At 37.6% G+C, this 115343-nt stretch carries 91 protein-coding genes, 2 tRNA genes, 1 other RNA gene, 34 pseudogenes and 2 other annotated features; of the genes and pseudogenes, 105 read left to right on the top strand and 23 right to left on the bottom strand.

The genetic code is table 11. The annotated features are described in order from the left end of the window. Positions 1-577: 577 nt before the first annotated feature. Positions 578-922, top strand: a complete 345-nt coding sequence (locus tag NBRC111893_RS08120; RefSeq protein WP_501184173.1) for a YjcN family protein — start codon at positions 578-580, stop codon at positions 920-922. A gap of 447 nt (positions 923-1369) precedes the next feature. Here the strand turns inward: NBRC111893_RS08120 and NBRC111893_RS08115 are convergent, their stop codons facing one another. Together NBRC111893_RS08115 and NBRC111893_RS08110 are read right to left on the bottom strand one after the other, a co-directional pair. Continuing rightward, positions 1370-1552 carry a hypothetical protein gene (locus NBRC111893_RS08115; protein WP_160114466.1) on the bottom strand — a complete coding sequence of 61 codons (183 nt, stop codon included), beginning with the start codon at positions 1550-1552 and terminating at the stop codon, positions 1370-1372. Further along, positions 1542-2096: a DUF975 family protein gene (locus NBRC111893_RS08110; RefSeq protein WP_125008656.1), complete on the bottom strand. Its 555-nt coding sequence runs from the start codon at positions 2094-2096 to the stop codon at positions 1542-1544. Before NBRC111893_RS08110 ends, NBRC111893_RS08115 begins: the two co-directional genes overlap by 11 nt. A 289-nt stretch (positions 2097-2385) precedes the next feature. On the opposite strand from NBRC111893_RS08110, the gene NBRC111893_RS08105 reads away from it, so the two are divergent. From NBRC111893_RS08105 to NBRC111893_RS08095, 3 genes and pseudogenes are all read left to right on the top strand, one after another. Next, positions 2386-4503 (top strand): cation:proton antiporter, encoded by a 2118-nt coding sequence (locus NBRC111893_RS08105; protein ID WP_125008655.1) that lies wholly within the window; start codon positions 2386-2388, stop codon positions 4501-4503. 39 nt (positions 4504-4542) lie between these two features. Next, a pseudogene (locus NBRC111893_RS08100) lies at positions 4543-6398 on the top strand (cation:proton antiporter domain-containing protein). Positions 6399-6421: 23 nt separating this feature from the next. Next, positions 6422-6802 (top strand): DUF1694 domain-containing protein, encoded by a 381-nt coding sequence (locus tag NBRC111893_RS08095; protein ID WP_125008654.1) that lies wholly within the window; start codon positions 6422-6424, stop codon positions 6800-6802. 60 nt (positions 6803-6862) lie between these two features. On the opposite strand, the gene NBRC111893_RS08090 is transcribed toward NBRC111893_RS08095, so the two are convergent. Next, complete coding sequence (locus tag NBRC111893_RS08090) at positions 6863-7783, bottom strand: NADP-dependent oxidoreductase (RefSeq protein WP_125008653.1); 921 nt, start codon at positions 7781-7783, stop codon at positions 6863-6865. Between the two features lie 180 nt (positions 7784-7963). Next, positions 7964-9702 (bottom strand): annotated as a pseudogene (locus NBRC111893_RS08085) (thiamine pyrophosphate-dependent enzyme). A gap of 233 nt (positions 9703-9935) precedes the next feature. On the opposite strand from NBRC111893_RS08085, the pseudogene NBRC111893_RS12190 reads away from it, so the two are divergent. Beyond that, a pseudogene (locus tag NBRC111893_RS12190) lies at positions 9936-10540 on the top strand (cysteine hydrolase family protein). On the opposite strand, the gene NBRC111893_RS11880 reads toward NBRC111893_RS12190, so the two are convergent. Then, entirely contained in the window at positions 10524-10646 is a 123-nt protein-coding gene (locus NBRC111893_RS11880) for a hypothetical protein (RefSeq protein ID WP_261341440.1), read from the bottom strand. The pseudogene NBRC111893_RS12190 and the gene NBRC111893_RS11880 sit on opposite strands and share 17 nt — an antisense overlap. Positions 10647-10992: 346 nt before the next feature. Continuing rightward, positions 10993-11277 carry a putative quinol monooxygenase gene (locus NBRC111893_RS08075; protein ID WP_125008652.1) on the bottom strand — a complete coding sequence of 95 codons (285 nt, stop codon included), beginning with the start codon at positions 11275-11277 and terminating at the stop codon, positions 10993-10995. A gap of 171 nt (positions 11278-11448) precedes the next feature. Between NBRC111893_RS08075 and NBRC111893_RS08070 the strand changes: the two genes are divergently transcribed. From NBRC111893_RS08070 to folP, 7 genes are all read left to right on the top strand, one after another. Further along, on the top strand, positions 11449-12192 hold the full coding sequence (locus NBRC111893_RS08070; protein ID WP_125008651.1) for a tyrosine-protein phosphatase: 744 nt from the start codon (positions 11449-11451) through the stop codon (positions 12190-12192). Positions 12193-12334: 142 nt separating this feature from the next. Further along, positions 12335-12703 (top strand): dihydroneopterin aldolase, encoded by a 369-nt coding sequence (folB, locus tag NBRC111893_RS08065; protein ID WP_125008650.1) that lies wholly within the window; start codon positions 12335-12337, stop codon positions 12701-12703. Continuing rightward, positions 12693-13184 carry a 2-amino-4-hydroxy-6-hydroxymethyldihydropteridine diphosphokinase gene (gene folK / locus NBRC111893_RS08060; RefSeq protein WP_125008649.1) on the top strand — a complete coding sequence of 164 codons (492 nt, stop codon included), beginning with the start codon at positions 12693-12695 and terminating at the stop codon, positions 13182-13184. The genes folB and folK overlap by 11 nt, the downstream gene beginning before the upstream one ends. Position 13185: 1 nt before the next feature. Then, positions 13186-13758 carry a GTP cyclohydrolase I FolE gene (gene folE, locus NBRC111893_RS08055; protein ID WP_125008648.1) on the top strand — a complete coding sequence of 191 codons (573 nt, stop codon included), beginning with the start codon at positions 13186-13188 and terminating at the stop codon, positions 13756-13758. Further along, entirely contained in the window at positions 13751-15049 is a 1299-nt protein-coding gene (locus tag NBRC111893_RS08050) for a bifunctional folylpolyglutamate synthase/dihydrofolate synthase (protein WP_125008647.1), read from the top strand. Before folE ends, NBRC111893_RS08050 begins: the two co-directional genes overlap by 8 nt. Next, positions 15033-15641, top strand: coding sequence for a non-canonical purine NTP pyrophosphatase (locus tag NBRC111893_RS08045; protein WP_125008646.1), 609 nt, complete (start codon positions 15033-15035; stop codon positions 15639-15641). Before NBRC111893_RS08050 ends, NBRC111893_RS08045 begins: the two co-directional genes overlap by 17 nt. Further along, a complete protein-coding gene (gene folP, locus NBRC111893_RS08040) occupies positions 15631-16761 on the top strand; it encodes a dihydropteroate synthase (protein ID WP_125008645.1) in 1131 nt (376 codons plus the stop codon). The genes NBRC111893_RS08045 and folP overlap by 11 nt, the downstream gene beginning before the upstream one ends. A 43-nt stretch (positions 16762-16804) precedes the next feature. On the opposite strand, the gene NBRC111893_RS08035 is transcribed toward folP, so the two are convergent. After that, entirely contained in the window at positions 16805-18307 is a 1503-nt protein-coding gene (locus NBRC111893_RS08035; protein ID WP_125008644.1) for a YfcC family protein, read from the bottom strand. 296 nt (positions 18308-18603) lie between these two features. Here NBRC111893_RS08035 and NBRC111893_RS08030 point away from each other — a divergent pair, with 296 nt between their 5' ends. Next, the gene (locus NBRC111893_RS08030) at positions 18604-19080 is read left to right on the top strand and encodes a L,D-transpeptidase (protein ID WP_125008672.1); all 477 of its coding nucleotides are present in this window, start codon (positions 18604-18606) and stop codon (positions 19078-19080) included. 29 nt (positions 19081-19109) lie between these two features. Here the strand turns inward: NBRC111893_RS08030 and NBRC111893_RS08025 are convergent, their stop codons facing one another. Beyond that, on the bottom strand, positions 19110-19610 hold the full coding sequence (locus NBRC111893_RS08025) for a GNAT family N-acetyltransferase (protein WP_125008643.1): 501 nt from the start codon (positions 19608-19610) through the stop codon (positions 19110-19112). Positions 19611-19804: 194 nt separating this feature from the next. Here NBRC111893_RS08025 and NBRC111893_RS08020 point away from each other — a divergent pair, with 194 nt between their 5' ends. After that, complete coding sequence (locus NBRC111893_RS08020) at positions 19805-20200, top strand: iron-sulfur cluster biosynthesis family protein (protein ID WP_160114465.1); 396 nt, start codon at positions 19805-19807, stop codon at positions 20198-20200. Between the two features lie 45 nt (positions 20201-20245). Here NBRC111893_RS08020 and NBRC111893_RS08015 read toward each other — a convergent pair. Further along, positions 20246-21420 (bottom strand): annotated as a pseudogene (locus NBRC111893_RS08015) (DNA/RNA non-specific endonuclease). Between the two features lie 277 nt (positions 21421-21697). Here NBRC111893_RS08015 and NBRC111893_RS08010 point away from each other — a divergent pair. Further along, a pseudogene (locus NBRC111893_RS08010) lies at positions 21698-23084 on the top strand (FAD-dependent oxidoreductase). A 203-nt stretch (positions 23085-23287) separates the two neighbouring features. Continuing rightward, on the top strand, positions 23288-24310 hold the full coding sequence (gene rsgA / locus NBRC111893_RS08005; RefSeq protein WP_125008641.1) for a ribosome small subunit-dependent GTPase A: 1023 nt from the start codon (positions 23288-23290) through the stop codon (positions 24308-24310). 54 nt (positions 24311-24364) lie between these two features. On the opposite strand, the gene NBRC111893_RS08000 is transcribed toward rsgA, so the two are convergent. Beyond that, positions 24365-25126: an ion transporter gene (locus NBRC111893_RS08000; RefSeq protein WP_225417693.1), complete on the bottom strand. Its 762-nt coding sequence runs from the start codon at positions 25124-25126 to the stop codon at positions 24365-24367. A gap of 151 nt (positions 25127-25277) precedes the next feature. Here NBRC111893_RS08000 and NBRC111893_RS07995 point away from each other — a divergent pair, with 151 nt between their 5' ends. From NBRC111893_RS07995 to NBRC111893_RS07975, 5 genes and pseudogenes are all read left to right on the top strand, one after another. After that, the gene (locus tag NBRC111893_RS07995; RefSeq protein ID WP_125008640.1) at positions 25278-25541 is read left to right on the top strand and encodes an AbrB/MazE/SpoVT family DNA-binding domain-containing protein; all 264 of its coding nucleotides are present in this window, start codon (positions 25278-25280) and stop codon (positions 25539-25541) included. Positions 25542-25580: 39 nt separating this feature from the next. Beyond that, positions 25581-25949 carry a type II toxin-antitoxin system PemK/MazF family toxin gene (locus NBRC111893_RS07990; RefSeq protein ID WP_125008639.1) on the top strand — a complete coding sequence of 123 codons (369 nt, stop codon included), beginning with the start codon at positions 25581-25583 and terminating at the stop codon, positions 25947-25949. A gap of 92 nt (positions 25950-26041) precedes the next feature. Continuing rightward, positions 26042-26409, top strand: a transfer-messenger RNA (tmRNA) gene (ssrA, locus tag NBRC111893_RS07985). A gap of 244 nt (positions 26410-26653) precedes the next feature. Next, positions 26654-26983, top strand: a complete 330-nt coding sequence (locus NBRC111893_RS07980; RefSeq protein WP_125008638.1) for a hypothetical protein — start codon at positions 26654-26656, stop codon at positions 26981-26983. Positions 26984-27073: 90 nt separating this feature from the next. After that, a pseudogene (locus tag NBRC111893_RS07975) lies at positions 27074-27943 on the top strand (SDR family oxidoreductase). Between the two features lie 58 nt (positions 27944-28001). Here the strand turns inward: NBRC111893_RS07975 and NBRC111893_RS07970 are convergent. Next, entirely contained in the window at positions 28002-29210 is a 1209-nt protein-coding gene (locus NBRC111893_RS07970) for a hypothetical protein (RefSeq protein ID WP_125008637.1), read from the bottom strand. Between the two features lie 244 nt (positions 29211-29454). Here NBRC111893_RS07970 and NBRC111893_RS07965 point away from each other — a divergent pair, with 244 nt between their 5' ends. Then, positions 29455-30045, top strand: coding sequence for a class I SAM-dependent methyltransferase (locus tag NBRC111893_RS07965; RefSeq protein ID WP_225417691.1), 591 nt, complete (start codon positions 29455-29457; stop codon positions 30043-30045). A 354-nt stretch (positions 30046-30399) separates the two neighbouring features. Further along, positions 30400-31437: a nicotinate-nucleotide--dimethylbenzimidazole phosphoribosyltransferase gene (gene cobT, locus NBRC111893_RS07960; protein WP_225417689.1), complete on the top strand. Its 1038-nt coding sequence runs from the start codon at positions 30400-30402 to the stop codon at positions 31435-31437. A gap of 129 nt (positions 31438-31566) precedes the next feature. On the opposite strand, the gene NBRC111893_RS07955 is transcribed toward cobT, so the two are convergent. Next, positions 31567-32340, bottom strand: a complete 774-nt coding sequence (locus tag NBRC111893_RS07955) for a Cof-type HAD-IIB family hydrolase (RefSeq protein ID WP_191984840.1) — start codon at positions 32338-32340, stop codon at positions 31567-31569. A gap of 114 nt (positions 32341-32454) precedes the next feature. Between NBRC111893_RS07955 and NBRC111893_RS07950 the strand changes: the two genes are divergently transcribed. The 4 genes and pseudogenes from NBRC111893_RS07950 (at position 32455) to NBRC111893_RS07935 (ending at position 36725) form a co-directional block, all read left to right on the top strand. Continuing rightward, complete coding sequence (locus NBRC111893_RS07950; protein ID WP_125008635.1) at positions 32455-33153, top strand: papain-like cysteine protease family protein; 699 nt, start codon at positions 32455-32457, stop codon at positions 33151-33153. A gap of 11 nt (positions 33154-33164) precedes the next feature. Further along, positions 33165-33899 carry a response regulator transcription factor gene (locus tag NBRC111893_RS07945; protein WP_125008634.1) on the top strand — a complete coding sequence of 245 codons (735 nt, stop codon included), beginning with the start codon at positions 33165-33167 and terminating at the stop codon, positions 33897-33899. Then, a pseudogene (locus NBRC111893_RS07940) lies at positions 33896-35388 on the top strand (ATP-binding protein). The gene NBRC111893_RS07945 and the pseudogene NBRC111893_RS07940 overlap by 4 nt, the downstream one beginning before the upstream one ends. 2 nt (positions 35389-35390) lie before the next feature. Next, positions 35391-36725, top strand: a pseudogene (locus tag NBRC111893_RS07935) (glucose-6-phosphate isomerase). A gap of 308 nt (positions 36726-37033) precedes the next feature. Here the strand turns inward: NBRC111893_RS07935 and NBRC111893_RS07930 are convergent. Further along, positions 37034-37107: transfer RNA gene (locus tag NBRC111893_RS07930), tRNA-Glu, on the bottom strand. 129 nt (positions 37108-37236) lie between these two features. Between NBRC111893_RS07930 and NBRC111893_RS07925 the strand changes: the two genes are divergently transcribed. Then, a tRNA-Gln gene (locus tag NBRC111893_RS07925) sits at positions 37237-37309 on the top strand. 254 nt (positions 37310-37563) lie between these two features. Beyond that, positions 37564-38361 carry an alpha/beta hydrolase family protein gene (locus NBRC111893_RS07920; RefSeq protein WP_125008633.1) on the top strand — a complete coding sequence of 266 codons (798 nt, stop codon included), beginning with the start codon at positions 37564-37566 and terminating at the stop codon, positions 38359-38361. A gap of 98 nt (positions 38362-38459) precedes the next feature. Here NBRC111893_RS07920 and NBRC111893_RS07915 read toward each other — a convergent pair whose 3' ends face one another. The 3 genes from NBRC111893_RS07915 to NBRC111893_RS07905 form a co-directional block, all read right to left on the bottom strand. Continuing rightward, positions 38460-39809 (bottom strand): matrixin family metalloprotease, encoded by a 1350-nt coding sequence (locus tag NBRC111893_RS07915; protein WP_125008632.1) that lies wholly within the window; start codon positions 39807-39809, stop codon positions 38460-38462. 139 nt (positions 39810-39948) lie between these two features. Next, a complete protein-coding gene (locus NBRC111893_RS07910; RefSeq protein ID WP_125008631.1) occupies positions 39949-40536 on the bottom strand; it encodes a hypothetical protein in 588 nt (195 codons plus the stop codon). A 20-nt stretch (positions 40537-40556) separates the two neighbouring features. After that, positions 40557-40886 carry a hypothetical protein gene (locus NBRC111893_RS07905; protein ID WP_125008630.1) on the bottom strand — a complete coding sequence of 110 codons (330 nt, stop codon included), beginning with the start codon at positions 40884-40886 and terminating at the stop codon, positions 40557-40559. A gap of 113 nt (positions 40887-40999) precedes the next feature. Between NBRC111893_RS07905 and NBRC111893_RS07900 the strand changes: the two genes are divergently transcribed. Further along, positions 41000-41911, top strand: coding sequence for a serine hydrolase domain-containing protein (locus NBRC111893_RS07900; RefSeq protein WP_225417687.1), 912 nt, complete (start codon positions 41000-41002; stop codon positions 41909-41911). A gap of 70 nt (positions 41912-41981) precedes the next feature. Here the strand turns inward: NBRC111893_RS07900 and NBRC111893_RS07895 are convergent, their stop codons facing one another. Further along, positions 41982-42770, bottom strand: coding sequence for a type 1 glutamine amidotransferase (locus NBRC111893_RS07895; RefSeq protein WP_125008629.1), 789 nt, complete (start codon positions 42768-42770; stop codon positions 41982-41984). Then, positions 42770-44116: a Mur ligase family protein gene (locus tag NBRC111893_RS07890; RefSeq protein WP_125008628.1), complete on the bottom strand. Its 1347-nt coding sequence runs from the start codon at positions 44114-44116 to the stop codon at positions 42770-42772. The genes NBRC111893_RS07895 and NBRC111893_RS07890 overlap by 1 nt, the downstream gene beginning before the upstream one ends. 166 nt (positions 44117-44282) lie before the next feature. On the opposite strand from NBRC111893_RS07890, the pseudogene NBRC111893_RS07885 reads away from it, so the two are divergent. The 27 genes and pseudogenes from NBRC111893_RS07885 (at position 44283) to NBRC111893_RS07755 (ending at position 68848) form a co-directional block, all read left to right on the top strand. Continuing rightward, positions 44283-44905 (top strand): annotated as a pseudogene (locus NBRC111893_RS07885) (thymidine kinase). Then, the gene (gene prfA / locus NBRC111893_RS07880; protein ID WP_125008627.1) at positions 44905-45990 is read left to right on the top strand and encodes a peptide chain release factor 1; all 1086 of its coding nucleotides are present in this window, start codon (positions 44905-44907) and stop codon (positions 45988-45990) included. Before NBRC111893_RS07885 ends, prfA begins: the two are co-directional and overlap by 1 nt. Then, positions 45983-46831 carry a peptide chain release factor N(5)-glutamine methyltransferase gene (prmC, locus tag NBRC111893_RS07875; protein WP_125008626.1) on the top strand — a complete coding sequence of 283 codons (849 nt, stop codon included), beginning with the start codon at positions 45983-45985 and terminating at the stop codon, positions 46829-46831. The genes prfA and prmC overlap by 8 nt, the downstream gene beginning before the upstream one ends. A 16-nt stretch (positions 46832-46847) precedes the next feature. Beyond that, the gene (locus tag NBRC111893_RS07870) at positions 46848-47876 is read left to right on the top strand and encodes an L-threonylcarbamoyladenylate synthase (RefSeq protein ID WP_125008625.1); all 1029 of its coding nucleotides are present in this window, start codon (positions 46848-46850) and stop codon (positions 47874-47876) included. Positions 47877-47936: 60 nt separating this feature from the next. Continuing rightward, entirely contained in the window at positions 47937-49175 is a 1239-nt protein-coding gene (glyA, locus tag NBRC111893_RS07865) for a serine hydroxymethyltransferase (RefSeq protein WP_125008624.1), read from the top strand. A gap of 139 nt (positions 49176-49314) precedes the next feature. Beyond that, positions 49315-49944, top strand: coding sequence for a uracil phosphoribosyltransferase (gene upp / locus NBRC111893_RS07860; protein WP_125008623.1), 630 nt, complete (start codon positions 49315-49317; stop codon positions 49942-49944). A gap of 284 nt (positions 49945-50228) precedes the next feature. Next, positions 50229-50942, top strand: coding sequence for a F0F1 ATP synthase subunit A (gene atpB, locus NBRC111893_RS07855; protein WP_125008622.1), 714 nt, complete (start codon positions 50229-50231; stop codon positions 50940-50942). Between the two features lie 22 nt (positions 50943-50964). Further along, positions 50965-51177 carry a F0F1 ATP synthase subunit C gene (gene atpE, locus NBRC111893_RS07850; protein ID WP_125008621.1) on the top strand — a complete coding sequence of 71 codons (213 nt, stop codon included), beginning with the start codon at positions 50965-50967 and terminating at the stop codon, positions 51175-51177. Positions 51178-51214: 37 nt separating this feature from the next. Further along, positions 51215-51729: pseudogene (atpF, locus tag NBRC111893_RS07845) on the top strand (F0F1 ATP synthase subunit B). Continuing rightward, positions 51719-52258, top strand: a complete 540-nt coding sequence (gene atpH / locus NBRC111893_RS07840; RefSeq protein WP_125008620.1) for an ATP synthase F1 subunit delta — start codon at positions 51719-51721, stop codon at positions 52256-52258. The pseudogene atpF and the gene atpH overlap by 11 nt, the downstream one beginning before the upstream one ends. Positions 52259-52286: 28 nt before the next feature. Then, a pseudogene (gene atpA / locus NBRC111893_RS07835) lies at positions 52287-53827 on the top strand (F0F1 ATP synthase subunit alpha). Between the two features lie 19 nt (positions 53828-53846). Next, a complete protein-coding gene (locus tag NBRC111893_RS07830; RefSeq protein WP_125008619.1) occupies positions 53847-54758 on the top strand; it encodes a F0F1 ATP synthase subunit gamma in 912 nt (303 codons plus the stop codon). A 27-nt stretch (positions 54759-54785) separates the two neighbouring features. After that, positions 54786-56197, top strand: a pseudogene (atpD, locus tag NBRC111893_RS07825) (F0F1 ATP synthase subunit beta). Between the two features lie 13 nt (positions 56198-56210). Next, positions 56211-56627, top strand: a complete 417-nt coding sequence (locus tag NBRC111893_RS07820) for a F0F1 ATP synthase subunit epsilon (RefSeq protein WP_125008618.1) — start codon at positions 56211-56213, stop codon at positions 56625-56627. A gap of 134 nt (positions 56628-56761) precedes the next feature. Next, positions 56762-58551, top strand: a pseudogene (locus NBRC111893_RS07815) (ABC transporter ATP-binding protein). 127 nt (positions 58552-58678) lie between these two features. Continuing rightward, on the top strand, positions 58679-58909 hold the full coding sequence (locus tag NBRC111893_RS07810) for a DUF1146 family protein (RefSeq protein ID WP_125008617.1): 231 nt from the start codon (positions 58679-58681) through the stop codon (positions 58907-58909). Between the two features lie 25 nt (positions 58910-58934). Next, positions 58935-60244: pseudogene (murA, locus tag NBRC111893_RS07805) on the top strand (UDP-N-acetylglucosamine 1-carboxyvinyltransferase). Between the two features lie 128 nt (positions 60245-60372). Next, entirely contained in the window at positions 60373-61380 is a 1008-nt protein-coding gene (locus tag NBRC111893_RS07800; protein ID WP_125008616.1) for a rod shape-determining protein, read from the top strand. Between the two features lie 10 nt (positions 61381-61390). Next, positions 61391-61666 (top strand): membrane protein insertion efficiency factor YidD, encoded by a 276-nt coding sequence (gene yidD, locus NBRC111893_RS07795; protein ID WP_225417685.1) that lies wholly within the window; start codon positions 61391-61393, stop codon positions 61664-61666. Positions 61667-61683: 17 nt separating this feature from the next. Then, on the top strand, positions 61684-61908 hold the full coding sequence (locus NBRC111893_RS07790; RefSeq protein ID WP_125008615.1) for a DUF2969 domain-containing protein: 225 nt from the start codon (positions 61684-61686) through the stop codon (positions 61906-61908). A 159-nt stretch (positions 61909-62067) separates the two neighbouring features. After that, positions 62068-63130, top strand: a pseudogene (locus tag NBRC111893_RS07785) (FtsW/RodA/SpoVE family cell cycle protein). 12 nt (positions 63131-63142) lie between these two features. Next, on the top strand, positions 63143-63436 hold the full coding sequence (locus tag NBRC111893_RS07780; RefSeq protein WP_125008614.1) for a glycine cleavage system H family protein: 294 nt from the start codon (positions 63143-63145) through the stop codon (positions 63434-63436). A gap of 155 nt (positions 63437-63591) precedes the next feature. Further along, positions 63592-64478: pseudogene (locus NBRC111893_RS07775) on the top strand (SPFH domain-containing protein). Between the two features lie 100 nt (positions 64479-64578). Then, entirely contained in the window at positions 64579-65703 is a 1125-nt protein-coding gene (locus NBRC111893_RS07770; RefSeq protein WP_125008613.1) for a D-alanine--D-alanine ligase family protein, read from the top strand. 139 nt (positions 65704-65842) lie between these two features. After that, on the top strand, positions 65843-67297 hold the full coding sequence (locus tag NBRC111893_RS07765; protein WP_125008612.1) for a glycerophosphodiester phosphodiesterase family protein: 1455 nt from the start codon (positions 65843-65845) through the stop codon (positions 67295-67297). Between the two features lie 29 nt (positions 67298-67326). After that, entirely contained in the window at positions 67327-67869 is a 543-nt protein-coding gene (locus NBRC111893_RS07760; protein WP_125008611.1) for a DNA-3-methyladenine glycosylase I, read from the top strand. Between the two features lie 94 nt (positions 67870-67963). Next, on the top strand, positions 67964-68848 hold the full coding sequence (locus NBRC111893_RS07755; protein ID WP_125008610.1) for a helix-turn-helix domain-containing protein: 885 nt from the start codon (positions 67964-67966) through the stop codon (positions 68846-68848). A 95-nt stretch (positions 68849-68943) separates the two neighbouring features. Here the strand turns inward: NBRC111893_RS07755 and NBRC111893_RS07750 are convergent, their stop codons facing one another. The 5 genes from NBRC111893_RS07750 to msrC form a co-directional block, all read right to left on the bottom strand. Further along, positions 68944-69420 carry a universal stress protein gene (locus tag NBRC111893_RS07750; protein WP_125008609.1) on the bottom strand — a complete coding sequence of 159 codons (477 nt, stop codon included), beginning with the start codon at positions 69418-69420 and terminating at the stop codon, positions 68944-68946. A gap of 76 nt (positions 69421-69496) precedes the next feature. Further along, positions 69497-69784: a hypothetical protein gene (locus NBRC111893_RS07745; protein ID WP_125008608.1), complete on the bottom strand. Its 288-nt coding sequence runs from the start codon at positions 69782-69784 to the stop codon at positions 69497-69499. Positions 69785-69798: 14 nt separating this feature from the next. Beyond that, positions 69799-71082, bottom strand: coding sequence for a replication-associated recombination protein A (locus tag NBRC111893_RS07740; RefSeq protein WP_125008607.1), 1284 nt, complete (start codon positions 71080-71082; stop codon positions 69799-69801). A gap of 103 nt (positions 71083-71185) precedes the next feature. After that, entirely contained in the window at positions 71186-71794 is a 609-nt protein-coding gene (rpsD, locus tag NBRC111893_RS07735) for a 30S ribosomal protein S4 (protein ID WP_125008606.1), read from the bottom strand. A 197-nt stretch (positions 71795-71991) separates the two neighbouring features. After that, positions 71992-72450, bottom strand: a complete 459-nt coding sequence (gene msrC / locus NBRC111893_RS07730; protein WP_125008605.1) for a free L-methionine (R)-S-oxide reductase MsrC — start codon at positions 72448-72450, stop codon at positions 71992-71994. 245 nt (positions 72451-72695) lie between these two features. Here msrC and NBRC111893_RS07725 point away from each other — a divergent pair. The 48 genes and pseudogenes from NBRC111893_RS07725 to NBRC111893_RS07525 all read left to right on the top strand — a co-directional run. Next, positions 72696-74315: pseudogene (locus NBRC111893_RS07725) on the top strand (septation ring formation regulator EzrA). Positions 74316-74428: 113 nt separating this feature from the next. Then, positions 74429-75572: pseudogene (locus tag NBRC111893_RS07720) on the top strand (cysteine desulfurase family protein). Positions 75573-75582: 10 nt separating this feature from the next. Beyond that, positions 75583-76799: pseudogene (gene thiI / locus NBRC111893_RS07715) on the top strand (tRNA uracil 4-sulfurtransferase ThiI). 72 nt (positions 76800-76871) lie between these two features. Continuing rightward, positions 76872-77382, top strand: a pseudogene (gene tpx, locus NBRC111893_RS07710) (thiol peroxidase). 26 nt (positions 77383-77408) lie between these two features. Then, positions 77409-77615 (top strand) — a binding site (T-box leader). A gap of 43 nt (positions 77616-77658) precedes the next feature. Next, positions 77659-80309: pseudogene (locus NBRC111893_RS07705) on the top strand (valine--tRNA ligase). Positions 80310-80398: 89 nt separating this feature from the next. Next, a complete protein-coding gene (locus NBRC111893_RS11415; protein ID WP_225417683.1) occupies positions 80399-80782 on the top strand; it encodes a folylpolyglutamate synthase/dihydrofolate synthase family protein in 384 nt (127 codons plus the stop codon). Further along, a complete protein-coding gene (locus tag NBRC111893_RS07700; protein ID WP_230402959.1) occupies positions 80725-81720 on the top strand; it encodes a bifunctional folylpolyglutamate synthase/dihydrofolate synthase in 996 nt (331 codons plus the stop codon). Before NBRC111893_RS11415 ends, NBRC111893_RS07700 begins: the two co-directional genes overlap by 58 nt. A 137-nt stretch (positions 81721-81857) precedes the next feature. Beyond that, entirely contained in the window at positions 81858-82862 is a 1005-nt protein-coding gene (locus NBRC111893_RS07695; RefSeq protein WP_125008604.1) for a rod shape-determining protein, read from the top strand. Positions 82863-82934: 72 nt separating this feature from the next. After that, positions 82935-83783: a rod shape-determining protein MreC gene (gene mreC / locus NBRC111893_RS07690; RefSeq protein WP_191984838.1), complete on the top strand. Its 849-nt coding sequence runs from the start codon at positions 82935-82937 to the stop codon at positions 83781-83783. 47 nt (positions 83784-83830) lie between these two features. Further along, on the top strand, positions 83831-84325 hold the full coding sequence (mreD, locus tag NBRC111893_RS07685) for a rod shape-determining protein MreD (RefSeq protein ID WP_225417682.1): 495 nt from the start codon (positions 83831-83833) through the stop codon (positions 84323-84325). A gap of 26 nt (positions 84326-84351) precedes the next feature. Further along, positions 84352-85041 carry a septum site-determining protein MinC gene (locus tag NBRC111893_RS07680; RefSeq protein WP_125008602.1) on the top strand — a complete coding sequence of 230 codons (690 nt, stop codon included), beginning with the start codon at positions 84352-84354 and terminating at the stop codon, positions 85039-85041. After that, positions 85034-85840, top strand: a complete 807-nt coding sequence (gene minD / locus NBRC111893_RS07675) for a septum site-determining protein MinD (protein ID WP_125008601.1) — start codon at positions 85034-85036, stop codon at positions 85838-85840. The genes NBRC111893_RS07680 and minD overlap by 8 nt, the downstream gene beginning before the upstream one ends. A gap of 59 nt (positions 85841-85899) precedes the next feature. Then, positions 85900-86131 (top strand) — a binding site (T-box leader). A gap of 153 nt (positions 86132-86284) precedes the next feature. Beyond that, positions 86285-86937: pseudogene (locus tag NBRC111893_RS07670) on the top strand (amino acid ABC transporter permease). An 11-nt stretch (positions 86938-86948) separates the two neighbouring features. After that, entirely contained in the window at positions 86949-87584 is a 636-nt protein-coding gene (locus NBRC111893_RS07665; protein WP_125008600.1) for an amino acid ABC transporter ATP-binding protein, read from the top strand. Positions 87585-87621: 37 nt separating this feature from the next. Next, positions 87622-88456 (top strand): annotated as a pseudogene (locus tag NBRC111893_RS07660) (amino acid ABC transporter substrate-binding protein). Between the two features lie 129 nt (positions 88457-88585). Further along, positions 88586-88927, top strand: a complete 342-nt coding sequence (locus NBRC111893_RS07655) for a hypothetical protein (protein ID WP_125008599.1) — start codon at positions 88586-88588, stop codon at positions 88925-88927. Between the two features lie 50 nt (positions 88928-88977). After that, positions 88978-89793, top strand: coding sequence for a M16 family metallopeptidase (locus NBRC111893_RS07650; RefSeq protein ID WP_125008598.1), 816 nt, complete (start codon positions 88978-88980; stop codon positions 89791-89793). A gap of 137 nt (positions 89794-89930) precedes the next feature. Then, positions 89931-90809: an EF-P 5-aminopentanol modification-associated protein YfmH gene (gene yfmH, locus NBRC111893_RS07645; RefSeq protein WP_225417681.1), complete on the top strand. Its 879-nt coding sequence runs from the start codon at positions 89931-89933 to the stop codon at positions 90807-90809. Further along, positions 90809-91129 (top strand): peptidase M16 family protein, encoded by a 321-nt coding sequence (locus tag NBRC111893_RS11410; protein WP_225417680.1) that lies wholly within the window; start codon positions 90809-90811, stop codon positions 91127-91129. Before yfmH ends, NBRC111893_RS11410 begins: the two co-directional genes overlap by 1 nt. Before the next feature lie 80 nt (positions 91130-91209). Continuing rightward, the gene (locus NBRC111893_RS12185; protein ID WP_369689723.1) at positions 91210-91587 is read left to right on the top strand and encodes a helix-turn-helix domain-containing protein; all 378 of its coding nucleotides are present in this window, start codon (positions 91210-91212) and stop codon (positions 91585-91587) included. Then, positions 91584-92216, top strand: coding sequence for a DUF4115 domain-containing protein (locus tag NBRC111893_RS12180; RefSeq protein ID WP_369689722.1), 633 nt, complete (start codon positions 91584-91586; stop codon positions 92214-92216). Before NBRC111893_RS12185 ends, NBRC111893_RS12180 begins: the two co-directional genes overlap by 4 nt. A 21-nt stretch (positions 92217-92237) precedes the next feature. Next, positions 92238-92819 carry a CDP-diacylglycerol--glycerol-3-phosphate 3-phosphatidyltransferase gene (pgsA, locus tag NBRC111893_RS07635; RefSeq protein ID WP_125008597.1) on the top strand — a complete coding sequence of 194 codons (582 nt, stop codon included), beginning with the start codon at positions 92238-92240 and terminating at the stop codon, positions 92817-92819. A gap of 69 nt (positions 92820-92888) precedes the next feature. Continuing rightward, positions 92889-93358: pseudogene (locus NBRC111893_RS12175) on the top strand (nicotinamide-nucleotide amidohydrolase family protein). A gap of 93 nt (positions 93359-93451) precedes the next feature. After that, positions 93452-94523: pseudogene (recA, locus tag NBRC111893_RS07625) on the top strand (recombinase RecA). Between the two features lie 215 nt (positions 94524-94738). Further along, positions 94739-96319 (top strand): annotated as a pseudogene (gene rny / locus NBRC111893_RS07620) (ribonuclease Y). 99 nt (positions 96320-96418) lie between these two features. Continuing rightward, complete coding sequence (locus NBRC111893_RS07615) at positions 96419-97216, top strand: TIGR00282 family metallophosphoesterase (RefSeq protein ID WP_125008596.1); 798 nt, start codon at positions 96419-96421, stop codon at positions 97214-97216. Between the two features lie 36 nt (positions 97217-97252). Then, positions 97253-97517: pseudogene (locus NBRC111893_RS12170) on the top strand (MutS N-terminal domain-containing protein); the annotation flags it as partial. Further along, on the top strand, positions 97500-97949 hold the full coding sequence (locus NBRC111893_RS12165; protein WP_369689728.1) for a hypothetical protein: 450 nt from the start codon (positions 97500-97502) through the stop codon (positions 97947-97949). The pseudogene NBRC111893_RS12170 and the gene NBRC111893_RS12165, both read left to right, overlap by 18 nt. 115 nt (positions 97950-98064) lie before the next feature. Next, complete coding sequence (locus tag NBRC111893_RS12160; protein WP_369689721.1) at positions 98065-98217, top strand: hypothetical protein; 153 nt, start codon at positions 98065-98067, stop codon at positions 98215-98217. Positions 98218-98243: 26 nt separating this feature from the next. Beyond that, positions 98244-99836 (top strand): DNA mismatch repair protein MutS, encoded by a 1593-nt coding sequence (gene mutS, locus NBRC111893_RS12155; protein WP_369689720.1) that lies wholly within the window; start codon positions 98244-98246, stop codon positions 99834-99836. A gap of 9 nt (positions 99837-99845) precedes the next feature. Continuing rightward, a complete protein-coding gene (mutL, locus tag NBRC111893_RS07605) occupies positions 99846-101813 on the top strand; it encodes a DNA mismatch repair endonuclease MutL (RefSeq protein WP_191984837.1) in 1968 nt (655 codons plus the stop codon). Between the two features lie 51 nt (positions 101814-101864). Further along, positions 101865-102470, top strand: coding sequence for a Holliday junction branch migration protein RuvA (gene ruvA, locus NBRC111893_RS07600; protein ID WP_125008594.1), 606 nt, complete (start codon positions 101865-101867; stop codon positions 102468-102470). Positions 102471-102506: 36 nt separating this feature from the next. Further along, positions 102507-103496 (top strand): Holliday junction branch migration DNA helicase RuvB, encoded by a 990-nt coding sequence (gene ruvB, locus NBRC111893_RS07595; RefSeq protein ID WP_439957180.1) that lies wholly within the window; start codon positions 102507-102509, stop codon positions 103494-103496. Positions 103497-103514: 18 nt separating this feature from the next. Then, complete coding sequence (gene queA / locus NBRC111893_RS07590) at positions 103515-104555, top strand: tRNA preQ1(34) S-adenosylmethionine ribosyltransferase-isomerase QueA (protein WP_225417679.1); 1041 nt, start codon at positions 103515-103517, stop codon at positions 104553-104555. Positions 104556-104572: 17 nt separating this feature from the next. After that, positions 104573-105714, top strand: a pseudogene (gene tgt, locus NBRC111893_RS07585) (tRNA guanosine(34) transglycosylase Tgt). A gap of 90 nt (positions 105715-105804) precedes the next feature. Next, a pseudogene (gene yajC / locus NBRC111893_RS07580) lies at positions 105805-106199 on the top strand (preprotein translocase subunit YajC). A gap of 85 nt (positions 106200-106284) precedes the next feature. After that, positions 106285-107372 (top strand): annotated as a pseudogene (dinB, locus tag NBRC111893_RS07575) (DNA polymerase IV). A gap of 87 nt (positions 107373-107459) precedes the next feature. Then, positions 107460-108388 (top strand): annotated as a pseudogene (locus NBRC111893_RS07570) (DHH family phosphoesterase). Positions 108389-108396: 8 nt separating this feature from the next. Continuing rightward, positions 108397-109755, top strand: a complete 1359-nt coding sequence (locus NBRC111893_RS07565; protein WP_125008591.1) for a DEAD/DEAH box helicase — start codon at positions 108397-108399, stop codon at positions 109753-109755. Between the two features lie 272 nt (positions 109756-110027). Beyond that, positions 110028-111638, top strand: a pseudogene (gene alaS / locus NBRC111893_RS12150) (alanine--tRNA ligase); the annotation flags it as partial. A gap of 21 nt (positions 111639-111659) precedes the next feature. Continuing rightward, positions 111660-112667: a DHHA1 domain-containing protein gene (locus NBRC111893_RS12145; protein WP_369689727.1), complete on the top strand. Its 1008-nt coding sequence runs from the start codon at positions 111660-111662 to the stop codon at positions 112665-112667. 94 nt (positions 112668-112761) lie between these two features. Further along, positions 112762-113039 (top strand): annotated as a pseudogene (locus NBRC111893_RS07555) (IreB family regulatory phosphoprotein). Continuing rightward, complete coding sequence (gene ruvX, locus NBRC111893_RS07550) at positions 113040-113474, top strand: Holliday junction resolvase RuvX (RefSeq protein ID WP_125008590.1); 435 nt, start codon at positions 113040-113042, stop codon at positions 113472-113474. 13 nt (positions 113475-113487) lie between these two features. Then, positions 113488-113796 (top strand): DUF1292 domain-containing protein, encoded by a 309-nt coding sequence (locus tag NBRC111893_RS07545; RefSeq protein ID WP_125008589.1) that lies wholly within the window; start codon positions 113488-113490, stop codon positions 113794-113796. Between the two features lie 73 nt (positions 113797-113869). Continuing rightward, positions 113870-114127 (top strand): cell division protein ZapA, encoded by a 258-nt coding sequence (locus NBRC111893_RS07540; protein WP_125008588.1) that lies wholly within the window; start codon positions 113870-113872, stop codon positions 114125-114127. A gap of 2 nt (positions 114128-114129) precedes the next feature. Continuing rightward, positions 114130-114393 (top strand): CvpA family protein, encoded by a 264-nt coding sequence (locus NBRC111893_RS11645; protein WP_125008587.1) that lies wholly within the window; start codon positions 114130-114132, stop codon positions 114391-114393. Then, entirely contained in the window at positions 114371-114607 is a 237-nt protein-coding gene (locus tag NBRC111893_RS11640; protein WP_125008586.1) for a CvpA family protein, read from the top strand. Before NBRC111893_RS11645 ends, NBRC111893_RS11640 begins: the two co-directional genes overlap by 23 nt. Positions 114608-114626: 19 nt before the next feature. Continuing rightward, a pseudogene (locus NBRC111893_RS07525) lies at positions 114627-115343 on the top strand (endonuclease MutS2); the annotation flags it as partial.

The raw sequence follows: 115343 nt of genomic DNA, 5'->3' as shown, positions 1-115343 counted from the left end.
TACGACAAGCTTCAAATATTCAATTTATCCAGATAGTGCCGGAGGAAACCCTATAGATAATTATAATATTCATAAATATTGGATCTTTAAGATAGCTGAGCCAGTCGCTGTTTAAAAATTGTAGGCTAGATTTTGACAGGACAAATTTATGGTCCGAATTTTTATGTTCTTGCGCTACGTTATACCAATCCCATCGAAATTTTAGTGGGTAGGTAGCACATTAAGGAAGATACAAATAATGAAATTTAGAAATATAATTAAACTCGCAATCAAGGTCGTAGTTGTCTTTAGCGGAGGTATGTTGCTGCTATCAATATCACCTAAGAAATCTGTGTGAACAACTATGGCTTTTCGGGACATCCAATTAAGGCAATAATGTCTGACCCTAAACGTGATAAGTCGCTTGATTATGGAAGCGAAAGGTATTATACGATTAGCGATAAATACTCATATAAAAGTTTGGATATCACCGTACCAATAACATATGTATTTATGATCCACAATTTTTTAATATTTTATCTTGCATTTCCAACTGAATATCCTGATTAAAGTTATTAAGTATACATATTGGTGAAGTATAGGGGGAGAGAAACGTTGGATAAGAAAAAGAGAAATCGTTTTGTTAGGTCTTATTGCGATAATGGCATCTTTATATGTTATTGCTTTAGTCGTCATCGATTTGACATCAGATTCACCAACCAGTGCTGTCAAAATGAGAATTCTAGAAGATTTGCATCCGGTAATCGCATTAAAGGCCAAACCATATTACGACAAAGATGAAAGTAAGTATCTTCATAAGAATGTTTATAGCATTTCCGAGAGCTATTTATCTCCAGATGCTAGTTACACCGTGACGATGTTTAATGTCAAAAGACAGCATCACAGATATATTGCACATGGCCAGCCGGATGTATTGATGTGAGCTCGAAAAAGTAATTGGCATACAATCTAAGTCGTTATTCCACAAGTTAAATAAATTTTTGAATTATGTTGATGAAGTCACTGATAGAATTAAAAAAGTTCCTACTACGCAATAAACTGTAGCAGGAGCTTTTTAAGTAGAAAATATTTTTAATTTTTAGTGGATGATTTCTGATGCATTTTAAAAAAATTAAAAGTAGCGGTATTTAGGAAAAATCCCGGACTAAAAAACGTCGCAATAATTCCAGAAATGCCAACCACTAGTAAAAATGCATTTCCAACGTCCTTTGTAATTAAGGCTGTTCCCATAGAATCAAGCACAGCTATAAATCTAACGACTTCGCTTATATTTTTCTGGGTTATATTAAATTTCATAATTTTACCTTTAATGCTGAAAAGCGCTGTTTGTAATTCTAAAAAAATAATATTAACTCAAATTACTTTCAATTTATTCCGCTGGAGTTTCACTCATTTCAACTGGGTCATTATTAACTGGTTCAGTTTTATCGATAAATTCTGAGTAGAATTTAGCTTTTGAAATCCAGTAGTAAGGGAATACCCAAAGTCCTAAAATGCCAGCAGTCAATGTAGCTAAGATAATCCATCCTAAAAAGCTTAAATCAAAAAACAAATAAGAACCATTTCTTACCAACCATACGTTTTCGGCTTTCAGTGATAGCTTCTAAATAGCCCATTGGCTTACCACGTTTGATAGCATCACGATAAATAAATACCGATTGTGAGTAAGCATAGCTTTTAATGATTCCTGGGAATATTAATAGTAAACTCCATAAGAACGTGAAGATACCAACGAGAATACTAATGACAATCCAACCAAGAAAGTATTGACCCTTATCAAAAATTGCAAAGGTCTTTTGCATTGGGGCGGTGTGTTTTTCCTCACCTCTTGTAATATCAATCATTGTAAACATGGCACTAGTTTGAAACATTGCGCCAATTACTGACACTGCAAATGAAAGTCCAAACCATCCATAGATGAAATTGAGCGAAGTGTTTTCGATATCTATTTGATGAACATCTGGCCAACTTGAAATACCTCGACTTAAAATAATTGCTAGTAATGCACAAATAATCAACACAACGTAAAACTTAAAGTTACTATTGAGTTCTTTTTTGGACCATTCCTTAATATTAACTCTACTTGTTTTAGACATTATGTCACCTCCTAAAAATATTTAAAATCAGTTTTATCGTACCAATAGTGTTTATGATTTACAAGCTAACCGACTACTATCATGATAATTATTACTTAATGGCTTGAAATAATAGCTTGGTAAGCATAGAATTTAAATTCTGATTTGGATTCACTTGAAAAAATTGTTATAAATTCGAGTGGATTAATCATAGAAATTATATAATCTTAGTTAGTAGATAATCACTATCAGTGAAAATATCGATGATTGATGGATTTAATAATAAATTCGGTGATTGAGAGGGCGAATTATGGAATCGTTATATTTAGTTGGATTACTATTGTTGGGTGTAATTGCAGCCAATGTTGTTAAGCAATTTATTCCAAAAGTTCCTGATGCATTTATTTATATCTTAATGGGGTTATTACTATCTTTCACCCCGGTATTTAGGGGGTTTGAGTTAGAACCAGAGTTTTTTATGTTGGTGATCATTTCGCCATTGATGTTTGTTGATGGCCAACGACAATCATTTTCTAAAATTCGGCAAAAATTTAGCACTATTTTCTTATTATCAGTTGTACTAATTATCGGTACAATTTTAAGTGTTGGAATTCTCACTAACTTAGTTGAAACTGAATGGACATTACCTTTAGCAATTGCATTGGTTGCCATCGTAACGCCAACTGACGCGGTAGCGGTTAAGTCTTTGACTAGTGACAATGGTAGTAAAATGCCAGGTGGAGTGGGTGAAGCGCTGGAACTGGAATCGCTATTCAATGATGCCACCGGATTAGTGATGTTAGATCTTGCGTTGTCCGTGTTACAAAAAGGCTCATTTTCATTATTTAGTGGTCTGGGTCATTTTTTATTCGTCTCAATTGGTGGAGTCACAATTGGCATTATTTTAGGATTAATAATTGTTGGTATCAGAGTATGGTTAAATGTGCATGTTAATAATCCGGAAACTTCGATTATTCCAGTTAGTTTGATGACGCCATTTTTGGTGTACATTATCGCCGAACAGCTCGGTACCTCTGGAATTTTAGCAGTTGTGGCTACGGGAATTGTTCATAACTGGGAATCTTCTCGGCTAAGACTTACCTCTACACGGGTGCAATTAACATCGAGTACCATTTGGACCACAATTGCGAATGTTTTAAATAGTGTGGTGTTTTTAATTTTAGGATTATCATTACCAGAGGTTTGGCGAGATTTTGTTAATATTGGTGTTCCTGGTTCTATGCAGTTGCTGGGATTGGCCATTTTAATTTATGCGGCCATGCTTACTATTCGTTATTTCTGGGTTATCCGTGAAGGTCAAGAAGATATCCGATCATTGTTTGGAACATCAAGCGATAATGCGCTGCACCATCAAAATGCGCAAATTTTTGCGTTAGGTGGGGTACATGGGACAATGACGTTGGCAATGGCCTTCTCGTTACCCAGGTTAATCGGTGGTCAGGCGTTTCCTTATCGAGAAGAATTAATTCTGGTTGCGACATTAGTAATCCTAATTAGCATGGTTGTTAGTGCGGTTATGTTACCAATGGTCATGCCAAAGGAAGAAGCGGCCTACACGCCAGATGATATTGCGCATGTTAGAAGTAAGATGGTTGATTATGCGACCCTGCAAATTCGTTCACAAATTAGTGATCACGCTATTCGTGAAGAATTAACAGCACAATTACAAACTCAAAAGGGGTGGACTCCACGGTCCGTGACGAATGACCAATTCCAATCATTATTAGATCAGACAAAAGATTATATCCGTGGGTACATTCATGGTAATGAAGTTAGCGACAAGTATGGAACTGAAGTAGTTAACATCTACGATAATGCCATTAATCATTGGAAATCAGGTTTGAAAAATAAGTGGACTATTAAACATGAACTTCATGTGTTGAAGAAGCAATATAAGCATGCTAAGTGGCACGTCATGCACGGAGTTATAACTCCAAAGCAACGACAACGTTCACGCGAGCAGTTTAAGGAAACTAAATCTCCTGAAGAATGGGCTAAGTGGAAGAATATTAGAGGAGCCGTAATCGCTCTAAATGACGAAGTCTTGGAACAGACTGATGCATATTTGGATAGTGTGTTAAAGGCGCGCCTTGAAAAATACCAGAGTGATAATGGTTATATTTATGATGTTCGCCAGGCCCTTAATGACTATTTAAAACAGATTAGTCACGAATATAAGCAAAAAGTCGTTTCAGTTGATAGTGATCTTTATATTCAGGCTTTCCAATTTGAATATAATTTTGTTCAGCAAGCTAGTTCCACTGGAAGATTACCTAGAACTATGATTAGTGCGTTGTATAGTGAAATTAATCAAGCTCAAACCCTTCAATTGCATCAATTAGAAGAATTAACTGCTATTAGTGAAGAAGATCAAGAATTAGTTGCCGGTAGGTTAGAAAATAATTAACTTGTCTTTGAAACTGAAATAACTTCAGGGGGATAGATTATGAATCAATTGTCATTAGTACTAATTTTATTAGCAGCATTAATCATCCCGCTGATAATGGCTAAGTTTAAAATTTCGTTTTTACCGACGGCGGTAGTGGAAATTATCGTTGGAGTCATTTTAGGACCGAGCCTCTTAAACGTTATCCAAGGAAACCCAACATTAAACTTGCTTCAAAATGTTGGAGTGATCGTCTTATTGTTTTTAAGTGGCATGGAGATCGATTTTAGCTTATTTAAAAGACATCATGTAAATTCATCAGTTCTGGAACAACGGGATAAGAAAACACAATCTAAATACTCAGTCGTCTTTTTAGCGTTGCTCAGCTACGCTTCCATTATTGTTGCATCGGTTAGCTTAGCTTTGATCGTTAGTTGGCTAGGGCTGTTTAAAGATGTGTATTTAACCGCAATCTTATTCATGACGGTTTCATTAGGAATCGTTATTGCAGCTTTAAAAGAGAAAGAGTTATTAAGCAAACCATTTGGACAAACGATTCTGCTGATTGCAGCATTAGGTGAGGTTGTTCCTATGGTTGGTTTGACGTTTTATGCGGCAACTTATGGCAATAACTCGAAATCGTTGTGGCTGTTATTGTTAATTTTATTAGCAGCGGCCGGTCTGTTCTGGCGGTTTAAGAGTTTCTTCAATATGTTTGACCGTATTAACAAAGCGACCACTCAGTTAGATGTTCGATTGGCTTTTTTCATGATTGTGACGTTAGTTACCATTGCTGAATCAGTTGGGGCAGAAGGCATCCTAGGGGCTTTTTTGGCGGGAATCGTTATCAAGCTCCTTGATCCACATGAGGAAACTAAGGTTCGATTGGATTCCATTGGCTATGGGTTCTTTATTCCCATTTTCTTCATTATGAGTGGCGTGGGTTTAAATATTAAGTTGTTGATTCAGAATCCTAAAACATTAATGATGATTCCGGTACTATTTGTGGGATATGTGCTTAGTAAGGCTTTGATTGTGGTAGTTTTGAATTTGCGATTTAAAACCGCTAATGCAATTGCAGGAACTTCGATGTCAGTTACGACAATTACCGTGGTTCTGGCAGTTCTGCAAGTTGCCAAGAATCTTAAACGCATTAGTAATCAACAATCGGGGGCATTTCTATTGGCGGCCGTGATTACCTGTGTATTAGGGCCGTTAATTTTTAATAAACTTTATTCGGCTGAACAAGAAGATTTAAAGAAGACACGCGTTCATATTATAGGTACCAATTTAACGACGGTCCCAGTTGCTCAACAGCTTTCTAAGGGATGGTACGATGTGATTATGTATACGGAGACGCCACTTAACTATCGGTCATTTAATAGTGAGGTTCCGGTTCAGTTATTAGATAATTTGGAAACTGGTTATTTAATGAAGAGTGGTGTATTTGATACTGATATTTTGGTAATTAGTAAGATTAATTCAAATAAGAACTATGAAATTGCTAAAGCTGCGAAAGCTTATGGAGTTAGACGGGTAATCGTCCGCTTTGAGGATCGTGATATTTTAAACCAAAAGGAAGATAATTTAGCAGCATTAGGAATCGAGTTATACAATACCCCGGATGTGAATATCAGTGTCTTGCGTTCACTGATTGAAACACCTGCAACTATGCAGATGCTTAAATCAACTGATGCTAGTGTCTACGAGGTGAACTTGCGTAATCGTAAGTATACAGATATTCAAGTTAGAAACTTACCATTTATTGACCGAATCACGATTACTCAATTTTTAGGGATCGGCGCTTTATTCGGCCAACTGGCGGGACATCCCTTAAGATAAATGATAGAATCATATTTACTAGTAGTAAGGATGATGCGCCAATCATTCGGCAAGAACTAGGCAAACTGAATTAATAATAATCTAAGAAGGTGGAAAAATGGCTGAAAATACTGAAGATTTCATTCGCCAGCACGCGTTTGGTAACCCCCAATTAAAACCTGATGAAAAACGAGAATTCCTAGGTAATTTCCGGGAACGAGTTGCGTTAGCATTAACAATTGCGGAGTTGAATAATTCTAAAACGCCTGCCATGGTAACCGACATTCTTCGTGGATATCCAGAGTACCGCATGTATTTAAATGGTAAAATGGCCGATTCAATGATTAACCAATATATGAAGTTAGCAATCGCTGAACACTATCAATTTACTATCCTAGTTCAAAATGGCTTGCGAGTTGATCAAAAGGTCTCGATGAAGGATTTCGGTTTAGTGATCGCTTCACCAACTGATAAAATTCAAAAGCGAGTAACGCTTTAATAATAAAAAAGGATCCATCCTCGTTGAAAAAATGGGGATGAATCCTTTTTTATTATTAAATTAAGCGTTCTTAGAAATAATTACTCGACCATCATGAGATTCTTCAAGAATTTGATGTCCTTTTTGCACACCATCTAAAGTAAATGGTAGAACATAACCAATCTTAATGGATAATTTATTCTGAGCCATTAAGTCAACGATATCTTGGAGAGCTGTAACATCGGAAATTTCACTGGTTGGAGCAATATGTTTAAACGTGACATTTTTAGTGGTTTCTGGTTCATCCATTGCGACACTGGCAATTACACCACCAGATTTGACCATTGCCACATCTTCATCACCACCGGCACCATTCATAGCTGAATTAATGACTACATCAGCCTTGTCTTTTAAGACGTCAGCGGGAGTTTCTTGGTCGTAGGCGACATACTGACTAATTCCTAAAGATTTGACATAATCAGCGTTCTTACTTGAACCAATTCCAATCACATGAGCTCCAAGACCTTCGGCTAGTTGAGCAGCAACGGAACCAACTCCGCCAGATGCGCCTTTAACAATCACGGTTTGACCAGCTTTAACTTGGCCAAAGAAATGCAAGGTCTTATAGGCTGTAATTCCAGTAGTAACAATTGCTGCAGCGTCTTCAAATGAGATGCTATCAGGAATCTTAACAGTATTCGCTTCGCTACTAGTAGCGAACTCTGCGTAAGCGTGGTGTCCATGAGCAACCACACGATCTCCAGGCTGAAACTTAGTCACTTCAGAGCCAACTGATTTTACTATCCCTGCAACATCACGACCGGGCACAATTTGCTTAGTGGTTTCACCAAAGACGCCAGCTCGTTGCGAGCGTTCAAAGTTGTTCAAGCCAAAGGCCTGAGTTTGAATTAAAATATCCGTATTCTTTAAAGTTGGTGTGGGTACGATGTATTCAGTGAATACATCTGGACCACCATTATGATCATATCCAAAAGCTTGCATAGTTAAAATCCCCCTGTCTAATTTACTTAGTAAATTGTATGGTAACAAAATGGTGATTACAAGAATATTGCCTTGATATCGGACCGGATTGTAAAAATAAAATAAGCAATGAAAATCAACTGCGTCAATTTCATTGCTTATTGTTTGTTATGTTTTAGGACTAGTGATTATTTTAGAATATTATTCATCTAGTAAATCTTGTAGCGCAGGTTGATCAAATAAGTTAGCAGTTTTATTGAAACTATCGATAGTCGCTTGATCGAATTGAGTAGGATCAATTGGCATGAAGCTAGTATCGGCAGGATCAACATTCTTGATTTTAGCATCAATTAAAATTGGCTTTGTATTACCTGATTGTTGTAACTCGTTAATTTTGGCGAAGGCGGCTTTTAATGAAGCGAGATCAGTTACTTTAAGGCCAATTGCACCCATGCTATCAGCAAATCCGGCCCAATCAGCACCAATAAAGTTGATCCCATATGGTTCTTGGCTAGCAGCAATCTTTTCGTGTTGAATAAAGCCGAAGGCCTTATTTTCTAGAACCACATTGATAATTGGCATGTCATATTGAACTTGAGTTAATAGATCCTGCATAACCATTGAGAAGCCACCATCACCGGCAATGTTGAATACTTGGCTGTTAGGGAAACTTAATTTCCCAGCAATTGCGGCTGGTAATCCGTAACCCATAGTTCCAAACCAAGATGACATTGTCAGCTTTTGTTGCTTATTGAATGGTAATTGGCGAATCGCCCACATTAAGTTATTACCAACGTCTAAACCAAAGACGGCATCATCAGCTGAATTATCTTTAATCGCCCGAATCACAGCCTCAGGTGTTAGACCATCGCTGTCATCGTCAGCCACTTTATCTAACCAAGCGTCCCAATTGCGTTTGTCGGCTTGTGCAGCTTTTAGAAATGGGGTGGTTGGAATTGCTTCACCAACTTGGTTAAGCGCTTTGAAGAATTGCTTACCGTCAGCCAAAATTGCTAGGTCAACGTCTCGTTGTTTACCTAGGTCAGCTAATGAATTATTGATTTGAACAAATTTAATTCCTTGCGGTAAGAATCTACTAAATGGATAGTTGGTACCAGCCAGAATAATTAAGTCGGCTGCTTGGGTAACTTCAAAAGCAGGCTTGGTTCCCAGACGACCGCGTGAACCCATGAAGTTAGGATGATCAGTTGGAATTACGCCGGTAGCTGGAGCAGTTGTTAAAACCGGTACGCTGAACTTTTCAGAAAAAGCAATGACTTCTGCTTGGGCATCCTTCATTCCTAAACCAGCCCATAGAACCGGGTGCTTAGCGGTTTTAATCATTTCGTAGACATCATTAACAGCCTTTGGATCAATAACTTGCTCTGTCACACCGTTAACAATGTTAGCTGATTTGTATGGAGCAAAATCAATTCCTCGGCGGAAAGGTTATCTGGAATAATTACTACTGCAGGCGCCTTGTGTTGATAAGCATAACGAATGGCTTGATCCATTATGTAAGGAATTTGATCGGCATTAGTAGCTTGCTTGTGAAAATCAGTTAGATCAGCGAACATTGGATCCTGATCCATTTCTTGGAAGAAGTAAGTATTCATGATAGGTGTAGCTGATTGACCAATGATTGCTACTACTGGAGCGTGATCCATTTTGGCATCATATAAACCGTTGAATAAGTGGGTTGCGCCTGGACCAGCAGACCCAAAACTAACGCCAACTTTACCAGTTAGTTTAGCATCAGCAGTGGCCGCAAGAGCACCGACTTCTTCGTGACGAACTTGAATATATTTAATTTGGTCCCGTTCTTGATAGAGGCCATCAACTGTATTATTAATTGAATCGGCTGTAATACCGTAAATATGGTCAATATCCCAGCTTTCCAAAACTTTTGCTAAGGCTTGACCAGCACTCATTTTTGCCATAACGATTCACTCCTAAAAATTGGATTGGCTTACTTTTTGTAAGCACGTATGTAAATGTACTACCTTTACTTTGAAAATGCAAATGTTAATTCACAAAGAACTGAAACTTTTATGAAAACTGTTGATTATAACCGAATATAATTGGTCAATGATTGTGAAATAGAATTAATTTCACAATCTTAAGTTGAAAATATGTTTTCGCTAACCGTTCTATGGTATCTTTATTTCAATAAATGTTGTTTGCTTTCGGATTGATAAGGAGAGTTGTGATGAAATCAGCAGTAGTGATAATTGATATGACCAATGATTTTTTGACCGGTGCCTTGAAAAATGAACGAGCATTAAAAACGATTCAACCAATCAAAGAATTATTGGATAAAGCTCATCAGCAATCAGTTCCAGTAGTATATGTTTCAGACGCGCATTATCCTGATGATCATGAATTAAAAATTTGGGGTAATCATAGTATGAAAGATACGTGGGGCGGCCAAATTACCGACGAGTTGGCACCTCAATCGGAAGATTATACGTTTGAAAAGCACACATATAGTGCTTTTTTGAAACCGGATTAGATTCGCTTCTTCGAGATCTACAAGTTGATAATGTGATTTTAACTGGCGTTGTGACAAATATTTGTATCCAACATTCAGCTGCCGATGCAAGTTTTAGAGGATATGATATTGTGGTCCCTAAAGAAACAACCGAAGCTCTAAGCGATGAAGATTATAGTCACGCACTTGAATACGTGCACCTGATGTATGGGGCCGAAATCAAATCGGTGTCAGAAGTATTAAAACTAAAAAATGTTAGACCAAAAGGGTCTAACCATTTTTCTTAACCACCGGAATAAATAATTTTTCGATACGTCCATCTGATGATAATTGCTCTAGCGAGAAGTTATCGCTAATAGCATAGTGTTTTGACATACCTACTTCACCGTACATTATGCTAATTTGCTGATCAGCGATTTCTCGGTTATCAGTTGTAATTTCAAATTCTGCATAATCACCTTCTGGAACATCAAACGAAATACCACTAGTGTTAGTAGTAGTTCCTAAGATATACAGCGAATCCCCAGCGTCGCTGTAATTGACTGCAAATAGTGCTTGATCAGCGATATCAGCAGTAAAGTTATTTAGGGCAGTGATTTTTCACTGCTAATCACACCAAGAGATGTGTCTACCGGATCAGCTAACCGAGATTGGGTACCAGATATGGTCATGGCAGCCAAATGAATTATTGATAATGACATCTTACTTCTCTTCCTCTGATTAAATTGATAAAAAATGATTAGTTTGCATCCATACGAATGATCACTGGATCAGCGGTTAAAAATTCACCGATGCCAGCTAAAAAATGTTGAAAATGCGGCGTATTATTATGCGAATCAATGGCTTTTTCGTCTTGCCAGTGCTCAATGATTTCGTAATTGACGTCGGAGTCAATAGCTTTGAAGTGATTATAACTGATGTTGCCACTTTCTTGACGAGAATTAGATACCAAGTCATTAATAAAAGCTTCATACTCTGCTTGTTTACCTGGGATAACTGATAATTCAACGTTAATTACTTTCATTTGGAACACTCCTTTAGTTAATTTAATTATTAAGATAATACCGCAATTTAATAGTTTTGGGAAAGGCAACGCCTTTATTTTGAAATATCACGTAAAAATGAACGACTGTAATTAGATTAGTCATGTTAAAATTACCATAGAATGCAAACTGACTAAGGATAGGTGACAAAGATGACATTAGAAATTACTAATTTTCGTTCGTTAGGGGGCCATCCAGCCAAATCCGGAACGGTAAGGGAAGATAAGATTTTTAGAAGTGGACAATTGAATTCCTTGTCTGACCAACAAACTGATTATTTGGCTAATCAATTAAAAATCAAACGAATTGTTGATATGCGAGGAGCCGATGAACGGGATGAATTTCCAGATACCACGTGGTCAAACGTTAACTATCAAGCCATCGATATTTTAAAAGATGCCACTAAAAACAGTGCTAGTCTTAGTAGAATGATCACTAGCGGTGGTAATGTATATGACAATATGATGACGACATATGAGCAGTTGGCTAATAGCAACTCAGCCATTAACGGCTATCATAAGTTTTTAACAGACGTTTCCACCAGCGATGAACCACTGATTTTTCATTGTTTTGCTGGAAAAGATCGTACTGGAGTCGGAGCGGCTTTGATTTTGAAGACACTTGAAGTTAGCGATGATGATATCTTCGCTGATTATTTAAAAACTAATGAGTTAAGAAAAGCTGCCAACCAGGAAATCCTTAATTCAATTAAAGATCAAGCGACTAACGAAGAATTAAAAGCGGTAAATCAGGCTTTACAAGTTAACGCTGACTATTTGGCTCATTTTTTTGAAACAATCACCAAGAAAGCTGGTAGTTTCCAAGATTATCTGCACGCAACCTTACACCTTGATAAAGATTTTGAGAATCGAATGATTAATATGTACGTGAAGTAATTTAAAGCAGTAGTCTGATAAGATATTGGATTGCTGTTTTTTAGTTAATAAAAATCTCTTTTAAAACCATTAATATCATTTTTAATGCAGCCGTTTAATGCTATTATTATAATTATTAAAATTTAGTTAGGAGAATTCACCAATGGGAAAAATTCGAATTAATAATATGAGTTTTCATACCTATAATGGTGTGCATGCAGAAGAAAAAAAGTTAGGCCAACGCTTAGAAATTGATGCTGAGCTAACCTACCCAATCGAAACTAAAGTTAAGACTGATAATTTAACCGAAACAGTCAGTTATTCTGACGTATATAAAGCCATTGAATCCTTCGTATTGAATCATAATTATGACTTGATTGAGAGCTTAGCTAATAACCTACTTCACCAAATTTTGACTGAATTTCCTCGTTTGGAAGCCGTAAAGCTAAGAATTCGAAAGTATAGTGTTCCGATTGCTGGAATTTTTGATAATGTTGAAATTGAAGTGAGTGGCGAGCGAGATGAAAAATAGAGCTTACTTGAGTATTGGGACAAACATGGGTGACCGAGAGCAAAATCTCAAGGATGCATTAGAATTATTGAGGGATGCCAAAATTGCCATTCAAAAAGTCTCCAAAATTTATGAAACTGAACCTGTTGGTGGGGTACCTCAGGATGACTTTCTTAACATCGTCGTTGAAGTTAGCACAGATTTAACTGCTGAAAACTTGTTAAAAGTGATTCATTCAATTGAGAAAGGACTTCATCGAAAACGATTGGTTCATTGGGGTCCACGGACAATCGATTTAGATATTTTGTATTTCAACGATGATCATATTCAAACCGGCGATTTGACAGTTCCTCATCCTGAAATTCCTAACAGGAAGTTTGTATTAGTGCCGTTACTAGAAGTGGTCGAGCCAAACTCACAATTGCACAAAGATGCTCAAAAAATGCTCGATCAAACAACTGATAAAATGAATGTTCAAGTATATAAATCTGGGAGTGAATAGGTTGAACGAAGAAAAAATTGAAGCCGCAATCACGAGTTTATTAGAAGCGGTTGGTGAAGACCCTAATCGAGAGGGATTAGTTGAAACTCCTAAGCGAGTTGCAAAAGCATATGCAGAAATTTTTGCTGGGTTGAATCATCGACCTGAGGAGTTTACAGACTATAAAATTTTTCACGTGGATGAAGATCCAGAAATGATTTTGGTCCAACAAATTCCATTCTATTCAATGTGTGAACATCACTTGCTACCTTTTTTCGGTGTAGCAAATGTGGCTTATGTTCCAAAAGACGGTCAGGTAATTGGAATCAGTAAAATTCCCCGATTAGTTGAATTTGTATCAAAACGACCTGGAATGCAAGAACGAGTCAACACCCAGATTGTCACTGAGCTAGAAGATATTTTACATCCTCAAGGAATCGCAGTCTCACTCTCTGCTCGCCACATGTGTATGGAAATGCGTGGAATTAATAAAGATGGTTTGTCCACCTACACTTCTAAGTTTACGGGAGTGTTTAAAGATAATTTAGATCTAAAGAATGAATTTTTACAACAAACGAGGAATTTGCGTGGCTAAATTAACATATCAGCAGTTAATGGAAGAACTTAATCAACAGATGTTAGCGGCAAACACTGATCGAGTAGCGTTATTGCGAAAAGTGCTGGATAGCATGGGCCATCCTGAGACTAATTATCGAATTATGCATATTGCTGGGACCAACGGAAAGGGTTCCACTGGTACAATGTTGGCCCAAACCTTAACAAATGCTGGCTATCGGGTTGGCCATTTTGATAGTCCAGCTTTAAATGATGCTAGAGAACAAGTCGTGATCAATGGCCAAATGATCAGTAAAACAGAATTTGTCATCACGTATCAAAAAATTGTCCATAAGTTACCAAGCGGCATATCTCCTAGCGCAATTTCAGTGTTCGAGTGGTTTGTGTTGATAATGCTTCAGTACTTTGCTGACAAGCAAGTCGATTGGGCAATTATTGAGGCAGGCTTAGGTGGTCAAAATGACGCAACCAATGTAATCAGTGCGCCATTAATTACAATCTTTACGCACATTGATTATGACCATATGAACATTTTAGGTAACACAATTTCAGAAATTGCGACTAATAAGGCTCAAATCATTAAATCCGGCACAACGGTGTTTGTCGCACCGCATCAGCATAGTGAAGCAATTGAGATTCTTGAGAATACTTCTCAAGAACATCATGGTCTGCAACTAATAACTGCCCATGAATTAACTGCTAACCAAGAAACTTTATTTAATGGGACCTTGGTAGATCTTCAATTGGGAAAGACGGAATTATTAAATGTTCATTTTAATCTGATTGGCGATGCTCAATTGGATAACTTGGCTACAGTGGTGACAATTTATAATTGGTTGGTAAACCATGAAATCGTTTCTGGAGCTGACCCTTTAACCAGAATGATGCGGGATATTACAATTCCAGGTAGATTCCAAATTTTAGACAAACACCCATTAGTAATTCTAGATGGAGCGCACAATGTGGACGGGGCGAACAGGTTAACCGAAACATTGATGAAGCTAACACCACAATCTAAGTTTATTTTTATCTTAGGCTTTTTAAAGGATAAAGAATATCAAAAAATGGCTCAATTATATGATAAATTGGCTTTGCAAGTTATCGCAGTCTCACCTGATAATCATGATCGGGCATTAATGACAGATGACATTAAAGGATTATTCACCAAGCCAACTACTGAAGCTGTCGATGCTAAAGTGGCATTGAGGCAAGCTAAGCAACTGGCAGATGACGATACAGTGATTGTGGTAACAGGATCATTTTACTTAGTGAAGGAATTGGAGAATGGATGGTATGGGAATTCCAAGTAGATTTATAATCGCTTCCAATAATAAGTCCAAGACGGCAGAACTGATCAAATGTTTCAGTTGGTTAGGGCAAACGGCCATTTCATACCAACAACTATTAGGTCGACTTGAATTTCCAACTGAAGGGACGACCAGTTATTTAGACAATGCGACGGGAAAAGCTCAGTTTATCGCTGATCAACTACCCAATGAATGGGTGGTCGGGGATGATTCGGGGATGATTCTAGCTGCTTATCCAGATCAACTAGGAGTTTTGACCGCCAGACAACTAAAGGGTAAATTTGTTACCGCGGATGATTTGAACCATGTGATTATTGATCTTGTTACTGGAAAGTCAAGGAATGTCCAAATGAGGTCATACCTAGTGGCAATTCATGGGGCAACTAAAGTATTGGCTGAAGGTGAATTTGACGGTCAAATTAGCGCTCAACCAGTTGGTACAAATGGCCGTGGATTTGATCAAATTCTTCAACCAGAAGGTTATTTTCAAACTTTAGCTCAACTAACAGATGAAGAAAAGATGCCATTATTGCACCGAACCAAAGCGATTGAGAACCTGTTGCAACAACTAAGGAGTGAGGATAATGCAAATTAGTGAACAACCAATTACCACGGAAAATTTATTTGCGAATGATATCTTAGCCGATGTTGAATTACGTGAGCAAAATTTGTTTTTAAAAATTATCGCCAATGATTCAGAACAATTAGCTCTGGCTCAACAATTAATTGAGCAAATGGATCTCATTCACCAGGTGAGCCAAAATGAATTATTGTTTAAAATTAAAGTCACCAGTCTTAGGACACTCAGTGATCAGCTGCAGAAAAGATTTCCTGATGATGAAATTAATCAACAATTAACACAGATTATCGCTGAGCATACGATTTATTGGCAGGCAGGGAGATATCGCTTTAATCTATCTGAAAAACCATTGATTTATGGTATTTTAAACATTACTCCTGATTCATTTTATGATGGCGGCCGTTATCAAGATGAGGAATCAATTCGCAATCGAATTAGCTCGATGATCAATAGTGGAGTTGATGTGATTGAAGTTGGCGGTCAAACTACCAGACCAGGTTTTAGTGAGATATCTCCAGCTGAAGAACTAGCAAGAATTGTGCCAGTTATCAGGATGATTAAATCGGTAAGTGATGACATTGTAATTGCAGTGGATACTTATAAATACGATGTAATGCATGAAATCATTGACCAAGTTGATATTATTAATGATGTGAATGCTTTTACGGATGACCAGCGCAAGTTGGCTTTATTGAAAGATTCTAACGTCGGATTATTAACGATGCACAGTGCCCGAACCAAAGATTATGATAATCTCACATTTGAGATGAAACGGTTCTTTGAGGACAATTTAGCCGATCTGATGGATGCTGGCATTGACCGTGAACGGATTGCTTTGGATCAAGGAATTGGTTATGCAAAGGTCGCGGATGGTTATCAAGACTACGCGATGATGAGAAATATTGATCAATTCAACTATTTGAACCGGCCAATGATGGTGGCCATTTCTCGTAAAGGATTTGGGTCCAAACTATTTGGTTTAGACAAAGATGATCGTCTACCAGTCACTTTAATTGCTGAATCATACATGTATCTGCATGGTGGTCGGATTCTTAGAGTCCATGACATTGACGAAACGGTGCAACTTGCAAGGATGTTGGATGTCATTGAGAATGGTTATTGGTTTAATGACTAATTAAAAAGCTATCAACCCCAATTGGGGTTGGTAGCTTTTTTAGTTAATAGATTAAAACTTCGGCAACCAGTAGACCGCCACCGAAGATCAAAACAAAGGCGACCACCGGCCAAACAAAGCGCAGCCAATGTGAGTAACGCATATTCAGCATTTGTAATGTTGCCATAACTAATCCAGTTGGAGCAAGGAACAGCATTGCATATTGTCCAAACTGGTAAGCAGTAACTACGGCGAATCGAGGGATATTTACCGTATCCGCAAGCGGTGCCATGATTGGCATCGAAAGCACAGCCAATCCAGAAGACGATGGTACGATAAATCCAAGGAAGAAGAAAATAATCAACATCACTAGGATGAATACGGACCCGCTCATTTTAGATACCAAATTGGATGAATAATTTAGAATCGTGTCCGAAATCATCCCCTCGTTTAAAACGATATTGATTCCACGAGCTAATCCAATAATTAGAGATACTCCAACTAGACTAGATGCCCCGTTAACAAAGGCATCCACCACACCCTTTTCACCAATTCCATGAGCACCAGTAGCAGTAATAATCATAATAATAATTGCAAAAGTTAGAAATGATGAAGCCATGGTTGGGAACCACCAGCCCTGAGTCATAACACCCCAAACCATGATGGGGAATGTAATGACAAAAAGAACTAGAATTAATTTTTTACGAATCGTAAAGCTGTTATTATTTTTGGGACTACCTGAACTAACTGACCACATCTTGTTAAATTCCTTGTGATCATCATAAGAATAAGAAAATGCTGGATCTGCTTTGACTTTTTTACTATACCAATAGAGGTAGGCGATGACGAAAACCGCTGCGACAGCACAACCAAAAATTCTAAAGCCAAGTCCTTGAGTGAAGTCGATTCCGGCTGAGTTCGAAGCGATTACGACTGAGAACGGATTAATTGTTGAAAAACACGTTCCAACCGAACTGGCTAAGAAAATCGCTCCTACAGAAACAATTGAATCATATCCCATTGCAATAAATACTGGGACCAAGATTGGATAAAAGGCCACGGCTTCTTCTTCAATTCCGCAAAGCGTTCCACCAAGAACCATTAAAATAGCAACAAAGAAAATCAATAAAAATTCATGGCCTTTGGTTCGCTTCGTCAGAGCCATCAGTCCTGATTCGAAGGCACCACTGGCTTTGACAACGCCAATTAATCCTCCTAAAACCAAGATGAATACCATGATATCAACCGCTTCAATGGTCCCCCGAACCATATCATTGGTAATTGCCCCAGGACCAGCAGGATGCTGTTTCAATCTTTGGTATGTATTTGGAATTGAAACTGCCTGATTAATACCGCCCGAAGTAAATTGCTTAATATCAATCTTTACTCCAAGTTTGTCTAATTCTTTTTGGGTCGCTGGAACATGTTCGACCTTTCCAGAGGGCTCAGTTATTTGTAACTGTGAATTGCTGTACGCTAATTTGGAATAACTACCGGCAGGAATGACCCAGGTGGCAGCCACTGCAACAATGGTTAGAATGAATAAAATCACAAATGCTCCTGGCATTCGTAGCTTGAAGTGCCGCTTTTTTTCATGTAAAACTCCCCCTAAAACTTAAATAGTGTTTGTGAGATTACGCTCAATTCAAGTGTACAATTTTGAGCGCTTCCAGACAAGATAATATTGTAAACGTTTTCAATAATGATGAAAATCGACATTGTAAATGATAAATATTTAACAGGTTGATTTCATTGGTAGACGCTGTAAAATTGAATGGGTAGGAGGAGAAGACTTTGAAAAGAAATATTATTAAATTGGCGCTATTATCGCTCAGTTCACTGGCATTCATTAGCTACTCTGGGATGAACGAGGTTAAAGCAGCTGCTACCCAAACCACGGCTCCAACTTGGATGCAACCATCTCAAAAGATCGCTTATCCTAAGTGGTCGAAGATGAGTAATCCATGGGTTTATGTTAGTACCAAGAACCAGAAGGTGTATATTCACGGTAATAACAAGGTGATGTACACGATGTACTGTTCAACCGGAACCAAGTCATCACCAACCCCTAAGGGGACATATCACATTCAACGCGAACGTGGCTTGTCGTTCTACAATCCTTTTTCAAAAGAAGGAGCTAACTACTGGGTGTCATGGAAAGACCATGGCGTTTACTTATTCCATTCAGTACCAGTAGATCGAAATGGTAATTACATACCATCTGAAGCTAAATTTCTTGGTAAGAAGCCACATTCTCATGGTTGCATTCGTCTATCAGTTGCGGATGCCAAGTGGATGTATCAAACTATTCCTTATGGCACTAAAATCGTTATTAAATAAAAAGTAACTTCAATTTGAAGTTAGCTTTTTTATTTAGTTAATTTTAGTTCATACAGTATTTCATCATGAATTTCTAAGGCGTTATCGGCAATGAGTGGAATATCAGGCTTGATTTTTCGAGCTTCATCAACTGCTCCTTCGATGACATCGATAGCTGAAAAGCCGAGATATTCATAAAGTTGTTGAGCCTGAACGTTATCATTGGTAGTGATAATGTGAATAGCATTTAAATTATGATCTTTAGCAATTTGTTTAACTTGTTCTAATAGGCTAGTTCCAATTCCAGTTTCATCACTGAAACTATTTAATGAAACAATCTCTACTAAATTTGATTTAATTTCATAAGTTACAATTCCGACGATGTCGTCGCCTTCATGAGCAACCAAACCATTAAGATTATTAATGTTATAGGTTCCGGAAGAAAGAATCATTTCGTCGGATCCCCATAGCGATTCGAACAAATCAACGATCAATGGGCGAACCTCATTAATGTCGGTAAATGTTAATGTCGACTTAGTGTTTTCAGTCATTATAATCAACCCATTTCTTTTATATTTGCATTCATTTAACCGTGTTATTAGCTAAGATGCAACTAATTGAACTCGATGACAATGATACCGCAAGAGTTTGCATTCTAAAATGGGTTGTTGTAAACTAGATTGTGCACAATGAATTGTACACAACTCATTGGGTAATGGATGAAAGAGAAAGGGGATCATTTTTTATGAAGTTATTTGTAAAAGACGCTGCCGCTAAAGTATTATCAGAAAGAGCTGCTGGATATCCAATTCTTAATTTGATTTTGGATGACGGTTCTAACAAGTATTCGAACCTTGGCGGAAGTTGCGCAATTGGAGATAGTTTCCAGATTGTTGCTGCTTCCGAGACAGATGATGATTTCAGTAATATGTTAGAGAGCAATACTGATTTTATCTTCTTTAGTTCTAAGGAAGAATTAACTTTCTGGGGGAATGGCTTAACTTTGGATTTCAAAGGTAGCCAATTTATCCTTAAAGACGATAGCGGAATGCTAGATAGTGCGGTCCGCTTCTCAATTGCTGATGAACAACAACCATTAAGTAAGCAAGAAATGATTAAAATGAGTCAAATGATTTGCTAATTATAAATAAAAAAGCTTGCTTCCGATTAGAAGCAAGCTTTTTTATTAAGGTTGAGCGTATTGATTTCCACGAGTTGCTCGTTGACCGCCAGCAGTTTGCGCTTGGGTGATGCTTAGGTATTGGTAATTAGCTGGATTGGTCACACGGCTATAGAATTTATTTGAATCAGACATAAATACCATGTTGGTTGCTGCTACTGACCATTGACCGCTTTGGTAATTGATGAACTATGGGTACTAGTTTTTGAACTTGCTTTAGTTGGTTGGTGACTTGGCTTTGGGGTAGCAGCTACTGCTGCTGGTATGTGATTTAAATCCGGAGTGGCATTACTGCTACCCGTTTTGTAATTGACTTTGATTCCCTCAACTGAATTGATGACTACGACCTCTGTATTAATGGTATTATCAGAGGATTTGATATCAACAATAGAACCACGCGGAACGGTTTCATTTCCTACATATAAGGGTGTGGTTTCATAATCAATGGAAGTACTGGTTTGGGGATGACTCTTCCAGTAATTTTCTGCTGTTTCTTCGGCGTATCGCATCCCACCATTTTGGTTGGCACCAGTATTTTGAGGCCGAGTTCCAGTCGTAAAGTTATATTTAGAAGTGTAGGATTTACTTCCCAATAAACTATCAGCAATAGAGTGACTGCGATTATATAAGTAACCATGATAAGTTCTACCAGTTAACTGATAAGTGATGGCCACCTTGGGATTAGGAGTTGGCCAAGCTGGAGGATCCAGTGGACTTCCTTGCCGAGATCCTTTTGATGATTGATATTCTGAGTAAGTTAATATGGCTCTGGCAGTTGCCGATCGTCCTTGAACATCACTAGTAAAGCGGTAGTTACCAGTTCCCAGATGGCTAAAACCAGTTAATCTAGCTTTGCCATTAAGCCAGTAATAATTTCCGTTTGGGCCAGCCGATTCGCTGTTAGTGTAGGAAACTAGTTTTGATAAAATATCTTTTCGTTGAGCATTGATTTTGGGACTACTAGTAGTGTTGCCTGGCTGATGAGCCTTAGTAACCGATTGTTGAGTCCCAGCTGTGTTGTTACCGTGTTTGCTAGAACTGGTTTGTGTAACTGGTGTCGAATCACTGCTGTTAGCAGAATTATCGTCTAAGCTACAAGCGGTTAAGATGCTGCCAGCCGTTAGAAGGGTTACTAATAGCGTGGTAAGTTTAACGAGTTTGTGGTGCTTATTAAAATATATGTACAAATCATTGTCCTCCAATTATTGTTTGTTGTCGGGCGCTACTTCAAATATGGTAATTTAAGTATGAACAGCCATATTCCATTGTAAGCCGAGGCTGATTAATCACAAAGAAATTTTTAGATAATATTTCGGGATTATTCGTAACGAAACAATATAATAGTAATTGGGGGGATAATCTGGGATTTTTGATTAAAAGTCATGGGTTATCTTGACTCTTATTTAGAATCATTCTAATATAGAAGTTGTTAATGAATCAGTTTCACCATTTATATTGATATTAGGAGGAGTTTTATATGCCAAAACTAAAGTTGTTGTAGTAGGTGCTTCACACGGTGGTCATCAGGCAATCTTAGAATTACTTCACCGTTATGATAATCTCGATATTACCATGTTTGAAGCAGGGGATTTTGTTTCATTCATGTCTTGTGGGATGGAACTTTACTTAGAAAATAGCGTTACCGATGTTAATGATGTTCGAAACTTTGAGCCTAAGCAATTTACTGATCAAGGAGTTCATGTTTTAAATAATCACGAAGTTACCAAGATTGACGCTGATAAAAAACCGTTACAGTTAAGGACGCCGTTAGTGGTGAAGTTGCTGATTACGATTACGACAAATTAATTTTAAGTTCAGGGGTGGTTCCTAATAATTTGCCTGTTCCAGGAACTGATCTTGAAACGTTGCGTTAATGCGTGGATACGACTGGGCAACGACCATTAAAGGTAAGTTAGAAGATGACAGCGTTAAAAATATTACCGTAATTGGTGCTGGTTACATTGGAATTGAAGCCGCTGAAGCTAGCAATAAAGCAGGTAAAAATGTTACTTTGATTGATATGCTTGACCGTCCATTAGGTGCTTATCTTGATTCAGAAATGACTGATATTTTGAATAAGCATTTGGAAGACCAAGGTATTAACGTTGTCATGGGGGCAACTATCAAGTCATTTGATGGTGATGGCGCCGTTAAGAGTGTGACAACTGATAAGGGTACTTTCGATGCTGATTTCGTCATCCAAGCTGCTGGGGTTAAACCTAACACTGATTGGTTAAAGGATACTGTTAAATTGACTGATCGTGGATTTATTGAAACGAATGAATACTTACAAACTAACTTGCCAGATGTATATGCAGTTGGGGATGCTACTTTGACTTATTCAATTGCCGCCCAAGCTAAAATGCCAATTGCTTTAGCCACAGTTGCTCGTCGCCAAGCGCGCTATGTAACTCAACACTTGTTTGAAAAACAACCTTCTATGCCATTTAAGGGCCTGGTTGGTTCAAGTGCTCTTAGTGTCTTTGATTATCACTTTGCTACTAGTGGTTTGAACGAAGCTTCTGCAAAACGTAATGGTGTTACAGTTGCTGGTAGCTTCTATGAAGATACATTGCGTCCAAACTATGTTCCTGAAGGCAAGGATAACCCCAAAGTTTATGTCAAGCTATTATTTGATCCACAAACGCATCGTCTATTAGGTGGTGGGGTGATGTCCACTTATGATATTACAGCTGAAGGTAACGTTTTAGCCTTAGCTATTCAAAATGAAATGAAGGTAGAAGACCTCGCTGAGGCTGACTTCTTCTTCCAACCTGGATTTGACCGTCAATGGAGTTTGATGAACTTGGCTGCTCAACACGCACTAGGTGAATCTAAATTCTAATTATTGATAATGAAAGCACCTCGATTTTATCGAGGTGCTTTTTTTGTGGCTAATGTAATTGGTGGCATCAATCAGGATTAATTTGTTACAATGAACATAGATTAATTAAAGGAGATTTGTATGAATAAACTAAATATTAAGGGCATTGTGCTAGCTTAGAGGCTAGTAGGCAGCCTCCCAATTAAAAATTTAGGAGGATCACAATGCGATTAAAAAATAACGAAAATAAATATCAAGTAAGTTTACAAGCTCAAGATAACTATAAGGCAATTGACAATCAAAATAATGAATTAATGGCCAAATTGACTGGCCAGTTGATTAATGAAGGTAAGCGTCCAGTAGTTGGCGATGAAGTAATTGGTGAATTGCAAAATGACTTTGTTCTAATTACCGATATTTTACCAAGACATAGTGTTCTTAGACGTCAAAGCAATGGCTCGAAGGATCGAGAACAAGTGATGGCTGCCAACTTAGATTATGTATTCATTACCATGTCAGTAAATCAGGATTTTAATTTAGCAAGGCTTGATCGGTACACCACATTGGTTTGGGATAGTGGCGCAAATCCGGTAATCGTTTTAACTAAAACTGATTTAATTAGTAATACTCAACTTGAGAACTATCAATCCCAAATTGAAGTTAATGCATATGGAATTCCAATAATTGCTACTAGCATGAATGAAATAAGTTCGTTAACTAAATTTGATGAATACCTTGTTCGTGGTGTCAACGTAGCGTTCGTTGGTTCATCAGGCGTTGGGAAATCAACTCTTATCAATAAATTGATGAATCAGAATGTTGAAAAGACTAATAAGATTCGAGAAGATGACGGTAAGGGACGGCACACGACTACTAGTAGTAAAATGCACTTATTAGGTAGTGGTGCTCGCCTGATTGATACTCCAGGCATTCGGACGGTTGGGATTGTTGGTGTGAGCCAGTCGGCTACTGAACAGACGTTTGCTGATATTGTTGAGTTAGCAACTCAATGTAAGTTTAATGATTGCCAGCATGAAGCAGAACCTGGTTGTGCAGTTAAAGCTGCCGTTGAATCAGGCCGATTATCTGCTGAACGATTGGCAAGTTATCAGAAGTTGCAGCATGAAATGCAATACTCTGGATTGTCTAGCCGCCAAATTGAGCAAGCTAAGACCGACCGGATGTTTAAGTCAGTCGGCGGGATGAAAGGCTTTAAAAATCAAGTTAAAAATTCAGTTAAAAAGTAATTCAAAAGTAAAGCCGCCTCTTAAATGAGGCGGCTTTTTTTGTTGGTTGAATGGCTATGATTTATATTCCTTTAATGCCGTTTGTAATTCATCCAATTTATGTAAAATTTGTTCGTTTTGCTTTTTCAAGTCAGCGATTTCTTCATTTTGTTTATCGTTATGATCTTCAAAGAAGAAGGTGGTAACCGTACTTGTCAATGAACCAATCAATCCAATACCGGTTATCATTAACACTACCGCGGTAATTCTACCCAGGGTGGTCTGCGGACTAACATCACCATACCCAACCGTGGTGGTCGTTGTAATTGCCCACCATAATGATCTACCAATACTAGAGTTCTCGGAATATGAATAAATTAATGTTGAAACACCAATCAGGGTTCCGGAAGTTAAGAGAACATAGCCGAATCCATTGGTGCTGAGAATTTTGCGAAGGGACTTCGAGAATCTCCCAGAAAAACCAACAATTCTGATCAACTTAACTAGTCTTAAGAAACGAGCAATTCGGAATAGTCGAGCAAATCTAAATAGTGAGAATGCTGTGTTGAATGGGATAATGGCGATTAAATCAAAAATATTATTTTTGAAGAAATACCATTTCTTGGGAGCAATAGCTAGGCGAATGAAATAATCTAAGGTAAAAAGCATCAAAATCGAATCATTCACGATTAAAAAGGGGAGATTATGATCAATTGGTGGGCAGAAAACTTCAGTTATAGTTAATGCAATTGATATTACTGCCATGATGGCAATGAAAATATTATAACTGGTTGTTTCAAACATCTGTGATAACCGACGATCTGGTCGAAAATTCATTGCATTGTTACCTCCAAGGTAGAAATGATTAATGATGCTATATAATTACTATACTATTGAATTATGAATTTGAGACAAGTTAATTGTTCGCTGGATATACTTGGTGTATACTTTTGGTGTTAAGTGGTATTTAACGATTGGAGGGGCAGAGATGATTAAGAAAACAGTTGATCGTTGGGGAAACTCTCAAGGGGTCAGATTGCCAAAAGATTTGTTACAGCAGATTGGTTTGGATGATCCTGTGGGCGAAGAAATTGAAATCGATGTTCGAAATAATGAGATTGTGATTCGAAAAGCTGATCATCGCTCACCACTTGAGAAACGTTTTGATGGATTTGACGTTGAAGAATATTTTAATGACCAGGAAAGTCGTGAGATTGATTTAGGCGATGCCATTGGTCGTGAAGAATTGTAATCTTTCACTACTTAAATTATTTTGAACGGGGGATTTTACATGACTGAATCCAGTAAAGAAGTACATCATGCTCAGGGATGGGATGAAATTAAACAGGGGTCAATTTGTTGGTCAGATTTGAATCCAACTCTAGGTCACGAGCAGCATGGACGCCGTCCAGTTTTGATAGTTTCTAATGCCGAATATTATAAGTACACAAAAATGGTCAAAATTGTGGCCATTTCTTCATCAGAGCGCCAAGCGAGTTTCCCGTTAAATATTCCTTTGAAGGATACTAAAACTAAGGGATATATTTTAACTGACCAAGAACGAGCAATTGATCCAGAAAATAGGAATATTGAATTAATTGAACAAGCACCCGCTGATATTTTGGCACATGTTTTGGAACTAATTTCTGAAACATATTAAATTAAGGTAATTTAACTAGAAATCATGATTCATAAAGACGTTGTTCTTTCCTAAAATACATTAATATGGTAAAGTATTAGTGCAGTATTTTCGGGGTCGTTAAGGATTCGACGGGTATAGGTCGAGCCTGGATTGCGCTTCGTGCGGCGTCACGCTAAACCGTCCAGTTAAATTATAACTGCAAAAAATAATAACAATTCTTACGCTTTAGCTGCCTAATAAGCGCTTAACGTAGATCCTCCTAACCTCGTCCACGGGTTAGATCTGGGTCCTAAATTTAGTGGACTCACGCTATTCGCTCCCACCTGAAGTAGATAGAAGAGATTAATCAGGTTAGTCATTGATGGGTGCCTTGATTTGCGGCGTTTTCAGTGGCGAATTTTAAATAGTAGATCTATGAGCGTAGATATCTAGGTCACGATATGCTCGGACGCGGGTTCGACTCCCGCCGACTCCATATATACAGAAAAGCCGATAGCTTATTGCTATCGGCTTTTTATTTTGAATTATTTTATTAAGCGGGCTATTAGAAGTAATCACTTGCCGATAAATTAGTTTTATAATTGTTACTAAATACAATTGGATAAAAACTAACTTATCAACATTTCACATACAATTATTAAGTGCTAAAACGAAACCTGATGAATAATTTAATTGCACTGTTTGATCTGCATTACAAATAAAAATAAAAAGGGAAGTTTTGTATGATTCCAGCACATGAAGCTAGGATAATTGCTGATAAAATTAAGCCACTATTTAAAAATATTCGTGGTGATCATTACAAACTACAAATTATTGATAGTAAACAGAATAAACAATATACTATCTTTTTCTCGCGCCAGCCTAAGAACGGCAGCATGATTGTTAATCCAGTTTATACGATTGACGAGTATAAACTTGAGCACTTAGAAAATGTGCTAAATGAGCTTGAAAATTATTATAAGTTCACCCAAGAGTACCGGGGGTTCGTTGGTCAATTGTGGCCGTCTAATGGCAATCCTGTTCAGTTTCGCAAGGAAAGTAGAGAACTTTAACAAATTTATTTGTAAGTTTACGGTTCATTTCTATGAGGTTATTAATAAAAATTAGTCAAAATAATTAATCTATAGAGCGGAGACACAAATATGGAACGAATTCTGATCATTGGCGGTACCGGGAATATTGGTTACCCATTAATTGAAATGTTAGCTAACCGCGAGGACATTGAACTGATTGCTGGTGTAAGAGATGTTGCTAAATCACAATCTAAGTTTACTGATTTTAAAAATGTTAAGCTAGTTTCATTTTGATTTTTTGAATCCCAAAACTTTTCCCAAAGCATTTGAAGGAGTTAACAGGGTGTTCTTTATCAGGCCACCACAGTTAGCCAAACCGAAAGAAGACACATTACCATTTTTAAAATATGCTAAGCAACAAAATATTTCCCAAATTGTGTTTATATCAATGATTGGGGTGGATAAGAATCCAGTTACTCCCCATCATAAAATTGAAAAAATGATTACTGAACTAGAAATTCCTTACACATTTATTCGGCCCAGTTTTTTTATGCAAATTTGGATACGACACATCTAGATGATATTCGGGATAATCATGACTTGTTTATTCCAGCAGGGCATGCTAAGACCAGTTTTATTGATACTCGAGATATTGGCGAAGTGGCAGCAATCAGTTTGACCGATTCGCAATATTTGGGACAAAAATTAGATATTACGGGTCCAGTAGCGTTGACATATGACGAAATTGCTAATGATATGACAGACATTTTAGGAACGAAGATCACATACAGTAAACCAAGCTTATGGAAATTCAGAAGAACTATGCTTAAACGTGAGTTGCCAAAGGATTTTGTGAATGTGATGGTGATGCTGTATTTGATTACTCAAATGGGAAATTCCAAACAAGTGACTGATACAGTTGAAAACGTCTTAAAGCGGTCGCCAAGAACCGTTCGTGAATATATTAGAGATTACCGTAACTCATTTGTAAATGATTAGTAATTGAAAAGTCCGTAGAAGTAATCTTAATTTCTACGGCCTTTTATAGTTTGATATTCTATTTGACTGATGGTAATAAGTAAATTCTGTAACTACCAGGATTATCGCCAAAATAGGTAATCCCGAATTTGGTTAAGCCGATTCCAATCGAATATCCGCGGTATTTATTCGCAAAATTAGGGTCTTGTTTGATAATTGACTGCTTAATTAATTCAACATAACTCGCCGTTGAGTTTACTCTATTCAACTCATTAGGACTAATTGAGCCATAAAATTCTTTCATGGATGATCGTTCAGTTGTAGTTAAGAATTTGGTTGCATCCTCATAGGTGGCCTGAACATCATCAGGTTCTTCGTCATCGGCATTAGCTAAAATATTTGCCATGTTTTCGAGGCGAGTATCTTTTATTGTTTCAGGAAAAAGGTTATATAAGAAAGGCAATGCGCTATCCAGTTGGGCGTCAGTAAGCCGCGATCCGGTTGGTGGTAATAGCAAAATTATGAATTCACCTTTGTTATGTGAGGCGCCTTCGTAATTAATGCCACTATTCGCTGCTGCGACGCCAACTCGCCAGCCGGCATAATTAGTTGGCGAAAATTTGGCTTTACTGAATGACTGGTTAATAAATGTCTCGTAGGGTTCCTGACCATTCCATTTGTCAGCGGCGCCACCATAGACTGTAACTAGGTTAGTTTGGTCGCTCTCTGATAAATAATTAATTGATTCATAGTAGGTGGTGTCATTATCTTTACCTTCATTAGTACCAGTAATGATTGCATTAGCTGCCTTTGATAATGCCGGATCAACAATTAATCCGGTTAAGTGACTTAAAATTTGCTTAGTGTAGTTATTATTTTGAGCAGTAGTTTGATTAGTCAGATTGTTTTGAAGAGGTTGGCTGATCGGCTCATGATTAGGGTTGATGCCATTGGTTAAGTATCCACGCCAGACATAACCAGAAGTGTGACCATTACCACTGGTAACCTGATAATAAACGCCAGTTTGGCGTCCTTTAGCCATTTTGATACTTTGTGATAGATACCAAGTGGTTTTAGGATAGTTTTTCAGATTGTGTATCCGTTTAGTGTGATTCCAATTCCACATATAAGCCGAATTAGTGGTTTTGGAATGAAAAGGAACGTTTTTATATTGCTTGGTTTTGACCCAGCGATAAGATGATGCATAAGCATTATGATGGTTAACTGTAAAGCCAATGCCTAATCCTAATAAACCGATAGATAAGGTTTCTGTAATTTTGTTATTCATAAAATTCATCTCCCTAAATTATTTTCATATATTTAAGGGTATGTTGCCAAGTAAATTACCATAATTAAATAGGTTCTTAATGATTGATGTATATTTCAGGTAGCATTGGATTCGTAAAGATTTTTTCTTAGCTCAAGCTAGTAATAGCTAATTTATATCATTATTGTAAAAGTAAACTTGTAGTAATTTGTATAAATCATGTATTATTGAACGATATGAGTCATAAGTGAATAGGAGATATTGTATGAAAAAGGGCGTTGATGCTCCGTTAGTACCAGTGATGTTTTTATTGATTGGTATAATTGGGTTAATTATGGGGATTATCTCAGAAAATTGGACTAGGTGTATTGTTCCGATTGTATTTTTATTATTTGGAGTTGTGTACTTACACACTTCACTTTTTGGCAAATACAAGCTTATAAAACGAATAGTTACTGGATTAAATCTTAATAGCAACGCGCAAGTCTTGGATTTGGGTACAGGTCATGGTGCGTTTCTGATTGAAATTGCAAAGCGGTTGAAAGAACCTGGTAAGGTGATTGGCCTAGATATTTGGAATCAAGGCGATCAGTTAGGAAATTCTGCAGTAGAAACGCAGCGAAATATAGAGCAGGCAGGAGTTAGTACAGTTAGTGAATTGGTGACAGGAGACATGACTAAGCTGGCTTTTAAAGAAAATCAATTTGATTACGTTGTAGCTAGTTTATCAATTCATAACGTGAAGCCTAAGGCCAGCAGATTACAAGCGATTGACGAAGCATATCGAGTACTAAAGCCAGATGGAAAAATAATAATTTGGATATCGAGCACGTTGGTGAATACCGAAATAGGTTGAGGCAACTCGGTATACGTGAACTGTCAACTCAGCATGGTGGTTTCAATGGGATGTATGCAGCTCTTAGTACGAAAATACTAGTAGGTACAAAATAGGTTAACTATAACGAAAAAGACGTCTTGAATAGACGTCTTTTTATTAATTTAATATTTGTTTGTATATTATTAAATTAACTCGGTGGGAATCGAACTTGCGGCCAAGCATATCGTTATTTAAAATTTCATAACTTAAGTCATCAAAGATGTCATAATTAGTTAAATCAGCATTAAATATTGTTAATAACTCGGATAATTAGTGCAATGGCGCAGTGATAAACTAATTGTTGTAAGCACCTTTATTCTAGGAGGAGATCATTTGGCTGATTATTCATTAAAACCAATTTCGTTAATTGCACAAACAGAGATGCAAGAGAAACTTGATAATTTAGCAAAACCAATTGCAGGTTTAGGTCGGCTGGAAGAACTAGCCGTTAAGATTGCCGGTATTCAAAATAGCCCTGAATTATCAGTTGATCAGCGGTGTTGTTTAGTGTTTGCCGCTGATCACGGAGTGGCTGAAGAAGGAGTTTCGGCTACCCCACAAAAAGTTACTGCAATTCAATCGATCAATTTACTTAATGGTCACACTGCCGCCGCGGCTATCGCTAATAGTGTGCATTGTGACATGAAAGTGATTGATGTCGGAGTTCATGCAGAGCTTGATGATCCACGAATTATTGCTCAAAAGATTCGTTGGGGAACCAGGAATATGGTCCAAGAACCAGCAATGACTCGAGATGAGGCAGAACGATCAATTAAAATTGGGCGTGAAGTTGCACATCAAGTGATTGAATCAGGTAATCGAATAATCTTGTTGGGGGAGCTAGGAATTGCCAACACGACCGCTGCCGCTGCGATTCTCGCGGCTCGTTATGATATTAAACCAGCCGAAATTGTCGGTTATGGATCCAATATAACAGAAGTTCGGCGCCAGCATAAAATTAAAGTGGTCGCCCAGGCTCTTAAACGATGGCATCCGGCGAATGATGATGCAATGACAATTTTACAAACAGTCGGCGGTTATGAAATTGGGGCTAAGATTGGGGCAATGATTGGTGCCGCTGAAATGGGAGTGCCGGTTATCTTAGATGGCTTTATTTCGTATGCGGCGTTATCATTGGCCGAATTACTGACGCCTAAAATTAATCAGTATGTAATTACATCACATGCATCAATGGAAAATGGAACGGCATTGGCAATAGACTATCTGAACATTGAACCATTGCTAGACTTACATTTAGCGGTGGGTGAAGGGACCGGAGCTTTGTTGGTACTGCCGTTAATTGACGCCATTGAAAACGTATTAACTCAGATGAATACGCAAAACGAAATGCAATTTGGTTATCAACCCTAGAACTGAATAATAATTTTGTAAAAATTAAGGCCACTAACTTAACGTGTTAGTGACCTTTTTATGAAGACAAATATTTGGATTTATGAATTAAATGAGTATGCTAATATTTGATTGATTTTAGAAAAACGACTAAATTAAATCAAAGTGTTTTAAACCATTCACAATGCCGTGATCAGTATTATTGGTGGTAATAAATTCAGCGAGCTCTTTTACATGGGGAAGACCATTGCCCATTACTACGGGGTGGTCCACGTATTCGAGCATGGGAACATCATTATTGCCATCACCAAATGCATAGGTAGGGATCCCTTCTAGGCCAGTATTCTTTTGTAGCTCTTGAATTCCCCGCATTTTCGAACCGCCATCCATCACAACGTCCATGCTGTAAGGAGTGTTTCTATAAAATGTCAGTTTGCCAGCGAACTTATCGATATAATCTTGATCATGGCCTACGGTATTGATAACCATCATTACGACCTCGTTATCCTTTATAAAATCATCTACTCCAACTGGTGGGACTGGCGTGTTGATTGAAGCATAATTATTTTTAACGGTTTCGTTAACAAAGCTGATACGGTAATCCTTGTCATTATAAACGGTCACTGAATCTTCAAATGGCTTACCAAATTCCATGAGGCTTGTAATCAGTTCATTAGGGACAAGTGATTTATAGACGGGCTTACCTTCAAATTGAACATAACTACCATTAGCACCGACAACGGTATCAATTCCAGTTTTTTTCATAATTTCAGTGATTTCGAAGATGTTTCGACCGCTTGAAATAACTGGAAGAACATTATTTTCCCGCAGTTGCTTCATTGCGGCAGCTACTTCATCGTCAACTTTAGTTTGTTCATTTAATAGGGTGTGATCAAGGTCAAAAAACGTGATTGCTTTATACATGAAATTTACCACCTTACATAATTGATTGATATAACTTTATCATAACAATCTTTGGACTTTTCAAGCAAGTTAAGTCGTTTATTGGTAAAATAGAATATACATGAGGTGAAGATAATGAGAAAAATCTCAATTGCAAATGAGCGACCTAATCCATTTTATGTTCGCTTAAAGCCGGTTGCGGGTGATTACTGGTACATCAAGGATCTAGATGATGCTACTGATAAAAGCAATCGTAAAGTCAGTTTTCCAGATAATCTGATTGGGCAGGATTTATTAATTGATGAAATTAGCTTTTTTAATAAACGTGCTTGGTATAAATTTACCATTGATAACATTTCTGGATGGATTTTAAAACGCAGTGTGAAAGCTAACTATCGGCGTTTAGCCATTGCGCCATTAATACAAGCCACTCAAAGTGATGTTGATAATCAAGTAACCGCATTAGTGATGCTATTAACAAGCGCTCAGGGAACACCTGATTCCGATACGATTTTAGAAGCGGTGAAACAGTGGAATGATGTATCGACTGATTTGATAGATTTAAAATCACTCATTATTTCCCAAACCAATTCAATTAAGGATTTACGTAAAGTTAATTTTCGACAACTTCAAAAGCATTTAATGCGGCGAAAACCGGTATTACTCCGGGTCGCAGGCATGAATAATCTGAAGAACAGCTTCATTTTATTGGTTGGCTTTAATAAGCATACAATTTATTATAATGATCCGTGGACTGGTAGACTCGAAGCCATTTCAGCGGGCCACTTAAAAAAACATTTGTATAACAATACGGTTGATGCAATTAGTTACTAGGAGGCAGTTAAATGAAATTACTGATGATCGAAGATAATAAATCAGTATCAGAAATGATGTCAATGTTCTTCCAAAAAGAAGGATGGGATGTTTCATACGCATATGATGGCGATGAGGCAATGGACATTTTTAATAAAGATCCTCAAGGGTGGGATATTATCACCTTAGATTTGAATTTACCCAAAAAGGATGGCATGCAAGTTGCCCAAGAAATCCGTAAACAATCAGATTCAGTGCCAATTATCATGTTGACGGCACGTGACTCAGATAGTGATCAAGTTTTAGGGTTTGAAATGGGCGCTGATGATTATGTTACTAAGCCTTTTTCACCAATTACATTGGTAGCTAGAATTAAGGCTCTTCAACGGCGATCACAAAATGCCGCCAATGATGCCAACGGTAAAGATGGTGATAATCAGGATGCCGATGAACAGGTATTAACCAAACACTTCCGTTTAAATGTTAAAACTCGTGAGGCATATTTGGATGATAAATTAATTCCAGATCTGACACCTAAAGAATTTGAATTACTTAAAACGCTTGGCCAAAAGCCGCGCCAGGTATTCTCCCGAGAACAGCTCTTAGAGTTAGTTTGGGATTATGAGTATTATGGTGATGAACGAACAGTTGATGCGCACGTTAAGAAGCTTCGCCAAAAAATCGAAAAGGTTGGTCCCCAAGTTATCCAAACGGTTTGGGGAGTTGGCTACAAATTTGATGATAGTGAAGTGGATAATCAGAAATGAAAATGATTTATCAACAAATGCTAGCCTTCTTTATGGTGATTACATTTACGATTCTATTATTAGGATTTTCATTTTCAAGAATGAGTAAGTCGTTTGTGTACGATAGTGCTTGGCAGCGAATGGAAAATTATTCTGATAGTTTAATTCAGCAGTCAATAATCGTGAATAACAAAAAGAATGGTAACATTTCGTTTAATACCCAAAGTTTAAAAAATAGTGCAGCGTTACTTGATAATCAGTCAGTGCATTTCACGATGTTTAATCCTAAAAAACAAGTATTATATCCAAATGATGGAATTTCAACCAACATCACCAAAAATGACTGGCGTCATCTTAAGCAGGGGCAGATTGTCCGCAAAATAAGCAGTCGGTCAAATAAGTTGATTAATGGGCAAACTAGACCTGCAATGATCGAAGTACTTAAACCATATTATTATAAGAAAAAATTGGTCGCGGCAGTTGTTACTGGATCGTTTGTTTCTAGTGTTAATTCTAATGTTAATCGAATTAATCGGAACCTATTAGTTGGGCTGGGAATTGCTATGGTGATATCTCTTATCGTGAGTTTCTTCATCGCGAGTCGTTTGAATCGACGCGTTGCTAAGTTAAGGAGCGCTGCTAATCAGGTGGCTAATGGTAATTATGCTATTCGGCTTCCAGACAATGGTAAAGACGAGATTGGTCACTTAATTAGTGATTTCAATCATATGACGGAATCACTTCAAGAAGCTAACCAAGAAATTGAACGGCAAGAGGAACGGAGACAGGAATTTCTGGCCGATGCTGCGCATGAGATGCGGACACCACTGACCACGATTTCGGGAATCCTTGAAGGAATTAGATACGATGTTATCCCAACGGAATCACGGGATAAGAGTCTTGAATTGATGAATAGTGAAACTCAGCGACTAATTAGATTAGTTAATGATAATTTGGACTACGAAAAAATCAGAACTAATTCAATTCAACTGGATAGACGGAACTTTAATGCGTATAATTTACTTACGAACGTGGTTGAACAATTAGGTAAGAAGGCAGAGAGCGCTGGTGATGAATTGATCTTACAATCACCTAAAGAGTTGCCAATTTACGCTGATTATGACCGTTTTTCTGAAATTATTATCAATATCACTAATAATGCTTTACAGTTTACGGAAAACGGCACCGTCAAAATTGTTGGTGAACGGGGTTTTAACGAAACCATTATCCGAATATCTGATACTGGCATTGGGATGAGTGAAGAGCAACAGAAAAATATTTTGAACGTTACTACAAAGCGGACGCCTCTCGTCGTAGTAGTGAATACGGCGAATCAGGATTAGGACTTGCAATTGTTCATCAATTAGTTAAGCAACATGGTGGTAAGATTTCGGTAAAATCAAAGCTCAATGAAGGAACCACATTTGTAATTGTCTTTCCGGATGAAGGTCATAGTAATAATGAATCGGATTCTGAGAACCTGACAAACGATAATAAGGATGGTAAGTAGAGATGGCATACATTAAGTTAGATAGCTCCAAGTTAAGTAAGTTTGTTCACGAAAACGAATTAGCTGAGATGCAAGCGATGGTAAACGCCGCTGATGATCAACTTAGAAACGGAAACGGTGCAGGTAGTGAATATCGTGATTGGTTGGAATTACCAACTAAATATGATCAAGATGAATTTGCTCGTATTCAAAAAGCGGCTGATAAAATTCGCAGTGATTCAAAATATTTAATCACAATTGGAATTGGTGGCTCATATCTCGGCGCTCAAATGGCGATTGATGTACTACACAACAATTTTTACACTCGTAACTCAGACGAAACTCAAGTGATTTTTGCTGGTAATTCATTGAGTTCCTCGTATTTGAGTGAATTATTAGACTTGGTTGGGGACGATGACTTTTCAATTAACGTGATTTCTAAGTCAGGAACTACGACTGAACCAGCAATTGCATTTAGAGTATTCAAAGAAAAATTAATGCAAAAAGTATGGTGAAAAAGAAGCCAACGGTCGAATCTATGTAACAACTGACGCTAAGCGCGGTGCATTGAAGCGTGAAGCTGACGTTAACGGTTGGGAATCATTTGTCATCCTAGACGGTGTTGGTGGTCGTTACTCAGTATTGAGCCCAGTTGGGTTATTACCAATCGCTGTGTCTGGTGGTAATATTGATGACTTGATGCATGGCGCTCGGGATGCTCAAATGAGTTGACTGAAACTGATGTTACTAAGAATGATGCATACAAGTATGCTGCTTTGAGAAATATCTTATACCGTAAGGGTTACACGACTGAATTATTGGAAAATTATGAACCAAACTTGAGAATGTTCTCAGAGTGGTGGAAACAATTGGCTGGTGAATCGGAAGGTAAGGACCAAAAAGGAATTTACCCATCTTCAGCCAACTTCACGACTGATTTACATTCATTGGGTCAATACATCCAAGAAGGCTTAAGAAACTTATTTGAAACAGTGGTTAAGTTGGATACGCCTAATGAAGACATTATTGTGCCTTCAGCTGATAAAGACTTAGATGGTCTAGGATACCTTGAAGGTAAATCAATGGATTGGGTTAACACTAAGGCTTATGAAGGGGTTGTCTTGGCTCACACTGATGGTGGAGTGCCAGTTATGACCGTTCACATGCCGGAACTTAATGAATATTCACTTGGATATCTTATCTACTTCTTCGAAATTGGTATTGCAATTTCAGGTTACTTGAATGGGATTAATCCATTTAACCAACCAGGAGTTGAAGCATATAAGACGAATATGTTTGGTTTACTGGGTAAACCAGGTTTTGAAGAAATTGGTGATGAATTAAACAAGCGCCTTTAAGATAAATAGAAAAAGTCCCGCAACTAGTTGGTTGCGGGACTTTTTTGTAAAAAATAGTCTTGGGTAAAGGTTTTGACATTAATCAATTATAGACAACTTATTATATAAGCGTAATCTAAATGCTTGATAGTAGATGTCAGTAACTAAGGGGATGATTGTTGTGAATAAACTTAAATTTCTGAAATATTTAGAGCATGGTTGGTATTTTTTAGCCATTATTTTAAGTACATTTATCTTTCATTAGAGGAAATAAAAAGGTCCGAAACAGCTGTTTTACCAACTCTTTCGGACCACTTATTTATCTAGTATCACCCGCACGGGGCTCGAACCCGTAACTCCGCCTTGAGAGGGCGACGTCTTAAACCAGTTTGACCAGCGGGCAATGATAACCAATCTCAAACTTACTATAATAATTTATCGCATTAACGCTGGCTTGTCAAGTTTTCTCGGTCATATTTTGATTTGACAAACTATTTAAATATCGATATTATATTATGTGTTAATAATTTATTGGGTATTCGCCAAATTGGTAAGGCAGCGGACTCTGAATCCGTAATTTACTGGTTCGAGCCCAGTATACCCAATTGATAAAAGACATTATCATTAGTCATTGTTGACTTGATAATGTCTTTTTTATTATTTACATAAGACTATATAGAGAAGTTTTTCATTCTGTATATTATTTTATTTTTCTAAATTATTTTTATTTGCTATGTTTTTGTATGTCGCAAGTTATGGTTGAACATGTTTTTCAATTGTTTGGTAAACAAGTCTAAATGCTTTCATTGCTGGAATAACCGCCTTATAATTATTGTATTAATAAAGGGGGTTGTACAATATGACAGCAATTAAAAGTGAATTAGATATTGTTTACAATTCAGATAAAGACTTAAAAACGGATATCTACTACGATACAGATTTGAAGTCTTATTCTGGTGCCATTATTGATATTCATGGTGGTGGATGGTTCCGTGGCGATAAGAGTAAGGATGCTGACTGGGGTGAGCGGCTTGCTAAAGAGGGGTACTTTGTAGTCGTTCCTAATTACCGCTTCACGCCGGCTGCTTATTACCCAGCACCACTTGAAGATATGGACAATCTGTATGAGTGGTTGAAAGATTCCGATTATCCGTTTGATCATGATCATATTGGAGTGGTTGGTTCATCTGCTGGTGGTAATATGTCAGTTGAAATGGGGATTAAGTATGGTATTCCCATCGTATCATTGTCAGGAATTTTAGATATTGATGATTGGTTAGCAAAACACCAGGATGTTGTTCCTCAACCTGGTGATACAAATAATACGTTCAACAGTACTGCAAGTGCCGAAATTAATCAGACAGGTGCTAATGATGCATTTTATAAGTGGTTCGTCGTAAATTATTTCGACGGCAATGAAGCTGAATTTGAGCCTGCAACCCCTTATCATCGAGTTACAGACAAGACAGGACCAATGTATCTAGCTAATTCAATGAATGAGTTTGTGCCAACTACTGGTGTCATTCAACTTGAGCAGACGTTAATTGAACACAACATACCAGTGAGAACCCGTTTCTTAACTGGTTCGCGTCACGCTAAGGGATATTTAGATGATGTTTATGACGACACTATCTTATTCTTACGTCAAACAATGTGATTTAATGCTTATGTAAAAACTGCTTTGATAAAATTTTCTATTCTATCTTGGAGTTATTAAACAAGCGAGCCAACATAATTGTTGGCTCGCTTGTTTTGTTACCAGTAACCTAATTGCATGGTTAATTTGGCTCGATTAATATCTCGTTTGGAAATAATTGCTGATGCAATCGCGGAAGTGACCGAGAAGTCCTTGGGTTTATTCCAAGTATATTTAATTGGAGCGGTTCTAGTATCGGCCTCATTTGAAGTACTAGAATACATGACATCATCTAGATAAGGCGTGTGATATAAACCTAAAGTATGGCCCAATTCGTGAGCGACTACAGTAATCCAGTAATTAGTGCGAGAAAGTTTTTTAATTATATCTTGATTATCGCTGTACACCGCTGCAATTTTATCTTTAATCTTTGCTAACTGATCTTCATAATTTTGTTTGACCAAGGTAACGTTGTTATTATATTTGTTTTGGAGCGTAGTTAATTCCTTTTTTATTATGGTTTGTTGCGAAGAACTAGATAAATTGTAAACAGTAGCTAAGCTGTCATAATCAGATTCAAACGTCGATTTAAGATCATTAAGTTTATCATTGGTTTTATCAAGTAGACTACTAGCTTGGTTCGTCAAGGTTTCAACTTGTTGATTGAGTTCCGAAGGCAGGCTTAGGTTATCAGTTGCATAAGATGAATCATTGAATCTTTGATTATTAATAGAAATCGTATTATTAACGAAATAGCCATCCCAATCAACAGGGTCACCATCAGTTGATTTCACAGTAATCGTATGGTTGTTTTGAGTTCCCATTGTAAATACTTGTTTACCAAGAGCTGAGTTCCATTTAGCAATGGCCATTGCAACTGGTTGCATTAATGAAGAGTCTGCAACGTAAACGCTTGCCGTATGATTCTTGAAAACTCCATCACTAGCATAATCTCCCACGTTGTACTCTTTGTTAAAAGTAGATTGATACTTATTATAAACAGTTGATGACAAGGATAGGACACTTGCAGATGGTTGTAAGTCAGTGGTAGCTTTGATTAACTGTTCAAGACTCTTTTTCGAGGTTACTTTAGTGGGTTGTTTGGTGAGATATTTGTGCCAGACCCACCCGGAGATATTTTTCTTTAACCCTGTGCTTTTAACATAAAAATAAACTCGCTTTTTGCCATTAATAGACACGGTTTGTTGTTTATTCACATTAAAGGTCGTTTTCTGATAATTACTTAATTTAAATACATGACGGTTTAAATTTGAAGTGTAAGCATAAGCTTTTTTTGCTTTGTTGGAGTTGATGCGGTATTTAGCCGATGCCAAAGTTTTTTTAGCGATTATCTTGATTTTTTTACTTGCATGTCCTGGATTTCCAGTAATTATTTGATAGGTGGCTGTCCCCGAAATAGCTGCGAGAGTAACCAGTAAGAACGAAACAGTTTTTTTGAATTTTGTCATCGTGCGTACCTCCAAAATAATAATTATTGGGGTTGCCTGAAGCAGATTTAAATGATTTTCTGATAATCTATCAGGCGACTCATAAAGATGGTGACCATTTGAACAGTAGAGATAAGATTGATCATATGTAGCAATTACGTTAAACAACGTAGGAAGTTAAATCGGTAATGGTGATTTTTTGGGGTAATGAATTTATAAGTTGGTGAGTACTAATCTGATACTTTAGTCTAGGCTGCCTACTATTTAAAGGACGGTAATTAATTTGAATGGTACTGATCTGTTTTAAATTAGCCTGTCTGAGAGCCATTAGGACTTCAGCAGATGCCAATTTCAATGATTCTTGGGTGTCTCTTGAATCGGCCACGTTTATCTTGAGATTGTTACCAGTAAGCACCACTTTAGTAGGATGTTTAAAGATAAGATTGTTTGTGTCGTGGTAAGTTTTAGTGGCGGCAGTCAAAGGATTTTTAATTACCTTTTTCTTTTTGGCCGGTCCGGATAACACCGTATCAGAAGTATTCCCGGTTTTAATTATACGTTGTCCTTGCGGAGTTAAGAAAAATGCGGTGCCAAAGACAATCATGATTAACAATGATACTAGGGCATATCTACCGTAATGAACGTTAGTCTGCTTATTTGTTATTCTGTAGTATGCGAATAGGCCAAAGCAAATCACCATCGCGTACGATGCTAATTTAGTGATTATATCTAGTAATTGAACTCCCATAATATTAAGCCCCGTTTCGTTTATTCAAATGATAGGTCGACTAAGTAACGTCGTTGTTTAACTAGGTGACTACTTGTAACCCACAAATCGTGGTAGTTTTCGTCGGATACTTTGGTTTGACCGTGAAAGTAATCAAGAAGGTCGCCGTTTTTAGCGATGAAGTCTTCTGTCATCCGATTGATGGCTAAATCTTGATTCGGAAAATATATTTCAGGATTACCAACTTTAACTGTATCATCTAAGTATAATGAAACAGCATTCTTGTACTGATCATTATCAATAATGACTTGTTGAGGATGATTTTTAATATAATTTAATACGTGAAAAATTGTATCTGAATTACTTGCCATTTATTAGGCCCTCCGTAAATGCATTTCTGTGTTTATTGTAACAGAAAATAGCAGGTGATGATAAAAGCATGATGTTATTATAGTAATAACAATGAAATGAGAGTTGATATAAAATGAAATTTAAAAAAACGTTCGCAAAGATTCGCGACGGGGTTGATAAACAGGTCGTTCCTGGATCTTCATACACTATAATTGATGGCAATGACCATTTCGAAGGGCAACTTGGATGGCAAGAATTATTACCGAATCGATTATCTTTAATGCCAAATGAGTTATATGACCTGGCTTCATTAACTAAAGTTGTGGGGACTACTAATGTGATTTTGCAGCTGATTAGTGATGGTCAAATTGCGATTGAGGATTCAATCAGCGATTATCTGCCTGAATGGCAATCCCCCGAAGTAACCATTAGGAATCTGTTAACTCATACTTCAGATATTGTCGGCTATATTCCACATCGTAATGAACTGTCCAAGGATCAATTAATTCAAGCCGAGTTAGGCCTAACGGCGGGGGATAAGCGTTCAACTGTCGTTCGCTATCAAGATACTAATTATTTGTTTTTGGGGTGGATTGCTTCTAGGATCACTGGAAAGTCAATTCACCAGTTAATTCGAGAACGAATATTAACACCACTTAAGATGTTCAATACGACATTTGCGCCAAAAAATGTCGAACAAGTAGTACCAACTCAAATTGTGCCAGAATTTGGTTTACTACGTGGGCGAGTACACGATCCTAAAACTCAGATTTTAGGGGAAGATAGTGGGGCAGCAGGCCTTTTTTCAAACCAAGCAGATTTAGAAAAATTTGTGCGGTTTCTGTTGGGTGAACATCGTGACAGTACGCGAGAGGTACTTGATGATGACATGCTAGCGGCTATTTATCAAGATCAAACACCCAATCATTTGGGAATCCGCTCATTCGGTTGGATTCTAACATATGATGAGAATCACCCAATCATTTTGCATACTGGGTATACAGGGACTTTGCTGATTATTGATCAAGCGCACCATCGGGCGTAATTTATTTATCTAATCGAGTCCATCCCCAGGTTAATAACGAACCTTTTTTAAAGTATCGTAGTGAATTAATTCATACATTTATCAATGAATCAAATCGAGGGTAACAAAAAGATTCGACTTTAATATCGAATGCTTTTTTGTTTGGTTTTATTTTTAGAATGTTTCTGAAACTTGAAGTTTCTTTTTGGGTAGTTAAGTCTGCATCAGGGTACTTGCGGCTTAGCGCATTCATTAACACATGCTTAGCAATTTGATTGTTTCTGGCTAGGATGGGACCATGGAAATAAGTGCAGTAAACATTCTTGTAGATTGCACCTTCAGTCTTGTCTTCGCCGTTGTTCCCATATCCTTCAAGAACGTTACCTAATGGACGTTCACCTTCACCTAGGAAAGTGATGCCTTGATGATTTTCAAAGCCGCGGTACTTCTCACCAGTTTCTTGATTTTCAATTAACACATCACCAATAAATCGGTGGTTTTCTTGTTTTTCGGTATAATGGTCTAATGCACCAATTCCTTCAAGTTTTTCACCATTGGCACCAATGTAGTAATGGCCTAATAGTTGGTATCCACCGCAGATAGCGACCATTGAACCACCATCTTCAATGAAATCAATTAAATCAGTTTTTTTAGTTTGGATGTCTTTAGAAATAATTGATTGTTCAAAGTCTTGACCACCGCCAAAAATGACGATATCGTACTTATCCTTATCAAATGGTTGGTCAAGGCTGACCACCTCATCATCCAATTCAACACCCATTTCTTTAGCCAGATGTTTTAAAACTAAAATGTTACCAATGTCACCATAGGTGTTCATTAAATCCCCATATAGATGACCAACTTTAAGTGAGTAACTCATTAGTCCATTCCTCCCTTGATATAACCCTTAGAAGCGAAAGTTTTTCGTAAACTTAACATTGCTGTATACGTTGCTAGAATATACACCTTTTTAGTTGGGGTGTCATCTATCATCTCCACAACCTTATCTAAATCGGGTTCAACCAGGTGCTTTGTGGGATCAACGCCAGCGACTTGTAGTCGGTAAGTGATGTCTTTGTAGCGTTCACCACCAGTAATGAATTGCTTAATATTCATCTGTGGTAGACGTTCAAAGTCGCCATCCCAAATCCAACTAGTATCGATTCCGTCGGCATAGTTAGCATTTAGTAAGCCGATAAATGAAAATTCATCCTTATCAGTAGAAATCATATCGATTACTTGGTTTAAACCTACGGGGTTCTTCACTAGGATTAATGTAACATTCTTACCATTAACATTGATTTCTTCTTGACGGCCAAAGATTCGCTCATCTTGTTCAAATCCTTTGCGAATTTGGGCAGGAGAAACTCCCATGAATCGGCCAACTGAGTAAGCGGCAAGGGCGTTATAAATGTTATAAACTCCACCGATACCAATTTTGATTGGCTCGCCATCGATTTCAAACGTAGATGATTTTGGAGTTAGCTCAATCCGTTTGTTAAGTGCGAAATTAAGTTCTGGTCTTGAATATCCACAATTAGGACAGAAGTAATCACCTAAATTGGCATAACTAATATACTTGTAGTGAAGGATGTGCTGACAGTTAGGACAAAGTACACCATCAGTATTAGGAGACGCCTTAATGTCTGACTCTGGTTGATCTTTGAATCCATAAAACACCATCGGATTAGGCAATTGCTTACTATGAAAAATCGGTGCATCACCATTAGCGATAATGGTTGCATTAGGGGCTAAAGCAACCCCATCCATAATTTTTTGGTAAGTAGTATAAATTTCACCATAGCGGTCCATTTGATCTCGGAAAATATTTGTGAATACAAATGCTTTAGGTTTGATGTATTTGGTAACCTTGATGATATTAGCTTCATCAACTTCTAGAACTGCCAATGGTCGTTGGTTACGTGACTTTTTAGCAGTTAAGAAAGTAGTTACGATTCCCTGTTCCATGTTAGAACCAGAAGGATTAGTTAAGATGTTTTCGTATTTTTGTTTTAATACTTGAACCGTTAATGCTGTGGTAAGAGTCTTACCATTGGTTCCAGTAATTACGATAACGTCATAATCCCGGCCCAGAGTTTCTAAGATGTCAGGGTCGATACGGGTAGTAATTTTTCCTGGAAGGGAACTACCACCTTTTAGAAACGTGTGAAGGAACCAGTAGGAAGATTTTCCTGCGGCCTTTGCAAATGAACTTTTTAATGACATGTCGATTGCTCCTTTGAACAATATAGTACTTTTAATCCAAAAACTAAGTTTAGCATATTGCCTTCATTAATTGGTAAATAATCCCTACTTTTAATGATTTGCTAATAGTTTACTGACTGATTCGCTTCTAAGTGTCGATATTTTAACTGGAATTCTGTATAATAGAATGGAAACTGTCAGAAAAAGGGTGGATAAATTGGCACAACTTTTTTATCGTTATGGAGCAATGAATAGTGGTAAGACGATTGAAATCATTAAAGTCGCTCATAACTACGAAGAACAAAACAAAAGTGTAGTCATCATGACTAGTGCTGTCGATACGCGTGAGAAGCATGGAATGATCGCGTCAAGAATTGGTCTGGAAAGACCTGCATATCCGATTATGGACGATACCGATGTCTTTGAGCAGGTCCAAAATATTGATCCTAACGCTAGCTGTGTTTTGATTGATGAAGCCCAATTTTTAAAGAAAGAGCACGTCTTGCAACTTGCAAAAATCGTTGATGAATTAAACATCCCGGTTATTGCATTTGGACTAAAAATGATTTTCAAAATCACTTATTTGAAGGATCTGAATACTTGCTGCTTTATGCAGATAAAATTGAAGAAATGAAGACTATTTGCTGGTTCTGCGGGAAAAAAGCAATTATGAATTTAAGATTTCATGATGGTAAACCTGTATATGAAGGTGAACAAATTCAAATGGGTGGAAATGAATCATACTATCCAGTATGTCGTAAGCACTACTATAACCCACTGATTAAGCAACAAAGCGAGGAAAATATTTAATGGATGAGATTTTTGAAAAATTACAAGCGGTTGTCGACCGTTACGATGAATTAAATGAATTAATTAGTGATCCCGAAGTGATCTCGGATACTCAAAAATTCATGAAGCTATCAAAAGAAGAAGCGGATCTTCGTGACACGGTGGCGACTTTTAATAAGTATAAGGACGTCACTGGTCAATTGGACGATGACGAAGAGATGCTAAGAAGCAAGATCGACGACTCTGAGTTAGAGTCGATGGTTAAGGAAGAAATTTCTGATCTTAGAGACCAAAAAGAACAACTCGAAGAAGAAATGAAAATTTTACTTCTACCTAAGGATCCTAATGATGATAAAAATATCATCATGGAAATTCACGGTGCTGCTGGTGGAGATGAAGGTAGTTTATTTGCTGCTGACCTATTTAACATGTATTCAAAGTATGCTGAAAAGCAAGGTTGGAATGTTGAAATCGTTGATGAAGCCGATACTGAAGTTGGTGGCTTTAAGGAAATTGTCTTGATGATCACTGGTAACAAGGTGTACTCAAAGCTTAAGTATGAAAACGGGGCTCACCGAGTTCAAAGAATCCCAGTAACGGAATCTGCTGGTCGGGTGCACACTTCAACTGCTACAGTCGGAGTGATGCCTGAAGAAGAAGATGTTGATATCGAAATTGACCCCAAAGACATTAAGACTGATGTTTACCGTTCATCTGGTGCCGGTGGACAGCATATTAACAAGACTTCATCTGCTGTGCGGATGACCCATTTACCAACCGGAATTGTGGTTGCCATGCAAGATGAACGTTCTCAACAACAAAACCGGGCAAAAGCAATGAAGATTCTTAAAGCCCGGGTTTATGATTACTATGCTCAACAAGAAAAAGATCAGTATAATGCTGAACGTAAATCAGCCGTTGGTTCCGGTGATCGTTCAGAACGAATTAGAACTTATAACTTCCCTCAAAATCGGGTAACCGATCATAGAATTGGATTAACTTTGAATAAGTTAGACCGGGTAATGAACGGGGAACTTGATGATATCATTGACGCGTTAGTTGTTTCAGACCAAGCGCAGAAGTTAGAGAACTTGAACAATGACTAAGACTTATTTTGAAGCCCGTAAGTGGGCTTCTTTTACTTTAAAAAACAATTCAGAATTTAATACTTTAGCGGATGTAGATTTTATTATGACTCATCTGTTTGATATGACTCAGGTTCAATTGCTAATTAAAAATCAAACCAAAATGATCGAGGCAGACTGGAAAAAATTTCAAAATGTCATAAATGAAATCGCTGGTGGTATGCCTCCTCAGTATGCGATTGGTCGGGCTGATTTCTATGGAATGCAATTAAAAGTTAATAACCAAGTTTTGATTCCTAGAGTGGAGACTGAGGAATTAATTGACTGGGTGTTGGAAGCGACAAGTGAAATTGACGAAAAACCATTGAAGGTACTTGACATTGGCACTGGGAGTGGGGCAATTGCGATTGCGATAAAGCAAAATCGACCAGCTTTTAAAGTCACGGCTACAGATATTTCGGATGCAGCGTTACAGGTTGCTAAGGAAAATGCTAAAGAAGAGGAAACTGACATTTCATTTGTACTTAGTGATGTGTTTGATCAGATTAGTGATAAATATGACATCATTATTAGTAATCCACCATATATTTCTGAAGCCGAACTTGAAGATATGGGAGCTAGCGTAGTGTCTCACGAACCATCTTTAGCCTTGTTTGCCGCTGATAATGGTCTAGCTGTATATAAGCAAATTATCGCCGGATTAAATCAGCACCTTACAGATATTGGAATGGTATTTTTTGAAATTGGTTTTCATCAAGAAGCAGATGTAATGAAATTACTAAAAAGCGAATTTAGTAATTCGCAGGTAACATCACGCCATGATGTTGCAGGAAATCAACGAATGGTTAAATTAGTTAGATAAAATTGGGAGGTATATTATGGAAACAAAAATTTTAAAACCAGATCAAATTGACGAGGCAGCTCGGTTAATTAGTGAAGGTGAATTAGTGGCCTTTCCAACGGAAACCGTTTATGGACTTGGTGCCGATGCCACTAATGAATTTGCTGTTAAGCAGGTGTACCAAGCTAAGGGTCGTCCTAGCGATAACCCCTTAATTGTACATGTTGCTGATGTAGCAACGGTTGAACGTTTTGCGGAACCATTAAGTGATACAGCTCGTAAATTAATGGCAGCTTTCTGGCCGGGATCATTAACGATGATTTTTAAATTAAAACCAGCTGCCTTATCAGCTTTTGTTACCGGTGGATTGAAGACCGCAGCGTTCAGATTTCCAAATAACCAAACTACGTTAACATTAATTAAAACTTCTGGTAAGCCGATGGTTGGTCCCTCAGCCAATACTTCTGGTAAACCTAGTCCAACGACTGCCCAACACGTGTATCATGATTTAAATGGCAAAATTGCCGCTATTTTAGATGATGGGCCAACTGAAGTGGGGGTTGAATCAACTGTTTTGGATATGTCGACTGATCAGCCGGCAATTTTAAGACCGGGGGCAGTCACAAAGAAACAGATTGAATCAGTAATTGGAATCCCAGTTATGGATGAGTTACATCATGTTGGGACTAATGAAGTTCCTAAGGCGCCTGGTATGAAATACAAACACTATGCGCCGAATGCTCAGGTGTATATTGTTGATCCGGGAGATAGCTGGCAAGATGTTAGTCGGTGGATCAAGAATAATCAGTTGCAGGCACCAATTGGTGTGATGGCTTTTGATGATGATCTAAAGATGATAAATTGGTCAACAAATGTGAAGCAAATTTCACTTGGAAACAATGTTAGTGATGCAAGTCACAATTTATTTAGAGAGTTACGGGATTTTGATGATCAACCCCAGTATAAAATTATCTTCGTCCAAGGTGTCGAGCCAACCGGACTTGGCGAAGCTTATATGAACCGGTTAAACAAATCAGCTGGGCAAATGCATTTTAAGCAGTTATAATCTAGATATCACTTCTATAACTTATTTAGAAGTTCAAATATAACTGCGAGGTGTTGTAGGTTGAATTATGATTACAAAGCACAGGACCATGCATTATGGGATGCTATTGGTCATGAAGAAGATCGTCAGCAACGTAATATTGAATTAATTGCTTCGGAAAATATTGTTTCCAATGCAGTCAGAGCTGCCCAGGGATCAGTATTAACTAATAAGTACGCTGAGGGTTATCCTGGTCGACGCTACTATGGCGGATGTGAATATATTGATGTGGTTGAACAATTAGCGATCGATCGTGCCAAAGAATTATTTGGTGCGGAGTATGCTAATGTGCAACCACATTCAGGTTCTCAAGCGAATCAAGCTGTCTATGCTGCGTTATTAAAACCTGGTGATACCATTCTGGGAATGGGACTTGATGCAGGTGGACACTTAACGCACGGAGCAAAAGTAAGTTTTTCAGGTAAACTTTATGATGCTCATTCATATGAATTAAATCCTGAAACTGAACGTTTAGACTATGATGCGATTGCAAAGCAGGCTCAAGAAATTCAACCCAAGCTTATCATCGCTGGAGCTTCTGCATATAGTCGGATTATTGACTGGCAACGCTTTAGAGAAATTGCTGATTCCGTTGGGGCTTATCTAATGGTTGATATGGCCCATATTGCTGGACTAGTTGCTGCTGGACTTCATCCAAATCCCGTTGAGTACGCGGATGTTGTTACAACCACGACACATAAAACTCTAAGGGGTCCTCGCGGTGGTATGATTCTTGCTAGGCAGGAATATGCTAAGAAGTTGAATTCTGCTGTTTTCCCTGGCAGTCAAGGTGGTCCTTTGGAACATGTGATTGCAGGTAAGGCCACGGCATTTTATGAAGATTTACAACCAGAGTTTAAAAATTATGCCGAGCAAATTATTAAAAATGCACAAGCAATGGCGGAAGTGTTCCAGGCATCCGAGACGGTGTCGGTATTGACTGGTGGTACGGATAATCATTTAATGACCTTGAACTTATCAAATTGTGATTTGAACGGGGCCGAATTACAAGATTTACTAGATAGCGTGCATATCACTACTAATAAGGAAGGAATTCCTAATGATCCCTTGCCACCTTCGAAGACAAGTGGTTTAAGATTAGGAACTCCCGCCGTTACAACACGTGGGTTTAACGAAGGCGATTGTCAATTAGTTGCTAAATTAATCTTACAGGTCATTGCTGATCCGAAGAACGATGATAATTTAAAACAAGTAGCTCAGCAGGTCCGTGAACTGACTGATAAATATCCTTTAGAGTAATTAATTATTAAAGTGGGAATTCCAACATTCTTTGTCGGAATTCCATTTTCGGCCTAAAATGGGAATTAGCAGCAACTTATCTCAACAGTCAGTTATTAATGTGATACAATTGTCAGGAATAAAAAAGGAGTGGATTACTTTGGGTAAGTTTCAAGTTATGGATCATCCGTTGATTCAACATAAATTGACAATGATTAGAAATAAGGATTGTGGTACGAAAGACTTTCGACAAATCGTTAACGAAATTGCAACGTTAATGGCTTTCGAAGTTTCTCGTGATATGCCTTTAGAAGATGTTGACGTTCAAACTCCAGTTGCAGTTGCCCACGCCAAACAAATTTCAGGTAAAAAAGTTGCCGTTGTGCCAATTTTAAGAGCCGGAATTGGAATGGTTGATGGAATTCTTGATTTGATTCCTGCCGCTAAGGTTGGGCATATCGGAATGTACCGGGATGAAGAGACCCTTGAACCTCATGAATATTTCGTTAAGTTGCCTTCTGATATTGATCAGCGACAAGTTTTTGTTGTGGATCCAATGTTAGCAACTGGTGGCTCTGCCATTATGGCTATTGATGCATTGAAAAAGCGCGGTGCTAGTAGCATCAAATTTGTTTGTTTAGTTTCTGCTCCTGAGGGAGTTAAAGCACTTCAAGAAGCTCATCCAGACATTGATATCTATACTGCCGCACTTGATGAAAAATTAAGTGAAGATGGTTACATTATCCCTGGGTTAGGGGATGCCGGTGACCGATTATTTGGAACTAAATAGTTAATCGATTTGCAGAGGGTGGAGTTAGGCCTCTGCTTTTTTGATATGCACCTGTAATCCGAGGCGAAAAAGTCGTTATGGGCCTTATCTAATAAGTTTTTTAAATGGTAAGATTCTTTTGAATTTTGCTTTATTTGGTGGTATGATTTCATATGTATTTGGACGTAATTATAATTTCGTTCATTACCATCGCAAATTTATCTTTGGTATAAGATGTCTTCCCGACCACTAAACCAGTTAGATACACGTTGCGTAGAATTTGTCATGGAAAGAGGTGAGACTATGTGGGACAACCTACTTCTACCTTTCAATTTTTAGGATTAACTTTTAACGTTGGAAACTTAATTTCAATTATGATTGTTTTTCTTATTGTATTTGGAATAGTATTTGGTTTGTCTAGACATTTAAGCCTTAAACCCGGAAAGGGTCAAAACGTTCTTGAGTATGCAGTAGATTTTACGAATGGAATCGTTAGAGGCTCTCTTCCTGGTAAAATGAGCAAAGATTTAGGCCTTTGGGCATTCACGTTGTTTATGTTTATCTTAGTTGCTAACCAACTTGGATTATTCTTGCACGTTGATGTTTCTGGAGTAACTTATGTAAAAAGTCCAACAGCTGACCCAATTATTACTTTAACGTTGTCACTGTTAACTTTGACTTTCGCTCAATTTATGGGGATTAAGACTTTAGGATATAAGAAGCATTTTGACAATTACCTTAAGCCATTTTCACTGTTTTTCGTGGTTAATATTTTCGAGGAATTTACTAATTTCTTAACTTTAGGACTACGACTATTCGGTAACATCTATGCTGGTGAAATGCTATTAACTATCATTACCGGTATGGCGGTAAAGGGCGGTCCACTTATGTGGGTTGTTAGTTTACCACTTGAATTGGCTTGGCAAGGCTTCTCTGTATTCATTGGATGTATTCAAGCCTTTATTTTTGTAACATTATCAACTGTTTATATTTCTCGAAAAGTTGAAGTCGAGGAATAAAATTTAAGGAGGATTATTAATTATGGGAGCAATTGCTGCAGGTATTGCTATGGCTGGTGCCGCTATTGGTGCTGGTGTTGGTAACGGTCTTATTATTTCAAAAATGTTGGATGGTATGGCACGTCAACCAGAAATGTCAGGTCAATTACGTACGAACATGTTTATTGGTGTAGGTTTGGTTGAAGCTATGCCTATCATCGCCTTCGTTGTCGCTTTACTAGTTATGAACAAGTAGTGACAATTAATAATATTTCAGAAGGAGGTGCCAATAAATGTTTTCGTATTCTGTAGTAGGGACTCAATTGTACATTGGTGATATGGTTTTTGTTATGATTAGTTTCTTAATCCTTATGTGGTTAATTAAACTTGTCGCATGGACGCCATTAACTAAAATGCTGCAAGATCGTTCCGATAAAATCTCAAATGATATTGATTCCGCAGAAAAATCACGAGCTGAAGCTGCTGATTTAGCAAGTAAGCGTCAAGCAGAACTTCAAAATACTCGTGAAGAAGCTAGTGGAATTATTAGTCAAGCTAAAGACTCTGGGCAAAAGCAACGTGATCAAATCATTGACGATGCTCGTCAAGATGCCTCAAACCTTAAGAGCTCAGCTGAACAAGATATTGAGAGACAACGACAAGAAGCATTGGCAAACTCTAAGAAAGATGTGGCAAGTCTATCAGTTGAGATCGCTTCCAAATCATTTCTAAAGAATTAAACGAAGAAGACCAAAAAGCTCTCGTTGATTCTTATGTTGAAGGGTTGGGAAAGCTAAATGACAGATAATATAACTTCCGCAAAGAAATATGCAAAAGCAATGTTGGATGCTCTTAAAGATTTAAACAAGTTAGATGAGGAATACTCTGAACTTGTTGAAGTACGTCAAATTTTTAAGGATAATCCTGCATTAGCATCAATCTTGGAAAGTAGTCAAACAAGTGCTGACCAAAAACAGTCGTTGCTAAAACCGATTTTAGAAAATGGGTCGGAATTCTTAATTAATCTTTTCAATATAATTGAGGAATATCAAAGATACACTGAAGTCGTTACCATTATTGACGAATTTGAAAAACTTTATAACAAAGAAAACTCAATCGTCACAGCGGATGTTACATCTGCTGTCGAATTGAGTGCTGATCAGCAATCTAAGATTGCTGACGCCTTTGCTAATCGTGTTGGAGCTAAAAAGGTTATTTTAAATACTCGCGTTGATAGCGATCTTATTGGTGGAATTGTTTTACATTCTGACGATATGTTAATCGACGGAAGTGTTAAAGCTCGAATCGAAAAAGTTAAAGAATTGTTATTAAACTAACGATATCTATTTTAAAGAGGTGAAATTTATGAGCATTAAAGCTGAGGAAATCAGTGCTCTTATTAAACAACAATTAGAGGGCTATAACAACGAGCTCGACGTTCAAGAAACAGGTATCGTTACTTATGTTGGTGATGGTATCGCTCGTGCTCATGGACTTCAAATGCGTTGTCTGGAGAGTTGCTCGACTTCGGCCACGACGTCTTCGGAATGGTTCAAAACCTTGAAGCCAACGAAGTTGGTATCACTATTCTTGGTGATGATACAGGCATTCGTGAAGGCGATTCTGTAAAAAGAACTGGTCGGATCATGGAAGTTCCCGTTGGGGATGCTTTAATTGGTCGGGTTGTTAATTCAATTGGTGAACCGATTGATGGTAAAGGTGATATTAAGGCTGACTCTCATATGCCTATCGAGCGTAAAGCTCCTGGGGTTATGGAACGTAAGTCAGTTTTCGAACCTTTACAAACTGGTATGAAAGCTATCGATTCACTAATTCCTATTGGTCGTGGTCAACGTGAGTTAATCATCGGTGACCGTAAGACTGGTAAAACATCAATTGCTATTGATACTATTTTAAATCAAAAAGATCAAAACATGATTTGTATTTACGTTGCTATTGGACAAAAGGATTCTACTGTTCGTTCATCTGTAAGTACATTAGAGAAGTATGGTGCAATGGATTACACCATTGTTGTTAATGCTGGTCCTTCGGAACCTGCATCACTTCTATATATCGCTCCTTATGCTGGTGCTACCATGGGTGAGTACTTCATGCATAATGGACAACATGTTTTAATCATCTATGATGACTTATCAAAACAAGCTGATGCATATCGTGAGTTATCACTTATTCTTCGTCGTCCTCCTGGACGTGAAGCATATCCTGGTGATATCTTCTATACGCATTCACGTTTATTGGAACGTGCCGCTAAGTTGTCTGACGAATTGGGCGGTGGTTCAATGACTGCCTTACCAATCGTTCAAACACAAGCCGGTGACGTTTCTGCTTATATTCCAACTAACGTTATTTCTATTACTGATGGTCAAATCTTCTTGGATGCCGACAGCTTCTATTCTGGTGTTCGTCCAGCGGTTGATGCCGGAACATCAGTTTCTCGTGTTGGTGGAGACGCCCAAATCAAGGCTATGAAGAAGGTTTCGGGTACTTTACGTTTGGACCTTGCTTCATACCATGAATTGGAATCATTTGCTCAATTTGGTTCAGATCTTGATGATGCCACAAAGGCTAAGTTGGATCGTGGTGCTAGAACGGTTGAAGTTCTTAAGCAACCTATCCATTCACCAATTTCTGTTGAAAAACAAGTTGTCATTTTGTATGCATTGACACATGGTTTCTTGGACAAGATTGAAATTGAAGATGTTCTGCGTTATGAATCAGAGCTATTTGATTACTTCGATCAAGCACACAAAGACTTACTTGACAGTATTGTTAAGACTGGTCAACTTCCTGAAGAAGCTGATATGGATGCTGCAATTAAGGACTTCGAGCAAACTTTCCAACCAACCCAAAATGATGATCAAGCGCAAGCTGCATCAAATGACTAGTTAAGGAGGGTGAGATTACATGGGTGCTTCGTTAAACGATGTTAAACATCGGATCACTTCTACTAAGAAGACGCGTCAAATTACGAATGCTATGGAAATGGTTTCTCAATCAAAGTTAAGCCAAATTCAAAAGCATACGACTAGCTATGATCAATACGCAAGCCAGGTAAAATCGGTAGTTTTACATTTAGCTCAATCTCACTTTTTAGATGGATTGACTAAAACCTCTGGTCATTCAGCTGCTAATGATCAATCTTCAACTAAGAGAACTGCTTACATGATTATTACTTCTGACCGAGGAATGGTCGGAAGTTATAATAGTAATGTAATTAGAGAAACAAATGAGTTTATTGAAAAACATAATAGTAGCGATGACATCCAAATTCTTGCGGTTGGTGGTAATGGAGCCGACTTTTATAAGAAATTGGGAAGAAACGTATCATATGAGTATCGTGGGGTTAGTGATGTTCCAACTTTTAACGAAGTTAGAGAAATCGTTAAAACTGCTACTAAGATGTATGATAACGGTGCCTTCGATGAACTATATGTTTGTTATGAACACTTTGTTAACCGTTTGACATCTAAGTTCAGAGCTGAAAAAATGCTTCCAATTGATGGTGAATCTTTTAGTAGTGATGCTAGCAATGATATTGAAACTAATCAGTTAACTGCTACTTACGATGTTGAACCATCAGAAAAAGATGTTTTGAATGTAGTGTTACCACAATATTCTGAAAGCTTAGTGTATGGAGCTATCTTAGATGCTAAGACGTCTGAGCATGCATCTAGTGCTACTGCTATGAAGTCAGCGTCAGATAATGCCGATGATTTAATTAGTAAATTAGAGCTACAATACAACCGAGCTCGTCAGGCTGCGATTACTACTGAAATCACTGAAATTACTGGTGGTCAGGAAGCTCTTAGTCAATAGAAATAATTAATGGAGGAATTAACTAACATGAGTACTGGTAAAGTTGTACAAGTTATCGGACCAGTTGTTGACGTTGAATTCTCCTTGGACGATAAATTACCTTCAATTAATACAGCTTTAAACATTAAGGAAAGTGATGAAAAGACTTTAGTGGTCGAAGTTGCTTTGAACTTAGGTTACGGAGTTGTTAGAACTATTGCCATGGACGGTACCGATGGTCTCCGTCGTGGAATGGAAGTTGAAAATACCGAAGCATCAATTAGTGTTCCGGTTGGTAAGGAAACTCTAGGACGAGTTTTCAACGTTCTTGGTGAAACAATTGATGGTGGTCCAGAATTCGGCTCAGACGCTAAGCGCTGGCCAATTCACCGTGAAGCTCCAAACTATGATGAATTAAATCCATCAACTGAAATTCTTGAAACAGGGATTAAGGTTATCGACTTACTTGAACCATACATTCGTGGTGGTAAGGTTGGATTGTTCGGTGGTGCCGGAGTTGGTAAACCGTTCTTATTCAAGAGTTAATTCATAACATCGCTCAAGGACACAATGGTATTTCTGTGTTTACCGGTGTTGGTGAACGTACTCGTGAAGGTAACGACATGTACTTTGAGATGAAAGGGTCAGGAGTTCTTGAAAAAACTGCGATGGTTTATGGTCAAATGAACGAACCTCCTGGTGCCCGTATGCGTGTTGCCTTAACTGGTTTAACCATTGCTGAGTACTTCCGTGATGAAGAAGGTACCGATGTGCTATTGTTCATTGATAACATCTTCCGATTCACTCAAGCTGGTTCAGAAGTTTCTGCCTTACTTGGTAGAATTCCTTCTGCCGTTGGTTACCAACCAACATTAGCTACTGAAATGGGACAATTGCAAGAACGAATTACATCAACAAAGAAGGGCGCTATTACATCTATTCAAGCTGTTTATGTGCCTGCTGATGATTATACTGATCCCGCTCCTGCGACTACTTTCGCCCATTTGGATGCTACAACCAACTTGGAACGTTCTTTAACTCAACAAGGAATTTATCCTGCCGTTGATCCGCTTGCTTCAACTTCAAGTGCCCTTGACCCACAAATTGTTGGTCAAGAACACTATGATGTTGCAAGTGAAGTGCAACATGTATTACAACGTTATCGTGAATTACAAGATATTATCTCAATTCTTGGTATGGATGAATTGTCTGATGAAGAAAAGACAATTGTTAACCGTGCTCGTAGAATTCAGTTCTTCTTGTCACAAAGTTTTTCAGTTGCTGAACAATTTACCGGTCTTCCTGGTAAGTATGTTTCAGTTAAGGACACAGTACGTAGTTTTAAGGATATCCTTGATGGTAAGTATGATGACTATCCTGAAGATGCCTTCCGTAACTGTGGCCCAATTGAGGACGTCGTTGAAAATGCTAAGAAGATGCAAAAAGCAGCAAGTAATTAAGGAGGGGTTCTAATTGGCTGATAATTCAGTTATTACCGTTAGTATCGTTACTCCTGATGGAAAAGTGTATGAACATTCTGCTGAGATGTTAGTTGTTTCAACTAAGGGCGGCCAGATTGGTATTATGGCAAATCACGTGCCGGTTATTTCTACTTTAGCGGTTGATGAGGCTAGAGTTAAGTATGACAGCAAGGAAGATACCATTGCCGTAAATGGTGGTTTCTTAGAATTCTCTGACAATGTTGCAACAATTGTTGCTGACACTGCCGAATGTTCAGATGACATTGATGTTGCTCGTGCTGAGAGTGCACGGAAACGTGCTGAACAAAAAATTGCCGAAGCTCAACAGGCTCACGACAAAGATTCACTTCTCAGAGCTCAAGTTGCACTTAGAAGAGCGATTAATCGAATTAATACTGCTAAGAAGTAGTCAAGAAAGTCGAATTTTATTCGGCTTTTTTTGTGGCTTTTTTAACTTATCCCTCAAGGCAAGATGCTTGTGAATGGAATTTTGCTAGTTATAATTGAACTATAGTTAATAAATTTATAAAAGGGGGGAGCAGAATGGCTGCGAATAATCCGGTTGATAGCAATGCCACTGATCCAGACGTAACAATGGGGCAGATGTTTAAGTTTGTATTTTCAAAGGTTCTAAAAAAAGAGGAATATTGATTGTTAACATAATCGTATTGTTAATGATAACGGGGCTGCAATTTGTATTGCCACAAATCACTCAATTTATTATTGATAAAGTCATTCCAAGTGGAAATATTGGTAAATTAGTTCAATCCATTATTTTACTATTAGTTAGTGCAATCTTTTTAGGGGGATTAAACTACTTTTCGACTTACTACATGAGTATTATGAGCCAAGGAGCAATCTATGATTTAAGAAATGATTTATATAACTATATTTTAGGTCTTGATACTCACTTCTTTGAATCAAGTAAAACTGGAGACTTAATGGTTCGATTAACTAACGACATTAGTAACTTGCAAAGTTTGATTTCAGCCAATATGTTATCAATGGTTGGGGGAATGTTTACTTTTGTTGGGGTTTACATCTTCATCTTTATCGTTAACTGGCAAATGGCATTAGCAGTTACGATCACATTTCCATTAATGTTTTTGATCTACCGAATTTTTAGAACGAGAATTCATGATGCATTTGGCCGAGCTCGGTTATCGCAAGCACAAATGTCTAATCAAATGCAAAATACGTTAACTGAAATTTCGTTAATTAAAAGTTATACTAGTGAACAGATTGAAGGGGATCGGTTTGCTAAGGTTGCTGATAAAAACCGCCAGAATTTGATTCAAGCTGCGCAAAATCAGGCAATCTTTTCACCTTTAATCAATTTTGTTAACTATTTAGGAACGGCAATTGTCTTACTTTTGGGAGCTTATTTCGTAATGAATAAGCAGTTGATGGTCGGACAAATGGTTGCTTACATTACTTATGTTGGAATGCTTCAGGACCCAATTAGATCATTTACAATGTTATTAAATCAGCTTCAACAATCACTTGTCTCATACGGTCGGATCACCGAAATTATGAAGTTACAACCAGCAATTAAAGAATCTAAAAATGCGGTTGATTTTCCAGAGTTAAAAAGAGGGATTTCGGTTCAAAATGTTTCGTTTTCATATGATGAAAATCATAAAGATAACATTCATGATGCCACCCTTCACAATGTTTCCTTTGATGTTGATTTGGGCAAGATGACAGCATTAGTTGGACATTCTGGATCAGGAAAAACCACAATTACAAAATTGATTGACCGATTATATGATATTCAAGACGGAAATATTTTATTTGATGATGAACCAATCAAAACTCTAAAAATTAAGTCTTTGCGTCAAAATATCGCCATCGTCAGCCAAGATGTGTTTATGATTGATGGGACAATTAGAGACAATATTGTATATGGTAAACCAGATGCCACTTTAGATCAGGTTTGGGAAGTTGCTAAGTTGGCTGATATTGATGACTTTATTAACTCTTTGCCAGACGGTATGGATACTCAGATTGGTGAACGTGGGGTTAAACTATCCGGTGGGCAAAAGCAACGAATATCGATTGCTCGAGCTTTACTTAAAGATGCTCAAATTATCATTATGGATGAGGCCACCGCAAGTCTCGATAATGAATCTGAAAAAGCAATTCAACATGCCATGAGTATGTTACTTGAGGAAAGAACGTCATTAGTAATTGCTCATAGATTATCTACCATTCATAACGCCGATAAAATTGTTGTACTTGACGATGGTAAGGTAGTAGAACAAGGGACACATGATGAATTAATTACCAAAAATGGTGAATATGCTAAGTTATATAATGCTCAATTTGAATAAAATGAAGGTCACATTCCGTTATGGAATGTGATTTTTATTTTGGTCTAGATAATTTGGCGAAAAGGCCAAATTTAAGGGACTTTGTGTGTTAATTATGTTAGTATTGAGGAGTATTGGGGGTGCGACGATGTCAATGTTCGGTTTACAATCATTAATTACGTTGATTATGTATATTTTCTTTATTTTTTTGGCATTTTGGAGCATAAATGAGATCCATATCGAAAGATATTTACCAATCCGCGCATTACCAGGTAAGCTATTGATTGTGCTATTATCAGTTGCGTTAGGATATACGGTAAGTTCATTCTTTTTGTCTTTGATTGATAATATTAGAAACCTTGTGTTTTTAGTTAAATAGTAGGTAATTGTGGGAGGTTATGTTTTTGGAAAAGATAATTGTACATGGAAAACGCCCATTACGGGGAACGGTACATATTGATGGTGCTAAAAATGCGGTTCTACCAATTCAGGCAGCTGCAATTTTAGCTAGTGAAGGGGAAAATGTCATCACTAACGTTCCGCTGTTATCGGATGTTTATACTATGAATCAGGTACTAAAGTTTTTAAACATCTCAGTAGACTTTGATGAAGACAATAATATGATTAAATTTGATGCAAGTAATAAAGTTTCAAGTGAAGCACCGTTTGACTATGTTTCTAAAATGAGAGCGTCAATTGTTGTAATGGGACCATTATTGGCAAGGTTAGGAACGGCTAAGGTGGCGTTGCCTGGTGGTTGCGCTATTGGTTCCCGACCAATCGATTTGCATTTGAAGGGATTTGAAGCTTTAGGAGCTGAAATCGAACAACACGATGGCTATGTTGAAGCAAGTGCGCCTAATGGATTAACTGGGGCAGAAATCTATCTTGATTTCCCAAGTGTTGGAGCTACCCAAATATTGTAATGGCTGCAACGCTTGCTGAAGGCACAACCATTATTCATAATGCGGCTCGCGAACCTGAAATTGTTGACCTAGTAAATGTGTTAAATAAAATGGGAGCTCATGTTCGTGGAGCTGGAACTGAACAAATTAAAATCCAAGGTGTCGACCATCTTCATGGAACTGAACACGCAGTTGTTCAAGACCGGATTGAGGCTGGGACATTCATGATTGCCGCTGCGGCTACTCATGGGGATGTATTTGTTCAAGGAGCTATCGCCGAGCACAATCGACCTTTGATTTTAAAAATGCGTGAAATGGGCATCACGGTTGTTGAAAAGGATGACGGAATTCGTGTGATTGGTCCTGATATGCTTAGACCGGTTGACGTTAAAACATTGCCTCATCCAGGTTTCCCTACAGACATGCAACCACAAATGACAATTCTTCAACTACTTGCTAATGGGAACAGTGCAATGACAGAAACCGTGTTTGAAAATCGGTTTATGCATATGGAAGAATTGAGACGGATGAATGCTAAGTACACCATTAGTGGTAGAACGGTAGTCATGGAAGGTAAAACCGAGTTCTCTGGTGCTGAGGTTGCAGCAACTGACTTACGAGCTGCTTCAGCTTTAGTTATCGCCGGGCTTGCTGCGGATGGTTACACACAGGTCCGTAATCTCCAGTACCTTGATCGTGGATACCATGATTTTCATAAAAAGCTTGCTAGCTTAGGGGCTGAAATTAAGCGGGTTGATGTCGATGATGAAAACAAAGTTGTTTTAAAAAACTTAGTTGAGCGTGATTAACTTTTCGGGGTGAGATTATTCTCATCCCTTTTCTTTACTAAAAAGCAATAAAGCTGATAGCGAATCAACGCTTATGATGTGTTATAATTACAAATTGAGATTATATAGTTATCGAAAGGGAGTTCATGATGGCAAAAGACATAGGAATCGACTTAGGAACTGCTAATGTACTTATTTATTTAGCAGGGAAGGGAATCGTTTTAAATGAACCTTCAGTAGTCGCAATTGACACTAAAACTAATAAAGTGTTAGCAGTTGGGGAAGAGGCTTATCGAATGGTAGGTCGGACACCAAGTAATATTCGTGCAATTCGCCCACTTAAAGATGGGGTTATTTCTGATTTTGATATTACAGAAGAAATGCTTACGTATTTCATTAATAAACTTGATGTTAAGGGATTCATGTCTAAGCCAAAGATCATGATTTGTGCCCCAACAAACGTAACCGAAATCGAACGCAATGCAATTATCCAAGCGGCTGAAAAGGCCGGAGGTGGTCAAGTTTACCTTGAAGAAGAACCTAAAGTTGCAGCAGTTGGTGCTGGAATGGATGTTTGGAAGCCACAAGGTAACATGGTTATTGATATGGGTGGTGGAACTTCAGATATTGCTGTGATTTCATTAGGGGATATCGTTGCTAGCAAATCGATTCGAGTAGCTGGTGACAAGATGAATGCTGAAATTGTTAACTACATTAAGCAACATCATAACCTTGTAATTGGTGAACATACCGCTGAAAACATTAAGATTCAAATTGGTACTGCTAAAAGCGATCCAGAAGATAAGACTGAAATGGAAGTTCGTGGCCGAGATGCAGTTACTGGAATGCCTCGAGCAATTAAAATTACCTCTAATGAAATCGCGGATGCGATTCAAGATACTGTGCAATTGATTATTGCTGGTGCCAAGGAAGTGCTAGAGTCAATTCCACCTGAACTTGCTTCTGATATTGTTGATCGTGGAGTAATGCTTACTGGTGGTGGTGCACTACTTAAAAATATCGACCAAGTGATTGCTGATGCATTGACTGTGCCAGTAATTATTTCAGAAAATCCATTAGATAACGTTGCTAAGGGTGCTGGAATTTTACTTGAACATTACGTTAAAAATCCTAAACCTAAGTCAAATAAAGAATAGTAGGGATATTTTGAAACATATTCTAATTGGTTTAGTTCATGGTTATCAACGGTACATTTCACCTTTGTTTCCACCAACATGTCGATATTATCCAACATGTAGTAACTACATGTTAGGAGCGATTAATAGACATGGGGCCGTGCTCGGAACTATCATGGGTCTAGCTCGGATTCTTAGGTGTCATCCGTTTGTTAAGGGTGGCTATGATCCTGTTCCTGATAAGTTTACGATTTTTCGGAACAAAGATGCTCGAGATGAATATCGCAAATCAATGAACTTAAAGTAATTATCCAAGGAGAAAAAATGAGTAAAGCTAATAAAACAATTAATGTAGATATTAATGAAACGAAGAATAGTGCCGGTCAACCCATTTCCGAGTTGATGGTTGGTAAAGATTCCATTGGAAGCATTCGTGAATTAGAAGATAATAAGTTTGAAGTTATTAATCTAGACCAAGATGTTTTCCACGTGAAGAGTTTTGATGAGGGTGTTACAACCTTAATTAAACATTTTAATTTACATCATTAGAATTTAAGGAGGGTTTGTTGTGGAAACAAGTCGAAGAAATTCTGATGATAAGTCAAGAATCGATTGGGGAATCATTCTGTGTGTGCTGATTTAGCATTAGTTGGTCTTGGATCGATTTATGTCGCTGCTACTCATGACACGGGTGGTGGTACAAGCGTCATGAAGCAGGTAGTTTCCCAATTAATGTGGTACGCCATTGGAACCGTTGCGGTTGTGATTATCATGCAATTTGATTCAGAGCAGTTGTGGAAGGTTGCTCCGATTGCTTATGGTTTAGGAATCTTACTGCTAGCAGCTGTGTTGGTTCTGTATAGTCGGACTTACTTTTTGCAGACTGGTGCCAAGAGTTGGTTCCAATTAGGACCGTTGACATTCCAGCCGTCTGAGGTTATGAAACCTGCGTATATTTTAATGATGGGGCGGGTAATTGTTGACCATAATGATCATTACCCAGTTAAGACGACTAGGAGTGATTGGATTCTAATTGGTAAGCTGATTGCCTGGACCTTGCCAGTTGCTGCTTTGCTAAAATTGCAAAATGACTTTGGTACTATGTTAGTGTTCTTTGCAATTTTGGCTGGATTGGTGGTTGTTTCCGGTGTTACTTGGAAAATCATCCTTCCTGCATTCCTATTAGTTGCTGGGATTGGTGGCGCTGCTTTAGCACTAGTTATTCCAGATTCTGGTAGACAATTATTGGAAAAAATTGGATTTCAAGCATATCAATTCTCACGGGTTGATACCTGGTTACACCCATCATCTGATACTAGTAATCAAGGATATCAGTTGTGGCAAAGTATGAAGGCAATTGGTTCTGGTGGTATTACAGGGACAGGGTTTAATAATTCCCACGTCTATGTACCGGTTCGGGAATCAGATATGATTTTTTCTGTAATTGGTGAAAATTTTGGTTTTATTGGTAGCTGTTTTATTGATTTTTGTTTATTTCTTACTAATTTACCAAATGATTAAGGTTACATTTGATACTCGAAATGTATTTTATGCTAATATCTCTACTGGAGTTATTATGATGATTCTTTTCCATGTATTTGAAAATGTTGGAATGAGTATTGGTTTGTTACCATTGACGGGGATTCCACTACCATTTGTTAGTGCTGGAGGTTCAGCGCTAATTGGAAATATGATAGGAATTGGATTGATAATGTCAATGCAGTATCATAACAAGAGTTACATGTTTGGTGACGATAAAGAATTTTCATAGGGGTGATTCGGGATGAATGAAAACTATTATTGGATTGAAGAAAAAGATGGTGTCGTAACTGTAGGTTTAACTGATGAAGGGCGAAATGAACTCGGCAATATTACGTTTGTTTCATTACCTAAGGTCGGCGATAGTTTAACTAAGACGGATGTTTTAGTTAACGTTGAAGCAGACAAAGCAGTTTCTGATATTCCAAGCCCAGTTGAGGGAACGGTTATTGCAATTAATGAAGATGCTGTTGATGATCCAAGTGTCTTGAATAATTCTGATAGGACTTCTTCATGGGTTGCTCGAATTGAAAAATAATTATCTTTAAAATAATCAATTATGATTGATTTAAATAGTCCTGATTCATTTTTAACCAATTAAGGTTTTAATGAGTCAGGACTATTTTTGATTATTGAAAATATGGTAGGTACACTATTAAAAACTCTTACTTTTGTTTCCGCAAATTAAGGATTATGATAAAAGTAATTAAGGGGGAGGATACTATGAAAGAAAAATCAGTATTTCACGTAAACGGTTATGCAGGGTTATTAGGAGTAATTATCATTTTAATTCTGGGTTCATACCTAGCCTATTTAGGAACTGCGCTCACTATAGTTTTAGCAATTATTATTATCGTTGCTGATATTTTATTTGCTAGTTCATTAACCATTATTTCACCTAATCAGGCTAAAGTATTGACTTTCTTTGGCCAATATATTGGTACTATAAAAAGCGCCGGATTGTACATGACAGTGCCGTTAACTAACAAAGCGCCAATTTCACTTAAAGTTCGTAATTTTAACAGCTCAATTATTAAAGTTAACGATTTAAAGGGAAACCCAGTAGAAATCGCGGCGGTGATTGTTTATCGGGTAGTTGATTCTGCAAAGCATCATTTAACGTTGATGCGTATGAACAATTTGTGGAGATTCAAAGTGAATCAGCTATTCGGCATATTGCTAGCCAATACCCTTATGACAGCTTTGATGATGACACTGATGAATTAACCCTAAGAGGGAACTCAACGGCTGTCTCAGAGGCATTAAAGACTGAATTACAGGAACGATTGGCAGTTGCTGGGATTGAAATTGTTGAAACTAGATTAACACATTTAGCGTATGCCACTGAAATTGCGAGTGCGATGCTTCAACGTCAACAATCAACTGCTATCTTATCAGCCCGCAAGATTATCGTTGAAGGGGCCGTCTCCATAGCAGAAGATGCCGTATCCCAAATTGAAACAGATCTTAAAATTGAAACTAATGATGATAAGCGATTACAATTAGTTAATAACGTTTTAGTATCAATTATTAACGAGAAAGGAACCCAAAACGTAATTAATACTGACTCATTAGACTAATTATTTAGATTATTGCTTCAGATCGGATTTTAGAAATGCAAAGTAACCGGTTTAATGGTATACTTAAGTTTCTGAAATATATACGAATGGGATGAAAAAAATGGAAAATAACAAAAAGCAACACATTGCCTTACTTTTTGGTGGTAATTCCTCAGAGCATGATGTTTCTAAGCGTTCTGCTCACAATATTTATGACGCAATGGACAAGGATAGATATGATATTAGCCTATTCTTGATGACTAGAGATGGTTACTTCTTAAGTCACGAAGGTTCAAAACGAGTTTTTGACGGAGAATCTGAAGCAGCGGTTGAAAAAGATGAGATGGGTAAGCTAGACTTAACTGATCCATTGGCCCCAATCGCTAACTTGCAAAACGCTAAGGGTGTTGACGTATTCTTCCCAATCATTCACGGTAATTTAGGTGAGGATGGAACAATTCAAGGACTGCTTAGGTTATTGAATAAGCCATACGTTGGAACTGGTGTTTTAGGTTCAGCAATGTCATTTGATAAGGACATTACTAAGAAAATTCTTGGATTAGCAGGTGTTGCTAATACTAGATATGAATTAGTCACACCGCTAACTGCGGAACAACACTCTTATGAATCATTATCAAAAGAACTAGGCAATACTTTATTCATTAAGCCAGCCAACCAAGGTTCTTCAGTTGGAATTCACAAAGTTGAAAATGCTTCAGAATATGAAGAGTCAATGCGGGATGCTTTCCGTTATGATGATAAGATTCTTGTTGAAGAAGCTATTGATGGTCCCCGAGAATTAGAAATTTCAATTCTTGGTAACCGTGAACCTATTGCTTCAAAAATTGGTTCTATTCAAGTACCCGAATCTGATGAATTCTACACTTATGATAACAAGTTCGTAGATGCCAGTGAAGTTAAGTTTGATATTCCAGTTGCCATTTCAGATGAATTAGCAACGAAGATTACTAAAATGGGATTAGATACTTACCGTGCGCTTGGCTTAAAGGGTCTTGCTCGAATTGACTTCTTGATTTCTAAGAATGATGATCCTTATGTTGGTGAAGTAAATACGTTACCTGGATTTACTAATATTAGTCTTTATCCACAATTATTTGAGGCTTCAGGAATTTCATACACTGATTTAATTGATCGCTTAATTCGACTTGCTATTGATGAATTTGAATATCGTTCAAAAATCTTATATGATTTTAAACCATTAGATCCTAAAGACCAAAAAATTTAATTTTCATTATAAATAATAACGCGACCGTTGATTTTATCGTCATGATAAAGTTATCGGTCGTTTTATTTTGGTATTTTATATGTTGGTTTATTAGTGATACTGATACAATGAAGTTAAATATTGAATAGGTTGTGATGGAGTGTCAGTTGATAATCAAAATAAAATAAAGCAGTTAGGCTTATTGGTAGTAGGAATTGCAACTAATTTAATAATTAGTCGGATATTAACTTCATCAGTTACGACATTTATGATTATTTTTTTCTCACTGATCATTCAAACTTACTTGCTTACTTCACTACCTGTTAAGACTAATACATCGGAGCCAAAATTTAGGCGATACCTGCTAATTATTTTTTCCCTAATAATAATGTTACCTGCAGGAATAATGGGTATCTTTACACCGTTAAAAATGAATATTCCGGTCTCTGGAGTTATGTTTACTTGGCTAACAATTAATCGGCGAATATTATTGGTCATAGGTTTAATCGCTTATTTGATTGTGCTATTTGTGGTAAGTATGTGGTTAAAATCGACTTTTCATACCAGTGAGGTGGTTAGTTCAGTCAAAAAGTGGTGGTTTTTGATTGTTCGCTTGCTTGAATTGGTATTGGGTACGTTCGCAATTATTTTCGTGATGGCGGGCGTTGCAAGAATTTTTAATGATAGTTTGGGCCTCAAACTGATTGATGCGTCCTTAGTTATTTTGGTTAATTATTATCAATTATCAATCAGTTTAAAAATATTTGGAATTGACAATCAATGGCGGATTGGAGTTAAGCTATGGCAATTTATATTTGTAGTAGTTTGCCTATTAGGCATGGTAGCCGGCATTCAATTAAAGTTAAATCCATTGGTGACACCAAGAAATAATGCAGAAATTATTGTTCACCGTGGAGTAATTAATAATAATGGCTTATACAATCGAATCTCTTCTCTGAAAAAGAATGGTGACAAGGGATATCCATATATTGAAATGGATATTCAAGAAACTAAGGATCATCAATTTATTTGTCAGCATGATGATTATATTAAAATCAATGGTAAATCAAAGTTAGTGAACCAGTTAACATTAGGTGAAATTCAAAAGTATCATTCAGTGGATTTATTTAAAGATTACTTACGAATTGCAGGTACGCTGCATCAACGATTAGTGGTGGAACTTAAAGTTACTAACGTTTCTAATAAGAATATGGGTAAAACTTTTATTCGTCAGTTTGGTCACCAAATGGCTAGTCAGCACAATATGGTCCATTCAATTGGTTACCGCTACTTGATGCAGATTAAAGCTCGCGAACCCAAGGTTAAAGTTGGTTTAGTAACTATGTTGAATGGATTAGGAGTTGCTAATTTAAAACCAGATTTTTACACATTGCAAGATGTTACTTTAAATGATTATTTGGTTGCACAATGTCAAACTAATGATCGGAAGGTTTATAGTTGGACCGATAACGCCATTTATGCGATGAAAACAGCAAAATTACTAGGGGTTCAAGGACAAGTGACTGATCGTGCGGATAGATTAAAGCGTGTGTCAATTAATCCTAGACGAGATGCATGGTTATTAATTTTAAATCAAGTATGGGATTACGCGTAAAATTACGTAATTAAATATGGGGTAAAAATATGGTTATCAGATGTGGTTGGGCAACTAAGGGTCCTGAGTTAATGTATTATCATGATTTAAGGTGGGGGAAACCGGTTTATGAACTGAATAAGCTATTTCATGCATTAGCACTGGAGATATTTCAAGCAGGATTAACTTTTCAAACAGTATTGAAATTTGAGTCAGGGTTAACATCAGCATTTGCCAATTTTGATGTTAATGAAATTGCTAAGTATTCTGATGCTCAAATTAATGTGCTTTATGATGATGCTTTAATTATTCGAAACCACGTTAAAATTGATGCGGTAGTGCATAATGCGCAAGTGATTGTAGAAAATCCAGATAAGTTCAAACAAATTACATGGGGTAATACTAATAACATACCATTGGATCGTCAGTTAACCGATAAACTAAATATGAGTGAAATTGAAGTATTCATTAAAAAATATACTGACCAATATAAAAAAATGGGATTAACAAGAATGGGACCAGTTACGACCTATAGTTTTCTAGAAGCTGTTGGGGTAGTGAATGATCATATTATGAGTTGTGAATTCAGATAATAAAAACCGTTGCAAACTTATGATAACTATAATATAATTTCAAAATTGGAACGTTTTACCTAATTTGAAAAATTGTAAGTGAGGAGTAAACGGTATGTCATCCAGGTACTGCGGTGAATCGATTAAAAGTCGAAGATTGGAATTAGGATTATCTCAAGCTGAATTAGCGGCGGACATTTGTTCTCAGGGGATGATTAGTCAAATCGAATCGGATAATATTTATCCTCGAGGTGACGTCGCTGTCAAGATTTGTAAACGACTTAATTTGGAGCTAACAGAATTAGTTGAAAATGATAGTTACGGCAAAACAGTATTTAGTTGTATAGCTAAGCATTTACAAAAGCATTGTTATCAAAAGGCTAATGATACTTATGATAAAGTGAATGCTAAATTATTAGAGAACCCGACTTATAAGGGAATTCATCATTGCTTTAAGGGATTTAGTAAATTATTTGTTGAAGATGATGTCACTGAGGCATTAGTTGAATTTACAGAATGTTTATCTCAGTATAATAAATATGTTGGTGATTTATATATTGCATGGTGTTGTTTAGGAATGGGATTAGTGTATAAACAGATGGGGTTAAAAGAACATTCACTGAATAATGTTAAACGGGCTGCAAATAAGTTAATAACTCTAAAAAATAATCAGGATGCGACGATTGAATCAGTCACTGATATTTATATGGATGTCTTAGCAGTTTGTCTAGAATTAGAAGAATTTCAGTTAGTTAATGAATTTGCGGAAGCAATTATTGATTTTCAAAAGCAAGTCGAACAGAGTAGTGGCGCTAGTCGTCCAATTGTCGTGTATCGGTTAGCCGAGATTTATGAATTCAAATCTAAGGCTTTGTTTGCAATGGGAAAACACTTTGATGGTACGATTAGTCAAATAATGGCTTATGCGTTGCCAATCATGATGGCAATGAGGCGATTATTAATAAAATCAAAGGTGGCAATCAGGAATTATTGGAAATAATCATGGATAAGGTCCGACCATTTGAAGGACGTTCCATGCTAATCAAATAAAAAAAGGTTTGGCAAAAGTAATTAACTTTTATCAAACCTTTTTTATTAAGCTTTTTTAGGATTAGTAGCAGGATTATTATCTAAGTCAGTTCTCACAACTAAAACATCAGCTGATGCGGTTCTGGTTACATATTCTGTAACTGAGCCGATTAGTAGGCGTTCAACTGCGTTTAATCCGGTTGCTCCAATCATAATTAAATCAATATTTAATTTTTCGGGAACATCTTTTGCAATCACAGATTTAGGCGCACCATATTCGATTGAGTAATCAATGTCCTGAAGGCCAGCTGTCTTGGCATCCTCAATGTACTTATCTAAAGTCTTTTTTGCAGTTTCAGTGACTTGTTCTACCATTGATGTATCAAAGCTAGAAATATTTTGAAATGCTCGTGTATCAACGACATGCACAAGATGTAAAGTTGCGTTGTTACGTAAAGCGACGGCAACTCCTTTTTTGTAGGCAAGTTCAGCTTCATAGGATCCATCAACAGGAACTAAAATGTGTTTGTATTGTTGTAGCATAAGTATCCACCCCAATTCTTATTTATACTTTAATTGTACGTTATTTACTTAAAAATACAAATAATAAAGTAGCGGTTTAGTGTTTAGTAACTTTAAATACTAAAATTGCCTGGGTTACGGAAGCAAAGATGACCATTAAAATTAATGAAATGATTATCAAGGTCATATTGTTGATGCTTAAAGCAATTACAGCAATTAACCCTAAGATGATAAAAACAACACCGTTGCTTAAAACGAACCGTCTGAGACCTAAATCTTGGGACAAATCTAATCCAAATAGCGTTTGTTTGGCATGGGTTAACAAGTAACTGCCCATAAAAAATGAAATAAAAATCATTATTAAAACTAAAATATCAATTATCATTAATCAAAGACTCCTTAATAGTTATTAGGACGCGTAGCTTTGCGCAATTGTTCGTACTGAGCTTTTAGTCGTTGCTCAATTTTACCGTTTTCTTTTGGAATATAATATTGGGCACGTTTAATTTTATCTGGTAAGTATTGTTGATTTACCCAATCATTAGGATAGTCATGAGGGTATTTATAATCTACCCCATGACCTAAGTCTGTGGCTCCTTTGTAGTGAGCATCTTTTAAATGATCAGGAACATCACCAAAGTTACCAGTTTTAACATCTGATAATGCGCCGTCGATTGCGCTCATTGCCGAATTAGATTTGGGGCTTAGCGCTAGTTCAATAATTGCATTGGCAAGAGGAATCCTAGCCTCCGGTAAACCTAGTTGACGGGCCGCATCAACTGCGCTAACTGTGCGTGCACAAGCTGCCGGATTAGCTAATCCGATGTCTTCATAGGCAATCACTAGTAAGCGTCGCATCAAGGAAACTAAATCACCAGCTGCGATTAAACGTGATGCGTAATGTAGGGCGGCGTCTGTATCTGAGCCTCGAATTGATTTTTGTAGGGCGGAAATCACATCATAATGGGCATCACCATTTTTGTCAGAAGATAGTGATTTCCTTTGTAAACATTCTTCAATGATGGCTAAACTTATGTTTACATTACCATCAGAATCGCCGTTAGTTGATTTAACGGCTAACTCTAGCGCATTTAAAGCGGTTCGCAAATCTCCATTAGTGGCCTTAGAGAGAAAGTCTAGAGCGTCATTAGCTATTTTTACATGATAGTTTGCCAAACCATTTTGGGAATCGGTTAAAGCTCGCTGAATAGCTTGGATGATGTCGTCAGGGGTGAGGGGATGGACTTCGAAGATTTGAGTCCGGCTCCTAATTGCAGGATTGATGCTGATATATGGGTTCTCGGTTGTCGCACCAATCAAGATAATAGACCCTTTTTCAAGTAGTGGTAGTAAAAAATCCTGCTTGGCTTTATCCAATCGATGAATTTCGTCTAGTAATAAGACCACGGTCCCACTCATTTTTGCTTCCTCAGCAACGATTTGAAGTTCCTTTTTAGAATCGGTTGCAGCGTTTAGCGTTCTAAAAGCATATTCCGTTGAGCCAGCAATTGCACTAGCAATACTAGTTTTTCCAGTTCCGGGTGGGCCGTATAGAATCATCGATGAAAGCATTTTAGCTTGCACCATGCGATTAATTATTTTTCCAGGTCCGACTAAGTCTTGTTGACCAACGATATCTTCAATTTTAGTTGGGCGCATTCTGTATGCTAAAGGTTGTTGCATTGTAGTCCCTCGATTTTAAATTAACTTTAGTGATTATAACATTTTGTTAGGGGAAAAGAAAAACCGTTTCGCAGAAGCGAAACGGTTTCGAAATAAACAAAAATTATAGTTTGTTGTAGTATTCAACGATAAGTGATTCGTCAATATCAGCATCGAGTTCTTCACGTTGAGGAAGACGAACTAATGAACCTTCAAGCTTATCAGCATCGAATTGAACGTATTGTGGACGACCAACAACAGCTTCAACGGCATCCTTGATAATTTGAAGATCTTTTGACTTTTCACGAACTGAAATAACTTGTCCTTCAGAAACTTCGTATGAAGGAATATCAACACGCTTACCATCAACAGTGATATGACCGTGGTTTACTAATTGACGTGCTTGACGACGTGTAGTAGCTAAACCAAGGCGGTAAACCATGTTATCCAAACGTCTTTCAAGTAATACCATGAAGTTAACACCATGCTTACCTTCACGAATCTTACCTGCACGAGTGAATAGGTTAGAGAATTGACGTTCGCTCAAACCGTACATAAAACGAAGCTTTTGCTTTTCGTGGAGTTGTAAACCGTATTCTGAAAGCTTGCTACGGCGACCTTGACCATGATCTCCTGGTGCGTAAGGACGACGAGCAAGTTCTTTACCAGTACCTGATAAAGAAATTCCTAGACGACGTGAAATTCTCCAACTTGGACCTGTATATCTAGACATAAAAAGTTCCTCCAATATTTTTTTGGAGTAAAATAACCCATTTGTAGATTTAATATTCGTGCATGTTATTTTGCAACTTTCGCCCAAGCAGCCGAGTGGGTTACTAATAGAACCTTTAAGGCAATAACATGTTGACGAGCTTACCGTCTACCGCTGCATTATTTTACACAAGGTACATTGTATAAAATATTGCAACATTAGTCAACATGTTGTAAGAATACTTCGCCAAACTCAATTAGGTTTTGTTCATCTTTTGTAGAGAAGCGGTCAAGGCTGGGTGAGTCAATATCAATTACTCCATAAATCTTATTACCTTTGTATAGTGGAATTACGATTTCTGACCGAGAATTCGCATCACAAGCAATGTGGCCGGCAAATTTAGTTACGTCAGCGACTCGAAGAACTTTTTTATCGGTTAGAGCAGTTCCACAGACTCCGTTACCGTTTTTGATATGCATACAGGCGACGTTTCCTTGAAATGGTCCTAAGATTAATTCATCGTTTGATTCAACATAGCGATAAAAGCCAACCCAATTAATATCTTCTAGAGTTTGATGTAATAGTGCAGCGGCATTTGCCATATTTGCAATAATATCAGTTTCTCCCATTAATAGGGCATCCAATTGTTGATTTACTAAATTTTTAACTTCTTGCATTTCATATGACCTCACTTTTAAAAATACTCTGTTCATGATTATTGACTATGCTATAATTCAACTTAGAGCTAATTTTAACTTAGTAATTATTTTATACATAATAAAGGTTTTTTAATAAATTTACTAGAATTTTTATATCTAATGTCGGAGGATGGAATTAATGCTAACACTTCTAATCGGAATCATTGTAGTGGCCGGGGGGCTGCTACTTAGGCTTTGTTTTTTATCAACGGAAAACAATCAAGATGGCCACTGAGGTCTATGATAATAAACGAAAACTTGATGACATTCCTTTGGACGATGAATTTCAGTTGGCTAAGCAAATGAATCTGACTGGTGAGTCTCAAAAGAAGTATGATATTTTACTTGATAGATATCAAAAGTACAATAGTGCAATGCTGCCGGAAATTGATGAGCAAATAAAATTGGTTAAGGAAGATGGCAAAGGAATCAAATTTCATTAAAACAAGAAATGATTGGAAAAATGCCAATACCTTAATTGACCAAGCTAATGAAGAAATCAAAGATATCCAAGCTGAGTTAGCTCAATTGCATGATTTAAATAAGCAACACCATTAGCAATTGATGAATTAAAGAAGAAAAACGAAGAATTTAGAAGATTGTTGCTTGAAGAAAATGAAAAATTTGGTCCAAGCATTGATGGTCTAGAAAAAATGCTAGAAGATGTGGAGAATACCTACGATGAGTTTACCGATTTAACTGATAAGGGTGACCCTAACGGGGCCGAAGAGGTACTATCCGACTTGAATAATTCCTCTAATAAACTTGCTGATGATATTGATAAAATCCCTGGTTTGTATAAAACGTTAGAAGAGGAATTTAGTACGCAACTTGATGAAATTACTGAAGGTTATCATGAAATGAAGAGCCAACGTTATAATTTTCAAGGAGATAACATTCTAGCCAAGGTAATGGCTTTAAAGAGCAAACGAACGACCAATTTGGAAGAGCTTCGTAAACTAAATATTGGTTTAGTTCAAAAGAATAATAATGATATTGCCAATGATATTGATGGCTTGTATGACCGACTTGAGCGGGAAATAAAAGCTAAAGCTACCGTTAATCATGAAAATAAAGTCTTAAGTGAATATCTTGATCATGTGACAACTCAAAATGATGATTTGGATACTAAGCTAAAACGTCTATCGGTCTCTTATGATTTGAACCATCAGGAAATTGAGATCAACCGACAATATGGTCAACAAATTCACACAATTCAAATGGATTTTGACCGGCAACAAGCTGCGATGGTTGAAGGTAGTGCAATTTATTCAGAGATTGCCGAGCACCAGGAAAAGATGGTTAGAGACCTATCTCAAATCGAAGAATCCCAAAAAGATCTTTACGAATCAATCGTAACCATTCCAGAACGTGAAACTAGTGCTAGGAACTCACTTCGCGATTTTGATATTGAGATGCGTAATAAGAAACGTAGAATCGATAATCTTAACTTACCAGGTTTACCAGATGATTATACGGCAATTTTTACTAATGTTATTAAAGAAATTAAAAGGTTAGATGATGCTCTTAATTTACCAAAGGTTAATGTGGACGATGTGGCCAAGCAAGTTGTGATGATCGAATCAGACGTTGATTCAGTTGAAGAAGCAACTCAGCAATTGGTTGACGATGCTTCGCTTGCTGAACAGGCCCTACAGTTCTCTAACCGTTATGTGGCTAGTAATGAAATAATCGCCAATGCTAGTCGCCAAGCTCGACAATTATTTGACCAGGCGTATAATTACCACGATAGTTTGGCAGTAATCAGTCAAGCATTAGAAGATGAAAAACCAGGTAGCTTTGATAAGTTAGCAAATGATTATTATGATCGATCAGAAAAATAATTCATAAAAAAGCCGATGAACAATTGGCTTTTTTATTTTGGCTAAATTGTTGTATCATCATCTAAGCTAACTTATTGGAGTCGAACCAATAAATTAAGAGAAGAAGGTTTCAAATGATTTATTTTGATAATAGTGCAACGACACAGGCATTACCTGAAGTGGTTGATACTTACGATAAGGTAAGCAAGACAATTTGGGGTAATCCTTCAAGTTTGCATAATTTTGGTGACCAAGCATTCCAGCTACTTGAACAGTCTCGAAAACAAATTGCAGATTTATTAAAAGTGCACGCAGATGAAATCTACTTTACGAGTGGTGGTACCGAGGGGGACAACTGGATCCTCAAGGGTACAGCCATTGAAAAGCGGGAGTATGGTAAGCATTTGATTACCACTTCAGTAGAACATCCAGCTATCCACAATTCTATGGAGCAGCTAAAGCAACTTGGTTATGATGTTACTTATTTGCCAGTGGATGATGAGGGTAGAATTGACGTTGCTGATTTAAAGGCAGCTATTCGGCCTGATACGATCTTAGTTTCAATTATGGCAGTTAATAATGAAATTGGTACGATTCAGCCGTTACAAGCAGCCGCTGAAGTACTAAAAAGTTACCCTAAGATTCATTTCCATATTGATGCTGTTCAAGGTATTGGTAAGGGAATTCAAGATTTGGTAATGAATGAGCGGGTTGACTTCGTGACCTTCTCAGGACATAAATTTCATGCTCCCCGTGGAACGGGCTTTATCTATGCGAGAAGAGGCCGTCGAATTTCGCCATTAATGAACGGTGGTGGTCAAGAAAAAATCAACGTTCAGGAACTGAAAATGTTCCAGCGATTGCGGCAATGGCTAAGGCGTTGAGATTACTTTTAGATAAGGAAAGCACTGCTAATCAAACTGAATTGGCAATTAAGCGAAGGATCTCAGATCATATTGCTAACTTTGATAAAGTGATTATTTTTCTAAGAATAGTGATCAATTTGCACCACACATCCTCTGTTTTGCGATTCAAGGAGTACGTGGTGAAACAATTGTTCATGCTTTTGAAGAACGTGGAATTTATATTTCAACGACTAGTGCATGTTCTTCAAAGAAACATCTGGCCTCAAGTACATTATCAGCAATGAATGTGCCTGAAAGTATTTCAACTAGTGCAGTTCGGATTTCATTAGGCGACCAAAATACGGTGGCTGAAGCTGATGAGTTTATCAAGGTGTTCGATGAACTTTACACAGAGTTTGACAAGTTAAGTTAGGAGTTAATTAATGAAGTATACGGAAATCATGGTTCGCTACGGTGAACTATCAACCAAGGGTAAAAACCGGAAGGATTTTATCAAACAACTTGGTAAAAATGTCCGCGCAGTTTTGACAAATTATGGTGATATTGAAGTTAAGGCGCAGCGTGATCGGCTTCATGTTGATTTGAATGGTCAAGATGATAAACCGGTTATTGAAAGTCTCAAACAAGTTTTTGGAATTGAAAATTTTTATCCATCGATTAAGATTGCTAAGACGATGGATGCCATCAAAGAAACCGCTTTGGAGATGGTCAAGGAACAATACTCTGCTGGCAAGACATTTAAGATTAATACTCGTCGACAAGATAAGAGTTTCGAATACCATACCGATCAAATCAACAATATGTTGGGTGATTACATTCTTGAAAATGTTGATGGGATTAAAGTTAATGTTAAGAACCCGGATATTGAAATCAGAGTTGAAGTTCGAATGAACGGAGCTTATTTATCTTCTGAAAAGATTAAGGGTGCTGGTGGTCTTCCAGTTGGAACTGGAGGCCGTGCATCAATGATGTTATCAGGTGGAATTGATTCACCAGTTGCCGCATACATGGCAATGAAACGTGGTGTTAAGATTGATATGATTCATTTTTACAGTCCTCCATATACTAGTGAACAAGCGTTAGCAAAGGCCAAGCAATTGACTTCAGTGTTGGCAAAGTATTCTGGTGGGATTCAATTTATTGCAGTTCCGTTCACTGAAATCCAAGAAACCATTAAGGAAAAAGTTCCAGAAGGTTACTTAATGACAATTCAACGTAGAATGATGATGAGACTGGCTGCTGAAATTACTAAGAATCGTCACTGTACTGGAATTTTTAATGGTGAAGCATTAGGCCAAGTAGCTTCACAGACCCTTGAAAGTATGATGGCAATTAATGATGTTACGTCAATGCCTGTTCTTAGACCATTAATTTCAATGGATAAGACCGATATCATTGAAATTTCAAAGGATATTGACACGTTTGATTTATCAGTTTTGCCATTTGAAGATTGTTGTACAATCTTTACACCGCCTGCCCCTAAACTCGGCCTGACTTGGAAAAGTCACGTAAATTTGAGCAGTATATTGACGTTGATGAACTAATGCAACGTTCAATGGTTGGAATGAAGATTTTTGATATCAAGCCAGGTGAAGACTACATGAACGTTAATGCAGATGTTTTTGCAGAACTTTTGTAGAATTTACTGGTTAGTTTTCCGATTTCTATTTTAAAGTAGACATAACCTTTGATTACTAAGGAGTGTTTTAACATGCAGATAACAATTAGCGGTAAAGAAGAACAACTATATGGTAATCCGCCAGTTAATGGCGATAAGTTACCAAAGTTTAAGCTAGAAGATGCAGATGGCAATAAAGTAAAAAACTGCTGATTTGCTAGGAAAAGTGACTTTGATTTCAACAATCCCTGATATTAATACCTCCGTGTGCTCGCTTGAGACACGTAAGTTTAATCAGGAAGCAGATCATTACACCGATGCTCAATTTGTAGTAGTATCTAACAACACAGTGGAACAACAAAAAGATTGGTGTGCTGCAGAAGGCGTTGAAAATATCCGAATGCTATCGGATGAACAATTATCACTTGGTTATGCTATGGGATTATATTTACCTAACTTTGGTGCATTAGCTAGAACAATTTTTATTGTTGACAAGGTTGGAACCGTTGTTTATCGGCAAATTGTTGACGAATTACATGATGAACCAGATTATGCTAAGGCACTCGCAGCTTTGAATAAAGTTGCAAATCGGATTGACGAGTAGCAAAATGTCGCTTATTATATAATTTATAATCTGCAATGATCAAGAGAGTAACCTAACAGTGATTTCAAAGAGAAAATGTCAGTGGTGAGAGACATTTAATTACGTTAGCGTGAAGGTAGCTTGTGAGCAATCCATTCAATATGAGAATGGATCGGTTAGTTCGACCGTTATTCGATATTAAGTGGGGTTTAAAAGCCCAATTTAGGTGGTACCGCGAGCACTTCGTCCTAATTTTTTAGGATGAGGTGCTTTTTATTTTGAGAAAGAGGCGATGAAATGACAAAGGAAATGTCGACAAAGTACAACCCAACAGAGGTTGAACAAGGTCGTTACGATAAGTGGCTCGAAGATGATGTATTTAAACCAAGTGGGGATAAAAAGGCTAAACCATATTCAATAGTATTGCCTCCACCTAATGTGACTGGAAAGCTTCATTTGGGACATGCTTGGGATACTACTCTTCAAGATATGATAATTCGCCAAAAGCGGATGCAAGGTTTTGACACGCTTTGGGTTCCTGGAATGGATCATGCTGGGATTGCAACTCAGGCTAAGGTTGAAGCTAAACTTCGTGAACAAGGCATTACCCGTTATGACTTGGGACGTGAAAAGTTTGTTGAAAAAGTTTGGGAATGGAAAGATGATTTGCTGCTACCATTAAAAAGCAATGGGGAAAGTTGGGCCTTTCATTAGATTATTCTCGTGAACGCTTCACGCTTGATGACGGTCTTTCAAAGGCTGTCAGAAAGGTCTTTGTTCAACTCTACAATAAGGGCTTGATTTACCGTGGTGAATACATCATTAACTGGGATCCTCAAGCAAGAACAGCTTTGTCAGATATCGAAGTTATTCACCAGGATGACAAGGGTGCATTTTATCACGTAAAGTATCCATTCACTGATGGAACAACCTTTGATGGCAAAGATTATATTGAAATCGCCACTACTCGTCCTGAAACGATGATGGGTGATACTGCTGTTGCAGTTAATCCAAGTGACGAACGATACAAGGATTTAGTTGGTAAAAAAGTATTAGTACCATTGATCAACCGTGAAGTGCCAATAATTGCCGATCAATACGTTGATCCTGAATTCGGTACAGGGATGGTTAAAATCACTCCTGCCCATGATCCTAATGATTTTAAAGTTGGTAATCGTCATGATTTAGAACGTATTAACACTATGAACGACGATGCCACCATGAACGAAAATGCCGGTAAATATGCTGGTATGGATCGTTTCGAAGCCAGAGAGGCTATGGTTAAAGATCTTGAAGCCGAAGGGCTAATGATTAACATCAATCCGATTGTTCATTCAGTTGGTCACTCAGAAAGAACTGGAGTCCAGGTTGAAGCTAGATTATCTACACAATGGTTCGTTAAGATGAAACCATTAGCTGAACAAGCTATTAAGAATCAAGAAACTGACGATCGTGTAAGCTTCTTCCCCGAAAGATTTGAAGATACCTTTACTCAATGGATGGAAAACGTTCATGACTGGGTTATTTCTCGACAACTTTGGTGGGGACATCAAATCCCAGCTTGGTATAATAAGCAAACTGGCGAAACCTACGTTGGCGAAGAGGCCCCTAAAGATATTGAAAACTGGGAACAAGATGCTGACGTTTTGGATACTTGGTTCTCATCAGCGCTATGGCCATTTTCAACAATGGGTTGGCCTGAAGATACTGAAGACTTTGAACGTTACTTCCCAACCGATACGTTAGTTACCGGGTACGACATCATCTTCTTCTGGGTTTCAAGAATGATTTTCCAAAGTCTCGAATTTACTAAGAAACGGCCATTTAAAAACGTTCTGCTCCATGGCTTGATTCGGGATGAACAAGGACGGAAGATGTCTAAGTCATTAGGTAACGGAATCGATCCAATGGATGTGATTGATAAGTATGGTGCCGATGCACTCCGTTGGTTCTTATCAACGGGAACGACTCCTGGTCAGGACTTGAGATTTAGTTACGATAAGATGGATTCAGCGTGGAATTTCATTAACAAAATTTGGAATGCCAGCCGATTCGTAATTATGAACTTAGACGGAATTACTCAGCCTGAACTCCCTGATAAATCAGAATGGGAATTATCTGATAAATGGATTCTTAGTCGTTTAAATGAAACAATTGGTCATGTCACCCGTGAGTTTGATAAATTCAACTTCGGTGAAGCTGGTCGGGCATTGTACGACTTCATCTGGAATGATTTCTGTGACTGGTACATTGAAATGAGTAAGGAAGCTTTAACAAGTGAAGACGGTGATTCTAAGCGAAATACCCAAAACGTCTTGGCTTATGTTCTTGATAAGATTCTTAGACTGCTTCATCCAATTATGCCATTTGTTACTGAGAATATTTGGCAATCAATGCCACATAAGGGTGACACGATTGTTAATGCAGCTTATCCAGTTATTAATGAAGAATTGAATGATCCTAAAGCCGAATCAGACATGAACTCATTGATTGATTTGATTAAAGCTGTTAGAAATATTCGCTCAGAGGCCAATGCTCCAATGTCATCACCAATTGACTTGTTGATCTCAACTAAGAGCGAAACTTTGAAGACAATTTTTGAAGAAAACAAGCCTTACATTGATCGCTTTACTCATGATAAGGAATTACAAATCGCCGATGATATTCAGGCTCCTGACTTATCGATGTCCTCTGTAATTACTGATGCCACCATTTATGTTCCATTAGCTGAATTAGTTGATCTTGGCGAAGAACGAAATCGGGTTGCTAAAGAAGTTAAGAACTTTGAGTCAGAGGTAGCTCGCGTTGAGAAGAAGCTAGGTAATGCACGTTTCGTTGATAACGCCCCTGAGGATGTTGTTGCCAAGGAACGTGAAAAGCAGGCTGACTATGAAACTAAGCTGGCTGCCGCAAAGCAACGTTTAGCTCAAATTGAAAGCCAACTATAATTATTAGAGTTTCACGTTATTAAAATTTATTAATAACGGAGCCGTAACAAATTGGTTTTTGTTACGGCTCTTTTTAAGGGGTAATTTATTTGAAAACTTATGAAGAAGCGTTGGCGTTCATTCACGGTCGGACCAAGTTCAAAAAGATTCCGACCCTAAACCGAATGAAACAATTTTTAGAACTTTTGGGCAATCCGCATCAAAAAATTAAGGCCATTCACATTGCAGGCACGAATGGCAAGGGCTCAACTCTCGCATACTTACGAAATATATTACAAGCTAATGGTTATGCTGTCGGGACATATACCTCACCATTTTTGATTAGATTTAACGAGCGAATTAGTGTCAACGGTACTCCAATTTCGGACGCCGAATTTTGCGGTTGGTTAACTTCGTGGAACCGGTGGTTGATCAGTTGGATCATACATTGCCTGAAGGGGGACCGACCGAGTTTGAAATCATTACGGCCATGATGTTTGCTTACTTTGCAGAAGGTCACGCAGATGTTGTATTAGTGGAAGTTGGATTAGGTGGTTTATATGATTCAACCAATGTCATCACACCAATTGCTTCTGCAATTACTTCAATCGGATATGATCATATGCAAATTTTAGGGAACACCTTAAATGAAATTGCAGCTCAAAAAGCAGGCATTATAAAACCTAATGTTCCAGTTGTGGTTGGAAATATTGAGGATGATCAGCTTGAGGTGATTGCTAAAACTGCTACAAGAAATCACAGTCAATTGGTTGAATTCGGCAGAGATTTTCAAGTAACGAATAATCACGTCGCCAATTGGCTGCAATCATTTGATTATGCGGGATTTGGCATGGAGGCACACTTCAAGTCGTCGCTGTTAGGCGAATATCAAGCTCATAATGCTGCCGTGGCGATTTCATTGTATTTTGTATATTGCAAATTTATGGGCACGTCGCCGTTAATCGACAATGTGGTAACTGGGATTAGTAATACTAAGTGGGCTGGTAGATTCGAAAAAATATCGGATGACCCTACAGTAGTGATCGATGGAGCTCACAACGTTCCGGCTGCAAAGCAAATCAGCAATTTGCTAAATACAAGTTACTCGACTGGCAAGATTTACATTTTAATGGCTGTCCTAGCAGATAAGCAGGCTAAGGAAATTGTTTCTGAAATGGCTAAAGTCAAGAATGCGGAAATTACATTAACTACATTTAATACTCCAATGAATCGTCGGCTTTTCGATGCTAATATGATTGAGCAGGTTGAAAAAAATCAAGGAGTAAACGTGGCTTTTAACCCTGATTTCAAGACAGCAATTACGCAGCTAAAAGCAAAAATGAATTCAGAAGATTTATTATTAATCACAGGCTCGTTGTATTTTATTTCCGAGGTTAGAGCATATTTATTGAAATATAACGAACAAATTTAAGGTTTGTTTTAAGATACGTGGTTGATTTTTGGGAAATAATTTATTTTTGACTTTGTTATGCTATACTTATTTCGTTAAAAGATTAAAATGCGAAAAAACTACTAAAAACTTTTTGTGAATTGAAGGGATGGAATACCGTGTTCGGATTAGGAGAAAAAAACATCGGAATCGATCTTGGTACTGCCAATACGATCGTGTACGTTGATGGTAAGGGAATCGTCCTCCGCGAACCATCAGTTGTTGCTAAAGGTACAAAAGACGGCGAAATTATCGCAGTTGGTGAAGAAGCTCGAGCCATGATTGGTAGAACTCCTGGCAGTATTCAGGCAGTTAGACCAATGAAGGACGGAGTAATTGCTGATTATGATACCACCGTTGCAATGATGAAATACTTCATCGAAAAGGCTTTAGGCCATACGTCAGGTAAACCATACGTAATGGTTTGCGTACCAACTGGAATTACAGCTGTTGAAAAGCGTGCCGTTATTGATGCTACCCGAGTTGCCGGGGCAAGAGATGCTTATGTGATTGAAGAACCATTTGCCGCTGCAATTGGCGCTGGCCTACCAGTCATGGATCCAACTGGATCAATGGTCGTTGACATTGGGGGCGGAACTACTGATGTAGCAACGATTTCATTGGGTGGAATTGTTTCAAGTCGATCAGTCAGAATGGCCGGCGATAAATTGAATGACTCAATCATTGGGTATGTTCGACAAAAATACAATTTGTTAATTGGTGAAAGAACTGCCGAACAATTAAAGTGGGATATCGGTTCTGCATCTGCTGAAGCTGCTAAAGAATTGTCCCCAGTCGCAATTCGAGGCCGAGATTTAGTTAGTGGCTTACCAACAACTGTTGAGGTTACTGGTTCTGATGTAAATTCAGCAATTGCTGAATCAGTTGAAGAAATTATTGAAACAGTAAAAGAAACTCTGGAAGAAACATCTCCTGAAATTGCTGCTGACGTTATTGATCATGGGATTGTTCTTACTGGTGGAGGAGCGCTCTTGAAGAACCTTTCTGAGGTAATTGCCGAAGAAACTCAAGTTCCAGTTACTATCGCTAACGATCCACTAGACTGTGTTGCCGTTGGTACTGGTGAATCATTGAAGAACATTAACGTAATCAAGAAAAAATAATAATAGTGTCGTTTTAAGCCTTAGGTTAATCTTAGGGCTTATTTTATGAACGATTAGCTGATGGAGGCAATTATGCAAAAGTTCTTTTCCAACCGAAAGTTGGTAATAATTATTATATGCTTGATCATCAGTTTTGGATTGATGACCTTGTCTGTGTCTGTTCGTAATAAACGCAGCACGCCAGCGGTTGTCCAACAGTTTGGTAACGATATTGTTGGGTTCGGTGACCGATTTGTCGCTACGCCAATAAATGGAATTCAAAGTGGATTTGTATCAATGAAGAACCTTTTAAATACTTATCAAGAAAATGAACAATTGAAATCCAAAGTTGACCAATTGGTGCAAACACAGGTTAAAGACCAAGCATTGGAAAAGGAAAATCAACAATTAAAGCGCCAATTAAAAGTGGGTGCGACTATGACTAGTTACAATAAAATTAATGCGGCTGTAATTTCTCGGGCGCCTTCATCTTGGGCTAGTCAATTGATAATCAATAAAGGCCAAGCTGCAGGTATAGAAAAAAATATGCCAGTTATTGCAGGTAAGGGTCTTATTGGAACGGTATCGGAAGTTAATAAGACTAACAGCAAAATTGTGTTGATTTCTAACACTGCGGAAAGCTCTAACCGATTTGCCGTACAAATTAATGCTAATAGTGGCAAGTCTTTAAACGGAATCATTACTGGATACAGTGATGAAACCGGTGAATTGACCATGGGAAATATCACATCGAAAACCAAAATCGTTAAGGGCGACAGAGTATCAACTTCAGGACTTGGTGGTGTAATTCCTCAGGGGATTTATATCGGAAAAGTCGCTAGTGTTAGTGAAGATGATTATGGTTTAGCTAAGAAGATTCACATTAAGCCAGCAGCAGATTTGCACGATATTCAAATCGTTTCTGTCGCAGTTAAAAAGTAATTGGAGGCTGGTATAGTGAGAAGAAGAATTCCGGTATCAGTTATTTTGTGATTGGTTTAGTGCTGATGTTTTATTTGGATGGTTCTATTAGTCAGGTGTTCTCAAGCTGGTTGTATGCTACTCCAAATTCAATGGTGCCGTATTTAACGTTAATGTGGTTAAGTATGACTGCATTTTTCACAAGCTCATTAAGAAGTACTCATGTAATCCTGTGGGCGGCTGTAATTGGGTTTGTGTTTGATCTTTATTACACTGGATTGCTAGGAGTATATGTATTTGTATTTCCGTTGGTTGTGTATATTGGGCAATCGATCTATGAATTATTGCCACCAAACTTTTTTAGCGGATTCCTAGTATTTTTTATCGATATTACATTAGCTATCAGTTTGAACTTTTTAGCTAATATTTTTGTCGGCCAGGTTGATCCTTCAGCGACGATTTTTTTGGTAAACGCTTTGGCACCAACTTTGGCATTGAATCTGTTTTTCTTTGCGATTTGTTATTTTCCAATTGAATCTTTATATGCTGAACATAGGCGATAATTGGAATTATAGGGGGTAGATTAACGTTGGCAGAGGCAGCGGTACTAAAAGGCAGTAAAGATGGTTATGAAATATTTTTAAGTGATCGGGCAGCTTACGCGGACATTTTTAAATCATTGGTTAAGCTGCTAGATGGTTTAAAAACACAAACAGCTTCAACTAATCCGCGAAAAATTGCGTTTGAAATTACAACTGGCAGTCGGCTATTCAACGCTGATGAGCGTTCGGAAATTGAAAAAGTATTTGCAAATTATCCTAATTTTTCAATTCATAAAATCGTTTCCGATGTAGTAACCAAAGAAGAATCAAAGAGAATAATCGAGCAGCAAACGGTCCATATTCTTGATAAAACTATTCGAAATGGCCAAGTCGAGACGGTTACAGGTGATGTGCTGTTTTTAGGCAATGTTCATGAAGGCGGTAAACTGTTCGTTAGCGGTAATTTGTTCGTACTTGGCGATGTTGCAGGAATTATTCAAGCAGGATACCCCAATGCAGAAGATAAATTGATTATTGGGGACGTACATAACGCTCAACAAGTTAGAATTGGTGAGCAATTTGAAATCCTAGACGATTCTCCAAATAGTAACAAAATTAATAGCTCAACGGTTGCCTACGTTAATGATTTGCATATTTTGGATTATGGCGAAGTTGAAAATGTAAGTGAGATCAATCCAAAGTTCTTTAACCAGATTGGAGGAATTAATAATGGGTAAAGCGTTAGTTATCACCTCAGGAAAAGGTGGCGTTGGTAAGACAACCTCATCAGCCAATATCGGTACGGCATTAGCAATGATGGGTAAAAAAGTCGTTTTAATGGATTTAGATATTGGGTTGAGAAACCTTGATGTTGTTTTGGGGTTAGATAATCGAATTATGTATGACATCGTGGATGTGGCCTTAGGTCGCGCTAAGCTGGCTCAAGCATTAGTAAAGGACAAGCGATTTGACGACATGTTGTACTTGTTGCCAGCAGCACAAAACGCTGATAAATCTGCACTAACTGCCGATCAGGTAGTCGAAATCGTTGACGAATTAAAACCAGACTTTGATTATGTTTTAATTGATTGTCCGGCTGGAATTGAAACTGGATTTATGAATGCGATTGCTGGAGCGGATGGTGCATTAATTGTTACTACTCCAGAAATTTCAGCAGTTCGTGATGCTGACCGGGTAGTAGGGTTATTAGAGACCAATCCACTTAAAGAAGAACCATTGTTAATTATCAATCGGATTAGAACCCACATGATGAAAGATGGTTCTGTAATGGATATTGATGAAATTACACATCATCTTGGCGTTGAATTACTTGGAATTGTATTTGATGATGATGCGGTTATCTCAACCTCAAACAGAGGTGAACCAATCGTATTAGATTCTGATAATCCTGCAGGTCAGGGATACCGTGACATCGCCCGTCGAATTACTGGTGAATCTGTGCCGTTGATGGAGATGAAAGAGGAATCTACGCAGTCTTTTTGGCAAAAATTTACAGGGTGGTTTAAAAAGAATTAAATTAACACCTTGACGGATTGAATTACATTAAGTATTATTTAGTTAACATTTTGACATGAATAAAAACGTTGATCAGAAATCTAAATGACGTTTATCAACAGAGAGTCCCTGTTTGCTGAAAATGGGATGGTAAACTAGTTTAGTTCACATCTGGGAGTTATTTTCTTGAAGCCAGCAATGGTGTAGGGAAAAACGGTGAGCACGTTATTGCTGAAGTTTAGTTATTAAACTCTTGAGGTCTGCAGTTGTGGACAAACATGAGGTGGAACCGCGATTTAATTCGCCCTCTTAGGCTACTAAGTCTAAGAGGGCGTTTTTTGATTTCAAATAGCTAAACTTCTTGAGGTAGCGGATGTGAATTCGCTACAAATTGAGGTGGAACCGCGAAAACCATCGTCCTCTTGGTGTATTTTACCAAGGGGACTTTTTATGGAGGAAATTATTATGATAGATTATTTAGGTCAAATTTTACCAGCGCTATTATCCGGAACTAAAATGACATTGTCTGTGTTCTTCTGGACATTGATTGCATCCGTACCACTTGGGGCAATTGTTGGATTAGGGATGATTAGTAAATTCAAGCCATTAGTTTGGTTAATTAATTTTTATGTTTGGTTAATGCGAGGGACACCACTGCTGCTCCAACTAATTATTGTGTTCTATGGATTGCCATTGATGCACCCATTTGCAATTGTTTTCCACGATATGAAGCGGCTTTATTCGCATTCGTTTTAAATTACACGGCTTATTTTGCTGAAATTTTCCGGGGTGGTTTTCAAGCCATTCCCAAGGGACAATTTGAAAGTGCGCGGGTATTGCGCTTAACTTATTGGCAAACAATCAGGTACATTGTGATTCCACAAGTGTTTAAAATTGTGTTACCTTCAATTGGAAACGAAGTCGTTAATTTAATCAAGGATTCCTCATTAGTTTACGTAATTGGTTTAGGTGATCTCTTACGAGCTGGAAACGTTGCTAGCGCAAGAGATGTTACATTACTCCCGTTGATTATCGCTGGGGTAATCTACTTATTGTTAACGGCAGTCTGCACGGTTATATTGCGATTGATTGAAAAGAAATCTAGTGTTTGGAGATAGGGGTGTTATCAATGTTAGAAGTTAAGAATTTAGTTAAGCGATTTGGTAGCCGAACGATAATTAATGATTTATCCGTTAAAGTAAATGATCAAGATATCTTATCGGTTGTTGGTCCTTCTGGTGCTGGTAAAACTACTTTATTACGTTGTATTACAGGCCTTGAACGAGTTGACTCAGGAAAATTTTATTGGGATAATCAAGAATTTGATCCGACCGATGCTAATCCCCAAAATATGATCATTGGAGTAGTTTTTCAAGATTATCAATTATTTCCGAATTTAACCGTTCTTGATAATATCACGTTGGCACCAAAACTAGTAAAGAAGGCTGACACAAAAGATGTTAAACGCACAGCCGTCGAATTATTAGAAAGATTGGGTTTAGCGGGTAAAGAAAACCTTTATCCATACCAACTTTCTGGAGGACAAAAACAGCGAGTGGCTATTGTTAGAGCCTTGGCTATGAATCCAAAGGTGCTCTGTTATGATGAGCCAACTTCTGCCTTAGATCCTGAATTGCGAGATGAGGTTGCGAAAATTATTATTGATTTGAAACAGCAAGGTATGACTCAAATTGTGGTTACTCACGATATGGATTTTGCTGAAAAGATTGCTGATAACATCCTTCGGGTTGAACAATTGAAGTAAGGGGTGATTGAATGAAAAAAGATTAATTAGGGGCTTAATGATTATCACCTTGATGCTAATTCCGGTTTTACTATCTGGTTGTCGAATTGAGTCACGTCAAAAGCTAGAAACCAAACCGGATACTTGGGAGACTGTCAAAAAGAGTAAGCACATCGTCATTGGCCTAGACGATAGTTTTGTGCCAATGGGATATCAAACTAAGAGTGGTAAAATTGTTGGTTATGATGTTGACTTAGCTAAGGCAGTTTTTAAACAATACGGAATTAAAGTTGATTTTCAGCCAATTGATTGGTCCATGAATGTTACAGAGTTAAGAAACGGAACGATTGATTTGATTTGGAATGGGTTGTCAATTACGCCTGAACGTTCCAAGCAAATTGATTTTAGTAATCCATATTTAATTAATGATCAAATTTTAGTTACTAAGAAGAAAAATCAGATTCGTAGCTTTGCCGATATGAAGGGAAAATCTGCGGGAGTTCAGACTGGTTCAGCTGGTGCCATGGATATCGACAATCAACCAAAATTATTAAAGAATCGGATTAAAAATCAGGAGCCAGTTCTGTATGATTCATTCACAGACGCATTTATTGATTTAAATTCTAATCGAATTCAAGGCCTGTTGATTGATAGTATTTATGCCGATTACTATATTGCTCATCAAGCAGATCATTCATCGTATCGAATTGTTAAAAGTGCTTTTCCTAAAGAATCTTATGCGGTAGGGATGAGAAAAGGCGATAGTAAGCTGCAAGCTAAAATTAACGAGGGACTTAAAAAACTTGCTAAAAATGGCAAAGCTAAAACAAATTGATCAAAAATGGTTTGGTCAAAAGGTATCATCACCATTATTAAAGAATGATAATGATTAATTTACTCGAGTAACTTAGCGGGGAAACTGCCCGGAGTTACTCTTTTTTTATTAATTTATGAAAATACGGTTGAGATTTTTCCGTGGTTAATTTAGTATGAAATTTGTGATTCATCCAAGGAGGATGCTTGTGGACAAAAATAAATTAGATAATCTAAAAATCGTCACTTATAATACTGACAAATTTAAAACAACTAAACTTTCAATTTATTTTACATTGAAATCAGATGAACGAAATTTTGCCAAAATGGCAATGCTAAGCGAATTATTAGGCAATGCCACGGAGAAATATATAAGTGAAACTGAAGTGTCGAGACAGCTTTCTCGTATGTTTGGTGCTAGTTTTGGAGTAACCGTTTTACGTTATGGAGATATTCATACCTTAAGAGTTAATATTAGTTTTCCTAATGATAAATACTTGCCTGACAACCAACATGTTGTGCTGAAATTATCAACTTTTTGGATGAAGTGATCAATCATCCATTGGTGGAAAACAATCAATTCGAATCCAATTTTTTTGATTTGCATAAAGCAAATTTATTAAATTATTTAAACTCGATTATTGAGGACAGAGAATATTACGCTAATATTCAGTTGCAAAAATTAATGTTTCCTAATGATGCCAATCATGGTAGTTTTCTGTATGGAACAGCTGAACAATTGGAGGCATTAGATTCATCGACAATTTATCAATTCTATCAATGGCTGCTTACAAACGCTAATATAATGGCATTTATCGGAGGAAATACTAGTGATGAACTAGTTGACCAATTATCAAATATTTTGCCTAAAGCCAATCACAAATTTGAACAATTAAAACCATTTGTAAAGTTACCTCAAAGTAATCAAGTGTTTCGTGATGAAAAAATTTTAGATATTGAACAAACTATTTTAACGATGGGATATGAGTTGCCAGTTTATTCAGGTGATCAGTTATATTATCCAGCAGTCATTCTTAACCAATTATTGGGAGGATCGCCTCAATCAATACTTTTTACTGATGTCCGGGAAAAGCAAAGTTTAGCATATGACATCTCGTCTTCTTACAATTCACTGAATGGATCATTGACCGTTTCGGCTGGGATTTTACCTCAAAATCAAGCTCTGGTTGAAAATTTAGTGGCAGAGTCGATTCATAAGATTATGGGTGGTCAAATTGATCAGCAAGTAATAGCTGGTATTAAGCAATCGTTGATTGATCAGCGTAATCAAGTGCTGATTCACTTGGTTCTCAAATTGGTAAGTTATTTATTCATGAAATTATTGGGACTAATGTTGATGATGCCAGTTATATTGCTGGAGTTAATGCGGTTAGCATCAACGAAATCATCGAATTAGCTAAGCGATTGAAGTTAAGAGCAATTTATTCCTTGAAAGGTAGTGATGAGATTGATGAAGACAATTAATTACCCGGAATTTGATGAACAGGTTCTATCTGAAATTCTACCTAACGGACTAAAAGTATTTTGAACCCAATGACAGGATTTAAACGAACTTCTGCCGTGTTAAGTGTTAATTATGGTTCAGCAGATACAAGTTTTATTCGCGATGGTAAGTTAATTAACCAACCAGCAGGAATTGCCCACTTTTTAGAGCACAAAATGTTTGATAAGCGAGATTATGATGTTTTTGAGCTTTTCAACAAGAATGGTGGTCGTTCCAACGCTTATACATCATTCACAAAAACTAACTACATTTTTTCGTCAACTGATAATGTGAATAAAAATCTCGAATTGCTACTCGATTTTGTTATGCAACCTTACTTTACTGAGCAAAAAGTTAACCGTGAAAAAGGGATTATTGCTCAAGAAATTAATATGTATAAAAATGATCCTGATAATCAACTGTTTACTACTAGTGTTCAATCAATGTATCCAGAAACGGCCTTAGCTGACGATATTGCGGGCTCAGAGGAGTCATTAGCAAAAATCACAGTTGGAGATCTGAAGCTGGCCTACGATACGTTCTATCGGCCAGAAAACATGACTTTAATTATTAGCGGTAATTTAGTCCCAGAAGAAATTATGTCATTAATTCATCAAAACCAAGTAAAGTATCCCAAACATGAGCTGAATGTTCAATTTGTGGCGCCCCAGCCCAAGTCACTAACTGGTCAGACTCAAATTTTAGCTATGGATGTTTCTCGTCCTAAAGCTTCTTTTACCATGCGAGGTAACTTTAAACTAATTCCAGGTGAAGAAGCAGTAAGTTTAAAGTATGAGTTAGGATTGAGTTTGTTGATGAATCTATTTTTTCTGAAAACTCAGTTCAGTATGATGATTTATATCATCAAGGAATTATTGACGATTCATTTTCCTTCGAAGTTGAGGTGGAGCGGGGATTTGCATTTGTAATGCTCGCGGGTGATACTGATAATCCTAAGCAATTTGTGGCAAAATTACGTGAAATCGTTGATCAAATTCCGGATCTCATTAATGACAAGCAGGATGAATTTGAATTGCAAAAACGAGAACTGCTAGGAAGTTACATTGCGATGATGGATTCGCCAGAGGCAATCACTAATCAATTTTATGGATTCGGAGCTGAACCACAAACAGTTTACGATGAAATTGCAATCATTAGTAAGCTAACTCTGGATGATATTAAGCAAATTAGTAGCGATTTCTTGGCTAATTACACACCTGGATGCGTCACAATTGGAAAGAAAGTTTAAATAATTTTTAAGTCTTAAATTTGATAGAAATCATATGATATACTGAAATTAAATGATAATAAAAGCAATGGAGAGTCAGTATGGATAACGAAAACCAATCTGAAACAATTGGACAAAAATTGCATGATGCAAGAGTTGCTAAAGGCTACACTCTTGATGACTTGCAGAAGAACACTAAAATTCAAAAACGTTACTTGATGGCAATTGAAGAGAACGATTTTGATGCCTTGCCTGGAGATTTTTACGTTCGGGCATTTGTAAAGCAATACGCAGATTCTGTTGGACTTAATGGTCAGGAGCTGCTCAATGAATTTAATCATAATTTGCCCGATACTGAGGCCCCAGAGTATGTCGATCGAGTAATGATGATAATCCGCAAACTCGTTCGGTTCAGCGAAAGGCTGATGAGCGGAGTGAAAAGGTTAGAAGATATGTACCAATTATCGCAGTCTCATTGATTGTATTAGTCATTCTAATTGCAATTTGGGTTGCGGCGGCCAAAACTACTAGGAATACTAGCAAGCCTGAAATTGAGACTAGCAAAGTGTCGGTTTCTAGTTCAAGCTCGAAAAAGCAAGCTTCGGCAAGTAGCAGTAAAAGTTCAACGCAGGCAACTAAGAAGGTTAAGAAAACTGCTAAGAAAGTTAGTTTTACGCGGCTATCAGCTTCGGATAGTGATGTGACTTACCGAGTTAAGGGAGCAAAGACTACTCCTAAGATTAAGTTATCAGTTACAAAGACTAATGGTAGTGATACCACTGCCTGGGTTTCAGTCACCGCTGATGGTAGTTCATTATGGCAAAATACATTGTCATCAGGCAAAAATCACACAGTCTCATTGCCAGAAAGCACGTCTTCAGTGACAATTAACTCTGGAAATGCTCCAGCTACTGAGATTTCTGTCGATGGTAAGCAAATGAAGCTACCAAGTTCATCAAGTCAAGTAAGAAACGTAATTTTACAATTTAACAGTTCAAGTACATCTACCACTGGATCCTCTACAACTAGTGGAACTACGGATACAACCGAAACTACCGCGAATACGGGCACGGACACAACTGGTACAGGAAATACTACTGGATACTAATAAGAAGGTCAGGGAATTAAAATGAATTTACCTAATAAGTTAACCATTTTTAGAATCATATTGATCCCATTTTTTATATTAGTTTTAGCAACTCCAATTACCATAGGAACATTTGCAATTGGCGGAACCGTTCTAAGTGGCGCCCAAATCGTCGCTACATTGATCTTTATTGTTGCTTCACTTACTGACTTTTTAGATGGTCAAATTGCTAGAAGAAATCACCTAGTTTCAAATTTTGGTAAGTTTGCGGACCCATTAGCTGATAAAATGCTGGTAATGACTGCATTTATCTTCTTAGTGGAACTTAAAATGGCACCGGCCTGGGTGATTGCCATTATTGTTTGTCGTGAACTAGCGGTCACGGGATTACGATTAATTGTTGTTGAAAACGATGGTCAAGTTATTGCTGCTGCATGGCCAGGCAAAATCAAAACCACGACGCAAATGTTAGCGATTATATTTTTATTGCTAAATAATGTGTTCTTTGCGGCAATCAATTTTCCGATTGGTCAAATCATGTTGTACATTTGCTTGTTTTTCACGGTTTACTCAGGAATTGATTATTTTGTAAAGAATCGTAATATTTTTTCAGATTCATTTTAAAATTAAATAAAAAAGAAGATAAGTTATTATCTTCTTTTTTTCGTATCTATAATTTTAGGAGGCATAAATATGACAATCCAAGAGCAATTAGTTCAAATGTTGATTGATCGACATATCACTATTACAGCTGCTGAAAGTTTAACAGCTGGACTATTTCAAAGTACAATTGGTGAGGTTGCCGGAGTATCAAGTGTTTTTGAGGGTGGATTTGTCACCTACTCAAACCATGTTAAAGAACAAGTTCTAGGTATCCCAAATGATGTGATTGATACTTATGGGGTAGTTAGTGGTGAGACGGCTGTTTGGATGGCTAGTCAAGCTAAGATGATTTGCAGAAGGATATTGGCATTTCGTTTACTGGGGCTGCTGGACCTGATTCATTGGAAGGAAAGCCTGCTGGTACGGTGTACATTGGGGTCGCGTTGCCAAATGATAAGGTATATTCTCATGAGTATCATTTTACTGGTTCGAGAAACGAAATTCGACGTAAATGTGTTGATCAAGGATTAGAGTTAATTTTGCTGGAAGTAAAAAAATAAACGAACTTTTGTTCGCGTTTTTGTTGATTTTTTTGATGATCATTAGTATAGTTGACTAGTAATCATTTCCTGAAGGAAAATGGGAGGTAGCGAATGGCTGATCAAAGAAAAGCCGCCTTAGATAAGGCGTTAAAAGGCATTGAAAAGGAATTCGGTAAGGGTTCCATTATGCGAATGGGCGATAAAGCTGATACCCAAATCTCAACTGTCCCAACCGGTTCTCTAGCTTTAGATGAAGCTTTAGGAGTTGGAGGATATCCTCGAGGACGAATTGTTGAAATCTATGGGCCTGAAAGTTCTGGTAAGACTACAGTGGCGCTTCATGCGGTTGCTGAAGTTCAAAAACGTGGTGGTACTGCTGCTTATATTGATGCTGAAAATGCACTTGATCCAGTTTATGCAACTCATCTAGGGGTAAATATTGATGATTTGCTGTTATCACAACCTGATACTGGTGAACAAGGATTAGAAATTACGGATGCGTTAGTGACTAGTGGGGCAATTGATATTGTAGTTATTGACTCAGTCGCTGCATTGGTTCCGCGAGCTGAAATCGAAGGCGAAATGGGTGATACTCATGTTGGACTGCAAGCCAGGTTGATGTCTCAAGCCCTTCGTAAACTTTCTGGAACCATTAATAAAACTAAAAACAATTGCGTTATTCATTAATCAAATCCGTGAAAAAGTTGGGGTTATGTTTGGAAATCCAGAGACTACTCCTGGTGGGCGAGCACTGAAATTCTACTCAACGATTAGGCTTGAAGTTCGAAGAGCCGAACAAATCAAAGATGGTACTGATATTATTGGTAACCGTGTTCGTATCAAGGTCGTTAAGAACAAGGTCGCCCCACCATTTAAACGTGCTGAAGTGGATATTATGTATGGACAAGGGGTGTCTCAATCTGGTGAATTAATTGATATGGCTGTTGAAAAAGATATCGTTAATAAATCAGGTTCATGGTATTCATATGGTGAGGAACGAATAGGCCAAGGTCGCGAGAATGCCAAGGCATACTTAGTTGATCATCCTGATGTTTATGCAGAGGTTAAGACTAAGGTTCGTGATGCATATGGAATTCCAGATGTTGATGACAAGGCTAGTGGTAACAAGCCAAAGACTGAAGTTGTTGAAGATGAATCTTTAGATTTAGATACTGATAAATAATATAATCAATTAGTTATTGTATTTTAAATTAATAAAAGCACTGGCCACTTGGGCCAGTGCTTTTATTAATTCTGATGATGAGAAGGGTGTTAAAACTATAAGATGATTGACACTATAACAACAACACATTAGAATGATAGTTGTGTCAATAATCAAATAACATCTTATTATTGGTTTATACTATAATCATTTTATGATGATTTGGAGGTGAAGCCATGAATTTGGCTGGGATAATCCTCGCAATCATCGCTATTCTTGTTGTTGGTATAGTTGGACTTATTAGTTTTAAACTGGGACAAAGTACCCAGAAAAAAAATCAGCTGCGTGAAGAACAAGCTACTAACAGTAGTGCTAACGAAATTATTGCAGATGCCAAAAAACAGGCGGATACGTTAATTAAGGAAGCAAAGTTAACTGCTCAAGAAGATAACCATCGTTATCGGAGTAACGTCGAAAATGAATTAAAAAAAACGACGTTCAGAAATTCAAAAGCAGGAAGACAGATTGTTGCAACGCGAAGAGGCTCTTGATAGAAAGGATAATTCTTTTGAAAAACGAGAGAATAGTCTTAACCGGAAAGAGCAAAAAATTAATAAAGAACAACAGCGGTTACTGTTACAACAAAAAGAAGCAAACTCACTTATTGAGGCACGTCAATCAGAGATTGAAAGAGTTGCTGGATTATCAAGTGATCAAGCACGAGATATGATTTGAAGGAAACTGATGCTCAGTTAGCTGATGAAAAAGCGCGCATGGTAAAAGAAAACTATGACAAAGCGGCTGCTGAAGCAGATGAAAACGCCAAAAACTTGATCATTGAAGCAATTCAACAAAGTTCAGCTGATGTTGTATCTGAAACGACTGTTACAGTTGTTAATCTGCCTAACGAAGATATGAAGGGAAGAATTATTGGCCGTGAAGGCCGTAATATTCGAACTTTTGAGACCCTTACGGGAGTTGATTTAATTATTGATGATACTCCTGAAGCGGTTGTGTTAAGTGGTTTTGATCCTATTAGGAGAGAAGTCGCCAAAATGACTCTCGAAAAATTGATTAAAGATGGTAGAATTCATCCAGCTCGAATTGAAGAAATGGTTGATAAAAGTCGTAAAGAGCTTGAACAACGAATCCAAGAAATTGGTGAAGAAGCTTTGTTCGAATTAGGAATCCATTCAATGGGACCTGATATGATTAAGCTAGTTGGTCAATTAAACTTCAAGATTGTTAATGGTCAAAATCTGTTAAGTCATTCAATTGAGGTTGCTAGATTAACTGGCGCTTTGGCGTCTGAATTAGGTGAGGATGTTACTTTAGCTAAACGCGCAGGATTATTACACGATATAGGTAAAGCTACTGACAGTGGCGTTGAAGGCTCACATGTCGACGTTGGTGTTGATTTAGCGAAGAAGTATCATGAGAGTGCAGTGGTCATTGACTCTATTGCTGCTTATCATGAAGGCAATCAGCCTGAGTTTATTATTTCTGAATTAGTTGCGGTGGCAGAAAAAATCGCAATTTCTAGACCAGGTGCATATAGTGATTCATTAGAAAGCTTTGTTCACCGACTAGATAGTTTGGAAAAGATTACTGATAGTTTTGAAGAAGTTAAGAAGAGCTATGCTATCCAAGCGGGTCGTGAGATCAGAGTAATTGCAAAGCCAAATGAAGTTTCGGATGCTCAGGCAATTGCACTTTCAAGAAACATTAAACAAAAAATTGAGTCTGAAATGAAGTATCCGGGCCACATTAAGGTCACGGTTATCCGAGAAGTCAGATCAGTTGAATACGCAAAGTAAAAGATCAGTTGTTGACTGGTCTTTTTTCTTTTATAAATGGTAAAATCGTAGTGTTAATTAAACTAAAATGGATTGATAGAAAGTAATGAGGATTAAAGAATGCGGATTCTTTTCATCGGTGATGTTGTTGGTAACAAGGGAATAAAAATGATTCAGGATTATGTTCCTGGCTTAAAGCAGGAATATCGACCTCAAGTAACAATTGTAAATGGTGAGAACTCAACACCAATGGGCAGAGGAATTAACTTAAGTGGCTATAAAAAAATGATGTCATCAGGTGTAGATGTAGTTACGCTAGGTAATCATGCTTGGGGGAATCCCGAATTAACTGACTTTATTGACGATGCCAAACGATTAATTCGTCCATATAATTTTCCGGGAAAGGATGTTCCTGGTAAGGGATATACAATTATTAACGTTAACGGATTTCGGCTAGCAGTTATGAATTTTCAGGGGCGGGTATTCTTGGATAACTTGGATGATCCGTTTACACAAGCTGATGAATTGATTGACCAGTTGAAAGAAAAGGCTGATGCATTCTTTATTGATTTTCACGCTGAGGCTACTAGTGAAAAACTTGGCTTTGCTAAGTTTTTAAGTAGCAAAGTTTCGGCAGTTGTTGGGACTCATACTCATGTACAAACTAATGATGCCAGAATTTTAAATGGTAAAACGGCTTTCTTAACTGATGCTGGAATGACTGGCCCAGCAGACGGAATGCTTGGCATGAAAGAAGAAAGCGTTATAAATAGATTTATTAATCAACGTCCCGCAAGATTTCAAGTTGACGAGGATAGTCAAGGAATCATTAGTGGCTGTATTATTGATATTGATGAAAAGACGGGTAATGCTACCCATATCGAAGCCATTAACCAATTGGAGAATGGCTGGGTTTAAGGAGAGTTTAGATTGGCAAAGAGTGAAGTAACTCCAATGATGGAGCAGTATCAAAAAATTAAGGATCAGTATCCAGACGCGTTTTTGTTTACCGATTAGGTGACTTCTACGAAATGTTCAATGAAGATGCAATCAAAGGGTCACAAATCCTGGAATTGACGCTGACAAACCGGAATAAGAGTTCTAAAAATCCCATCCCTATGTGTGGGGTGCCTCACAAAGCGGCTCAAAATTATATTGATATCTTAGTAGACCAAGGATATAAGGTTGCATTTGTGAGCAAATGGAAGATCCTAAATTGGCTAAGGGCATGGTAAAACGGGAAGTAATTCAACTAGTTACCCCAGGAACTCAATTTCAAACTGGTAGTCAAAATGCTAAAGATAACAACTATTTAACTGCTCTAACATATGATATCGATGAGCAACATTACGGTTTTGCTTACGCAGATCTATCAACTGGTGAATTAAAGGTCACCAATTTAAGTTCTATTGATGAAATAATCAATGAGGTAGTCTCGCTATCTAGTAAGGAAACAGTTGTGTTAAGTGACAATCTACCAACTGAGGTTACAGAAACGTTAACCAAATTGGGCGTTTTGATTTCACATCAAGAAATTTTACCAACTAATGCGGCTACGAGTTATCTAAGCCAAGATGTTGAGGGTGAAGTAGTTAAGCAAGTTGTGACATTATTGCTTTCATATATTGAAACGACCCAAAACGGAGCCTAGATCATTTAAAACGCGCAGAAATGTATGAGCCGTCAGACTTCTTAGAGATGGACCACAACTCACAATATAATTTAGAACTGGTTAGGAATATCCGAACTGGTAAAAAAGAGGAACTTTGCTTTGGTTACTTGATCAAACTAAAACTGCAATGGGTGGGCGGATGCTTAAGCAGTGGATTGAGCGCCCACTTGTTAACCGATCCAAGATTGAGCAACGACAAAATATTGTTAACGTGTTAGTTGATCATTTTTTGAACGAAATCAATTAGAAGATGAATTAGTTAGTGTCTATGATTTGGAACGTTTGTCGGGGCGAGTTGCATTTGGAAGTGTTAACGGTCGGGACTTGATTCAGTTGAAATCATCATTGATGCAAGTTCCTAAGATTCGATATATTTTGGAACAAATTGCTACTACAGATTTTGATTCATTATTAAAGGAGCTAATTCCTTTAAATAATATTGTTGATTTAATCGACCAGGCAATTACTGATGAACCACCAATTTCTGTGACTGATGGAGGCGTAATCAAGGACGGTTATGATAGTCAACTTGATAAGTATCGCGATGCCACCAATAATGCTCAACGATGGCTGGCAGATTTAGAGGCTAAGGAACGAGAAATAACCGGAATTAGTACGCTAAAAGTAGGATTTAATCATGTTTTCGGTTACTATATCGAAGTCACTAAAAGTAATTTAAACAAGATTCCTGAAAATCGATATCAACGGAAACAAACATTATCTAATTCTGAACGATTCTCTACACCCGAATTAAAAGAAAAAGAAACGATGATTCTTGAGGCTCAGGAACAAAGCAAAAACCTAGAGTATAGATTGTTTGTAGAAGTTAGAGATCAAGTTAAGGCGACGATTAGAGATATTCAGCGATTAGCTGATGCAATTGCGATAAGTGATGTTCTTCAAAGCTTTGCGGCGGTGTCTGAAGAATATCGATTTGTTAAACCAACCTTGGTTAAGAATCATGAAGTCGACATTATTGATGGTCGTCATCCAGTAGTTGAAAAAGTTTTAGGCCATCAACAATATGTCCCTAATGATGTTAAATTAGCGGAAGACACTAATGTACTGCTAATTACCGGGCCAAATATGTCTGGTAAGAGTACTTACATGCGTCAATTAGCATTAACGGTTATCATGAATCAAATTGGTTGTTTTGTACCAGCAAAGAGCGCAAGCCTGCCAATCTTTGATCAGATTTTTACTAGAATTGGTGCTGCCGACGACTTAATTTCCGGTCAAAGTACATTTATGGTGGAAATGGAAGAGGCTAATGATGCCATTAAACACGCGACACCGAATAGCTTAATTTTGTTTGATGAAATTGGACGAGGAACGGCAACCTATGATGGCATGGCTATTGCTCAGGCGATTATTGAATATGTCCATAATAATATTGGTGCTAAAACATTATTCTCAACTCACTATCACGAACTAACAGTATTAGAGCAAACTTTAAAACAACTAAAAAATGTGCACGTTGGGGCCACTGAGAATAATGGAGAATTAGTGTTTCTCCATAAAATTCAAATGGGACCAGCTGATAAATCCTATGGGATTCATGTTGCTAAGTTAGCTGGACTACCACAACCATTGCTTGGAAGAGCTGAAACGATTCTTGATAGCTTGCAGAGTAATGATAAGCAGACGTATTTGGCTAGTTCAACTTTAGAGGATACTCAGCCAGGAATAGTCGATGTTGATGATTCTGTTCAGGAAGAACAAATTTCTTTATTCCCAATGGATCCAGTTGATAAAAAGCAATCAGCTGTAATTAATCAATTAAAACAATTAGACTTAATGTCAAAAACGCCAATGGAAATTATGAATCAAGTGTATAAATGGCAGCAAAGGATAAAGAAGGAATAGGTGATCAATATGGCAAAAATCCATGAGTTACCAACAATACTAGCTAATCAGATTGCTGCTGGAGAAGTGGTCGAACGACCTGCTTCAGTAGTTAAAGAGTTAGTGGAAAATGCGATTGACGCCAACAGTACTGAAATTAACATAACAATTGAAAATTCCGGGTTAAAATTGATTAAAATTGTTGATGATGGTGATGGAATTGATTCAGCGGAAGTAAAAATGGCCTTTTTACGGCATGCAACAAGCAAGATTTCTGAGCAACGTGATTTGTTTCGCGTTAGAAGTTTAGGCTTCCGGGGCGAAGCGTTGCCATCAATTTCGTCAGTTGCCAAGGTTAGAATGCAGACTTCAACTGGTGATGAAGGGGTTGAGGTCGATTATCAGGGCGGAAAACTGGTTAGTGAGAAGCCAGCAGAAGCCCGTAAGGGAACTACCATTGAAGTTGCATCACTGTTTTACAACACGCCAGCTAGACTGAAATATATGAGCTCACCTAACACGGAATTAGCACGGATATCAGATATGGTTAACCGTTTAGCTGTTAGCCACCCTGAAGTGGCATTTTCGCTCACTAGTAATGGTAAAGAGTTGCTTAGGACTTCGGGACGAGATAACCTATTACAGGTGTTAGGCGCGATTTATGGGATGAAGACGGTTAGTAAAATGGTTAAGATCGCGGCTAATGATTTAGATATTGAGGTTTCTGGATATGTAAGCTTACCTGAGCTAACACGTGCTTCCCGAAATTATATTTCAGTAATTTTAAACGGACGCTACATCAGAAACTTTGGTCTAACCAAAGCAGTGATTTCGGGCTATGGATCTAAGTTGATGATTGGCCGATATCCAATTTCAGTAATTGAGGTTAACGTGGATCCGGCTTTAATCGATGTTAATGTTCATCCAACTAAGCAGGAAGTTCGGATCAGTAATGAAGGAACTATTTCAAAGCTAATTTACCAAGCGATTTCAACTGCTTTAGCAGATAAACAATTGATTCCAGATGCCTCGGAGCCATTTAAGAATTCAACCACGGAAGTAACTATGAGTTCACCAAAGATACCAACCCCGAGTGAAGCTGGTTTATCAATGGTCCAGCCTGCGGTTGAATTATTAAACAAGCAAAATTCAACATCTTATGTATTACCAGAGGAATTATCAACTCCAATTATTGTTAATAATCGACAAGAATTACAATCGAACTCAGTTCAAAAATTTGAATCTAGGCTAGCCAGCGAACCAGATTCACTCCCTGCCTTTCAAGATTTACAAACAACTACAGCAAAGCAGATTGATAGTGATTCGAAAACACTAAAGCCACAGCAAGAACGGTTATCTGAAATTGACGAAACCCATTTTAAATCTGGTTTTCCCAATTTAAATTATATAGGCCAAGTCCATGGCACGTACTTAATTGCTGAAACGGCTGAAGGTATGTTTTTAGTGGATCAGCATGCTGCTCAAGAACGAGTTAACTATGAGTACTACCGACAAAAAATCGGAGAAGTAAGTTCTGATCAGCAAAAATTGCTTGTGCCAATTATTCTCGATTATGCCACAAGTGATTACTTATTAATTACGGAAAAATTGCCGGTTTTACGTGAATTAGGCATTTACCTGGAAGATTTTGGGCAAAATAGTTTTATCGTTCACCAACATCCGATGTGGTTTAAGGCAGGACAAGAGGAATCGACTCTTAAGGAAATGATTGACTGGATTTTGATGGACCATAAGATTTCGGTGGCTGCATTTAGAGAAAAGACGGCCATTATGATGAGCTGTAAACGAGCTATTAAAGCTAATCATCACTTAGATGAACGTCAAGCCAAAGCACTGTTAAAAAAACTCCCAGAATGTGAAAATCCATATAATTGTCCTCACGGCCGGCCAGTACTGGTTAAATTTAGTAATGAAGATATCGAAAAGATGTTCAAGCGTATTCAAGATCCACATAATACCAAGGAATCAATGTTTTAAAGTATGAATATGATACAATTTAATGGACTAATTTAGAGACAGGGGAATACCATGTTTGAGTTTATTCAAGGAACAATTGTAGATGTTGCTCCTGACCACATTGTCGTTCAAACGGGTGGTGTAGGCTATTACATCTACACAGCAGACCCATATCACTTCGAAGTGGGGACGGAAAATGTTCGGGTTTATGTATATCAATCAGTAAGCGAAAATGCTTTGCTGTTATTTGGATTTTTTGATGCCAAAGATAAGCAGCTATTTTTGAAATTAATTGCAGTTTCTGGAATTGGTCCAAAGAGTGCTTTAGCTATCTTGGCTGGTAATGACAGAACGGGGTTAATTAGTGCTGTTAATGAAGGAAATGCCAAGTTTTTAACTAAGTTTCCTGGAGTTGGTAAAAAGACGGCTCAACAAATCATTTTGGATCTTCAAGGTAAACTTGGCGGTATTGAAGCCAGTTTATTTGACGCACCAGTTGAAGAAACCGGAACTAACGATGGTATTCAGAATGCTGAATTGCGTGATGCAGTCTTAGCGCTTTCGGCCTTAGGTTATTCAACCAAGCAAATTAACGGAATTGAGTCAAAAATGGCCACGGAAGAAGGGCTGTCAACGGACGAATATCTTAGCTTGGGCCTTAAATTGTTAATGAAGTAGGAGGTAAATTATTTGAGTGATGCGAATGATGAGCGAATAATCTCTTCCGATGTTGAAAGCTCAGATGAAGAAGCAATTGAAATGTCATTGCGACCCCAATTATTAAATCAATACATTGGCCAGTCAGACATTAAAAGTGAGCTACAAGTTTATATTCAAGCAGCAAAGCAACGCGAAGAATCATTAGATCACGTCTTACTATACGGACCGCCAGGATTAGGAAAAACCACATTAGCGATGGTGATTGCCAACGAAATGGAAGTTAATATCCGGACAACTAGTGGACCAGCCATCGATAAGCCAGGTGATTTACTATCAATTCTGAATGAACTTCAGCCTGGAGACGTGTTATTTATTGATGAAATCCATCGATTACCTAAAATTGTGGAAGAAATGTTATATTCTGCGATGGAAGATTTTTTCGTAGATATTATTGTCGGTCAGGGACCAGGAGCCCATCCAGTGCACTTTCCGTTGCCACCTTTTACCTTGATTGGGGCTACCACGCAAGCGGGGGCCTTGTCCGCTCCTTTACGAGATCGATTTGGGATTGTGGCGCATATGAAATACTATACGCCCGAAGAGCTTGATAACATTGTTAAACGAACGGCAGATATCTTTAAAATTACGATTTCAGATGATGCGGCGTATGAAGTGGCATTACGGTCACGAGGAACACCAAGAATCGCTAATCGTCTGTTAAAACGAATTAGAGATTTTGCTCAAGTTTCTACTAAAGATGGCGTTGATGTTGAAATTGTGCGTTACGCGCTTAACTTGTTGAAAGTAGATAATCTGGGGTTAGATGACACGGATATCAAATTATTAAAGACTATGATCGAATATTATGATGGTGGTCCGGTTGGTTTAAACACATTGGCAGCTAACATCGGTGAAGAAACAGACACAATCGCCGAGATGTATGAACCGTATCTAATGCAAATTGGGTTGCTTAAACGAACAGCTCGTGGCCGGATGGTAACTGCTAAGGGTTATGAACACTTGGGCTACCCAGAAAAATCTTAAATAATGGAGGCGACTGAGTTGAATGACCAATATACTCTCGAAGACTTTAACTATGATTTACCGCAAGAATTAATTGCACAAACGCCAATTAAGGATCGAGATACTTCTAGATTATTAGTGTTAGACCGCCAAAATGGTGAAACTAAGGATCGCCATTTTTATGACATTTTGGATTACTTGAATCCTGGTGATGCTTTAGTGATGAATGATTCTAAAGTCATGCCAGCAAGAATATACGGTGAGAAGGCAGACACGGGTGGTCACGTGGAAGTCCTTTTGCTACATAACATTGAAGGCGACCACTGGGAAACTTTAATGAAACCTGCCCGAAAATTTAAAGTCGGGTCTACTGTCACTTTTGGTGATGGCAAGTTAACTGCGGTGGTAACTAAAGAATTGGACCATGGTGGCCGAGAAATTGAATTTCAATATGACGGTATTTTTATTGAGATTCTAAATAAACTAGGCGAAACCCCACTTCCACCTTATATCAAAGAAAAGTTGGATGATCCTGATCGTTATCAAACCGTTTATGCAAAAGAAATGGGCTCAGCTGCGGCGCCTACAGCAGGTTTGCACTGGACAAAAGATCTATTACGAAAGGCTGAAGCCAAAGGCGTTAAGTTAGTTTATTTGACCTTGCATGTTGGATTAGGAACTTTCAGACCAGTCGATGAAGATAATATTGAAGACCATAAAATGCATAGTGAGTTCTATCGATTAAGTGATGAGGCGGCAGCAACACTGAATGATGTTCGAGCATCTGGTGGTAAAATCATTGCAACTGGAACCACATCAATTCGAACATTGGAAACAGTCGGCTCAAAGTTTGATGGTGAGATTCGTGCCGATTCTGGTTGGACAGATATTTTTATTAAGCCTGGCTATGAGTGGAAAGTCGTAGATTCATTCATCACGAATTTCCATTTACCTAAGTCAACATTAGTAATGCTAGTAGCTTCATTTACTGGCAGAGATAATATTTTAAATGCTTATCATCATGCAATTGAAGAAAAGTATCGTTTCTTTAGCTTTGGCGATGCGATGTATATTCATTAATTTAGGAGGATGCGTTTATGCAACCAGCGATTACCTATCGCCTAATAAAAAAGGAAAAACACACTGGGGCAAGGCTCGGTGAAATCACTACACCACATGGGACTTTCAGAACTCCAATATTTATGCCAGTCGGAACTCAGGCTACGGTAAAAACTTTATCACCAGAAGAACTTGATGATATGAATGCAACCATTATTCTGGCCAATACGTATCACCTTTGGCTTCGTCCTGGTGAAGATATCGTGGAAGAAGCTGGCGGCCTTCATAAGTTTATGAATTGGAACAAGGGAATCTTAACTGATTCAGGCGGATTTCAAGTATTCTCATTGGCTAAGAATCGTGATATTACCGAGAAGGGTGTCACATTTAAAAATGAAATAAATGGCGCCAACATGTTTTTATCACCTGAAAAGGCGATGGCGATTGAAAATGCTCTTGGACCAGACATTATGATGAGTCTTGATGAATGCCCACCATATTTTGAAAGCTATGATTATGTTAAAAAGTCAGTTGAGCGGACTTCTCGGTGGGCCGAACGTGGTTTGAAGGCTCATAAGAATCCTGATTGGCAAGGGTTATTCGGAATTGTACAGGGAGCTGGATTTGAGGACTTGCGGAAGCAATCTGCTAAAGATCTTGTTAGCTTGGACTTTCCAGGCTATTCAATTGGTGGTTTATCTGTCGGTGAATCTAAATCTGAAATGAACCGAGTATTAGATTTTACTGCGCCATTATTACCAGAAAATAAGCCTCGTTACTTGATGGGAGTTGGGGCAACCGATTCATTGATTGATGGGGTCATTCGAGGAGTTGATATGTTCGACTGTGTTTTGCCAACGCGAATTGCTCGGCGTGGAACAGTTATGACTTCTCACGGGCGACTAGTTGTTAAAAATGCTAAGTACGCTAGAGATTTCACGCCAATGGATGATCAATGTGATTGTTACGCTTGTCGGAATTATACTCGGGCTTACATCCGGCATTTGATTAAGGCTGATGAAACTTTGGAATGCGGTTATGTTCATTACATAACTTACACTACTTAATTAACTTGATGAAACGAGTTCAACAAGCCATTATTGATGATAATCTTTTGGACTTAAGAGCCGAAGTATTTGAGCAGTATGGATACAATGAAGCTAACCCGAAAAACTTTTAGGTGTAGACCTTTTCAAATTAATTTGTTAAAGTTGGAAGTATGAGAATAAGTGGGGTGAAATAATTGAATAGTTCAGTATACTCAATCTTAATGATTGTTGTGTTATTTGGTTTAATGTATTTCTTTATGATTCGACCACAACGTAAGCAAGAACAAAAACGTCGTGAAGAACTTCTCGGGTAAAGCCTGGGGACCAGGTTGTAACAATTGGCCGTTTACACGGAGTTGTTGATGAAATAAACAATACAGAAAAAACTGTTACACTTGATTGTGACGGAATTTACTTGGTGTTTGATTTAAGTGCAATTGCTCAAATTAAACAACCTGCTGTGGCAGCACCAGCTGCTAACAATAATGCAAGTGCTAGTGAACCAGCTCAACCTGCTGATGACCAAGTAGTTGCTAAGAATTCTGAATCAGCTGATGCTAAGCAACCAGCTACTTCTGATCAACCAGAAGACACCAATTCAGAAGAAAATAAATAATTTTTTTGAAAGTAAGCAGAAATGCTTACTTTTTTGACTTGTAAAAGAACACACGTTCTTGTAGAATTACTATGAGTTGATAAAAATGAAAAATAAAAATCGCAAAATAATTCATGTTGATATGGATGCCTTCTATGCTTCAATTGAGGAACTCTTAGATCCGGGTTTAAAGAATAAGCCGTTAGTTGTTGCGCATGATCCCCGAAAAACTGGTGGACATGGTGTGGTTTCAACGGCTAATTACCATGCACGAAAGTATGGAATTCACTCAGCAATGAGTTCTATGGAAGCCTTAAAATTATGCCCAGATGCTGTTTTTAGGTTTTCGGGTTTTGATTTCTATCGAAAGTACTCGGCAATTATTCATGAAGTATTTAATGAGTACACTGATACTGTAGAATCTTATGCCTTAGATGAAGCTTATTTAGATATCACGAAAAATAAGCTTGAGATTAATGATCCGATTCAGGTAGCTCGTGAAATTCAGACCAAAATTTGGCAAAGAACTAAATTAACGTGTTCAGTCGGAGTTTCTTACTCTAAATTTCTTGCTAAAGAAGCGTCTGATTATGCCAAACCTGCTGGGATGACAATTATTGATCAAAAAGATGCCGGAGAATTTCTAGCGGCTTTACCGATTGAAAAGTTTCGGGGAGTTGGGAAAAAACTGTGCCAAAAATGCATGAATTAGACATTAATAATGGTGAAGATCTTATTAAGTGGGAACAACTAGATTTAATCAAATATTTCGGGAAGTTTGGTCATGTTTTATATGAACGAGCTAGGGGAATTGATAATCGTCCTGTGGAAGCCAATCGAGTTAGAAAATCGATTGGTAAAGAACGTACTTACGGTTCGGTATTAGTTACTGATGATGAGGTTAGATCCGCATTAACTAAAATCGCTAACCTAGTTACTAAAGAAGTGATTAAACAAAAAAAGCATGGGAAGACCCTTGTATTAAAAATTAGATTCTCCGATTTTATTACGTATACAAAGCGAGTTAGTTTTGATCGTTATATTAGTAACGACGAAACTGAATTTTTATCGTTAGCCACTGAATTATTAGAGGAAGTCCCGGAAGTCAGTTCTGACAGGGGAGTTCGGCTTTTAGGAATTACTATTACCAACTTAGATGACTTAAATTATGAAAATTTAGACTTATTTAAGTAAGTTTGCTTTAACATTCATTATCAAATAAGATATACTTAAGTGTTCTATTAAATGGCGAGAGGTAATAACAATGGTTGAAAAAAACAAATTCTCGAATTAATTAAGCAATATCAAACAATAATCATTCATCGGCACAAGCATCCTGATCCAGATGCCATCGGGTCACAAATGGGGTTAGCTGATATTTTAAAAGCTTCTTTTCCAGAAAAAAATATTCTTTGTGTTGGTAAGCAATATGCCAGTTTTGATTGGCTTGGAAAAGTTGATGAAGTCAAAGATGATCAGTATACGAATGCTTTGGTAATTATCGTTGATACCGCCAATCAACCAAGAGTTGACGATGAGCGTTATACGACTGGGAAAGCCATGGTTAAAATTGATCACCATCCAAATGATGATGCATTTGGCGATATTCAGTGGGTTGAAGATCAGGCTTCAAGTACCTCAGAGTTAATCTATGATTTTTTGATGCTAACCGTGAAGAATTAACAATGCCTGATAATGCTGCCAGAGTCTTATATGCGGGGATTGTTGGTGATACGGGAAGATTTATGTATCCCGCTACTTCTTCTCATACATTCGAGGTTGCCAGTAAATTAACCGGTTATAACTTTAGCGCGGCTGAAATCAATCAAATTGAAGATGAAATTGATATTCCGCTTGCTCGCCTATCAGCATATGTATATTCAAACTTAAATATTCTTGATAGTGGTGCTGCCTACTTGGTTTTGACTGATGAAGTCCTTGAGCCATTTAATCTTGGAGATGAAAGTACATCAGCAATTGTTCCATTGCCAGGAAGAATTGCTGATGTAGATGCTTGGGCAATCTTTGTTCAACAAAAAGACGGTGGGTTTAGAATCCGTTTGAGATCAAAGGGACCAGCAATCAATGAATTAGCCAAAGAATATGGCGGTGGCGGTCACGAGTTAGCCAGTGGTGCAGTTGTTGAAAACACAGAACAAATTAACGAATTTATGAAGAAGTTAGATACATTAGTTTCCGAAAGCAAATAGGAGAATATATGACAGAATTTTCAGATTTTAATCTTAAGCCATTTTTAATGGCAGCCTTAAAGGAGAAAAACTTTAAGCAACCTACATCAGCTCAGACGAAGTTGATTCCAATTGTTATGTCAGGTAGAGATTTAGTGGGCCAATCAGCTACTGGTAGTGGTAAAACTCATGCGTTTTTACTACCAATCTTTAACAAACTTGATCCTAATTCAGATAAGACTCAAGCTGTAATTACAACACCTAGTCGGGAATTAGCTTATCAAATTATTGAAGATGCTAAACAACTCGATAACCATTCTGACACCCAAATTACGATTGGATCATACGTTGGTGGAACTGATAAGAATCGCCAAATTGAAAAATTAAAACATGAACAGCCAGATATCGTCATTGGTACTCCCGGAAGAATCTGGGATTTAATCGCTGGACAACATCTTGATATTCATAGCGCACATCAATTTGTGGTTGATGAAGCCGATATGACTTTGGATATGGGATTCCTGGATATCGTTGATAAGATTGCAAGTAGTTTTGGTAAAGAAGTTCAAATGATGGTCTTTTCAGCTACAATTCCTCAAAAAGTAAATATCTTTTTGAAGAAGTACATGAACAATCCGGTCATAGAAGAAATTCCAGTTTCTACGATCATTAGTCCAACAATCGATAACTGGTTAATTTCTACTAAAGGAAAAGACAAGAATCGATTAATTCATGAATTATTAACGATTGGTGAACCATATTTAGCATTAGTTTTTGCCAATACTAAAAATCGGGTTGAAGAAATCGCTGCCTTTTTGAAGGGCCAAGGGTTAAAGGTCGCAATGATTCACGGAGGAGTTCAGCCTCGTGAACGTAAACAATTGATGCGTCGGATTAAAAAGCTTGAATTTCAATTCGTCGTCGCAACTGATTTAGCTTCTCGGGGAATTGATATTGAAGGGGTTTCTCACGTAATTAACGATGATATTCCTGATGACTTAGAGTTCTTTATTCACCGGGTTGGAAGAACTGGACGTAACGGAATGTCAGGAATCTCCATTACCCTATACACTCCTGATGAAGAAGACGAAATCAGTGAATTAGAATCAATGGGGATTAAGTTCAAACCTAAGGCAGTTAAGAATCATGAAGTGATTGATACGTACGATCGTAATCGACGGGCTACTCATAAGAAAAAGCAAGAGAAACTTGATCCCACAATGATTGGGATGATCAAAAAGAAGAAAAAGAACATTAAACCAGGTTATAAACGTCGTATCAAGATGAATCTTGAACGTAAAGACGAAATGGATCGCCGAGTTAAGAAACGTGAAGAACAACGGGCAAAGAGAAAGCAAAGAAAGCAAAGCTCAACCCGATATCATTAGAACGATTATTGACAGATTATTTGCAAAAACGTATAATTTTTGTGACTGAAGAACATGCTTAGTACTGGTCTTTTTAAGAAAAGTTTTGGTTAATGTGAAAAACTATTGATTACTCTAAGTGCTATCTTCATAGATAATGTCAAACGCAAATCCTACGTTATAGGAAATAAAAGTGGTTACGAAACATCGTTGCAATTAGAGTGGTACCGCGTCCTTTAAAAGGCGTCTCTTCTAAATGCAACGGTGTTTTATTTTTGGTAAGGAGAATTATAATGAAAGAATTATCGAGCGGCCAAATTCGGCAAATGTATTTGGAATTTTTTAAAGAAAAAGGACATTCAATCGAACCTAGTGCTTCGTTGATTCCAGTGGATGACCCAACTTTATTGTGGATTAATTCAGGGGTTGCCACAATGAAAAAATATTTTGATGGTTCAGTTGTACCAAAGAATCCAAGGATGACAAGTTCTCAAAAATCTATTCGGACAAATGATATTGAAAATGTTGGTAAAACACCACGTCACCACACTCTATTTGAAATGCTCGGTAACTTTTCAGTTGGTGATTACTTTAAGAAGGAAGCTATCACTTGGGCGTTTGAGTTATTAACGTCACCTGAATGGTTTGGTTGGAATCCAGAAAAACTTTATATGACAGTTTACCCTAAAGACACTGACGCTAAACAATATTGGGAAGAAGTTGGGGTGGCTCCAGATCATATTATCGAAGTTGAAGATAACTTTTGGGATATTGGACAGGGACCATCAGGCCCTGATTCAGAAATTTTCTATGATCGCGGAGAATCATTTAATAACCTGGCTGCAGATGATCCTGAGAATTATCCTGGTGGCGAAAATGAACGCTATCTTGAAGTTTGGAATATTGTGTTTTCACAATTTAATCACACACCAGAAGGGACTTATGAACCACTTCCTCGAAAAAATATTGATACGGGAATGGGACTTGAACGAGTTGTTTCGATTTTCAAAATGCGAAGACCAATTTCGAAACAGATCTGTTTTACCAATGATTCATGAGGCTGAACGGCTTAGCGAAAACAAAAAGTATGGTGATGATGCTAAGCTGGACCAAAGTTTTAGAGTTATTGCTGATCACGCCAGAGCAATCACTGTCGCAATTGGTGATGGAGCCATTCCATCAAATGAAGGTCGTGGATATGTTATTCGTCGATTGATTAGACGAGCAATTGTTAACGGCCAAAAACTTGGAATTAATGAGTCATTCCTTTATAAGCTCGTGCCAATTGTTGGTGAAACGTTACAATCACATTATCCAGAAGTTTTGGAACAAAGCGATTACATTGCAAAGGTCGTTAGATCAGAAGAAGATCGTTTTAATGAAACCTTAGCAGGTGGATTAAAACTGTTAAATGAAGTGATTGAAGAGGCCAAACAAAGCGGTTCTAATGTTATCGATGGCAAACAGCATTTAAACTTTACGATACCTACGGTTTCCCACTTGAGCTAACTCAGGAATCCGCTGAAGATGCTGGTATTAAAGTGGATGAGAGTGGCTTCAGCTCAGAAATGCAAAAACAAAAGGATCGGGCACGTAATGCGCGAAGCAATGCTAAATCAATGGGAGTACAGCGAGACCTATTAATTGAAATTAAGGACCAAAGTGAGTATGTTGGTTATGATCAGTTAGAACTTGATGATTCTAAGGCGGTTGTGCTAATTGAAAATGAAAAGCTAGTTGAAGAAACTAAAACTGGTGAGGCAGAAGTAATTTTCGATAAAACACCATTTTATGCTGAAATGGGTGGTCAAGTTGCTGATAAGGGTGATATTTTTGATGTAACAGGTACCAAAGTTGCTGAAGTAATTGATGTTCAACATGCTCCCAATGGTCAAAATCTCCATACGGTTAACTTGCTACAACCTATGAAGAAGGGAGCAACTTATAGCCTTAAAGTTGATAAAGCTTTCCATAGTAAAGTTGAAAAGAATCATACGGCAACACATTTATTGGATCAAGCTTTAAGGAATATTTTGGGTGGCCATACTCAACAGGCTGGCTCATTAGTAGAACCAGGATACTTACGCTTTGATTTTAATCACTTTGGTTCTGTTACTTCAGAAGATTTACAACGGGTTGAAGACCTTGTTAATGAGCAAATTTTTAAAGAACTTGATGTCACGACTATAGTTACCGACCCTGAAACTGGTAAGAAGATGGGTGCCATTGCGTTGTTCAGTGAAAAGTATGGCGACCAAGTTAGAGTTGTTAGCATTGGAGACTTTTCAATTGAATTCTGTGGCGGAACGCATGTTAAGAACACTAATGAATTGGGCTTGTTTAAAATTTTGTCTGAATCAGGAGTTGGAGCTGGCGTTCGGAGAATCGAAGCTGTTACTTCAAAGGAAGCATTTGAATTCTTAAACAATGAAGAAACTAACTTGAAGCAAATTGCTGCTAAACTCAAGGTTACACAGATGAAAGAAGTCGGCAATCGAGTTGATCAGCTTCAACAACAAGTCAAAGAACTTGAACAAAAACAGTCAGCATTAGAAGCAAAGATGGCCTCACAACAGGCTCAAGATGTCTTTGGTAATCCGCAAACAGCTGGTAAATATACAATTACTACTGGGGTAATTAAAGATTCAGGAATGGATCAACTAAGACAATTAGCTGATACTTGGCGTGACAAGCAAATTTCTGATGTTTTGGTGCTTGGAACTGGTAAAGGTGATAAGGCCAATTTAATTGTCGCAACCAGTGACGCTGGCGTTAAGGCTGGATTGTCAGCAGTTAATTTAATTAAGGCAATTTCTAAAAACATTCAAGGTGGCGGTGGCGGCCGACCAAACATGGCCCAAGCTGGTGGGAAAAATCCAGCTGGTCTTGAAAATGCGATGACCGATGCAGTGGATTGGTTGAGTGAACAATAATTTATTTTTTAACAATTTGGTTACCATGATTGTAGTTTCAGTGCTTATCGGTTAAAATTAATTCAAATGACTTTTAGTCATAGAGGTGAATTATATGAACTCATTAGATAAAACCATGTTTTTTGATTTCAGTGATGATCAAAAAAGGATGTCCGGGATACGTTATTAACTGTGTACCGTTCCCTTGAAGAAAAGGGATATAATCCATACAACCAAATTGTTGGTTACTTAATTTCAGGTGATCCTGCATATATTCCCCGTAATCTTGATGCTAGAAATTTAATTCGGCGTCACGAGCGTGATGAAATTATTGAAGAACTGGTTCGTTTTTATTTAGATAATCATCCCAATGAAAGTAAGGGAACCGATTAGATGAAGATAATGGGATTAGATGTTGGTTCTAAAACTGTCGGTGTTGCGGTAAGTGATGCTTTCGGTTGGACCTCGCAAGGAGTTGAAATTGTGCGCATCAATGAAGATGAAGGCGAATTCGGATTGGATCGAATTGCTGAATTAGTTGATGAGCTTCAGATTGGCGGATTTGTTCTTGGCTTACCTAAAAACATGAATAATACGATTGGGGATCGAGCAATTGCCTCTCAAGAGTATGGTAAAATGTTAAGCGATAAGTTTAAGTTACCTGTTGATTTTGAAGATGAGCGTTTAACTACAGTTGAAGCACAAAGAATGCTGACGGAAGAAGCAGATGTTTCTCGCCGAAAGCGTAAAAAGGTAATTGATAAACTTGCTGCTAGCTTAATTCTTCAGAATTATCTAGATCGCAAGGGGAAACTAACACAAATATAAAGGGGTACTATTAATGGCTGAAGAACCAATCCAACAACAAATTACACTAGTTGATGAAAATGGCGACGAACAATTATACGACGTTTTATTCACATTCCAATCAGAGGATTTTAATAAATCGTATATTTTGATTTATCCTACTGGCAAGAGCGATGATGAAGAAGTTGACATTCAAGCTTATGCTTTACCTGCTGATGATGATCCATCGGATCCACAAGGTGGCGAGCTCCAACTAATTGAAAGCGATGAAGAATGGGACATGATTGAATCTGTTCTAAATACTTTCCTTCATGGTGATGATGAAGATAATAAAGAAGAATAGTTGTTAAAATGGATTGGGAGTGAAAATTTTCGACTCCCAGTCCTTTTTAATTGATTTTAGGGGTGAATGATTCTTGGAAGACGAAAAAAGAAGGTTTAAGGCGACAATTGATGGTAAACCATACATTTTTATTGGTGAGGGATCATATGAGCACATGCAGGCCACAGCTGATTTGTTAAATGATCAGTTGACTAAGATTAAAGATCAACTTCCTAATACCAGTAAGGATGATCGAGCTATTTTAACTGCATTTAATGCCATTTCAAATCAATTATCAATGAAAGAAGCAGCTGCTAAACAGGCAGGCTCTGCGAGCGACCAGGAGAAATAAATATGATTTTAGATTTAATAATCGTGGTCATCTTGGTATTAAGTTTTATTTCAGGATATCGACGGGGATTTGTAGCCGAATTTTTAAATTTGGTTGGTTTTATATTTGCTTTGGCATTAGCTTGGCGGTATAATTCAGCAATTTCTGATTGGATAGTTACCCAATTTAATTTAACTGGCCACCATCAGTTAGTTTATTGGGTCTCGTTTCTAGTTTATTTATACGTTAGTTTGGCGATTAGTAATGTTATTAAAACGAGTAATTAGTCCTGCCACAAAGATTTTAGTCTTAAAGCAAGTAAACGCAATTTTTGGTGGAATTGTGCGGCTGTTAGTTGCATATTTATTTGTATTTGCAGGTGTGAATTTACTATTAGTGTTTAGCGAACCAGTAAGAACTCAATATCAGGATTCATACGTTGCCAAGTACATTATTAAATCTGCACCAGCCCAAATTGATCACGTAGTTGATAACGCTTAGTAAAAAAGGGGCGAAATAATTGAACTCTAAAGTATTCACAACACTTGAATACAGCAAAATAAAAGAACAGATTAACCGATTTTTAGTTACAGATGCTGGTCGGGAACAATTGGCTTCATTAACTCCTAGTTCTGATTATGATCAGGTTAATCAGTGGTTAACGGAAACGGCAGATGGAGCTGACATTGTCAGGTTAAAGGGCGAGATTCCGATTCCTAATTTGACGGAAATCGCGCCATTCTTAAAACGGTTAAATATTGAAAACGCATCGTTATCTGGTACTGAACTATCTCACATAAAGAAACTATTAGTATCCCTGAAGGTGGTTGTAGATTTCTTTGCGGACTTGAAGGTAAATCAGGTTGAACTCCGAATGATTAATCAATTAGTGGAAGAATTAGACTTAATGCCAGATATTACGGCTGCCTTGGTTAGATCGGTTGATGACGATGGTCGAATTTTGGATGGGGCTTCTTCTGAGCTGCGCTCGATTCGTCGTTCTATTCAGCGAACTCAGACCAATATTCGTTCCCGCATGGATAAGTTTATTAAGGGACCGGATGCTAAGTACCTGAGTGAAGCGATTATTACCGTTCGAGATGATCGGTTTGTTATTCCGATTAAAGCAGAATACAAACAACGCTTTGGTGGGATTGTTCATGACCAAAGTGCATCTGGTCAAACCTTATATGTTGAACCTAGTAGCGTTGTTGAAAATAATAATGAATTACGTCGG

The organism is Lentilactobacillus kosonis, from assembly GCF_003864335.1.
In the GTDB taxonomy this organism is placed as follows: Bacteria; Bacillota; Bacilli; order Lactobacillales; family Lactobacillaceae; genus Lentilactobacillus; species Lentilactobacillus kosonis.
The sequence above is the reverse complement of the archived record's forward strand: the minus strand, read 5'-3'. Positions and strand labels throughout refer to the sequence as shown.

Bases quoted from the DNA above. Each gene is read 5' to 3' on its own strand.
- NBRC111893_RS08110 (WP_125008656.1), bottom strand. From the start codon at position 2,096: ATGTCTAAAACAAGTAGAGTTAATATTAAGGAATGGTCCAAAAAAGAA.
- NBRC111893_RS08105 (WP_125008655.1), top strand. From the start codon at position 2,386: ATGGAATCGTTATATTTAGTTGGATTACTATTGTTGGGTGTAATTGCA.
- NBRC111893_RS08095 (WP_125008654.1), top strand. From the start codon at position 6,422: ATGGCTGAAAATACTGAAGATTTCATTCGCCAGCACGCGTTTGGTAAC.
- NBRC111893_RS08090 (WP_125008653.1), bottom strand. From the start codon at position 7,783: ATGCAAGCTTTTGGATATGATCATAATGGTGGTCCAGATGTATTCACT.
- NBRC111893_RS11880 (WP_261341440.1), bottom strand. From the start codon at position 10,646: ATGTACGGTGAAGTAGGTATGTCAAAACACTATGCTATTAGCGATAAC.
- NBRC111893_RS08075 (WP_125008652.1), bottom strand. From the start codon at position 11,277: ATGAAAGTAATTAACGTTGAATTATCAGTTATCCCAGGTAAACAAGCA.
- NBRC111893_RS08070 (WP_125008651.1), top strand. From the start codon at position 11,449: ATGACATTAGAAATTACTAATTTTCGTTCGTTAGGGGGCCATCCAGCC.
- folB (WP_125008650.1), top strand. From the start codon at position 12,335: ATGGGAAAAATTCGAATTAATAATATGAGTTTTCATACCTATAATGGT.
- folK (WP_125008649.1), top strand. From the start codon at position 12,693: ATGAAAAATAGAGCTTACTTGAGTATTGGGACAAACATGGGTGACCGA.
- NBRC111893_RS08045 (WP_125008646.1), top strand. From the start codon at position 15,033: ATGGGAATTCCAAGTAGATTTATAATCGCTTCCAATAATAAGTCCAAG.
- folP (WP_125008645.1), top strand. From the start codon at position 15,631: ATGCAAATTAGTGAACAACCAATTACCACGGAAAATTTATTTGCGAAT.
- NBRC111893_RS08035 (WP_125008644.1), bottom strand. From the start codon at position 18,307: ATGCCAGGAGCATTTGTGATTTTATTCATTCTAACCATTGTTGCAGTG.
- NBRC111893_RS08030 (WP_125008672.1), top strand. From the start codon at position 18,604: ATGAACGAGGTTAAAGCAGCTGCTACCCAAACCACGGCTCCAACTTGG.
- NBRC111893_RS08025 (WP_125008643.1), bottom strand. From the start codon at position 19,610: ATGACTGAAAACACTAAGTCGACATTAACATTTACCGACATTAATGAG.
- NBRC111893_RS08020 (WP_160114465.1), top strand. From the start codon at position 19,805: ATGAAGTTATTTGTAAAAGACGCTGCCGCTAAAGTATTATCAGAAAGA.
- rsgA (WP_125008641.1), top strand. From the start codon at position 23,288: ATGCGATTAAAAAATAACGAAAATAAATATCAAGTAAGTTTACAAGCT.
- NBRC111893_RS08000 (WP_225417693.1), bottom strand. From the start codon at position 25,126: ATGAATTTTCGACCAGATCGTCGGTTATCACAGATGTTTGAAACAACC.
- NBRC111893_RS07995 (WP_125008640.1), top strand. From the start codon at position 25,278: ATGATTAAGAAAACAGTTGATCGTTGGGGAAACTCTCAAGGGGTCAGA.
- NBRC111893_RS07990 (WP_125008639.1), top strand. From the start codon at position 25,581: ATGACTGAATCCAGTAAAGAAGTACATCATGCTCAGGGATGGGATGAA.
- NBRC111893_RS07980 (WP_125008638.1), top strand. From the start codon at position 26,654: ATGATTCCAGCACATGAAGCTAGGATAATTGCTGATAAAATTAAGCCA.
- NBRC111893_RS07970 (WP_125008637.1), bottom strand. From the start codon at position 29,210: ATGAATAACAAAATTACAGAAACCTTATCTATCGGTTTATTAGGATTA.
- NBRC111893_RS07965 (WP_225417691.1), top strand. From the start codon at position 29,455: ATGAAAAAGGGCGTTGATGCTCCGTTAGTACCAGTGATGTTTTTATTG.
- NBRC111893_RS07955 (WP_191984840.1), bottom strand. From the start codon at position 32,340: ATGTATAAAGCAATCACGTTTTTTGACCTTGATCACACCCTATTAAAT.
- NBRC111893_RS07950 (WP_125008635.1), top strand. From the start codon at position 32,455: ATGAGAAAAATCTCAATTGCAAATGAGCGACCTAATCCATTTTATGTT.
- NBRC111893_RS07945 (WP_125008634.1), top strand. From the start codon at position 33,165: ATGAAATTACTGATGATCGAAGATAATAAATCAGTATCAGAAATGATG.
- NBRC111893_RS07920 (WP_125008633.1), top strand. From the start codon at position 37,564: ATGACAGCAATTAAAAGTGAATTAGATATTGTTTACAATTCAGATAAA.
- NBRC111893_RS07915 (WP_125008632.1), bottom strand. From the start codon at position 39,809: ATGACAAAATTCAAAAAAACTGTTTCGTTCTTACTGGTTACTCTCGCA.
- NBRC111893_RS07910 (WP_125008631.1), bottom strand. From the start codon at position 40,536: ATGGGAGTTCAATTACTAGATATAATCACTAAATTAGCATCGTACGCG.
- NBRC111893_RS07905 (WP_125008630.1), bottom strand. From the start codon at position 40,886: ATGGCAAGTAATTCAGATACAATTTTTCACGTATTAAATTATATTAAA.
- NBRC111893_RS07900 (WP_225417687.1), top strand. From the start codon at position 41,000: ATGAAATTTAAAAAAACGTTCGCAAAGATTCGCGACGGGGTTGATAAA.
- NBRC111893_RS07895 (WP_125008629.1), bottom strand. From the start codon at position 42,770: ATGAGTTACTCACTTAAAGTTGGTCATCTATATGGGGATTTAATGAAC.
- NBRC111893_RS07890 (WP_125008628.1), bottom strand. From the start codon at position 44,116: ATGTCATTAAAAAGTTCATTTGCAAAGGCCGCAGGAAAATCTTCCTAC.
- prfA (WP_125008627.1), top strand. From the start codon at position 44,905: ATGGATGAGATTTTTGAAAAATTACAAGCGGTTGTCGACCGTTACGAT.
- prmC (WP_125008626.1), top strand. From the start codon at position 45,983: ATGACTAAGACTTATTTTGAAGCCCGTAAGTGGGCTTCTTTTACTTTA.
- NBRC111893_RS07870 (WP_125008625.1), top strand. From the start codon at position 46,848: ATGGAAACAAAAATTTTAAAACCAGATCAAATTGACGAGGCAGCTCGG.
- atpE (WP_125008621.1), top strand. From the start codon at position 50,965: ATGGGAGCAATTGCTGCAGGTATTGCTATGGCTGGTGCCGCTATTGGT.
- atpH (WP_125008620.1), top strand. From the start codon at position 51,719: ATGACAGATAATATAACTTCCGCAAAGAAATATGCAAAAGCAATGTTG.
- NBRC111893_RS07830 (WP_125008619.1), top strand. From the start codon at position 53,847: ATGGGTGCTTCGTTAAACGATGTTAAACATCGGATCACTTCTACTAAG.
- NBRC111893_RS07810 (WP_125008617.1), top strand. From the start codon at position 58,679: ATGTCAATGTTCGGTTTACAATCATTAATTACGTTGATTATGTATATT.
- NBRC111893_RS07800 (WP_125008616.1), top strand. From the start codon at position 60,373: ATGGCAAAAGACATAGGAATCGACTTAGGAACTGCTAATGTACTTATT.
- NBRC111893_RS07790 (WP_125008615.1), top strand. From the start codon at position 61,684: ATGAGTAAAGCTAATAAAACAATTAATGTAGATATTAATGAAACGAAG.
- NBRC111893_RS07780 (WP_125008614.1), top strand. From the start codon at position 63,143: ATGAATGAAAACTATTATTGGATTGAAGAAAAAGATGGTGTCGTAACT.
- NBRC111893_RS07770 (WP_125008613.1), top strand. From the start codon at position 64,579: ATGGAAAATAACAAAAAGCAACACATTGCCTTACTTTTTGGTGGTAAT.
- NBRC111893_RS07760 (WP_125008611.1), top strand. From the start codon at position 67,327: ATGGTTATCAGATGTGGTTGGGCAACTAAGGGTCCTGAGTTAATGTAT.
- NBRC111893_RS07755 (WP_125008610.1), top strand. From the start codon at position 67,964: ATGTCATCCAGGTACTGCGGTGAATCGATTAAAAGTCGAAGATTGGAA.
- NBRC111893_RS07750 (WP_125008609.1), bottom strand. From the start codon at position 69,420: ATGCTACAACAATACAAACACATTTTAGTTCCTGTTGATGGATCCTAT.
- NBRC111893_RS07745 (WP_125008608.1), bottom strand. From the start codon at position 69,784: ATGATAATTGATATTTTAGTTTTAATAATGATTTTTATTTCATTTTTT.
- NBRC111893_RS07740 (WP_125008607.1), bottom strand. From the start codon at position 71,082: ATGCAACAACCTTTAGCATACAGAATGCGCCCAACTAAAATTGAAGAT.
- rpsD (WP_125008606.1), bottom strand. From the start codon at position 71,794: ATGTCTAGATATACAGGTCCAAGTTGGAGAATTTCACGTCGTCTAGGA.
- msrC (WP_125008605.1), bottom strand. From the start codon at position 72,450: ATGCAAGAAGTTAAAAATTTAGTAAATCAACAATTGGATGCCCTATTA.
- mreC (WP_191984838.1), top strand. From the start codon at position 82,935: ATGCAAAAGTTCTTTTCCAACCGAAAGTTGGTAATAATTATTATATGC.
- minD (WP_125008601.1), top strand. From the start codon at position 85,034: ATGGGTAAAGCGTTAGTTATCACCTCAGGAAAAGGTGGCGTTGGTAAG.
- NBRC111893_RS07665 (WP_125008600.1), top strand. From the start codon at position 86,949: ATGTTAGAAGTTAAGAATTTAGTTAAGCGATTTGGTAGCCGAACGATA.
- yfmH (WP_225417681.1), top strand. From the start codon at position 89,931: ATGACAGGATTTAAACGAACTTCTGCCGTGTTAAGTGTTAATTATGGT.
- NBRC111893_RS11410 (WP_225417680.1), top strand. From the start codon at position 90,809: ATGCTCGCGGGTGATACTGATAATCCTAAGCAATTTGTGGCAAAATTA.
- NBRC111893_RS12185 (WP_369689723.1), top strand. From the start codon at position 91,210: ATGGATAACGAAAACCAATCTGAAACAATTGGACAAAAATTGCATGAT.
- pgsA (WP_125008597.1), top strand. From the start codon at position 92,238: ATGAATTTACCTAATAAGTTAACCATTTTTAGAATCATATTGATCCCA.
- NBRC111893_RS07615 (WP_125008596.1), top strand. From the start codon at position 96,419: ATGCGGATTCTTTTCATCGGTGATGTTGTTGGTAACAAGGGAATAAAA.
- NBRC111893_RS12165 (WP_369689728.1), top strand. From the start codon at position 97,500: ATGGAAGATCCTAAATTGGCTAAGGGCATGGTAAAACGGGAAGTAATT.
- mutL (WP_191984837.1), top strand. From the start codon at position 99,846: ATGGCAAAAATCCATGAGTTACCAACAATACTAGCTAATCAGATTGCT.
- ruvA (WP_125008594.1), top strand. From the start codon at position 101,865: ATGTTTGAGTTTATTCAAGGAACAATTGTAGATGTTGCTCCTGACCAC.
- NBRC111893_RS07565 (WP_125008591.1), top strand. From the start codon at position 108,397: ATGACAGAATTTTCAGATTTTAATCTTAAGCCATTTTTAATGGCAGCC.
- NBRC111893_RS12145 (WP_369689727.1), top strand. From the start codon at position 111,660: ATGAAGAAGGGAGCAACTTATAGCCTTAAAGTTGATAAAGCTTTCCAT.
- ruvX (WP_125008590.1), top strand. From the start codon at position 113,040: ATGAAGATAATGGGATTAGATGTTGGTTCTAAAACTGTCGGTGTTGCG.
- NBRC111893_RS07545 (WP_125008589.1), top strand. From the start codon at position 113,488: ATGGCTGAAGAACCAATCCAACAACAAATTACACTAGTTGATGAAAAT.
- NBRC111893_RS11645 (WP_125008587.1), top strand. From the start codon at position 114,130: ATGATTTTAGATTTAATAATCGTGGTCATCTTGGTATTAAGTTTTATT.
- NBRC111893_RS11640 (WP_125008586.1), top strand. From the start codon at position 114,371: ATGTTATTAAAACGAGTAATTAGTCCTGCCACAAAGATTTTAGTCTTA.